The 111,645-nt window shown below is 69.4% G+C and carries 121 protein-coding genes (2 of these 121 cut by a window edge); 30 read left to right on the forward strand and 91 right to left on the reverse strand.

The window, feature by feature from the left end; translation table 11 throughout:
• Nucleotides 1-876, forward strand: the 3' portion of a protein-coding gene (locus NQV15_RS14600; protein ID WP_232401049.1) for a SigE family RNA polymerase sigma factor. The gene continues 936 nt to the left of window position 1, outside the view; only the last 876 of its 1,812 coding nucleotides appear in the window; the start codon falls outside the window, past its left edge; its stop codon occupies nt 874-876.
• Here the strand turns inward: NQV15_RS14600 and NQV15_RS14605 are convergent, their stop codons facing one another.
• The 4 genes from NQV15_RS14605 to NQV15_RS14620 all read right to left on the reverse strand — a co-directional run bounded on the left by NQV15_RS14605 (nt 877) and on the right by NQV15_RS14620 (nt 4,951).
• Entirely contained in the window at nt 877-2,391 is a 1,515-nt protein-coding gene (locus tag NQV15_RS14605) for a SulP family inorganic anion transporter (RefSeq protein ID WP_232401047.1), read from the reverse strand.
• 108 nt (nt 2,392-2,499) lie between these two features.
• Entirely contained in the window at nt 2,500-3,396 is an 897-nt protein-coding gene (gene sucD, locus NQV15_RS14610; RefSeq protein WP_232401045.1) for a succinate--CoA ligase subunit alpha, read from the reverse strand.
• A gap of 9 nt (nt 3,397-3,405) precedes the next feature.
• Complete coding sequence (gene sucC / locus NQV15_RS14615) at nt 3,406-4,572, reverse strand: ADP-forming succinate--CoA ligase subunit beta (RefSeq protein WP_232401043.1); 1,167 nt, start codon at nt 4,570-4,572, stop codon at nt 3,406-3,408.
• A gap of 115 nt (nt 4,573-4,687) precedes the next feature.
• Complete coding sequence (locus NQV15_RS14620) at nt 4,688-4,951, reverse strand: hypothetical protein (RefSeq protein ID WP_232401042.1); 264 nt, start codon at nt 4,949-4,951, stop codon at nt 4,688-4,690.
• A 284-nt stretch (nt 4,952-5,235) separates the two neighbouring features.
• Here NQV15_RS14620 and NQV15_RS14625 point away from each other — a divergent pair, with 284 nt between their 5' ends.
• The gene (locus tag NQV15_RS14625) at nt 5,236-5,904 is read left to right on the forward strand and encodes a M23 family metallopeptidase (protein WP_232401040.1); all 669 of its coding nucleotides are present in this window, start codon (nt 5,236-5,238) and stop codon (nt 5,902-5,904) included.
• Nucleotides 5,905-6,184: 280 nt separating this feature from the next.
• Here the strand turns inward: NQV15_RS14625 and pcrA are convergent, their stop codons facing one another.
• Nucleotides 6,185-8,560: a DNA helicase PcrA gene (gene pcrA / locus NQV15_RS14630; protein WP_372490384.1), complete on the reverse strand. Its 2,376-nt coding sequence runs from the start codon at nt 8,558-8,560 to the stop codon at nt 6,185-6,187.
• Between the two features lie 71 nt (nt 8,561-8,631).
• Here pcrA and NQV15_RS14635 point away from each other — a divergent pair, with 71 nt between their 5' ends.
• From NQV15_RS14635 to NQV15_RS14645, 3 genes are read left to right on the forward strand one after another with little or no spacing between them, the layout of a single operon-like run.
• On the forward strand, nt 8,632-9,060 hold the full coding sequence (locus NQV15_RS14635) for a GNAT family N-acetyltransferase (RefSeq protein WP_232401038.1): 429 nt from the start codon (nt 8,632-8,634) through the stop codon (nt 9,058-9,060).
• Nucleotides 9,057-9,407 (forward strand): GntR family transcriptional regulator, encoded by a 351-nt coding sequence (locus NQV15_RS14640; protein WP_232401035.1) that lies wholly within the window; start codon nt 9,057-9,059, stop codon nt 9,405-9,407. The genes NQV15_RS14635 and NQV15_RS14640 overlap by 4 nt, the downstream gene beginning before the upstream one ends.
• 54 nt (nt 9,408-9,461) lie before the next feature.
• Entirely contained in the window at nt 9,462-9,632 is a 171-nt protein-coding gene (locus NQV15_RS14645) for a hypothetical protein (protein WP_232401027.1), read from the forward strand.
• On the opposite strand, the gene zwf (NQV15_RS14650) is transcribed toward NQV15_RS14645, so the two are convergent.
• Nucleotides 9,633-11,069, reverse strand: a complete 1,437-nt coding sequence (gene zwf / locus NQV15_RS14650) for a glucose-6-phosphate dehydrogenase (RefSeq protein ID WP_232401025.1) — start codon at nt 11,067-11,069, stop codon at nt 9,633-9,635.
• Between the two features lie 143 nt (nt 11,070-11,212).
• Between zwf (NQV15_RS14650) and NQV15_RS14655 the strand changes: the two genes are divergently transcribed.
• The gene (locus NQV15_RS14655; RefSeq protein ID WP_232401023.1) at nt 11,213-12,193 is read left to right on the forward strand and encodes an ATP-binding cassette domain-containing protein; all 981 of its coding nucleotides are present in this window, start codon (nt 11,213-11,215) and stop codon (nt 12,191-12,193) included.
• Nucleotides 12,190-12,993, forward strand: coding sequence for an ABC transporter permease (locus NQV15_RS14660; protein ID WP_232401014.1), 804 nt, complete (start codon nt 12,190-12,192; stop codon nt 12,991-12,993). Before NQV15_RS14655 ends, NQV15_RS14660 begins: the two co-directional genes overlap by 4 nt.
• A 20-nt stretch (nt 12,994-13,013) precedes the next feature.
• Here the strand turns inward: NQV15_RS14660 and NQV15_RS14665 are convergent, their stop codons facing one another.
• From NQV15_RS14665 to NQV15_RS14680, 4 genes are all read right to left on the reverse strand, one after another.
• A complete protein-coding gene (locus tag NQV15_RS14665; protein WP_232401012.1) occupies nt 13,014-13,769 on the reverse strand; it encodes a DUF2817 domain-containing protein in 756 nt (251 codons plus the stop codon).
• Nucleotides 13,770-13,776: 7 nt separating this feature from the next.
• The gene (locus NQV15_RS14670; protein WP_232401010.1) at nt 13,777-16,905 is read right to left on the reverse strand and encodes an ATP-binding protein; all 3,129 of its coding nucleotides are present in this window, start codon (nt 16,903-16,905) and stop codon (nt 13,777-13,779) included.
• 105 nt (nt 16,906-17,010) lie between these two features.
• Nucleotides 17,011-17,652 (reverse strand): response regulator, encoded by a 642-nt coding sequence (locus tag NQV15_RS14675; protein ID WP_232401008.1) that lies wholly within the window; start codon nt 17,650-17,652, stop codon nt 17,011-17,013.
• On the reverse strand, nt 17,649-18,944 hold the full coding sequence (locus NQV15_RS14680; RefSeq protein ID WP_232401006.1) for an ATP-binding protein: 1,296 nt from the start codon (nt 18,942-18,944) through the stop codon (nt 17,649-17,651). Before NQV15_RS14680 ends, NQV15_RS14675 begins: the two co-directional genes overlap by 4 nt.
• Before the next feature lie 130 nt (nt 18,945-19,074).
• Here NQV15_RS14680 and NQV15_RS14685 point away from each other — a divergent pair, with 130 nt between their 5' ends.
• Genes NQV15_RS14685 through NQV15_RS14695 form a run of 3 tightly spaced genes read left to right on the forward strand, consistent with a single transcriptional unit; the run spans nt 19,075 to nt 20,670 of the window.
• Nucleotides 19,075-20,232: a PspC domain-containing protein gene (locus tag NQV15_RS14685; protein ID WP_232400996.1), complete on the forward strand. Its 1,158-nt coding sequence runs from the start codon at nt 19,075-19,077 to the stop codon at nt 20,230-20,232.
• Nucleotides 20,229-20,480 (forward strand): hypothetical protein, encoded by a 252-nt coding sequence (locus tag NQV15_RS14690; protein WP_232400994.1) that lies wholly within the window; start codon nt 20,229-20,231, stop codon nt 20,478-20,480. Before NQV15_RS14685 ends, NQV15_RS14690 begins: the two co-directional genes overlap by 4 nt.
• On the forward strand, nt 20,455-20,670 hold the full coding sequence (locus tag NQV15_RS14695; protein ID WP_232400992.1) for a PspC domain-containing protein: 216 nt from the start codon (nt 20,455-20,457) through the stop codon (nt 20,668-20,670). The genes NQV15_RS14690 and NQV15_RS14695 overlap by 26 nt, the downstream gene beginning before the upstream one ends.
• Here the strand turns inward: NQV15_RS14695 and NQV15_RS14700 are convergent.
• Nucleotides 20,664-21,683, reverse strand: a complete 1,020-nt coding sequence (locus tag NQV15_RS14700) for a glycerophosphodiester phosphodiesterase family protein (protein WP_232400990.1) — start codon at nt 21,681-21,683, stop codon at nt 20,664-20,666. The genes NQV15_RS14695 and NQV15_RS14700 overlap by 7 nt on opposite strands.
• A gap of 7 nt (nt 21,684-21,690) precedes the next feature.
• The gene (locus NQV15_RS14705) at nt 21,691-23,214 is read right to left on the reverse strand and encodes a gamma-glutamyltransferase (RefSeq protein ID WP_232400989.1); all 1,524 of its coding nucleotides are present in this window, start codon (nt 23,212-23,214) and stop codon (nt 21,691-21,693) included.
• A gap of 106 nt (nt 23,215-23,320) precedes the next feature.
• On the opposite strand from NQV15_RS14705, the gene nhaA reads away from it, so the two are divergent.
• Nucleotides 23,321-24,589 carry a Na+/H+ antiporter NhaA gene (gene nhaA / locus NQV15_RS14710; RefSeq protein ID WP_232400987.1) on the forward strand — a complete coding sequence of 423 codons (1,269 nt, stop codon included), beginning with the start codon at nt 23,321-23,323 and terminating at the stop codon, nt 24,587-24,589.
• 158 nt (nt 24,590-24,747) lie between these two features.
• Here the strand turns inward: nhaA and NQV15_RS14715 are convergent, their stop codons facing one another.
• From NQV15_RS14715 to NQV15_RS14740, 6 genes are all read right to left on the reverse strand, one after another.
• Nucleotides 24,748-26,565, reverse strand: a complete 1,818-nt coding sequence (locus NQV15_RS14715) for a glycoside hydrolase family 15 protein (protein ID WP_232400985.1) — start codon at nt 26,563-26,565, stop codon at nt 24,748-24,750.
• Nucleotides 26,558-27,973 carry a glucose-6-phosphate dehydrogenase gene (gene zwf / locus NQV15_RS14720; RefSeq protein ID WP_232400983.1) on the reverse strand — a complete coding sequence of 472 codons (1,416 nt, stop codon included), beginning with the start codon at nt 27,971-27,973 and terminating at the stop codon, nt 26,558-26,560. Before zwf (NQV15_RS14720) ends, NQV15_RS14715 begins: the two co-directional genes overlap by 8 nt.
• Nucleotides 27,974-28,038: 65 nt before the next feature.
• Entirely contained in the window at nt 28,039-28,698 is a 660-nt protein-coding gene (locus tag NQV15_RS14725) for a hypothetical protein (protein WP_232400981.1), read from the reverse strand.
• Between the two features lie 48 nt (nt 28,699-28,746).
• Entirely contained in the window at nt 28,747-30,306 is a 1,560-nt protein-coding gene (gene guaA, locus NQV15_RS14730) for a glutamine-hydrolyzing GMP synthase (protein WP_232400979.1), read from the reverse strand.
• 248 nt (nt 30,307-30,554) lie between these two features.
• Nucleotides 30,555-32,246 (reverse strand): GMC oxidoreductase, encoded by a 1,692-nt coding sequence (locus NQV15_RS14735; RefSeq protein WP_232400971.1) that lies wholly within the window; start codon nt 32,244-32,246, stop codon nt 30,555-30,557.
• Nucleotides 32,239-33,810, reverse strand: a complete 1,572-nt coding sequence (locus NQV15_RS14740; protein WP_232400970.1) for a succinic semialdehyde dehydrogenase — start codon at nt 33,808-33,810, stop codon at nt 32,239-32,241. Before NQV15_RS14740 ends, NQV15_RS14735 begins: the two co-directional genes overlap by 8 nt.
• A gap of 78 nt (nt 33,811-33,888) precedes the next feature.
• On the opposite strand from NQV15_RS14740, the gene NQV15_RS14745 reads away from it, so the two are divergent.
• Nucleotides 33,889-34,923 carry an FUSC family protein gene (locus tag NQV15_RS14745; protein WP_232400968.1) on the forward strand — a complete coding sequence of 345 codons (1,035 nt, stop codon included), beginning with the start codon at nt 33,889-33,891 and terminating at the stop codon, nt 34,921-34,923.
• On the opposite strand, the gene efeB is transcribed toward NQV15_RS14745, so the two are convergent.
• Nucleotides 34,896-36,161, reverse strand: a complete 1,266-nt coding sequence (efeB, locus tag NQV15_RS14750; RefSeq protein ID WP_232400966.1) for an iron uptake transporter deferrochelatase/peroxidase subunit — start codon at nt 36,159-36,161, stop codon at nt 34,896-34,898. The two genes, NQV15_RS14745 and efeB, sit on opposite strands and share 28 nt — an antisense overlap.
• Before the next feature lie 51 nt (nt 36,162-36,212).
• Nucleotides 36,213-37,352 (reverse strand): iron uptake system protein EfeO, encoded by a 1,140-nt coding sequence (gene efeO, locus NQV15_RS14755; protein WP_232400957.1) that lies wholly within the window; start codon nt 37,350-37,352, stop codon nt 36,213-36,215.
• Nucleotides 37,353-37,537: 185 nt separating this feature from the next.
• On the opposite strand from efeO, the gene NQV15_RS14760 reads away from it, so the two are divergent.
• Entirely contained in the window at nt 37,538-37,933 is a 396-nt protein-coding gene (locus NQV15_RS14760) for a hypothetical protein (RefSeq protein ID WP_232400955.1), read from the forward strand.
• A gap of 16 nt (nt 37,934-37,949) precedes the next feature.
• On the opposite strand, the gene NQV15_RS14765 is transcribed toward NQV15_RS14760, so the two are convergent.
• From NQV15_RS14765 to guaB, 4 genes are all read right to left on the reverse strand, one after another.
• Nucleotides 37,950-38,420 (reverse strand): GNAT family N-acetyltransferase, encoded by a 471-nt coding sequence (locus NQV15_RS14765; protein WP_232400954.1) that lies wholly within the window; start codon nt 38,418-38,420, stop codon nt 37,950-37,952.
• The gene (locus tag NQV15_RS14770; RefSeq protein ID WP_232400952.1) at nt 38,417-39,523 is read right to left on the reverse strand and encodes a GuaB3 family IMP dehydrogenase-related protein; all 1,107 of its coding nucleotides are present in this window, start codon (nt 39,521-39,523) and stop codon (nt 38,417-38,419) included. Before NQV15_RS14770 ends, NQV15_RS14765 begins: the two co-directional genes overlap by 4 nt.
• 34 nt (nt 39,524-39,557) lie before the next feature.
• On the reverse strand, nt 39,558-40,685 hold the full coding sequence (locus NQV15_RS14775) for an NYN domain-containing protein (protein ID WP_232400950.1): 1,128 nt from the start codon (nt 40,683-40,685) through the stop codon (nt 39,558-39,560).
• Nucleotides 40,686-40,775: 90 nt separating this feature from the next.
• Nucleotides 40,776-42,287: an IMP dehydrogenase gene (gene guaB, locus NQV15_RS14780; protein WP_232400948.1), complete on the reverse strand. Its 1,512-nt coding sequence runs from the start codon at nt 42,285-42,287 to the stop codon at nt 40,776-40,778.
• A gap of 118 nt (nt 42,288-42,405) precedes the next feature.
• Here guaB and NQV15_RS14785 point away from each other — a divergent pair, with 118 nt between their 5' ends.
• Complete coding sequence (locus tag NQV15_RS14785; RefSeq protein ID WP_232400938.1) at nt 42,406-43,014, forward strand: TetR/AcrR family transcriptional regulator; 609 nt, start codon at nt 42,406-42,408, stop codon at nt 43,012-43,014.
• A gap of 59 nt (nt 43,015-43,073) precedes the next feature.
• Here NQV15_RS14785 and NQV15_RS14790 read toward each other — a convergent pair whose 3' ends face one another.
• From NQV15_RS14790 to NQV15_RS14810, 5 genes are all read right to left on the reverse strand, one after another.
• Nucleotides 43,074-44,060 (reverse strand): ABC transporter substrate-binding protein, encoded by a 987-nt coding sequence (locus NQV15_RS14790; protein ID WP_232400936.1) that lies wholly within the window; start codon nt 44,058-44,060, stop codon nt 43,074-43,076.
• 78 nt (nt 44,061-44,138) lie between these two features.
• The gene (locus NQV15_RS14795; RefSeq protein WP_232400935.1) at nt 44,139-45,542 is read right to left on the reverse strand and encodes an RNB domain-containing ribonuclease; all 1,404 of its coding nucleotides are present in this window, start codon (nt 45,540-45,542) and stop codon (nt 44,139-44,141) included.
• Nucleotides 45,543-45,602: 60 nt separating this feature from the next.
• Nucleotides 45,603-47,207: a chaperonin GroEL gene (gene groL, locus NQV15_RS14800; RefSeq protein WP_232400933.1), complete on the reverse strand. Its 1,605-nt coding sequence runs from the start codon at nt 47,205-47,207 to the stop codon at nt 45,603-45,605.
• Nucleotides 47,208-47,321: 114 nt separating this feature from the next.
• Nucleotides 47,322-47,615 carry a co-chaperone GroES gene (gene groES / locus NQV15_RS14805; RefSeq protein ID WP_056606353.1) on the reverse strand — a complete coding sequence of 98 codons (294 nt, stop codon included), beginning with the start codon at nt 47,613-47,615 and terminating at the stop codon, nt 47,322-47,324.
• A gap of 122 nt (nt 47,616-47,737) precedes the next feature.
• The gene (locus tag NQV15_RS14810; protein ID WP_232400931.1) at nt 47,738-49,771 is read right to left on the reverse strand and encodes an MDR family MFS transporter; all 2,034 of its coding nucleotides are present in this window, start codon (nt 49,769-49,771) and stop codon (nt 47,738-47,740) included.
• 71 nt (nt 49,772-49,842) lie between these two features.
• Between NQV15_RS14810 and NQV15_RS14815 the strand changes: the two genes are divergently transcribed.
• From NQV15_RS14815 to NQV15_RS14830, 4 genes are all read left to right on the forward strand, one after another.
• Entirely contained in the window at nt 49,843-50,997 is a 1,155-nt protein-coding gene (locus NQV15_RS14815) for a class I SAM-dependent methyltransferase (protein ID WP_232400929.1), read from the forward strand.
• A 94-nt stretch (nt 50,998-51,091) separates the two neighbouring features.
• Nucleotides 51,092-51,802 (forward strand): LamB/YcsF family protein, encoded by a 711-nt coding sequence (locus tag NQV15_RS14820; protein WP_232400927.1) that lies wholly within the window; start codon nt 51,092-51,094, stop codon nt 51,800-51,802.
• Entirely contained in the window at nt 51,802-52,380 is a 579-nt protein-coding gene (locus tag NQV15_RS14825) for a 5-oxoprolinase subunit B family protein (RefSeq protein ID WP_232400925.1), read from the forward strand. Before NQV15_RS14820 ends, NQV15_RS14825 begins: the two co-directional genes overlap by 1 nt.
• Nucleotides 52,377-53,225: a 5-oxoprolinase subunit C family protein gene (locus tag NQV15_RS14830; protein ID WP_232400923.1), complete on the forward strand. Its 849-nt coding sequence runs from the start codon at nt 52,377-52,379 to the stop codon at nt 53,223-53,225. The genes NQV15_RS14825 and NQV15_RS14830 overlap by 4 nt, the downstream gene beginning before the upstream one ends.
• A gap of 2 nt (nt 53,226-53,227) precedes the next feature.
• On the opposite strand, the gene NQV15_RS14835 is transcribed toward NQV15_RS14830, so the two are convergent.
• Together NQV15_RS14835 and tsaD are read right to left on the reverse strand one after the other, a co-directional pair.
• Nucleotides 53,228-54,886 (reverse strand): glycoside hydrolase family 3 N-terminal domain-containing protein, encoded by a 1,659-nt coding sequence (locus NQV15_RS14835; RefSeq protein ID WP_232400921.1) that lies wholly within the window; start codon nt 54,884-54,886, stop codon nt 53,228-53,230.
• Nucleotides 54,887-54,889: 3 nt separating this feature from the next.
• Nucleotides 54,890-55,936: a tRNA (adenosine(37)-N6)-threonylcarbamoyltransferase complex transferase subunit TsaD gene (gene tsaD, locus NQV15_RS14840; RefSeq protein ID WP_232400919.1), complete on the reverse strand. Its 1,047-nt coding sequence runs from the start codon at nt 55,934-55,936 to the stop codon at nt 54,890-54,892.
• 70 nt (nt 55,937-56,006) lie between these two features.
• Between tsaD and NQV15_RS14845 the strand changes: the two genes are divergently transcribed.
• Nucleotides 56,007-56,507 (forward strand): DinB family protein, encoded by a 501-nt coding sequence (locus NQV15_RS14845; RefSeq protein WP_232400916.1) that lies wholly within the window; start codon nt 56,007-56,009, stop codon nt 56,505-56,507.
• A gap of 73 nt (nt 56,508-56,580) precedes the next feature.
• Here the strand turns inward: NQV15_RS14845 and NQV15_RS14850 are convergent, their stop codons facing one another.
• The 11 genes from NQV15_RS14850 to glmS form a co-directional block, all read right to left on the reverse strand.
• Entirely contained in the window at nt 56,581-56,886 is a 306-nt protein-coding gene (locus NQV15_RS14850) for a DUF427 domain-containing protein (RefSeq protein WP_232400915.1), read from the reverse strand.
• Nucleotides 56,887-56,961: 75 nt separating this feature from the next.
• Nucleotides 56,962-57,723: a lysophospholipid acyltransferase family protein gene (locus tag NQV15_RS14855; RefSeq protein ID WP_232400913.1), complete on the reverse strand. Its 762-nt coding sequence runs from the start codon at nt 57,721-57,723 to the stop codon at nt 56,962-56,964.
• A gap of 79 nt (nt 57,724-57,802) precedes the next feature.
• Nucleotides 57,803-58,216, reverse strand: a complete 414-nt coding sequence (locus NQV15_RS14860; protein ID WP_232400903.1) for a DUF5709 domain-containing protein — start codon at nt 58,214-58,216, stop codon at nt 57,803-57,805.
• A gap of 38 nt (nt 58,217-58,254) precedes the next feature.
• Nucleotides 58,255-58,689, reverse strand: a complete 435-nt coding sequence (gene rimI, locus NQV15_RS14865) for a ribosomal protein S18-alanine N-acetyltransferase (RefSeq protein WP_232400901.1) — start codon at nt 58,687-58,689, stop codon at nt 58,255-58,257.
• Nucleotides 58,686-59,318 (reverse strand): tRNA (adenosine(37)-N6)-threonylcarbamoyltransferase complex dimerization subunit type 1 TsaB, encoded by a 633-nt coding sequence (gene tsaB / locus NQV15_RS14870; protein WP_232400898.1) that lies wholly within the window; start codon nt 59,316-59,318, stop codon nt 58,686-58,688. The genes rimI and tsaB overlap by 4 nt, the downstream gene beginning before the upstream one ends.
• 220 nt (nt 59,319-59,538) lie before the next feature.
• Entirely contained in the window at nt 59,539-60,516 is a 978-nt protein-coding gene (gene tsaE, locus NQV15_RS14875) for a tRNA (adenosine(37)-N6)-threonylcarbamoyltransferase complex ATPase subunit type 1 TsaE (RefSeq protein ID WP_232400890.1), read from the reverse strand.
• Complete coding sequence (locus tag NQV15_RS14880) at nt 60,513-61,499, reverse strand: alpha/beta fold hydrolase (RefSeq protein WP_232400879.1); 987 nt, start codon at nt 61,497-61,499, stop codon at nt 60,513-60,515. Before NQV15_RS14880 ends, tsaE begins: the two co-directional genes overlap by 4 nt.
• Entirely contained in the window at nt 61,496-62,620 is a 1,125-nt protein-coding gene (gene alr / locus NQV15_RS14885; protein WP_232400877.1) for an alanine racemase, read from the reverse strand. The genes NQV15_RS14880 and alr overlap by 4 nt, the downstream gene beginning before the upstream one ends.
• 2 nt (nt 62,621-62,622) lie before the next feature.
• Nucleotides 62,623-64,065, reverse strand: a complete 1,443-nt coding sequence (locus tag NQV15_RS14890) for a bifunctional ADP-dependent NAD(P)H-hydrate dehydratase/NAD(P)H-hydrate epimerase (RefSeq protein ID WP_232400876.1) — start codon at nt 64,063-64,065, stop codon at nt 62,623-62,625.
• The gene (locus tag NQV15_RS14895) at nt 64,059-64,412 is read right to left on the reverse strand and encodes a holo-ACP synthase (protein ID WP_232400874.1); all 354 of its coding nucleotides are present in this window, start codon (nt 64,410-64,412) and stop codon (nt 64,059-64,061) included. The genes NQV15_RS14890 and NQV15_RS14895 overlap by 7 nt, the downstream gene beginning before the upstream one ends.
• A gap of 2 nt (nt 64,413-64,414) precedes the next feature.
• Complete coding sequence (glmS, locus tag NQV15_RS14900; RefSeq protein ID WP_232400872.1) at nt 64,415-66,259, reverse strand: glutamine--fructose-6-phosphate transaminase (isomerizing); 1,845 nt, start codon at nt 66,257-66,259, stop codon at nt 64,415-64,417.
• A gap of 99 nt (nt 66,260-66,358) precedes the next feature.
• Between glmS and coaA the strand changes: the two genes are divergently transcribed.
• Nucleotides 66,359-67,300, forward strand: coding sequence for a type I pantothenate kinase (coaA, locus tag NQV15_RS14905; protein ID WP_232400869.1), 942 nt, complete (start codon nt 66,359-66,361; stop codon nt 67,298-67,300).
• A 94-nt stretch (nt 67,301-67,394) separates the two neighbouring features.
• Here coaA and NQV15_RS14910 read toward each other — a convergent pair whose 3' ends face one another.
• From NQV15_RS14910 to rplM, 4 genes are all read right to left on the reverse strand, one after another.
• Nucleotides 67,395-68,360: a GNAT family N-acetyltransferase gene (locus NQV15_RS14910; RefSeq protein ID WP_232400868.1), complete on the reverse strand. Its 966-nt coding sequence runs from the start codon at nt 68,358-68,360 to the stop codon at nt 67,395-67,397.
• Nucleotides 68,361-68,475: 115 nt separating this feature from the next.
• A complete protein-coding gene (gene glmM, locus NQV15_RS14915; RefSeq protein WP_232400866.1) occupies nt 68,476-69,822 on the reverse strand; it encodes a phosphoglucosamine mutase in 1,347 nt (448 codons plus the stop codon).
• 6 nt (nt 69,823-69,828) lie between these two features.
• Nucleotides 69,829-70,329, reverse strand: coding sequence for a 30S ribosomal protein S9 (gene rpsI / locus NQV15_RS14920; RefSeq protein WP_232400856.1), 501 nt, complete (start codon nt 70,327-70,329; stop codon nt 69,829-69,831).
• A 33-nt stretch (nt 70,330-70,362) separates the two neighbouring features.
• A complete protein-coding gene (rplM, locus tag NQV15_RS14925; protein WP_108579662.1) occupies nt 70,363-70,806 on the reverse strand; it encodes a 50S ribosomal protein L13 in 444 nt (147 codons plus the stop codon).
• A gap of 238 nt (nt 70,807-71,044) precedes the next feature.
• Here rplM and NQV15_RS14930 point away from each other — a divergent pair, with 238 nt between their 5' ends.
• Entirely contained in the window at nt 71,045-72,349 is a 1,305-nt protein-coding gene (locus NQV15_RS14930) for a citrate synthase (RefSeq protein ID WP_232400855.1), read from the forward strand.
• 176 nt (nt 72,350-72,525) lie between these two features.
• Here the strand turns inward: NQV15_RS14930 and NQV15_RS14935 are convergent, their stop codons facing one another.
• Nucleotides 72,526-72,915 carry a hypothetical protein gene (locus tag NQV15_RS14935; RefSeq protein ID WP_232400847.1) on the reverse strand — a complete coding sequence of 130 codons (390 nt, stop codon included), beginning with the start codon at nt 72,913-72,915 and terminating at the stop codon, nt 72,526-72,528.
• Between the two features lie 107 nt (nt 72,916-73,022).
• On the opposite strand from NQV15_RS14935, the gene truA reads away from it, so the two are divergent.
• Together truA and NQV15_RS14945 are read left to right on the forward strand one after the other, a co-directional pair.
• Nucleotides 73,023-73,814 (forward strand): tRNA pseudouridine(38-40) synthase TruA, encoded by a 792-nt coding sequence (gene truA / locus NQV15_RS14940; RefSeq protein ID WP_232400845.1) that lies wholly within the window; start codon nt 73,023-73,025, stop codon nt 73,812-73,814.
• Nucleotides 73,815-73,842: 28 nt separating this feature from the next.
• A complete protein-coding gene (locus NQV15_RS14945; RefSeq protein ID WP_232400834.1) occupies nt 73,843-74,181 on the forward strand; it encodes an MmcQ/YjbR family DNA-binding protein in 339 nt (112 codons plus the stop codon).
• A gap of 18 nt (nt 74,182-74,199) precedes the next feature.
• Here NQV15_RS14945 and NQV15_RS14950 read toward each other — a convergent pair whose 3' ends face one another.
• On the reverse strand, nt 74,200-75,063 hold the full coding sequence (locus NQV15_RS14950; protein ID WP_232400832.1) for a DUF4394 domain-containing protein: 864 nt from the start codon (nt 75,061-75,063) through the stop codon (nt 74,200-74,202).
• A 118-nt stretch (nt 75,064-75,181) separates the two neighbouring features.
• On the opposite strand from NQV15_RS14950, the gene NQV15_RS14955 reads away from it, so the two are divergent.
• The gene (locus NQV15_RS14955; protein WP_232400820.1) at nt 75,182-75,766 is read left to right on the forward strand and encodes a class I SAM-dependent methyltransferase; all 585 of its coding nucleotides are present in this window, start codon (nt 75,182-75,184) and stop codon (nt 75,764-75,766) included.
• A gap of 77 nt (nt 75,767-75,843) precedes the next feature.
• On the opposite strand, the gene rplQ is transcribed toward NQV15_RS14955, so the two are convergent.
• The 8 genes from rplQ to NQV15_RS14995 all read right to left on the reverse strand — a co-directional run bounded on the left by rplQ (nt 75,844) and on the right by NQV15_RS14995 (nt 80,109).
• Nucleotides 75,844-76,413 (reverse strand): 50S ribosomal protein L17, encoded by a 570-nt coding sequence (gene rplQ / locus NQV15_RS14960; RefSeq protein WP_232400818.1) that lies wholly within the window; start codon nt 76,411-76,413, stop codon nt 75,844-75,846.
• A gap of 47 nt (nt 76,414-76,460) precedes the next feature.
• A complete protein-coding gene (locus tag NQV15_RS14965) occupies nt 76,461-77,471 on the reverse strand; it encodes a DNA-directed RNA polymerase subunit alpha (RefSeq protein ID WP_232400816.1) in 1,011 nt (336 codons plus the stop codon).
• 73 nt (nt 77,472-77,544) lie between these two features.
• Complete coding sequence (rpsD, locus tag NQV15_RS14970; RefSeq protein ID WP_232400814.1) at nt 77,545-78,153, reverse strand: 30S ribosomal protein S4; 609 nt, start codon at nt 78,151-78,153, stop codon at nt 77,545-77,547.
• 37 nt (nt 78,154-78,190) lie between these two features.
• The gene (gene rpsK / locus NQV15_RS14975) at nt 78,191-78,586 is read right to left on the reverse strand and encodes a 30S ribosomal protein S11 (protein WP_056606241.1); all 396 of its coding nucleotides are present in this window, start codon (nt 78,584-78,586) and stop codon (nt 78,191-78,193) included.
• 6 nt (nt 78,587-78,592) lie between these two features.
• Complete coding sequence (gene rpsM / locus NQV15_RS14980) at nt 78,593-78,961, reverse strand: 30S ribosomal protein S13 (RefSeq protein ID WP_232400803.1); 369 nt, start codon at nt 78,959-78,961, stop codon at nt 78,593-78,595.
• A gap of 172 nt (nt 78,962-79,133) precedes the next feature.
• Nucleotides 79,134-79,247, reverse strand: coding sequence for a 50S ribosomal protein L36 (rpmJ, locus tag NQV15_RS14985; protein WP_008361054.1), 114 nt, complete (start codon nt 79,245-79,247; stop codon nt 79,134-79,136).
• Nucleotides 79,248-79,295: 48 nt separating this feature from the next.
• Nucleotides 79,296-79,517 (reverse strand): translation initiation factor IF-1, encoded by a 222-nt coding sequence (gene infA, locus NQV15_RS14990; protein ID WP_007078610.1) that lies wholly within the window; start codon nt 79,515-79,517, stop codon nt 79,296-79,298.
• A gap of 136 nt (nt 79,518-79,653) precedes the next feature.
• The gene (locus tag NQV15_RS14995) at nt 79,654-80,109 is read right to left on the reverse strand and encodes an Lrp/AsnC family transcriptional regulator (protein WP_232400793.1); all 456 of its coding nucleotides are present in this window, start codon (nt 80,107-80,109) and stop codon (nt 79,654-79,656) included.
• Nucleotides 80,110-80,263: 154 nt separating this feature from the next.
• On the opposite strand from NQV15_RS14995, the gene ddaH reads away from it, so the two are divergent.
• Nucleotides 80,264-81,127, forward strand: a complete 864-nt coding sequence (gene ddaH, locus NQV15_RS15000) for a dimethylargininase (RefSeq protein ID WP_232400791.1) — start codon at nt 80,264-80,266, stop codon at nt 81,125-81,127.
• 79 nt (nt 81,128-81,206) lie between these two features.
• Nucleotides 81,207-83,048 (forward strand): CHAP domain-containing protein, encoded by a 1,842-nt coding sequence (locus tag NQV15_RS15005; RefSeq protein WP_232400789.1) that lies wholly within the window; start codon nt 81,207-81,209, stop codon nt 83,046-83,048.
• Between the two features lie 13 nt (nt 83,049-83,061).
• Here NQV15_RS15005 and NQV15_RS15010 read toward each other — a convergent pair whose 3' ends face one another.
• From NQV15_RS15010 to rpsJ, 25 genes are all read right to left on the reverse strand, one after another.
• Nucleotides 83,062-83,433: a hypothetical protein gene (locus NQV15_RS15010; protein WP_232400779.1), complete on the reverse strand. Its 372-nt coding sequence runs from the start codon at nt 83,431-83,433 to the stop codon at nt 83,062-83,064.
• A gap of 5 nt (nt 83,434-83,438) precedes the next feature.
• Nucleotides 83,439-84,251, reverse strand: coding sequence for a type I methionyl aminopeptidase (gene map / locus NQV15_RS15015; RefSeq protein WP_232400777.1), 813 nt, complete (start codon nt 84,249-84,251; stop codon nt 83,439-83,441).
• 5 nt (nt 84,252-84,256) lie between these two features.
• A complete protein-coding gene (locus NQV15_RS15020; RefSeq protein ID WP_232400765.1) occupies nt 84,257-84,823 on the reverse strand; it encodes an adenylate kinase in 567 nt (188 codons plus the stop codon).
• Nucleotides 84,823-86,127, reverse strand: a complete 1,305-nt coding sequence (secY, locus tag NQV15_RS15025; protein ID WP_232402062.1) for a preprotein translocase subunit SecY — start codon at nt 86,125-86,127, stop codon at nt 84,823-84,825. Before secY ends, NQV15_RS15020 begins: the two co-directional genes overlap by 1 nt.
• 142 nt (nt 86,128-86,269) lie before the next feature.
• On the reverse strand, nt 86,270-86,713 hold the full coding sequence (rplO, locus tag NQV15_RS15030; RefSeq protein WP_232400763.1) for a 50S ribosomal protein L15: 444 nt from the start codon (nt 86,711-86,713) through the stop codon (nt 86,270-86,272).
• Nucleotides 86,714-86,715: 2 nt separating this feature from the next.
• Nucleotides 86,716-86,913 (reverse strand): 50S ribosomal protein L30, encoded by a 198-nt coding sequence (gene rpmD / locus NQV15_RS15035; protein ID WP_232400761.1) that lies wholly within the window; start codon nt 86,911-86,913, stop codon nt 86,716-86,718.
• A complete protein-coding gene (gene rpsE / locus NQV15_RS15040; protein WP_232400750.1) occupies nt 86,913-87,530 on the reverse strand; it encodes a 30S ribosomal protein S5 in 618 nt (205 codons plus the stop codon). The genes rpmD and rpsE overlap by 1 nt, the downstream gene beginning before the upstream one ends.
• Nucleotides 87,531-87,573: 43 nt before the next feature.
• Nucleotides 87,574-87,957, reverse strand: coding sequence for a 50S ribosomal protein L18 (rplR, locus tag NQV15_RS15045; protein ID WP_232400748.1), 384 nt, complete (start codon nt 87,955-87,957; stop codon nt 87,574-87,576).
• A 3-nt stretch (nt 87,958-87,960) separates the two neighbouring features.
• Nucleotides 87,961-88,503 (reverse strand): 50S ribosomal protein L6, encoded by a 543-nt coding sequence (gene rplF, locus NQV15_RS15050; RefSeq protein WP_232400746.1) that lies wholly within the window; start codon nt 88,501-88,503, stop codon nt 87,961-87,963.
• Nucleotides 88,504-88,517: 14 nt separating this feature from the next.
• Nucleotides 88,518-88,925, reverse strand: a complete 408-nt coding sequence (rpsH, locus tag NQV15_RS15055; RefSeq protein WP_108579704.1) for a 30S ribosomal protein S8 — start codon at nt 88,923-88,925, stop codon at nt 88,518-88,520.
• A gap of 93 nt (nt 88,926-89,018) precedes the next feature.
• A complete protein-coding gene (locus tag NQV15_RS15060) occupies nt 89,019-89,204 on the reverse strand; it encodes a type Z 30S ribosomal protein S14 (RefSeq protein ID WP_056209415.1) in 186 nt (61 codons plus the stop codon).
• 1 nt (nt 89,205) lies between these two features.
• Nucleotides 89,206-89,772: a 50S ribosomal protein L5 gene (gene rplE, locus NQV15_RS15065; protein WP_232400742.1), complete on the reverse strand. Its 567-nt coding sequence runs from the start codon at nt 89,770-89,772 to the stop codon at nt 89,206-89,208.
• 2 nt (nt 89,773-89,774) lie between these two features.
• The gene (gene rplX / locus NQV15_RS15070; protein ID WP_232400740.1) at nt 89,775-90,137 is read right to left on the reverse strand and encodes a 50S ribosomal protein L24; all 363 of its coding nucleotides are present in this window, start codon (nt 90,135-90,137) and stop codon (nt 89,775-89,777) included.
• A gap of 1 nt (nt 90,138) precedes the next feature.
• Nucleotides 90,139-90,507, reverse strand: a complete 369-nt coding sequence (gene rplN / locus NQV15_RS15075; RefSeq protein WP_056209423.1) for a 50S ribosomal protein L14 — start codon at nt 90,505-90,507, stop codon at nt 90,139-90,141.
• A 10-nt stretch (nt 90,508-90,517) separates the two neighbouring features.
• Nucleotides 90,518-90,805: a 30S ribosomal protein S17 gene (rpsQ, locus tag NQV15_RS15080; protein ID WP_232400739.1), complete on the reverse strand. Its 288-nt coding sequence runs from the start codon at nt 90,803-90,805 to the stop codon at nt 90,518-90,520.
• Nucleotides 90,802-91,041, reverse strand: a complete 240-nt coding sequence (rpmC, locus tag NQV15_RS15085) for a 50S ribosomal protein L29 (protein ID WP_232400728.1) — start codon at nt 91,039-91,041, stop codon at nt 90,802-90,804. The genes rpsQ and rpmC overlap by 4 nt, the downstream gene beginning before the upstream one ends.
• Nucleotides 91,041-91,460, reverse strand: coding sequence for a 50S ribosomal protein L16 (gene rplP / locus NQV15_RS15090; RefSeq protein WP_108579714.1), 420 nt, complete (start codon nt 91,458-91,460; stop codon nt 91,041-91,043). Before rplP ends, rpmC begins: the two co-directional genes overlap by 1 nt.
• The gene (gene rpsC, locus NQV15_RS15095) at nt 91,460-92,290 is read right to left on the reverse strand and encodes a 30S ribosomal protein S3 (protein ID WP_232400726.1); all 831 of its coding nucleotides are present in this window, start codon (nt 92,288-92,290) and stop codon (nt 91,460-91,462) included. Before rpsC ends, rplP begins: the two co-directional genes overlap by 1 nt.
• Nucleotides 92,290-92,724 (reverse strand): 50S ribosomal protein L22, encoded by a 435-nt coding sequence (gene rplV / locus NQV15_RS15100; protein WP_372490382.1) that lies wholly within the window; start codon nt 92,722-92,724, stop codon nt 92,290-92,292. Before rplV ends, rpsC begins: the two co-directional genes overlap by 1 nt.
• A 20-nt stretch (nt 92,725-92,744) precedes the next feature.
• Nucleotides 92,745-93,026 (reverse strand): 30S ribosomal protein S19, encoded by a 282-nt coding sequence (gene rpsS, locus NQV15_RS15105; RefSeq protein ID WP_232400711.1) that lies wholly within the window; start codon nt 93,024-93,026, stop codon nt 92,745-92,747.
• A 33-nt stretch (nt 93,027-93,059) separates the two neighbouring features.
• A complete protein-coding gene (rplB, locus tag NQV15_RS15110; protein WP_232400709.1) occupies nt 93,060-93,887 on the reverse strand; it encodes a 50S ribosomal protein L2 in 828 nt (275 codons plus the stop codon).
• 13 nt (nt 93,888-93,900) lie between these two features.
• A complete protein-coding gene (gene rplW / locus NQV15_RS15115; RefSeq protein ID WP_232400707.1) occupies nt 93,901-94,206 on the reverse strand; it encodes a 50S ribosomal protein L23 in 306 nt (101 codons plus the stop codon).
• The gene (gene rplD / locus NQV15_RS18135) at nt 94,203-95,186 is read right to left on the reverse strand and encodes a 50S ribosomal protein L4, sunset domain variant (protein ID WP_306459349.1); all 984 of its coding nucleotides are present in this window, start codon (nt 95,184-95,186) and stop codon (nt 94,203-94,205) included. The genes rplW and rplD overlap by 4 nt, the downstream gene beginning before the upstream one ends.
• 5 nt (nt 95,187-95,191) lie before the next feature.
• On the reverse strand, nt 95,192-95,848 hold the full coding sequence (rplC, locus tag NQV15_RS15125) for a 50S ribosomal protein L3 (RefSeq protein WP_232400704.1): 657 nt from the start codon (nt 95,846-95,848) through the stop codon (nt 95,192-95,194).
• Between the two features lie 16 nt (nt 95,849-95,864).
• Entirely contained in the window at nt 95,865-96,173 is a 309-nt protein-coding gene (gene rpsJ / locus NQV15_RS15130; RefSeq protein ID WP_012923688.1) for a 30S ribosomal protein S10, read from the reverse strand.
• A gap of 438 nt (nt 96,174-96,611) precedes the next feature.
• On the opposite strand from rpsJ, the gene NQV15_RS15135 reads away from it, so the two are divergent.
• The gene (locus tag NQV15_RS15135; protein ID WP_232400702.1) at nt 96,612-97,238 is read left to right on the forward strand and encodes a hypothetical protein; all 627 of its coding nucleotides are present in this window, start codon (nt 96,612-96,614) and stop codon (nt 97,236-97,238) included.
• A 57-nt stretch (nt 97,239-97,295) separates the two neighbouring features.
• Here the strand turns inward: NQV15_RS15135 and NQV15_RS15140 are convergent, their stop codons facing one another.
• From NQV15_RS15140 to NQV15_RS15175, 8 genes are all read right to left on the reverse strand, one after another.
• Nucleotides 97,296-98,210: a cation diffusion facilitator family transporter gene (locus NQV15_RS15140; RefSeq protein ID WP_232400700.1), complete on the reverse strand. Its 915-nt coding sequence runs from the start codon at nt 98,208-98,210 to the stop codon at nt 97,296-97,298.
• A gap of 122 nt (nt 98,211-98,332) precedes the next feature.
• The gene (gene tuf / locus NQV15_RS15145) at nt 98,333-99,526 is read right to left on the reverse strand and encodes an elongation factor Tu (RefSeq protein WP_232400698.1); all 1,194 of its coding nucleotides are present in this window, start codon (nt 99,524-99,526) and stop codon (nt 98,333-98,335) included.
• A gap of 91 nt (nt 99,527-99,617) precedes the next feature.
• Entirely contained in the window at nt 99,618-101,729 is a 2,112-nt protein-coding gene (gene fusA / locus NQV15_RS15150) for an elongation factor G (protein WP_306459350.1), read from the reverse strand.
• 66 nt (nt 101,730-101,795) lie between these two features.
• Entirely contained in the window at nt 101,796-102,266 is a 471-nt protein-coding gene (rpsG, locus tag NQV15_RS15155) for a 30S ribosomal protein S7 (protein WP_232400696.1), read from the reverse strand.
• Entirely contained in the window at nt 102,266-102,640 is a 375-nt protein-coding gene (gene rpsL / locus NQV15_RS15160; RefSeq protein ID WP_056606137.1) for a 30S ribosomal protein S12, read from the reverse strand. Before rpsL ends, rpsG begins: the two co-directional genes overlap by 1 nt.
• 206 nt (nt 102,641-102,846) lie before the next feature.
• Nucleotides 102,847-105,681 (reverse strand): FAD-binding and (Fe-S)-binding domain-containing protein, encoded by a 2,835-nt coding sequence (locus NQV15_RS15165; RefSeq protein ID WP_232400685.1) that lies wholly within the window; start codon nt 105,679-105,681, stop codon nt 102,847-102,849.
• Between the two features lie 3 nt (nt 105,682-105,684).
• Nucleotides 105,685-106,974, reverse strand: a complete 1,290-nt coding sequence (locus NQV15_RS15170; protein WP_232400684.1) for a hydroxyacid-oxoacid transhydrogenase — start codon at nt 106,972-106,974, stop codon at nt 105,685-105,687.
• A 39-nt stretch (nt 106,975-107,013) separates the two neighbouring features.
• Nucleotides 107,014-107,751, reverse strand: coding sequence for a GntR family transcriptional regulator (locus NQV15_RS15175; RefSeq protein WP_232400681.1), 738 nt, complete (start codon nt 107,749-107,751; stop codon nt 107,014-107,016).
• Between the two features lie 143 nt (nt 107,752-107,894).
• Here NQV15_RS15175 and NQV15_RS15180 point away from each other — a divergent pair, with 143 nt between their 5' ends.
• Nucleotides 107,895-109,028, forward strand: a complete 1,134-nt coding sequence (locus NQV15_RS15180; RefSeq protein WP_232400679.1) for a hypothetical protein — start codon at nt 107,895-107,897, stop codon at nt 109,026-109,028.
• Here the strand turns inward: NQV15_RS15180 and NQV15_RS15185 are convergent.
• The gene (locus NQV15_RS15185) at nt 109,007-109,468 is read right to left on the reverse strand and encodes an NUDIX hydrolase (RefSeq protein WP_232400678.1); all 462 of its coding nucleotides are present in this window, start codon (nt 109,466-109,468) and stop codon (nt 109,007-109,009) included. The genes NQV15_RS15180 and NQV15_RS15185 overlap by 22 nt on opposite strands.
• Before the next feature lie 61 nt (nt 109,469-109,529).
• Here NQV15_RS15185 and NQV15_RS15190 point away from each other — a divergent pair, with 61 nt between their 5' ends.
• Nucleotides 109,530-110,636, forward strand: a complete 1,107-nt coding sequence (locus tag NQV15_RS15190) for an acyltransferase family protein (protein WP_232400676.1) — start codon at nt 109,530-109,532, stop codon at nt 110,634-110,636.
• On the forward strand, nt 110,633-111,412 hold the full coding sequence (locus tag NQV15_RS15195) for a cutinase family protein (protein ID WP_232400674.1): 780 nt from the start codon (nt 110,633-110,635) through the stop codon (nt 111,410-111,412). The genes NQV15_RS15190 and NQV15_RS15195 overlap by 4 nt, the downstream gene beginning before the upstream one ends.
• Before the next feature lie 65 nt (nt 111,413-111,477).
• Here NQV15_RS15195 and NQV15_RS15200 read toward each other — a convergent pair whose 3' ends face one another.
• Nucleotides 111,478-111,645 carry the 3' end of a DNA-directed RNA polymerase subunit beta' gene (locus NQV15_RS15200; RefSeq protein WP_306459351.1) on the reverse strand. 3,654 nt of this gene lie beyond the right edge of the window, so the window shows 168 of its 3,822 coding nt (coding positions 3,655-3,822); its start codon lies off the right edge, out of view; the stop codon is at nt 111,478-111,480.

Consider the following 111,645-nt stretch of genomic DNA (forward strand, 5'->3'; position numbering starts at 1 on the left):
ACCCGGGCCTACAAGCGCCTCGTCCAGTGGTACTCCGACTGCGAGCACCCGCGCGTGCAGCTCGTCGCGGCCTACACCGTCAAGCGTCCCTTCGGTGACTTCACGATCCTGTCCCTGCGCTCGCACCGGTCGCCCGAGCGCACGTTCACGGTCGGCTTCAGCCACTCCGGCACGATCACCAGCACGCTGGTGCACGAGGTCGACGGCGCGCAGGGCCCCAGCATCGAGGCCTTCGCGCAGACCCTGAACGAGTCCGTGGCCAAGGTGTGCAAGGACAGCGGCGGCGAGTGCTCCAAGCAGATCGAGGTCGTGCAGACCGATCCGCCGCCGACGTCCGATGCCCCCTCCTTCCTGGGCATCGTCGACCTGCCACCGGTCGCCGACATCAACAGCGTGTGGGCCTCGGCGCCCTTCTCCGCGCAGACCAATCCCGCGGCGACCCAGTGCGACAAGGCCACCTACACCAGCAAGTCGATCCGCTCGGCGAGCTCGCGCGTCTACGTCCTGTACCAGGCCGAAGGGCTGCCGCAGGAGTTCGGCATCGCCGAGACGGTCGCGCGGTTCACGTCGACCCGCAAGGCCAAGACCTTCGTCAAGAAGGTCTCCTCGCGGATCAACAACTGCCGTGACGACATCTTGTCGGCCAAGGTCGACCAGGAGCGCAAGGTCAAGGTGCCCGGCGCCTCCGGCACCGCCTGGCGGGTCGGCTTCGAGGTCGCCGACGGCAAGAAGGTCTACTACCGCACAGCCATCGTCCGCCGGGGCGCCGATGTCGCGCAGCTGACCTTCACCCCCGCCGGCGAGTACGACATCAACCAGAGCGAGTTCACCGCGATCGCCCGGCGCGCAGCCACCCGCCTGCAGTACGCCGAGTAGTCAGCCGAGCCCGCCGCTGAGGCGTCCGTGCCGCTCGGCGCTGGCGTCATCGAGCCCGATGATGTCCACGGTCTTGCCCTTGCGGTGGTACTTCGTCTCGATCGCGTCCAGCGAGGCGACGGTGGATGCGTCCCAGATGTGCGCGGCCGACAGGTCGATCACGACGTGGTCGGGGTCGTCGGCGTACTCGAACTGCGTGTACAGGTCGTTGCTGGAGGCGAAGAACAGCTCACCCGTCACGGTGTACACCGCCTGGCGGGTGCCGTCGGCCGCCTCGACGACGGCGCGGCGGGTCTGCGTCAGGTGCGCGACGCGGCGCGCGAACAGGGTCATCGCGACCAGGACGCCCACCACGACGCCGATGGCCAGGTTGCGCGTCAGCACCGTGACCACGACGGTGGCCAGCATCACCGCCGTCTCGCTCCTGGGCATCCGGCGCAGCGTCGCGGGACGGATGGAGTGCCAGTCGAACGTCGCGACCGACACCATGACCATGACCGCCACCAGCGCCGCCATGGGGATCAGCGCGACGACGTCGCCGAACCCGACGCACAGGATCAGCAGGAGCACGCCGGCCAGGAATGTCGAGATGCGGGTCCGGGCCCCGGAGACCTTCACGTTGATCATCGTCTGGCCGATCATGGCGCAGCCGCCCATGCCACCGAAGAAGCCGGTCACGACATTGGCGACGCCCTGCCCCCACGCCTCGCGGGTCTTGTCCGACCGGGTGTCGGTGATGTCGTCCACGAGCTTGGCGGTCAGCAGCGACTCCAGGAGGCCCACGAGCGCCATCCCCAGCGCATAGGGCGCGATGATCTTCAGGGTCTCCGCCGTGAACGGCATGTCCGGCACGAACCAGGACGGGAGGCTGTCGGGCAGGTCGCCCTGGTCGCCGACGTCCGGGACGTTGATGGCCCCGATGACCGTGAACGCCGTCAGCGCGACGATCGCGACCAGGGGGGCCGGGATGACGTCGTTGATGCGAGGGAAGCCGGCGATGATCGCGATGGCCACCGCGGTCATCGGGTACACCGCCCACGGCACGTCGATCAGGTGGTCGATCTGCGTCTCGACGATCAAGATGGCCAGCGCGTTGACGAAGCCGACCATGACCGATCGCGGGATGAACCGCATCAGCTTGGCGACGCCGGCCAGTGCCAGCAGGATCTGGATCAGCCCGCCGAGCAGGACCGTCGCGATCAAGAAGTCATAGCCGTGCTCACGCATGACCGGGGCGATGACCAGCGCCACTGCTCCCGTGGCGGCCGAGATCATCGCCGGGCGTCCGCCGACGAAGGAGATCGCCACCGCCATCGTGAACGATGCGAACAGGCCGATGCGGGGGTCCACCCCGGCGATGATCGAGAACGAGATCGCCTCGGGTATCAGGGCCAGTGCGACCACCAGGCCGGCGAGCACCTCGGTGCGCAGCAGCTTCGGGGAACGCAGCGCCAGCCGGACCGTGGGTTCCGGCGTGTCGTGGTCGTGGGCCGGCGCGGGCACGGAGGAGGTCAAGGAATTGTGCTCCAGACTGGGAGGTGACGGTGGGGCGCACCGACGCGGGTTGCTGAACACGACGAAGCCCCCACCGCAGCGCGATGGGGGCTTCGGACCGAACCGGACCTACAGGTTCTTGAGGATCTCGCGCATCAGCTCGGCGGTCTCGGACGGCGTCTTGCCGACCTTGACGCCCGCAGCCTCGAGGGCTTCCTTCTTGCCCTGCGCGGTGCCCGCACCGTCGGAGACGATGGCGCCGGCGTGGCCCATGGTCTTGCCCTCGGGAGCGGTGAAGCCGGCCACGTAGCCGACGACCGGCTTGGTGACGTGCTCCTTGATGTAGGCGGCAGCCTTCTCCTCGGCGTCTCCACCGATCTCGCCGATCATGACGATCGCCTTGGTGTCGGGGTCAGCCTCGAACGCCTCGAGGGCGTCGATGTGCGTCGTGCCGATGATCGGGTCGCCGCCGATGCCGATGGCGGTCGAGAAGCCGAAGTCACGCAGCTCGAACATCATCTGGTAGGTCAGCGTGCCCGACTTGGAGACGAGGCCGATGGGGCCCGTGCCGGCGATGTTGGCCGGCGTGATGCCCGCGAGCGCCTCGCCCGGCGTGATGATGCCGGGGCAGTTCGGGCCGATGATGCGCGTCTTCTTGCCCTGGGCGTAGGCCCAGAACTCGGCGCTGTCCTGGACCGGCACGCCCTCGGTGATGATGACCAGCAGGCCGATCTCGGCGTCGATGGCCTCGACGACGGCGTCCTTGGTGAACGCCGGCGGGACGAAGGCGACCGACACGTCGGCGCCCGTCTTCTCGATGGCCTCGGCGACCGAGCCGAACACGGGAAGCTCGACGGTGTTGCCGTCGGCGTCCTTGTGCTCGACCGTCGTGCCGGCCTTGCGGGCGTTGACGCCGCCGACGACCTGCGTGCCGGCAGCCAGCATGCGGGCGGTGTGCTTGGAACCCTCACCGCCGGTGATGCCCTGAACGATGACCTTGGAGTCCTTGGTCAGAAAAATAGCCATGTCTGTCCCTTAGCCGTTCGCCAGTTCGGCGGCCTTGTCGGCCGCACCGTCCATCGTGTCCACCTGGGTGACGAGCGGGTGGTTGAGCTCGTTGAGGATCGCACGACCCTCCTCGACGTTGTTGCCGTCGAGGCGGACGACCAGCGGCTTGGAGGCCTCGTCACCGAGGAGCTCGAGAGCGCCCTTGATGCCGTTGGCGACCGCGTCGCACGACGTGATGCCGCCGAAGACGTTCACGAAGACGCTCTTGACTTGCGGATCGTTCAAGATGACGTCCAGGCCGTTGGCCATGACCTCGGCCGACGCTCCGCCGCCGATGTCCAGGAAGTTCGCGGGCTTGACGTTGCCGTGCTTCTCGCCGGCGTACGCGACGACGTCGAGGGTGCTCATGACGAGTCCCGCGCCGTTGCCGATGATGCCGACCTGGCCGTCGAGCTTGACGTAGTTCAGGCCCTTGGCCTTCGCCTTGGCCTCGAGCGGGTCAGCCTCTTCGTGGATGACGAACTCTTCGTGCTCGGGGTGACGCACCTCGGAAGCGTTCTCGTCCAGCGAGACCTTGCCGTCGAGCGCCTCGAGCTTGTCGCCCTCGAGGCGAGCCAGCGGGTTGACCTCGACGAGCGTGGCGTCCTCCTCGACGAAGACCTTCCACAGCGACTGGACCATGGCCACGGCCTGGTCGGCGAGCTCGGCGGGGAACTTGGCCTCCTCGACGATCGCGCGGGCCTTGGCCTCGTCGACACCGGTGCCGGCGTCGATCGGGATCTGGCGCACGGCCTCGGGGTTGGTCTTGGCGACCTCCTCGATCTCCACACCACCCTCGACGCTGGCGATGCACAGGTAGCTGCGGTTGGAGCGGTCCAGCAGGAACGAGAAGTAGTACTCCTCGACCGGCGGGGTCGCGGGGGTGACGAGCACCCGGTTGACCGTCAGGCCCTTGATCTCCATGCCCAGGATGTTCGACGCGTGCTCGAAGGCGTCCTCGGGGGTCTTGGCGATCTTGACGCCGCCGGCCTTGCCGCGGCCGCCGGCCTTGACCTGCGCCTTGATGACGGTGACGCCACCCAGCTGCTCGGCTGCGGCCTTCGCCTCATCGGCGGTCTGGACGACAACGCCCAGCGTCGTTGCGACGCCATGCTTGGCGAAGAGTTCCTTCGCCTGATATTCCATCAAATCCACGGTGGTGTCCGTCCTCAGTTGGAGTTCCGCTTTACCCACGGGCCGCCGATGGGCCGCCACACGTGAGCCTTGGCGACTCTATCCGTTAATTCTGGGTTAAGACGCGTTGCTTACGTCACACCAAGTGTTCCACCGTTATGTCTGGTGCGCCCAGCTCGGCACAGACCGCGGCGATGCGCCCCAGCGCGGTCACGTCGGCCGCGGTGTCGACGAGGATGCGCACCGCGTCCTCGGCGACCGCCGTCCGTCCGAGGTGCTCCGGTGTCTGGTGCCCACCGACGAAGACGATCTCGTGCCCCTCGTCCAGGAGCCGCCGGGCGGCTGAACGGGCTGCTGCGTCATCGCCGGTCGCGCCCACGATGATGCGTTCGATCGTCATGCTTCGCGATGCTGCCACACGGTGAACAGGGTCACAGGTTTGGCCTTCGTCCCACGGGGGGAGGGACCCTTGGCCCTACAAGATCTGGATATCGTTTCTCTCGAGCTCGATCCTGGGCTAGGCTCGGCGAGTTCTGTTTTTTTCTTCCGGAGGTCTTCTGCGTGTCTTCGTCAGCGCCCAAACGCCGACTCGACGTACGTCAGCAGACCCCGCAGCGCACGGCCGGCAAGCGAGCCGCCCAGCGCCGACGGACCCGTCGCCACTCCTTTGTTCCCACTCCAGCCATGGCCGGTGCATTCGCACTGATCCTGGCTGCTTTTGGTTCAGCGGTCGCCGGCAGCGGATCGGACGGCAACACGCTCAGCGCCGACAAGTACCAGACGATCAGCCAGAGCTACACCGGCCCGGAGCAGACCACGGTCGACGTGAGCCGCAGCTTCGACCGCGCGACGCTGGACCGTCAGGCCAAGATGCAGGCCGAGCAGACGCAGGCCGCCCAGGCCGAGCTCGCCCAGCAGGTCGGCAAGGCAGCCGATGAGCTGAAGCAGAACACCTGGGTCATCCCGGTCACCGGCTACCACCTCAGCGCCCGCTTCGGTCAGCGCAGCGGCCTGTGGTCGACGGTCCACACCGGCCTGGACTTCGCCGGCCCGTCGGGCTCCACGATCGTCTCGGTCGCTGCGGGCACGGTGGTGTCCGCCGGCTACGAGGGCGCCTACGGCAACCGCACGGTCATCCGGCTCAACGACGGCACGGGCACCGAGATCTGGTACTGCCACCAGAGCCGTTTCGCCGTCTCGGTCGGCGACAACGTCGGACCCGGTGACGTCATCGGCTACACCGGCTCGACCGGCAACGTGACCGGCCCGCACCTGCACCTCGAGGTGCACCCCGCCGGCGGCCCGGCCGTCGATCCCGTCGCGGCCCTCGCCGCGCACAACGTCACCCCCTGACCCACCCCTCCCCCAAACGCTGACGCGTGGGTTCCGCACGCCGACGCGTGGGTTCCGCACGCCGACGCGTGGGTTCCGCACGCCGACGCGTGGCTTCCGTCCGCTGACACGTGGGTTCCGTCCGCTGACGCGTGGGTTACGTCCGCTGACGCGTGGGTTACGTCCGCTGACGCGTGGGTTCCGTCCACCCTGGGCGGCGCGCAACCCACGCCTCACCGTGCGGAAGCCACGCGTCATCGTGCGCAACCCACGCGTCAGCGTTGGGGTGGGGTGGGGTGGGTCAGAGCTTTTCGACGGGGGCGTAGCGCAGGAGCAGCCGCTTGACGCCCTGCGAGCCGAAGTCGACCGACGCCACCGACTTCTCGGCCTGACCCTCGACCGCGATGACGGTACCGAGGCCGAAGCTGTCGTGGCTGACCCGGTCGCCGGGCGACAGCGAGACGATCGCGCGGTCGGCCTTCTTCGAACGGGCCGCGACATTGGACGTCCGGAAGGACGACTGCGCGGTGGCCGACGGCTGGCTCGGGGTCCACTGCGTCGGCGGCGAGGCCAGACGACGCCAGTCGACCAGCGCCTCGGGCAGCTCGTCGAGGAATCGTGATGCCGGGTTGTACGACGGCGCACCCCAGGCCGCCCGCGTCGTGGCGCGCGTGACGTACAGCCGCGACTCGGCGCGGGTGATGCCGACGTAGGCGAGGCGTCGCTCCTCCTCCAGCTCCTTGACGTCGGCCAGCGAGCGCATGTGCGGGAACACCCCGTCCTCCATGCCGGTCAGGAACACGACCGGGAACTCCAGGCCCTTGGCGGTGTGCAGGGTCATCAGCGTGACGACGCCGTCGCCCTCGTCGGGGATCTGGTCGGCATCGGCCACGAGGGCGACCTGCTCGAGGAAGGCCGCGAGCGACCCCTCCCCCAGCGTCGGCTCGTCGGAGATCGCCTCGACGGCCTCGGATGGCTCCTCGGCCGGCACGTCCTCGGCCTCGTCCGACTCGTCGACCGTGCTGGCGCCGACGACGAACTCACGCGCGACGGCGACGAGCTCGGCCAGGTTCTCGACCCTGGTCTCGTCCTGCGGATCGGTGCTCTGCTCGAGCGTGGACAGGTAGCCGCTGCGCGTCAGCGCCGCCTCGAGCACCGCATCGGCGGGGGCCCCCGACTCGGCCATGTCCATCAGCTCGGACATGAACGCGGTGAAGGCCTGGATCGCGTTCAGCGAACGGGTCGCCAGGTCGGGCGCCTCGTCGGCGCGGGTCAGCGCCTCCCAGAAGCTGATGTCGTGCATCGTCGCGAGCCGCTGGATGGATGCCTCGGCCCGGTCCCCGATGCCGCGCTTGGGCTCGTTGATGATGCGCCGCAGGGAGACGGTGTCACGAGGGTTGACCAGCACCCGGACGTACGCGAGCGCATCCTTGATCTCCTTGCGCTCGTAGAACCGGACGCCGCCGACCACCCGGTAGGGCAGGCCGACGCGGATGAAGACTTCTTCGAACACCCGGCTCTGGGCATTGGTGCGGTAGAAGATCGCGACGTCCTTGGCGGCCACCTCGCCGGAGTCGACGAGCTTGTCGATCTCGTCGGCGATGAACTGCGCCTCGTCGCGCTCGTCGTCACCGACGTAGCCGACGATCTTCTCCCCGTCGCCCTGCGCGGACCACAGCTGCTTGTCCCTGCGGCCCTCGTTGCGGCTGATGACCGCGTTGGCGGCCGTCAGGATGGTCTGGGTGGAGCGGTAGTTCTGCTCCAGCAGGATCGTCGCAGCGTTCGGGAAGTCGTCCTCGAACTCGAGGATGTTGCGGATGTTGGCGCCGCGGAAGGCATAGATCGACTGATCGGAGTCGCCCACGACCAGCAGGTCGGAGTCGGCGTCGGTCAGCTCGCGGATCAACTGGTACTGGGCATGGTTGGTGTCCTGGTACTCGTCGACCAGGATGTGCCGGAAGCGGCGGCGGTACGTCTCGCGCACATCGGGCCAGGCCTGGAACAGGTGGACCGTGTTCATGATCAGGTCGTCGAAGTCCATCGCATTGGCCGACTGCAGCCGTGCCTGATACGTCTTGTACGCCTCGGCGTAGATCTCCTCTGTCGGATTGGTCGCCTTGCCGGCGGCCGCCTCGTGATCGACCAGCTCGTTCTTGAGGTTGGAGATCCAGTTGAGGACCGCCCGCGGGTTGACCTTCTTGGGGTCCAGCTCCATGTCGCGACAGATCAGCGTCATCAGGCGGCGTTGATCGGCCGAGTCGTAGATCGTGAACGAGGACGTGAACCCGAATCGGGTCGCCTCGCGGCGCAGGATGCGCACGCACGCGGAGTGGAAGGTCGAGACCCACATCATCCGCGCCCGGGGACCGACCAGGTCGGCGACGCGCTCGCGCATCTCGGCGGCGGCCTTGTTGGTGAAGGTGATCGCCAGGATCGAGCCGGGGTGGGCGCCGCGCGCGGCGATGAGCCAGGCGACGCGCCGGGTCAGCACCCGGGTCTTGCCCGAGCCCGCGCCGGCCACCACGAGCAGCGGACCGCCCGGGTGGGACACCGCAGCCCGCTGTGCGTCGTTGAGCCCTTCCAGCAGGGTCTCCGAGCGTGGACGCCGGTGGTCGGCGGATCCTGGCGTGGCGGCAGGTGGACGTCCCATGGACGGGACAGGGAACGGCAGCGTCATCGTGCTGTCCAGCCTAGTTGCCGCACCCGACACGGGCCGAATCGGAGGGCCCGCGCGTACACTCCCCTGCCATGGATCCTGCCGTCACCATCCGGCCTGCGCACGAGGCCGATCTGGATGCGCTGACCGATGTGTGGGAGCGGGCCGCCCGGTCGTCCCACGGTTTCATGGAACCAGCCGACTTCAGCGAGATGCGGCCGTTCATGCGCGACTCCTATCTCCCGTCGATGGAGGTGCTGCTGGCCGAGCTGGACGGCCGTCCGATCGCCTTCGTCGGTGCCCGCGAGAACCATGTCGAGCTGCTGTACGTCGACCCGGAGCTCCACGGCCAGGGACTCGGCACCCGCCTGCTCGCCGAGGTCGGTGCCACCAGCGTCGAGGTGTACGCCGACAACACGACCGGCGTCGCGTTCTACCGCTCCCAGGGGTTCGCCGAGGTGCTGCGCCGCGAGAACGACGCCGCCGGCCGGCCGTACGCCATGGTGGTGCTGCGCCGATGAGGCTCGGGCTCGACACCGGCAGCGGCGAGGCGCCGTTCGAGCAGGTCCGCCGCCAGGTGGCCGAGCTCGCCGCCGACGGGACGCTGCCGGCGGGCCACAAGCTGCCGACGGTCCGCGCCCTCGCGGCCGATCTGGGGCTGGCCGTCAACACCGTCGCGAAGGCCTACCGCGCCCTCGAGGCCGATGGCGTCATCGAGACCCGCGGCCGCAACGGGACGTTCATCGCGGTCCGTCACGCCGCGGACGACGCGACCGACGACGCCGCCCGCGCATTCGTCCTGCAGGCCCGGCGACAGGGACTGTCACGCGACGAGGCGATCCGCCTGCTCGAGACCCACTGGGCCTGACGCCGCTGCCCGGGCGGCCCACCTGCGGTTGAGGCGACCGGATACCGTGGCACCGTGTCATTCACCTTCGTCCTGCTCCTGCTTCTCGTGGCCGGCATCGCCCTGATGGGCCTGGCCCTGTCCGGTATCGGCAGTCCCGACCGGTCGCACCAGAAGCCGCCGCGACTGCCCGGCCACGACATCCAGGACCAGCAGCGCAAGCGCCAGGACCCGGACGCCCGCTAGCTACTCCGCATTCGGGTTGGGCTTGCGCCAGCTGCGCTCGAACGGCAGCCGCCACGCCCGCGGCGCGACGAGCTGGTGGATCGCGTTGGGCCCCCACGTGCCGGCCGCGTACGGCCGCACCGGCGGGGTGTCGTTGAGCAGCGGCTCCGAGATCTCCCACAGCCGCTCGATGCCCTCCGCGGTCGTGAACAGCGTCCGCTCGCCGCGCATCGCGTCGTAGATCAGCCGCTCGTACGCCTCCAGCACCTCACCGGCTCGTTCGGTCTCCTGCATCGCGAACTGCATGCTGAGCTTGTCCAGCCGCATGCCCGGACCGGGACGCTTGCCATAGAACGACAGTGACAGGCGGGACGAGTCGGCCAGGTCGAACGTCAGGTGATCCGGCCCGGCCAGGCCCACGCCGGAACCCGCCGGGAACATGCTCTTGGGCGGCTCCCGGAACGCGATCGAGATGATGCGCGCCCCCTCGGCGAGCTTCTTGCCCGTCCGCAGGTAGAACGGGACGCCGGCCCAGCGCCAGTTGTCGATCTCGGCCTTGAGGGCGACGAAGGTGTCGGTCTCGGAGTCGGCGGCGACGCCGTCCTCATCGCGATAACCCTGGTACTGCCCGCGGACCACGAACTTGGGATCCAGCGGCAGCATCGACCGGAAGACCTTGTTCTTTTCCTCGGAGATCGAGTCCGAGTCCAGCGACGTCGGCGGCTCCATCGCCATGAACGCGAGCACCTGGAACAGGTGGGTCACGACCATGTCCTTGAAGGCGCCGGTGCCTTCGTAGAAGCCGGACCGGCCGCTCACCGACAGCGTCTCGGGCACGTCGATCTGCACGTGGTCGATGAAGTTGCGGTTCCAGATCGGCTCGAACAGTCCGTTGGCGAACCGGAACGCCAGGATGTTCAGCGCCGCCTCCTTGCCCAGGAAGTGGTCGATGCGGAAGATCTGGCGCTCGTCGAAGACCTCGTGCAGCTCGGCGTTGAGCGCCTTCGCACTGGCCAGGTCGGTGCCGAACGGCTTCTCCATGATGATGCGGGAGCGCTCCACCAGATTCGCCTGGTCGAGGGTGTGCACGACGTCGAGCGCCGACTTCGGCGGGACGCTCAGGTAGTGCAGCCGCCGCGGCGACCCACCGAGATCGGCCTCGAGCACGCCGGCCGCCTTGGCGAGCGCGTCCGGACCGGCCTTGACGTTGATGTACGACAGCTTCGGCGCGAAGTCGCGCCACTTCTGGTCGTCGATCTCGCGGGTGCTGAACTCGCGGTAGGCCTTCTCGGCGAACTCGCGGAAGTCCTCGTCGTCGAAGTCGTCCATCGAGACGCCGATGATGCGCGAGTCGGACACCAGACCCGACTGGAGCAGGTGCATGATGCCGGGCAGCAGCTTGCGTCGGGCCAGGTCACCGGTGGCGCCGAAGAGCACAATCAGATGGGGCTCGTCCATGCCATCAGGCTAGACCCGGCACGCGGCCTCGGCACAGATCCGGCAAAAGGCCACTGCGGACGGTGCAAGGCGCTGACGTCCGCTGTCAGCCCGGTCAGGGCGGTGACAGCGGGCTGCCAGCGGCGGCGAGCAGCATCGTCGGCATGACCCAACACGCCATTCACGCCGAAGGGCTCACCAAGCACTACGGCGACACGAAAGCACTCGACGGCATCGACCTGGCCGTCCCCCACGGCTCCGTCCTCGGAGTCCTCGGACCCAACGGCGCCGGCAAGACGACCGCGGTCCGCATCCTCGCGACCCTGTTGCGTCCTGACGCCGGCACCGCGACGGTCGCCGGCCACGACATCGTCAACGACCCCGACGCCGTCCGACGCTCGATCGGCCTGACCGGGCAGTACGCCTCAGTGGACCAGCAGCTGACCGGGAGGGAGAACCTGGAGCTGTTCGCCCGGCTGCTGGACTTCACCCGCCCCGACTCCCGCGCCCGGGCCCGGGAGCTGCTGGAGCAGTTCGGCCTCACCGAGGCCGGCGACCGCCAGATCCGGACGTACTCGGGCGGGATGCGTCGCCGGCTGGACCTCGCCGCGAGCCTGGTCGGTCGCCCGCAGGTGATCTTCCTCGACGAGCCCACCACGGGTCTGGACCCGAGCAAGCGCGACGACGTGTGGAACCTCGTGCGCATGCTGACCGCGGAGGGCACCAGCGTCCTCCTGACGACGCAGTACCTCGAGGAGGCGGACGCGCTGGCCGACGCGATCACGGTGATCGACCACGGCCAGGTGATCGCGAACGGCACCGCCGCCGAGCTCAAGCAGATCGTGGGCGGACGCTCGCTGCAGGTGCGTCCCGCCGATGCCGCTGACACCGCACAGATCCGCAGGATCCTCAGCCGCATCACCGGACGTCCGGTCGACGAGCCCACCCGTGGGTTGCTGACCGCCCCGATCGAGGCCGAGCAGGACTTCACCGCGGTCGTGGTCGAGCTGGCATCGCGCGGCATCGGCCTCACCGAGATCTCGCTGAGCCTGCCGAGCCTCGACGAGGTCTTCTTCACCCTCACCGGACGGGGCGCATCGACCGCTGCCGCCGGCACCGACACCGACAAGGAGCTGGTCCGATGACCACGACATCCATCCCGGTCGCCCGGCCGCGACCCGCATCCTCCCTGCCCTGGCTGCGGCACTCGCTGTCGCTGGCGGGCCGCTCGGTCAGGAAGATGCTCCGGCACCCCGAGCAGTTCTTCGACGTGACCTTGCAGCCGGTGCTGTTCCTGGTGATCTTCGTGTACGTCCTGGGCGGCGCGATCGCCGGTTCGACGCACGACTACCTGCAGTTCGTGCTGCCGGGCATCCTGATCCAGACGGTCCTGTTCAGCACGGTCGCGATCGGCGTCAACCTCAACACCGACATCAAGGAGGGGGTGTTCGACCGGTTCCGGTCGTTGCCCATCCCCCGCTCGGCCCCGCTCGTGGGCGCCACGCTCGCCGAGTGCCTGCGCTACGGGCTCACGATCGCGGTGACGATGGTCGCGGGCTTCGTGATGGGCTTCCGGCCGACCACCTCACCGGTCAAGGTCGCGATCGCCTGCCTGCTGGTGCTGCTGTTCGCCTGGTGCATGTGCTGGGTCGCGATCTGGCTGGGCATGGTGATGCGCGAGGCCGGATCGGTGCAGGGCATCGGCTTCGTCGCCCTGTTCCCGTTGACGTTCGGCTCCAGCATGTTCGCCTCGGTCGACACGATGCCCGGCTGGTTGCGGGCCTGGGTCGACATCAACCCGGTGACCCACCTGACCGATGCCGTCCGGGGTCTCCTGACCGGCGGCCCCGTCGCCCAGGACGCCTTCATCGCGCTGGGGACGAGCGCCCTGATCCTGGCGGTGTTCGCCCCGCTGGCGGTGAGCGCGTACCGCACGAAGGCCTGACCGACCGGTCCTGCGTGGTCTCAGCGCGTCGCGTTGAGGCTGCGCAGGACCGCGCGCGGCGCGGTCTTCTCCAGGTACGTCCGCGACGGGTTCTTGCTCATCTCGACGGTGATGACGGCCCCGCGACGGTGGTGCTTGCGGAACCACATCGAGTAGGTGCCGTGGCAGGACGAGAAGCAGTCGAAGGCCCGCTTCGGCAGCTTGATCTGGGCCGCCAGCCGCTTGGCCCACGCCTTGTTGCCGGTGTCGCGGATGTCGATGCCGTTCAGCGGCTGGTGGAAGCTGATCGTGTACGTCGGCTTGATGCTGTCGGCGAACCGGCGGACCGCGCGGCTCTCCGGCTCGGAGAACGCCTTCCGGCCCGAGTTCACCGCACCGCCGGCCTTCTTCCAGTCGGTGGAGAAGTTGCGGTTCAGGTCGACCTTGTGGGCGTTCTGGCGGGTGTTCCTGGCGTACCCGTCGGGGTTGACCACCGGGACGACCCAGATGTCGGCGCCCTTGATGGCCGGCCCGTCGCGCAGCGCCCGCAGCGTCCGCACCGCCCCCTTCTCGTTGCCGTGCATCGCCGCCAGCAGCAGCACCTTCTTCTTCGACCGCGGGCTGCCCAGCCGCCAGGCAGTGATGTCACGGCCCTTCACGCTGTGCCCGATGACCCGCTTCTCGATCACGGCAGGACGCTTCGCATCCGCCGCCGAGGCGGGGGCCGCCGCGACGACGACCGCACCGAACGGTGCCACGAGGACGACGGACAGCAACCAGGACCCGAGAGACTTCATCGACCCATCATGGCCCAGACGCGGCGACTGCCGCGGGCAGGGCGAAGGCGATGGCGTCCTGCTGCGTCATCGCAGCACCCTCGGCCCGCAGGGCCTCGAACACGTCCGCCCCCAGAAGAGGTCGCAGCTGGTCGGCGAGCCCGCGGGCGTCGCGATTCGACCGGTCCCGGCCGCCCCGGATGGCCTCGGCCGCACCCAGCACGCGGGCGGCGTGCTCGCTGCGACCGTGGTGCTGCGCGATGACGGCGGCGGCGGTGGCGATCACGGCCATGACCGGCATGTCCGTGGTGGTCAGGCCGACCTGCCGGGCGGTCTCCAGCGCCTGGTCGGCGCCGGCCAGGTCGCCGCTCGCGGCCAGCGTGACGGCCAGCAGCGCGCGGATCGCGGCGACCATCTGGCCGCTGCCGAACTCTGCGGAGTCGTCGACGTGGTGCAGGGCCTGCTCGAGATGGCGCGCCGCCTCCTGGTCGTGGCCGACCGCGTGCTCGAGCCGGGCCATGTTCATCCGGGCCACCAGGTTCGGCAGGCGTCCCCCGCCGGCGATCGCACCCGCGAGCTCGGCCTCCAGATCGGGCCGCAGCTCCTCGACCCGGTCCCGCTCCAGGTGGGCGAGGCGCAGCTCGGCGACCTGCATCCCCGAGAAGCTCAGGTCCTCGGTCGCACCCATCTGCTCCAGCAGCGGCAGCGCCTCCTCCCAGCAGGCCAGGGCCCCTGCCGTGTCGCCCTCGAGCGCCTGCAGCGTGGCCCGCTGCGACAGCGCCATCGCGAGGCCCCACTGGTCGCCGATCTCCCGGAACGCATCGATCGTGGACGCGATGAGATCGGCCGAGCCGTGCGTGTTGCCGGAGTTCTCCATCAGCACGGTGCGCATCAGGTCGACCATCGCGCCGGTCCAACGGTCGGTGGTGCGCGGGACGACGCGCCCCGGTCCGACGACGTCCAGGTACTGCATGGTCTCCAGGATGAACTGCACGAGCGGGTGGTCCGGCCGGTGCTCCTCCCACATCCGGACGATCCGCTCGACGTGCGGCCGCCACAGCGCGTCGGGGCCTCCACCGAGCTGGCCCGATCCGAGGATGCCGGTGACGGCGAGCGCCTCGACGCAGATCTCGCTGGCCGGGTCCGCAGCACCGGGCAGCTCCAGCACCACCTGCGCCCAGCGGGCCGCCTCCATGTGCTGGCTGCGGATCGACCAGTACCACGCCAGCGCGGTCACCAGGCGTGCGGCGGCGGGCCGATCGCCGCGGTCGATCGCGAACCGCAGCGCGGCCATGACGTTGGCGTGATCGGTGTCCAGCGCGGTCAGCGCCTCCACCTGGGCCGGTCCCCGCACGAGGGCCGCCTGCGCCTCGGCCAGGCCCAGGAAGTGCGCGAGGTGCGCCGCGCGGGCGTGCTCGGCGAGCCCACGCTCCACGAGGCGCTCGACGCCGTACTCGCGCAGGGTCTCCAGCATCCGGAACCGTGGCTGGTCGCCGCGCACCGGCACCAGCAGCGACTTGTCGGCCAGCGAGTCGAGCAGGTCCTCGACAGGCGCCCCTGCCTCCGCGACGGCAGCGGCGCTCTCGACGGTCACCCCGCCCGGGAACACGGCGATGCGTTCGACGAGGTCGCGCTCGTCGTCGTCGAGCAGGTCCCAGCTCCACTCCACGACCGCGCGCAACGTCCGGTGGCGTGGCAGCGCGGTCCGGCTGCCGCCGGTCAGCAGTCGGAAGCGGTCGCCGAGCCGATCGGCGACCTGCGCCACGGTCAGCGTCCGCAGCCGCGCGGCGGCCAGCTCGATCGCCAGTGGCTGACCGTCGAGGCGGCGACAGATCTCCACGACCTCCGGGACGGTGGCTTCGTCCAGCCGAAATGACTGGTCGACGGCCCGCGCGCGCTGCACGAACAGCGCGACGGCGCTGTGCTGCATGGCTTGCTCGGGGGTGGCGCCGTCGCGCGGGGACGTCAACGGGCTGAGCTGGTAGGCGTACTCGCCGATGATGCGCAGCGGCTCGCGGCTGGTCGTGAGCACGCGCAGGTCCGGCGCCTGCGCCAGCAGCTCCTCGGCGAGCCCGGCGACGCCGTCGACGAGGTGCTCGCAGTTGTCGATCAGCAGCAGTCCCCGGGCGTCGCGGACGGCGTCCAGGAGTCGGGCGCGGTCGTCCGGGCGCTGGCCACTCTGGGCGCGCTCCGTCACGACGACCTCGAGCAGACCCATGGCCGACAAGATGGCGCGCACGATGCCGTCCTCGCCGGTGACGGGCGCCAGCTCGGTGAGCCACACGGCCCCGAAGCGGTCGGAGGTCGCCCGCGCGGCCTCGATCGCCAGCCGTGTCTTGCCGGCACCGCCGGGACCCAGGATCGTCACGAGGCGGTGGTCCTCCAGCGCTTCCCGAAGATCGGCGATCGCAGCCTCACGACCCACGAACGACGTCAGGCCGGCCGGCAGCGAGGCGGGCGTGCGTCGTGGCCCCCGCTCGCCGCGCAGGATCGACAGGTGGATGGCCTGCAGCTCGGCCGAGGGGTCGGTGCCGAGGTCATCGGCCAGGGAGGTCCGCAATCGCTCGTAGGCGGTGAGCGCCTCGTTCGCCCGGCCGTGGGCCACCAGGGCCGACAGGTACGCCCGCCACAGCCCGTCCCGGTAGGGATGCTCGGTCACCAGCGCCGCGAGCTCCGCGATGACGGTCGGATCGGTGCGGGCACGGGACTCGAGGCTGGTCTCGACCGCGGTCAGCCGCAGCTCCAGCAGCCGGTCGGCGGCCGCCGCGACGAACGGCAGGTCGGGCAGGTCCGACATCGGGTCGCCGCGCCACAGGGCCAGCGCCTCGGTGGCCCGGCCCGCGGCGACGAGCTGCGCGAACTCGTCGGCGTCCACGACGACGTCGCGCAGGACGTACCCAGGGGAGGACGATTCGAGTGCCGCGTCCGGCAGGCGCCGGCGGGTGCGCGACACGACCGACTGCAGGGCGCCCCTCGCGTCGTCGGGGACGTCGACGCCCCACAGGTCGTCGATCAGCGTCGCAGCTGCGACGGGACGTCCGCCTGCGAGCGCGAGGCGGGCCAGCAGGGCGCGGTTGCGCGGCCCGCCGACATCGATCGAGCGATCATCAGCGCGCACCCGCAACGGTCCGAGGACGTCCACCTGCACATGGCTCATTCTGCCCCGCCGAGTGGCGCAAACACCCCCGCGACTGGCGCAATTCGCTCCGACACGCCATCTCATTGTGTCCAGATTGCGCCACTCGCGGTTCTGGGGGCGGGGTCAGATGAGGCGGCGGTCGTTGGCCCACCGGGTGAGCTCGTGGCGGCTGGACAGCTGCAGCTTGCGCAGGACGCTGGACACGTGGGTCTCGACGGTCTTGATCGAGATGAACAGCTCCTTGGCGACCTCCTTGTAGGCGTAGCCGCGGGCGATCAGCCGCATCACCTCCCGCTCCCGCTCGGTCAGACGGTCGAGGTCCTCGTCGACCTGGGCGATCTCGATCGTCCCCGCGAACGCGTCGAGCACGAACCCCGCCAGCCGCGGGCTGAACACCGCATCCCCTCCGGCCACCCGCTCGATCGCGTCGAACAGCTCGGGACCCGAGATGTTCTTGGTGACGTAGCCGCGCGCGCCGGCGCGGATGATGCCGATGACGTCCTCGGCCGCATCGCTGACCGACAGGGCCAGGAACTTCGTGTCCGGGTGCCGCACGTGCAGACGCCGGATGACCTCGAGTCCGCCACCACCGGGCATGTGGACGTCCAGCAGGACGACATCGGGCGATGTCTGCGCGATCATCGCGACCGCGGACTCGACGTCATCGGCCTCGCCGACGACATCGACCCGTCCGTCGATCTCGGCCTTCACGCCGGTGCGGAACATGGCATGGTCGTCGACGATCGCGATGCGGAGCGGGGTCATCGGGTGTCCTCCTGGGACGAGGTGGTCTCGGTGGGGGTGTGCTCGGCGCGGACGGGGACGCTCATCGCGACCTCGGTGCCGCCGCCGGGCTCGCTGCGGATGGTGGCGGTGCCGCCGTGTCGTTCGATCCGGGCGATGATCGAGCCGCGGACGCCCATGCGGTCGTCGGCGATCGAGTCCAGGTCGAAGCCGGTCCCCCGGTCGCGGACGAACACCTGCGCCTGCTGGGCCCCGGTCTCGGCGTACACGTCGACCCGGTCGTCGCCGGAGTGCTTGGCCGCGTTGATCATCGCCTCGCGGGCGGCCTGCACCAGCGCCGAGACATTGGCGTCCAATGGCGCATCGCCCACCGCGATGACCTCGACGGGCACCCGGTGGGCGTCCTCGACGTCGGCGGCGGCCGCTCGCAGGGCTGCGACCAGCGAGTCGCCGGGCTGCTCGTCGTTGCCGTACAGCCAGTCCCGCAGCTCGCGCTCCTGCCGCCGCGCGAGCGTCGCGACGACTGCGGCGTCGCCGGCATTCTTCTGCAGCAGGGCGAGCGTCTGCAGCACCGAGTCGTGCAGGTGCGCCGCGACGTCCGCGCGCTCCTGCGACCGCACCCGCTCGCGCCGCTCCCGTGCGAGGTCACCCAGCAGCCGCGAGATCCACGGGCCGAGGATCAACCCGATGCCGAGCACCGCGACGACCAACGCGGACGCGAGGTTCAACGCCGCTCCCCAGCCGCCCTCCTTGGTCAGGAAGTACAGCGCCGCGACCGCGACGAGGCCCGCGCCCGCCGCCACCCGGGAGGCGAACGCCCACCCGGACGTCTGCCGCATCCAGCGGCTCCAGGCGACGTCGTCGAACTGGCGCCAGATGACCGCGACCCCGATCACCGCGACCAGCAGCGGCCCGAACAGTCCGTCGTCGATGCCCCGCCCGGTGGCCTGGATCAGCAGCAGGACGCCGATGCCGACGGCTCCCAGCGCGATGGTCTGGGCGATCTCGGTGGGCCCCGCCCGACCGCCGCTGCGCAGGCCGCGGCGGGTCGCCGACTCCAGGCCGGGCGACAGGTCGGGGCCCTCCAGCGGCAGGAAGCGCCACAGCAGCAGGTAGGCGATGACACCGATGCCCTGGAACCAGGTGGCGACGATGAAGGCCAGGCGGACGTACAGCACCGGCACGCCGAGGTGGTCGGCCAGACCCGCCGCGACGCCACCGACCAGGCGGCGCTCGGCCGGCCGGTACGCACGACGGTAGGTGGGCGCGGGCAGGTCACCGACGGGGGCGGTGCTCGCGGCGCGGGAGGTCACCCAGTGATCGTCACACGTCCGCACGCACGCCCGCCACCAGGATCGACCCCCGGGCACCCTGAGCCGTCCCCGGGCCGGACCAGGGTCGTACCCGATGTGGAAAGGCGCCCGCATCGTCCACGATGGAGGCATGAACGACACCCAGCAGTTCGCGCCGCCGGCCGGTGACCCCCCGCCCGGTCCCGGCGACGAGTTCGATCCGTCCCGGCTCCGCACCATCGCCGACATGCGCCGGTCCCGCGACGACCGGGTCGTGGCCGGCGTGTGCGCAGGCGCGGCGCGCTACCTGGGCATCGACCCGATCGTCGTCCGGGTCGTGATCGCCGTGCTGACCATCGCGGGCTTCGCCGGTGCCATCGTCTACGTCGCCGCGTGGGTGCTGGTGCCGTCCGACGACGCCGACAAGAGCCTCGCCGCCGAGTGGTTCAAGCTGGACCGCAACGAGGAGCAGGTGCGGGTGGGCGGCCTGGTCGCCGCCGCCATCCTCGCCGCGCTGTCGATCGTCGGCGACAGCAGCTGGGCCTGGTGGGGCGGCGCGCCGTGGTGGCTGCTGCCCACGGCACTGGTCCTGTACGTTTTCTGGGTGCGCCCGCGCCGCCGCCGCGAGCAGCGGGAACGGCGCGAGCAGGTGCTGCACGATCCCACCGCCGACCGCACCCAGACGATCCCGGTCACCCGGACCGCCGCGGAGCCCCGCGAGGGACGGTCCAACACGCTGCTGCTGCTGACCGCGTCACTGGCGGCCATCGCGCTCGCCGTGACCCTGATCTACGACGAGGTGCAGGAGGACCTGCCGTGGACGACATATGTCGCGGTGGCACTGGCCGCCGTCGGCGTCGGCCTGCTGATCGGCACGTTCTTCGGCACCAGCGGCGGCCTGGTGCTGATCGGCGCGGTGCTGGCCGTCGCGCTGACCGTCGGATCGGCCCTGCCCGGCGGACGCCTCGGGACGCAACGCACCTCACCCACGCTCGCTGCGGCGGTCGACGACCACTACCGGCACGGCATCGGCCTGCTCGAGCTCGACCTGACCGATGTGTCGGACCCTGACGCGCTGCTGGGGCGGACCGTCGTCCTGGACGCGGGCATCGGCCTGACGCGGGTCGTCGTCCCCGACGGGCTCCCCGTGCGGGTCGACACCGACCTCAAGGCCGGGCAGATCTCGCTGTTCGGTCGTGAGGACGACGGCACCGACCTCGAGCTGTCGACCGGCGACACGCCGCCCGAGGCTGCCGTGACCATCGACGTCGACCAGAAGGCCGGCAGGATAGAGGTGATCCGCCAATGAACCGCCATCCGTTCTGCTGGCAGAACCTCGTCTTCGGGTTGCTCTTCCTGGCGATCGCCGGCAGCTGGGCGGTCCGGAAGACCGACCTGCTGACGACACGCGAGCTGAGCCTCACCGCGGCCGCGGTGCTCATCCTGCTGGGCCTGATCGGGGTCGCCGCGACCCTGCGGCCCCGACGCCCGAGCAACGCCCCCTCCCAGACCGAACCAGAAGGAGAAGCCCATGAAGAAGCTCACCCGCAGCCGTGACGACCGGTGGATCGCCGGCGTGTGCGGCGGGGTGGCCGAGTACGCCGGCATCGACGCCAACGTCGTCCGCCTCGTGCTGGCCGTCTGCACCGTCCTGGGCGCCGGATCCCTCCTGATCGCCTACCTCGTGGCTTGGGTGCTCATCCCCCAGCGCCCGCTGACCGACACCATCCGTCCGCACGACTACTGACGCGACAGCCACAGCTCGCGGGCCTGGACCGCCGTCTGCGTGAAGTCCGAGAAGACCCCGTCCACACCGGCGTCGAAGAAGGCCAGGTACTCGCCCACCGCATCGCCGTAGGCAGCCTTGTCGCGGCTGAGGCGCAGCTCTGTCGGCAGGAAGTTGTTCTCGTTGCGCATGGTCCAGATGTGCACCAGGAGGCCCAGGTCGTGGGCGCGGCCCACGAGCTTGGTCTGGCCGGCCAGCCGGGACCGGACGTCGCGCCGGATGACCCGGCTCTTGTTGGGACCGATGCCGTCGGCGTACGCGGCGATCTTGGTCAGCTCCGCACGCTTGCGCATCGACCGGTACGTCCGCGGGTCGCGGGCGGCGATGAAGTCGTACGGCGCGCCCTTGCGGTCGATGAGCTGGATCAGCGTCAACGGGGTGCGGTCACGCAGGGCGCGCAGATTGCCCGTCTCCATCGACTGGATGACGATCTTGGCTCCCGAGTGGTTGACCCCTCGTCGCTCCAGATTGGCGATCAGCAGGTCGTTGAGGTCCAGCCGCAGCCGGCTGAAGTAGGTCGGGTGCTTGGTCTCGACGTAGACCCCGACCGGGTTCGGGCGCCCTCGACTGCCTTCCTCGGCGATGTCGAGCACCTCGTCGAAGGTCAGGATCTGCTCGGTGCGGGCCAGCGCGATGTTCTGGGGACGCAGCTGGGGCAGACGCTCACGCACCCGGAGCGTCTTGAGCTCGGCGATCGTGAAGTCCTCGGTGAACCAGCCGGTCCGCGGGACACCGTCGACGAACTTCATGACCTTGCGGTCGGCGAACTCCTTGTGCTCGGCGACATCGGTCGTGCCGCCGATCTCGTTCTCGTGCCGCACGACCAGCACGCCGTCCTTGCTCGCCACGACATCGGGCTCGATGTAGTCGCAGCCCTGCTCGATCGCGAGCTCGTACGACGGGCGGGTGTGCTCCAGCCGATGACCGGGGACGCCCCGGTGGCCGATGACGATGGGCGGTGACACCTGGGACACGGCTCCATCACACCAGATCGGCCGAGGCCGGCGTCGGCCGGTGGACCAGGCGGACGGCACCGTCGCGCCGCGGATCGGCTGCCGCGACCATCAGCTCGCCGGATCCCGGGCCGGTCGAGGGACCCGGCCGCCGCAAGGTCGCCGAGACGCCGCCGTAGTACATCGACAGGTCGGTCTCGGTCTTGATGACCTCGTCGGAGCGACCCGCCCGGTGCAGGTGGACGCGCCGGTGGTCGATGGCCTGCTGCAGGCCCAGGCCGCCGTTGACGAATCCGGCCAGGGCCTGGACGATCGCCGTGGTGATGCGGTCGGCACCGGGTGAGCCGATGGCCAGCGCCGATCCGTCCACGTGGTGCCCCACGGTGGGAGCCATGTTGGACAGCAGCCGGGTACCCGGGGGCAGTCCGTGCAGGCCCCGCGGGTTGAGCTCCTGCTCGCCGAGGCAGTTGTTGAGCCAGATGCCGGTGCCCTCGGCGATCATGCCCGAGCCGTAGCCACAGGACACCGTCACCGCGCAGGCTCCACCGTCGCTGTCGGTCGCCGAGACGTGCACCGTCGAGCCCGACTCCAGCACGGCGAGGTGATCTCGGTCGATCAGGGCGAGGAACGCCCCGGCGTCGCGCACCAGGTCGTCGGTGCTGTCGAACACGTCGAGCCGGTGACCGAGCACCGCACGCTGCACCCGGACCAGGTGGTCGACGTCAGCCGCGTCCCACTCACCGCGCGGGCGCCCGTCCAGCAGGCGCAGCATCGCGGCGACGCACACCCCGCCGACCGACGGCGGCGGGTTCGTGCCGAAGGTCCACTCACCCACGGTGCTGAGCAGCGAGGGACGGACGACGGGGCGGTAGTCGGCCAGGTCCTCGGCGCCCAGGATGCCGCCACGGCGGATCACGTCATCGCTGATCCGGCGGGCGAGCTCGCCGGTGTGCAGGGCCGCCGAGCCGTCGGCGGCGATGAGATCCAGCGATGCGGCCAGATCGGGCACCACGATCGACCCGGTCGTGATCGTGCCGTCAGCGTCGTGGATGGCCGCGTGGCTCTGCTCGTCCCAGCCGAACACCTCCAGGTGGGCGTGGCCGAGGTAGTAACGGGACGCCGTGCTGAGGCGGAAGCCGCGCCGGGCGATGTCGATCGCCGGCTGGACGATCTCGCGCCACGGGACGCTGCCCCAGCGCCGGTGCGCCTCCTCGAAGGCGGCCACCGAGCCGTGGGTGGCGACCGACCCGGGCCCGACGGTGATGTCGACGCCGCCTCCGTAGTCGGTGGTGATGTCCCACGTGCCGCCACCCAGCGCTCGTCCGCGTCCGGGCATGTCCATCCAGCCGTCGACGGTCTGCGGCGGACCGCCGTCGGCGGGCTGCACCGTGATGAATCCGCCGGAGCTGAGCGAGACGAGCCCGACCTCGTTGACCATCGTCACGAGCGCAGCCGCCAGCGCGGCGTCGACCGAGTTCCCACCGGCGCGGGCGACCTGCTCCCCGGCGTCTGCGGCGGCCTCGTTCGGTGCGGCAATCGCGACGTCCGGCATGGCCGCAGGCTATCTCGCCCACCCCGTTCCCGCTCGCGGGATAGGGTTGGAGACGGTGCGCCGGGAAGTCTGGTCGGCATGATCTCGTCGACCCCCAAGGAGACCCATGGCCAACTCGAAGTTCCGCCTGCTGGGCCGCGGCTCGTGGGGTGAGACCTCCCGCATCGCCGACATCCTGCGCCGCGAGACGATCGGCGGGGCGCTGCTGATCATCGCCGCCGTGGCTGCCGTGATCGCGGCGAATGTCGGCGACGGCTATGCGACGCTGCGCGACACCGTGATCGGCCCGTCATCGCTGCACCTGGACCTGACCGTCGGGGCGTGGGCCGCCGACGGCCTGCTGGCGATCTTCTTCTTCGTCGCGGGCCTCGAGCTCAAGCGCGAGTTCGTGGCCGGCGACCTGCGCGATCCGCGACGGGCGGCGATCCCGGTCCTCGCAGCGGTCGGCGGCATGATCGTGCCGGCCCTGCTGTTCCTGGCGATCAACGCCGGCGGGTCGCTGCGCGGCTGGGCGATCCCCACCGCCACCGACATCGCCTTCGCCCTGGCGATCCTCGCGGTCATCAGCAGCCACCTGCCGACGGCCCTGCGGACGTTCCTGCTGACCCTGGCGATCGTCGACGACCTGCTCGCCATCACGATCATCGCGCTGTTCTACTCCGATGACCTGGACGTGCTGTGGCTGCTCGCGGCGCTCGTGCCGCTGGGGCTGTTCACCCTGCTGGTGCAGCGACGCATCCGCTCGTGGTGGTTGCTGCTGCCGCTGGCGGCCGCGACCTGGGGGCTGGTCCACGCCTCGGGCGTCCACGCGACCGTGGCCGGCGTGCTGCTCGGATTCGCCGTCCCGGTGCTGCGCCGCGACGGCAACGAGGGACCGGGTCTCGCCGAGCAGTTCGAGCACCTGGTGCGCCCTGTCTCGGCCGGCGTGGCCGTCCCGGTGTTCGCCTTCTTCTCCGCCGGTGTCGCGATCGGCGGCCTGGACGGGTTGCGGTCCGCCGCCAGCGACCCGATCACGATCGGCGTCGTCGTGGGGCTGTGCCTCGGCAAGCCGATCGGCGTGCTGGGCGCGACCTGGCTGGCCTCGCGGTTCACCCGCGCCGATCTGGACGAGAGCCTGGAGTGGATCGACGTCACCGGGCTGTCGCTGCTCGCCGGCATCGGCTTCACAGTGTCGCTCCTGATCGGTGAGCTGGCCTACGGGGCCGGCAGCGTGGCCGACGAGCACGTCAAGATCGGTGTCCTGGCGGGCTCGATCCTCTCGGCGCTGCTGGCCGCGGTGGTCCTGCGAACCCGCAACCGGCACTACCGCCTGATCGCCGAGGCGGAGCAGCGCGACGACGACGGGGACGGCATCCCGGACGTCTATCAGGACTGAATGTCAAGTCCCTTGTGGCCCTTCAGACGCGGGGCGGATGGTCCTGAAATAGCTCCGAGTGACTATTCACACAGCCTGTGGGTATCCCTGTGGACCGAAACCGCTCCAATGCGCGGCGTGTCGCTGCGAACCGGCCGCACGAGGTGCTGCGCAGACGGTCAGGAGTCCAGTGCGCGGTCGAGATTGATGGCGGCGCTGATCAGTGCGAGATGGGTGAAGGCCTGCGGGAAGTTGCCCAGCTGATCGCCGGTCGCACCGACCTCCTCGGCGTACAGTCCCACGTGATTGGCGTACGTGAACATCTTCTCGAGGGCCAGCTGGGCGTCCTCCAACCGGCCGGCACGGGTCAGCGCCTCGACGTACCAGAACGAGCACAGGGAGAAGGTCCCCTCGTCCCCGTCCAGCCCGTCCGGGCTGAGCTCGGGGTCGTACCGGAAGACCAGGCTGTCGACCACCAGACGGTCCTCGATCGCCTCCAGGGTCGACAGGAACCGCGGGTCGGCGGGTGAGAGGAACTTGACCATCGGCATCAGCAGCACACCGGCGTCCAGCGCCGTCCCGCCCTCGACCTGGGTGAACGCCTTGAGCTCGTCGTCCCACGACTCGTCCATGATCCGTTGGTAGATCTCGTCGCGGACGCGCGCCCATGCGCCGAGATCGCCGGGCAGGCCGCGCTGTCGGGCGATCCGGATCGCCCGCTCGATCGCGACCCAGCACATCAGCCGCGATGTCGTGTGCTTGCGCAGCTCGGCCCGGCCCTCCCACATGCCGGCGTCCTCGCGCTCCCAGTTCTGCGCGACCCACTCCACGATCCGGGTGACATCGGTCCATGCATCGCTGCTGATGCCGGCGCCGTACTTGTTGAACAGGTAGACCGAGTCGACCAGCTCGCCGTAGATGTCCAGCTGCAGCTGCTCGACGGCGGCATTGCCGACGCGCACCGGCCGGGACCCCGCATACCCGGACAGGTGCTCGAGCTCCACCTCGTCGCGCGGCGTGTTGCCGTCGATGTCGTACAGCACGCGCAGGGGGCCCAGGCCGTGCTCATCGTCGGCCTCGCCGCCCATCCGTTCGGACAGCCAGCGGACGAAGGCGGAGGCCTCCTGGGTGAACCCGAGCCGCTGCAGGGCGTACAGGGTGAACCCCGCATCACGCATCCAGACGTAGCGGTAGTCCCAGTTGCGGTCTCCCCCGATGAACTCGGGCAGGCTGGTCGTCGGCGCGGCGATCACCGCTCCGGTCGGCTCGTGGGTCAGCAGCTTCAGCGTGATCGCCGACCGGTTGACCATCTCGCGCCACCGGCCCGTGTAGGTCGACTGCGACAGCCACCGCCGCCAGTACGTCGCGGTCGCATCGAACAGGGCGGACGTGTCGTCAACGGCGGCCTCGTGCAGCTGCTCGCCGTCGGGCAGCACCTCCAGCACGAACAGGGCCACATCGCCGGTGCTCAGCTCGACGTCGGCGGTCACGACCCCCTCGTCGATGTCGAGGCCGGTCGAGGCGCTGAGCCCCATTCGCACGCCGTCCCCCTCCAGCAGCACCCCGTGCTCGACCCGCTCGGCAGTGCACCTGGCTCGGCCGTAGTCGGGTCGGGCGTCCAGCCGCATCCGGACGCGCGAGCAGCCGCGGACCCCCACGACCCGGCGCACGATGCGCTGGCGGTGCTCGCTGTCGCCGGCCTTCAGGACGGGCATGAAGTCGTGCACCTCCACGACGCCCTCCTCGGTGAGGAACCGGGTGGCGAGCATCGCCGAGTCGGGGAAGTAGAACTGCTGGGTCCGGGTCGCCCCGTCGTGCGGGCAGACCTGCCAGGAGCCGGCGTCCCGGTCCAGCAGTGCGCCGAAGATGCTCGGTGAGTCGAAGCGGGGCGCGCAGAACCAGTCGATCGTCCCGTCGGTGCCCACCAGTGCCGCGGTGCGCAGGTCGCCGATCAGCCCGTGGTCCTCGATCGCCGGCCAGTCGGCTGACTCAGGCATCCGGCAACCGCCAACCCCGCTCCCCCGGCAGCGCCAGCGCATCGTCCGGCCCCCAGGAACCCTGCGCATAGGGCTGCGTCTCAGGCCGGGCGTCCAGCACCGGCTGGCAGACCTCCCACAGCCGTTCGACCTCGTCGGAGCGGGTGAACAGGGTCTGGTCGCCGCGCATGACGTCCAGCAGCAGCCGCTCGTACGCCTCCAGGGGCGTGTCGTGGGGATCGTCCTGGGACACGTCCAGGCGCAGGGTGGAGCTGATCAGCTCCATCGTCGGGCCGGGGCGCTTGGCGTGCAGGTCGATGTCGACGCGCGGCGAGTCGGTCAGCTCGAGCACGAGCTGGTTGGGCCCACAGCCGTACTCGCCGAACCGGCCCATGGGCGGCGTCCGGTAGGTCAGGGTGATGGTGCGCCGCGTCGCCCCCAGCGCCTTGCCGGTGCGCAGGTGGAACGGAACGCCCTGCCACCGCTCGGTGTCGACATGCGCCCGGAGCGCCACGAAGGTCTCGACGTCGGAGTCGTCGGCCACATCGTCCTCGTCGCGGTATCCCTCGTACTGGCCGAACACGACGTCCTGGGGGTCCAGCGGTCGCATCGCGGCGAACACCTTCGACTTCTCGTTGCGCAGTGCCAGCGCGTCGAGGTGGACCGGCGGCTCCATCGCGACGAAGCCCAGGACCTGGAACAGGTGCGTCGTGATCATGTCCCTGAAGCAGCCGGTCGACTCGTAGAAGTTGCCGCGGCCCTCGATCGTGAGCTCCTCGGGCACGTCGATCTCGACCGAGACGATGTTCTCCCGGCTCCAGGTCGGCTCGATCAGGCCGTTGGCGAAGCGCAGGGCGAGGATGTTCTGGACCGCCTCCTTGCCCAGGAAGTGGTCGATGCGGAACACCTGGTCCTCGGACACGACCCCCTTCAGGGTCGCGTCGAGCTCGCAGGCGGTCTTCAGGTCGGTGCCGAACGGCTTCTCGATGACCAGGCGGGCGTCGTCGGCCAGGCCGACCCGGCCGAGCATCCCGATCATCGGCTCCATCGCGGCCGGTGGGACCGACAGGTAGATCAGCTTCTGCGCGTCCTCGCCCAGATCCTTGCGCGCCTGCTCGACGGCCTGCGCCAGGTCCTTGCCGTCGTCAGCGTCCGAGACGCAGAACGTCAGCCGGCCAAGGACGTCGTCGACGACGTCCCCGTCCGGGTCGTCGACGAACTCGCCCAGCGAGCCGCGGATCTTGTCGCGGAACTCCTCGTCCGAGCCCGGCGAGTGCCGTCCCGAGCCGATGATCGCGTAGTCGTCGGGCAGGCGTCCGGCGGCCGCCAGCTTGTAGATGCCAGGGAAGAGCTTGCGCTTGGCAAGATCGCCGGTCGCACCGAAGATGACGAAGACATGGGGGGCGGGGGTCTCGCGTTCTTGGGCCACGAACCCAGCCTAAGAGCCTGTCCGCGGCCCGCAACGGGAGCGAGCACCGCAGGCCCCGCTGTGGTTCAGTCGGTGTCGGGCTCGTTGTCCAGCGAGATCCAGTCGGACGCCTTCTGGCTGGTCTTCTTGCCGTTCTTGGTCACCTGCAGCGTCCCGTCATAGGCAAGCACGGTGTATCGCGTGGCGCCGTCGTCGGCGACGAACGCGTCGAGATCGGGCTCGTAGCGGCCCTTGAGATCGACGACCGCCCCACCCTTGGGCTTGGTCACGAGCCGGAAGTCGGCGCCGGAGCTGTCGACACCGCAGATGGACGTCTTGGCGCCGCTGGTGGTCGTCTTGTAGAGGATCACGGGGTACTCGCCGCCGCAGGCCAGGCCGAGGCCGGACTTCTTCTGCTGGGGCACGGTCACGGGCTTCTCGACGCCGCAGTCGGGCAGCAGGGAGTCCTGCTCGATGCCCTCCTCGTTGAACACCGTGTCCGGTCCCTCGCACTCCGCCGTGATTGTCGGCGACGGCGACGGGCTGGCCGTGGTGGCCTCGGACGGCGACGGGAACGGGGTCGACGGCGTCGCGGACGTGGCGCGGCTCGGCGGGGTCGCAGCGGACGACGACTCGGTGTCGTCACCACCCAGGGCCCACACCGCGAGGCCGACGACGACGGTGATCACGAGGATGACAAGGGCGATCAGGGCGGATCTGCTTCGGGGCGAAGCGGACTGACTCACGGTGCTGCCTTCCGGTGGACTCCGACCGACCCTAACAACCGGGCTCCGCTACTCCCACTCGATGGTTCCCGGCGGCTTGCTGGTGATGTCCAGGACGACCCGGTTGACCTCGTCGACCTCGTTGGTGATGCGGGTCGAGATGCGCTCGAGCACCTCGTACGGCAGGCGGCTCCAGTCGGCCGTCATGGCGTCCTCGCTGGAGACCGGGCGCAGCACGATGGGGTGGCCGTAGGTGCGGCCGTCGCCCTGTACCCCGACCGACCGGACGTCGGCCAGCAGCACGACGGGGAACTGCCAGATCTCGCCGTCCAGGCCGGCGGCGGTCGTCTCCTCGCGCACGATCGCATCGGCCCGGCGCAGGATCGCCAGGCGCTCCTCGTCGACCGCGCCGACGATGCGGATCGCCAGGCCCGGCCCGGGGAACGGGTGCCGCGCGACGATCGCCTCGGGGATGCCGAGCTGGCGGCCGACATCGCGCACCTCGTCCTTGAACAAGGTCCGCAGCGGCTCGATCAGGCTGAACTCGAGATCCTCCGGCAGCCCGCCGACGTTGTGGTGGCTCTTGATGTTGGAGGCGCCCGCTCCCCCGCCGGACTCGACGACGTCGGGGTAGAGCGTGCCCTGCACGAGGAACTTGACCGGAGGCCCGGGCGTGGCCAGGACCTCGCGCTCGGCGGCCTCGAAGACGCGGATGAACTCACGGCCGATGATCTTGCGCTTCTGCTCGGGATCGGAGATGCCGTCCAGGAACCGCAGGAACTGGTCCTTGGCGTCGACGACCTTCAGGTCGACGCCCGTCGCCTCGACGTAGTCCTTCTCGACCTGCTCGGCCTCGCCCTCGCGCAGCAGCCCGTGGTCGACGAACACCGCGGTCAGCTGGTCGCCGATCGCGCGCTGCACCAGGGCGGTGGACACGGCGGAGTCGACGCCACCGGACAGGGCCGAGATGACGCGCGCGTCGCCGACCTGCGCGCGGATGAGCTCGACCTGCTCCTCGACGATGTTGCTGCTGGTCCACGTCTGGCGGCAGCCGGCGATCTCGACCAGGAACTGCTCGAGGATGCGCTGCCCGTGCTCGCTGTGCAGGACCTCGGGGTGCCACTGCACACCGGCGAGGCGCCGGCCGATGTCCTCGAAGGCCGCGACGGTGGCGCGCGGCGACTTGGCGTTGACGGTGAATCCCTCGGGGGCCGAGACGACCTCGTCGCCGTGGGACATCCACGACGTCAGCGTGGGCGGCAGATTCGACAGCAGCGTGCCGGGCTCGACGACGCTGACGCCGGTGCGGCCGTACTCGCGCTGACCGGTGTGCGACACGGTGCCGCCGAGCGCCTGGGCCATCGCCTGGAATCCGTAGCAGATGCCGAAGACCGGCGTCTGAGCCTCGAAGAGGGCCGCGTCGAGCTGCGGCGCACCCTCGGCGTACACCGAGGACGGTCCGCCGGACAAGATGATGGCCGCGGGCTTCCTGGCGAGCATCTCGTCGACCGGCATCGTGTGCGGGACGATCTCGGAGTAGACCCGCGCCTCGCGCACCCTGCGGGCGATGAGCTGGGCGTACTGCGCCCCGAAGTCGACGACAAGGACAAGGTCATGGTCGGGGGTCACCCCGAGAGTCTATCGGCCGCCCGTCCGCGCGATCACAGTCCGTCCCGGCCCCCCGGGCCGGGCCAGGTCCGCCCGAAACAGATTTCTGCCGCCCAGCTCGTAACCCGATCCCGGCGGCCTCGTTCTAGAGGGTAGATCTGACAACACTCCCTCCCGTTGGATCGAGTGCTGCTCCCGCGGCCCACCAGGACCCGACCCGTGACCCTCCCTCCGGGCCGGGTCCTGTGTGTTCCTGCTCCGGCCGGCGACTACGAGACGTCGACGATCGGCAGCCGCAGCGCGGCGGGCGCGTCCTGCGGGACGACCGGGTTCTTCGGCGCGACCGGCTCGATCTGCCGGTAGGGCTCGTCGATCGCGGGGCGCGGATCGGCCTCACCCTTGTTGGGCCAGAACGCCATCGCCCGTTCGGTCTGCGCCGTGATGGTCAGCGACGGGTTGACGCCCAGGTTGGCCGAGACCGCCGAGCCGTCGGCGACGTGCAGCCCGGGGTGTCCGTAGAGCCGCTGGTACGGGTCGACGACACCGGTCTGCGGCGAGTCGCCGATCGCGCAGCCACCCATGAAGTGCGCCGTCAGCGGGACGTTGAACGGCTCGCCGATCGTGCCGCCGGGCGTGCCGCCCATCTCCTCGGCCATCATCTGCACGGCGCGGTGCCCCGGCTCGATGAATGCGGGATTCGGCGCACCGTGGCCCTGGCGCGACGTCAGCTTGCGCCGCCCGGTCAGTCCCCGCTTGGTGTACGTCGTGATCGAGTTGTCGTGCGTCTGCATGACCAGCGCGATGATCGTGCGCTCCGACCAGTGCCGCAGGTCGTACAGCTTGAACAGGTTGGTCTTCTGCCGCCACATCTCCTTGAGCCAGACCCGCCAGCGGGGCGTGTCGGTGCTGCCGTCGGTCAGCACGGTCTGCAGCAGCGACATCGCATTGGAGCGCTTGCCGTAGCGGGTCGGCTCGATGTGGGTGAACTCGTCGGGGTGGAACGACGACGTGATGGCCACGCCCTCGCTGTAGTCGACGTCCTTGGTGTCGGAGATCGACCCGAGCAGCGCCTCGGAGTTGGTGCGCGTCAGCAGGCCGAGCCGGTCCGAGACGTTCGGCAGGTGGCCCTGGTCCTTCATGGCGTGCAGCAGCTTCTGGGTGCCCATCGTGCTGGCCGAGAAGATGACCTGCTGGGCGGTGATCGTGCGGTGCGGGCGGAAGCGCTTGTTCGTCTGCCGGGTCTCGATCTCGTAGCCGCCCCCCGCCCGCGGACGCACCGCGGTGACGGTCGTCATCGGGTGGACCTCGGCGCCGGCGGCCTCAGCGAGGTGGAGGTAGTTCTTGACCAGCGTGTTCTTGGCGTTGTGGCGGCAGCCCGTCATGCACTCGCCGCAGTTCAGGCAGGCATTGCGATCGGGGCCGGCCCCGCCGAAGAACGGATCGGCCACGGTCTCGCCGGGCGTCCCGAAGAAGACCCCGACCGGGGTGTGGTGGAACGTCCCGCCGACGCCCATGCGGTCGGCGACCTTCTTGACGATCTCGTCGGCCGGGGACACGTACGGGTAGATCGACACGCCCAGCATCCGCTTGGCCTGGTCGTAGTAGGGCGCGAGCTCGGACCGCCAGTCGGTGATGTGCCCCCACGCGGGGTCCTCGTAGAAGGGGTCGAGCGGCTCGTAGAGCGTGTTGGCGTAGACCAGCGATCCGCCGCCGACACCCGCGCCCGACAGGATCAGGACGTCCTTGAGCCGGTCGATGCGCTGGATGCCGTAGCAGCCGAGCTGCGGGAGCCACAAGAACTTGCGCAGCTTCCACGAGCTGGAGGCGAAGTCCTTGTCCTCGAACCGTCGGCCGGCCTCGAGGACGGCCACCTTGTAGCCCTTCTCGGTCAGCCGGAGGGCGGACACGCTGCCGCCGAAGCCCGATCCGATGATCAGGACGTCGTAGTCGAGCTCAGGCACGCGGTGTTCTCCTCAGGATCTTGAGACTGGTGGTGACGAGGCCGGCGTAACGCTCCCGGGCCATCGAGGCCGGCCCGGTGATGGGCAGGAGGCGCTGCACGGCGACGGACTGCGACTCGGTGTACCGCCAGATGCCCTCGTCGCCCTGGCGCCGGCCGAGCCCGGACTGGCGCATGCCACCCATGGGGGCGTCGACGCTCGCGAACGTCCCGGCATACCCCTCGTTGATGTTGACGGTGCCCGCCTTGATGCGCGCGGCGACGGCCTTGGCCTCGCGCACGGGGCCCCACACGCTCGCGTTGAGCCCGTACTCGCCGGCGTTCGCCAGCTCGACGGCCTCGTCGACGTCGCGGTACGGGTACAGCGAGACGACCGGGCCGAAGGTCTCACCGGCGTACAGCTGCGCGGTGGGTGGGACGTCCTCCAGCACGGTCGGCTCGTAGAACCAGGGGCCCAGGTCAGGACGCGGGACACCGCCGGCGAGGACCGTCGCACCGTGCGCGACCGCGTCGTCGACGTGGCGCGACACCGCGTCGAGCTGCTGCTGCGACACGAGCGATCCCATGTCGGGGTCCCAGTCGAAGCCGACGCCGAGGCTCATCGTCCGCACCCGGGCCAGCAGCTCGTCCGAGAACGCGTCGTACGCCTCCGCGGGGACGTACAACCGCTCGACCGACACGCACAGCTGCCCGGCCGTCGAGAAGCACGCCGCCAGGGCGCCGGCGGCCGCCTTGCCCAGGTCGGCGCCCGGCAGGACGATCATCGCGTTCTTGCCGCCGAGCTCGAGCGAGCAGCCCACCAGCCGCTCGGCCGCTCCCTGCGCGACGAGGCGGCCGGTCGCCGTGGAGCCGGTGAAGCAGATGTAGTCGGCACGCTGCACGATCGCGCCGCCCACGACGGGGCCGTCACCCAGCACGACCTGCCAGGCATCGGCCGGGAAGCCCGCCTCGCGCAACAGCTCGACCGCGGCGAGCGCGCTCAACGGGGTCTGCGCATCGGGCTTGTGCACGACGGTGTTGCCCGCCGCGAGGGCGGGGAGCCCATCGCACAGCGCGACCGTCAGCGGGTAGTTCCAGGGGCTGATGATGCCGACGACCCCCTTCGGCACGCGACGCAGCTCGATCGAGGTGAGCCCTGGGAACACCCCGGACGGGTGGGACGGCCGCAGCTGGCGGTGGAGCCGGCGTCCGTAGTAGCGCGCCGTCAGGGCCAGGTGCAGCACCTCCCCGAATGCGTCGAAGCGGCTCTTGCCGGTCTCGAGCTGCACGATGTCCATGAGCTCGTCCTGGCGCTCCAGCAGCAGGTCGTGCAGGCGCAGCAGGGCACGCTTGCGCTCGCGCAGCGAGGTCTGCGCCCAGCTCGTCTGGGTCCGCCGCGCGATGCGGAAGGCCTCCTCGACGTCGTCGGGGTCGGACTGCGGGATCTCGGCGAACCCCTCGCCGGTGATCGGCGAGCGGGCCGTCCGCGACGTCCCCGTGGTCGACCGGACGAGCCGGGTCAGCTCGGCGATCCGGGCCGCACCGACGGGCGAGGCCAGCCCTTCCGGGGCATCGAGCGTGGTCATACCCTGAGTATGACATCGACGCTGTCACATGACTACTGGCCGGTAACCGACGTCGGTGCGGTCGATAGACTGCCGGTGATGCCACCGTCCGTCCTGCGCCTGCTTGCCCAAGACCTGCGCCGCATCGGGCCGGGAGTGCTGAACGGTCCGACGGCCGCCAAGGTGGGCGTCTCCGTGGCGGTGCCGCTGCTGGCCCTGATGGCCACCGACCACCTCGAGTGGTCGGCCTTCTGCGCATTCGGCGCCTTCGCCGCGGTCTACGGCCGGGCGCTGACCCGGCGCGCCCGTGCCCGGCAGCAGGCCCAGGCCGGCGCCGCGCTGGTCGTCGCCGTCACGGTGGGCACGATCGCCGCCCTGTCCGCGCACCCGTCGTTCTGGATCGTGGTCGGCGGGTCGATCACGGCGATGCTGATGGCGGTGCTGGCCGATGTCGCCGACTGGAAGCCGGGCGGAGGACTGTTCGCCCTGTTCGGCTTCGCGGTGTGCGCCACCCAGGCGGACGCCTCGTGGAGCACCGTGCTGATCGCCGCCGCGCTCAGCACGGCGACCGCGGCATTCGCCACGGCTGTGGGCTGCCTCGGCCCCGCCGGGACCGTGCCGGCACCGGACCACCGCCTGGCCGAGCGCCTGCGACGGCCCTCGACGATGCGTCACGCCGTCCGTCACCTGATCGCACCCCTGCTGACCGGCTCCGTCGCGGTGGCGCTCGACATCGGTCATCCCTACTGGGGCATGGTCGCCTCGATCGTCCCGCTGACGTCCCCGTCGCTGCGCGAGATGGCCTTCCGCGGCGTCCACCGGCTGATCGGCACGGCGCTGGGACTCATCCTGACGGCGGTGATCCTGGCCTTCGACCCGAGCTCTGCGGCACTGGTCGTCGTCATCATCGTCGCCCAGGTCGTCACCGAGCTGATCGTGATGCGCAACTACGCCCTCGCGCTGGTCTTCATCACCCCGCTCGCGCTGCTGATGGGCCAGCTCGTGCACCCGCTGCCGACCACCGACGTCGTGGTGCAACGCGGCGTCGAGACGCTGATCGGCGTCGTGATCGGCCTCGGCGTCGCGTGGGCCACCCGCCGACGTCCTCAGGCGAAGAGCTTGTCGCCCCAGTAGCCGTCCCGGCCGACGCCGGGCGGGCACGCGAACAGTCCCGAGCCGACGTGCACGATGTACTCGTTGAGGAGGTCCCGGGTGGAGCCGGCGAGCGAGCGCTGGATCTGGACGAACTGCTGGACCGGATCGCGCTGGTAGGCGATGAAGAACAGGCCCGCCGACAGCTGCCCCAACCCGTTGGAGCCGTCCACGAAGTTGTAGCCGCGCCGCAGCAGCTTGGCGCCGTGGTTGACGTCGGGGTGCGCCAGTCGCACGTGGGACCTCTCGGCGATCGCGGGCTCGCCGTCATCGCCCTTCGCGGCGAGGTCGATGGCCGCGAACTCGTCGCCACCGGACAGGGGGCCGCCCGATCCCTTGGCCCGCCCGATGCTCGCCTCCTGGCCCTCCAGCGACTCGCGGTCCCAGATCTCGATGCGCATGTCGATCTTGCGCGTCACGAGGTACGAGCCGCCGACCAGCCAGTCCGGCCCGTCCTGCTCGTGCACCCACACGAAGTCGTCGACGTCCTTCTTCTGCTCGACCTTGATGTTGGCCGTGCCGTCCTTGAAGCCGAACAGGTTGCGCGCGGTGACCTGGGCCGAGGACGTCGACGACGTGCGCCCGAAGCCCATCTGCGAGTAGCGGACCGTGGCCCGGCCGAAGGCGATGCGGACCAGGTTGCGGATCGCGTGCACCGCGATCTGCGGATCGTTCGCGCAGGCCTGGATCGCGAGGTCACCGCCGCACAGGGCCGGGTCGAGCCGGTCCCCCACGAACGGCGGCAGGTCCGCCAGCAGGTCCGGCAGCTTGCCGTCCAGCCCGAAGCGCGGACGTCCCTTCGCATCGACGAACATCCCCCGGCCGAAGCCGATCGTGATGGTCAGACCGGACGGCGGGAGGCCCAGCGCCTCACCGGTGTCCTCCGGCGGGGAGTACGGCGAGCCGCTCACGGCCCCCATCTCGCCGACGTCATTGCCCTGCGTCATCTGGCGGGCCGCCGCCGTCCACTGCTTGAGCAGCGCGATCAGCGAGTCGCGGTCCTCGGTCGTCAGGTCGAGGGCGACGAAGTACAGCCGGTCCTGTGCAGGCGTGACGATGCCGGCCTGGTGGACGCCCTCGAACGGGATCGGGAGCGCGTGCGGGTCGGCGGCGACCGGGGGCGGCGACGTGTCCGCCGCGGCGTAGCCCGCGCCGGCTCCGGCGACGCCGGCGGCGAGCGCGCCGAGACCGGCCGTCCCCAGCAGCTTCCTGCGGGACATGCCCCGTCCGGTGTCGTCCGCTCTCACCACGTCACATCACCCCTGGGCGGCTCAGGCTGCCGACGCGACGACTGCCGCGACCTTGCTGATCGGCTCACCCAGCGCCGCGACCGCGTCCGACAGCGCCTTGACCTGGTCCTTGGTCAGCTTGTCGTAGGACGTCCACTCGCCGGTGGACGTGTCCTGGTGCTGGTTGAGCTCCTTGTCGACCGCGGCGAACTGGGCGTCGAGCTGGGCCACGAGCTCAGGCTCGCGCTTCTCCAGGACGGGGCGCAACGCGGCGATCGCGGCCTGGGATCCCTCGATGTTGGCCTTGAAGTCCCACAGGTCGGTGTGGCTGAACTCGTCCTCCTCACCGGTGATCTTGCCGGTCGCGACCTCGTCCAGCAGCCCCTTGGAGCCCTGGGCGAGCTCGAGGGCCGTCAGCGGCGCGTCCTGGCCGAGGGCCACGATCTTCTTGACGTTGTCGAGCAGCTGGTCGGCGTAGACGTCCATGCCATCGGTGTTGCCCGCGACCCACAGCTGCTTCTCGATGCGGTGCCAGCCGGTGAAGTCGACACCCTCGGCCTTGGCATCGGGCTCCCGGCCGTCCGTGATCGGGTCGAGGTCGCCGAACTTCTCGGCCACGGGCTCGATGCGCTCCCAGTACGTGCGCGCGACCGGGTACAGCTTCTTGGCCTCGTCGACCTTGCCGGCCTTGACCGCGTCGACGAACTCGGTCGTCTTGACGATCAGGGTGTCGGACTGCGACTTGACGTAGCGGGCGTAGCCGTCGGCGGCGGCCGTGAGCTCCTCGGAGTCCGACAGCTTCTTGGCCGCCTCACCCGAGACCGTCAGGGTCTGCCGGATGCCGTCGCCGACCATGCCGGGCTTGCAGGCACCCTCGTACGTCCCCTTGGGCAGGTCGACCACGAGGTTGCGGGTCAGGCCGGGGCCGACGTTCTCGACCTCGCCCATGATGCGGTCACCGTCGGCGTAGACGTAGAACTCGGTCACCTTGGAGCCCTCGTTGGTGACCTTGAACGTCGAGGGGCCGGCCTTGAGCTTCGTGGCCGACACCGTGCACTTGGAGTCGGTGGCCCGGACCGTGAGGTCACCGGATGCGCTCGGGGACCCCGACTCGGAGCCGCAGGCCGTCAGACCCAGTGCGGCGACAGTGAGAACGCCGACCGTGGCCAGGGGGAGCTTCATGGGATTCCTTCGCATCGAGCAACCTCGTAAGGCTAGCCTCACCATGCTAGGCGACGGCTGCGCGTCCTGACAGGTACATGGGCGATGCGCGAGGATGAAGGACCGCAGTCCCCGACGACAGGAGCTCCCGTGTCCCCGTTGCACAGCCACACCACCTCGACCCAGCAACCCGATGGGCCGTGGGCATGAGGAGCGCACTGACGTGGCTCGTCACGGCAGCCCTGTGCGCCGTCGCGTGGCTGGCGTGGATGGGCTGGGACGACGAGTACCAGGTGGACGCGCGGACGGGTGAGGCGAGCGGGCCCTACGAGGCCTGGCAGGTCATCGGCTCGGCGGTGATGCTGGCGGTGGTCGTCGTGGTCGCGACCATCGTGTTCCGTGACGCGGTGCAGGTGGCCCTGGCCGCCACCGCCGGGTACGCCATCGCCTGGGCGTCGACCGAGATGCCCGACGACGACTCCGGCCTGTCCGGCGTCGGTCTGGTGATGATCGTGGTCGGCGTCGGCGCCGCGTCGCTCGTGCTGGCGCTCGGCACCCGGGCGGTGCGGTCCCGGCTGGAACGCGGGCGTCCGCACTCCTAGCGCCGGCCGCCGCCGCTCAGCCCAGCAGCTTCTCGAAGCACAGCGACGCCGGCATGCCGACGTACGGCTGGTACACCTCGATCGGGGTGTAGCCGTGACGCTGGTAGATGCGGATCGCGGCGTCCTGCCGGTCGCCGGTGTGCAGGATGAGCCGCCGCGCGCCGGCCGCGCGGGCCTCGTCCTCCAGCGCCGCCATCAGCGCATCGGCGCCCCCTTGGCCGCGCGCCTCGGGACGGACGTACATCCGCTTGATCTCGATGTCGTCGCCGAGCCGGCGCAGCAGGGCGTGCGCCACCGGACGCTCGCCGACGTACCCGACGATGGTCGCCACGACCGAGGCCGGGTCGATGCCCTTGGCGCCGCCGTTGCTGCCGTAGTCACGCTGCGAGCCGTAGACGGCGTTGACCTCGTCCACCATGGCGTCGCGCAGGGCGACCGCGTCCGGTTGGTCGAAGGCGACGCGCTCGAGCCGCAGGTCGCCGGTCAACCGACGACGACCTCGACCCGCTGGAACTCCTTGAGATCGGTGTAGCCCGTGGTCGCCATGGCGCGACGCAGCGCACCGATGAGGTTCATCGTGCCGTCGGGCACCGAGGAGGGCCCGAACAGCACGGACTCGAGGTCACCGACGGTGCCCATGTCGACCCGGCCACCGCGCGGCAGCTCGGGGTGCCATGCCTCGGCACCCCAGTGGAAGCCGCGACCGGGCGCCTCGACGGCGCGCGCGAACGGCGAGCCGATCATCACGGCGTCGGCACCGCAGGCGATCGCCTTCGCGATGTCGCCGCTGCGACCGATCGAGCCGTCGGCGATGACGTGGACGTAGCGTCCACCGGACTCGTCCAGGTAGTCACGCCGGGCGGCGGCGACATCGGCCACCGCGGAGGCCATCGGGACGGAGATGCCCAGCACCGAGCGAGTCGTGTGGGCCGCTCCCCCGCCGAAGCCGACCAGGACGCCGGCCGCGCCGGTGCGCATCAGGTGCAGCGCCGCCTGGTAGGTGGCGCAGCCACCGACGATGACGGGCACGTCGAGCTCGTAGATGAACTCCTTGAGGTTCAGCGGCTCGGTCTGTCCCGAGACGTGCTCGGCCGAGACCGTGGTGCCCCGGATGACGAACAGGTCGACCCCGGCGTCGACGACCGCATCGGCGAACTCCTTGGTGCGCTGCGGCGACAGGGCGCCGGCGACGGTCACCCCGGCCTCACGCACCTGCTTGAGCCGGGCGGTGATGAGCTCGGCCTTGATGGGCTCGGCGTAGATCTCCTGCAGACGCTTGGTCGCGAGCGGCCCCTCGATCGCGGCGACCTCGTCGAGCAGCTTCTCGGGGTGCTCGTAGCGGGTCCACAGACCCTCGAGGTCGAGCACGCCCAGACCGCCGTGGCGTCCCAGCGCGATCGCGGTGTCGGGGCTCATGACCGAGTCCATCGGCGCTGCCAGGACCGGGAGCTCGAACCGGTAGGCGTCGATCTGCCAGGCGGTCGAGACCTCCTCGGGATCCCGGGTGCGGCGGCTCGGGACGATCGCGATGTCGTCGAAGGAGTACGCACGGCGGCCGCGCTTGGCCGTGCCGATCTCGATGTCTGCCATGGGTCCAGCCTAGTGGGAGCCCGGACGGCCCGGCCTACTGCACGCCGCGCTGGATGTCGTCGAGCGACAGGTCCGTCATCATGCCCGCGGGCTTCGTCGAGCGTCGCACCAGGACGGGCTGCACGTCGTCGCTCTCACGGGCCAACGCGTACTCGGTGCCGGACAGCGCGAATCGCAACGCCCGGGACAGCGAGCCCACCCGTGCGTCCGAAGGGCTGAGCCGGGGCGCAGCGGCCTTCAGCGCCATCGCCAGGATGGGCAGCGGCCCACCCTGGTCGGCCAGCTTGTCGGCGAAGCTGCGGACCTTCGGGTCGGCCAGCACCTGGTGGACGATCGCCTTGTAGTCATCGGGCGAGGACGCGGGTGCGGCGTGGACGACCTCGATCTCCTTGGCCAGGTCGTGCCAGGAGATCTTCGCCGACCTCCGCGGGGAGTCCTGACGCCTGCCCCTCGGCTGGTCGGCCTTCTTCTCCGCCGACCGGTCGTGGCGCCGGGAGGGCTGATCGGCGCTGCGGTCGGCCTTCTGATCGGCCCTGGCGTCGGGCTTGGACTCGACCTTGGGCTCGGCCCTGTGCTCGGGCTTGTGGTCCGCGCGGGTCCTGGGCGGCGGGATCATCCGGGCCGACGTCGGGTCACCGGAGAACAGCGGCTGCAGGGCCGCGGCCGGCGGGACGGGCTTGGTCTTGAGCGGCACGTACTGGTCGACCTCGCGCTCGAGCACGTTGTTGACCGGGTGATCGGCCAACGTCGCGCCGATGACGTACTTGTCCAGCTCGTGCAGGCGGCGCACCAGCGGGACGAAGTCACCGTCGGCGGACACGATGACGAACACCTCGAGCTGGTCCAGGTCGCCCGCGGCGCGCAGGCAGTCCACGACCAGCACGATGTCGGCCGCGTTCTTCTCGGCCTTGCTGACCGAGAAGACCTGGACCGTCTCGACCCCGGCCCGCTCGACGTCGCGGCGGTAGTCCTCCAGCCCCAGCGCACCCCAGTCGGCGTAGGCCCGGGCCAGCGCGATGTCGCCGGCACCGGCCTCCCGCGCCGCGGCGGCCTCGAGCTGCTCGAGGATCTGCTCCATCGAGATGTCGGGGATCTCAAGCTTGCCGTACCCCTTGAACAGGTTCTCGGCGTCGATGAACACGGCAACGTTGCGGTTGGTCACGTCTTCACGGTAGTGGTGACGGACCCCGTCGGTCATCTCGGCACGCGGCCGCGGCCCTCACCGGCACGTGCCGAAGGACACAGCCGCCGCTCAGCGGGCGAAGTAGTTGGGCGCCTCAGCGGTCATCTGGATGTCGTGCGGGTGGCTCTCCTTGAGCGACGCCGACGTGATGCGCACGAAGCGCCCCTTCTCCTGCAGCTCGGGGATCGTCCGGGCACCGATGTAGAACATCGACTGGTTGAGACCGCCGATGAGCTGGTGGGCGACGGCGGACAGGGGGCCGCGGAACGCGACCTGTCCCTCGACACCCTCGGGCACGATCTTGTCGTCGCTGGTGACCTCGGCCTGGAAGTAGCGGTCCTTGGAGTACGACTTCTTGCCGCGGCTGCTCATCGCGCCGAGCGAACCCATGCCGCGGTAGGCCTTGAACTGCTTGCCGTTGATGAAGATGACCTCGCCGGGCGACTCCTCGACACCGGCGAGCATCGAACCGATCATGACGGTCTCCGCGCCGGCGACCAGCGCCTTGGCGATGTCGCCGGACTGCTGCAGCCCGCCGTCGGCGATCACCGGGACGCCCGCGGGCGCACAGGCCAGGGACGCCTCGTAGACAGCCGTGACCTGGGGGACGCCGCAACCGGTGACCACACGGGTCGTGCAGATCGAGCCGGGCCCGAAGCCGACCTTGACGGCGTCCACCCCGGCGTCGACGAAGGCCTGGGCACCGTCGCGGGTCGCGACGTTGCCGCCGATGACCTGGACGTGACGGGTGGCCGGATCGGTCTTCAGGCGCTTGACGATGTCCAGCAGCATGCGGACGTGGCCGTGCGCGGTGTCGGCCACCAGCACGTCCACCCCGGCCTCGATCAGGGTCGTGGCTCGCTGCCACGCATCGCCGAAGTAGCCGATCGCCGCGCCGACCATGAGGCGGCCGTCGGCGTCGTAGGAGGCATCGGGGAACTGCTCGCCCTTGACGAAGTCCTTGACGGTGATCAGGCCGGCCAGACGTCCCTCGCCGTCGACCAGCGGGAGCCGCTCGCGCTTGTGCTTGCGCAGCAGCAGCGTCGCGTCCTCGCGGGAGATGCCGACGTCGCCGGTGATCAGCGGCATCGGGGTCATCATCTCGTTGACCTTGGTGCTGGACCAGTCGGCGACCGGGGTGAACCGCAGGTCGCGGTTGGTGATGATGCCGAGCAGCTTCTGGCCCGCATCGACCACGGGGAGCCCGGAGACGCGGTACTCGCCACAGAGGCGGTCGAGCTCCTCCAGCGTCGCATCGGGGCCGATCGTGACGGGGTTGGAGATGATGCCGGTCTGCGTCCGCTTGACCAGATCGACCTGGTAGGCCTGGTCGTCGATGGACAGATTGCGGTGCAGCACACCGATCCCGCCCTGACGTGCCATCGCGATCGCCATCCGCGACTCGGTCACGGTGTCCATCGCGGCGCTGATCAGCGGAACCTTCAACGAGATCTCACGGGTCAGCCGCGACGTCGTGTCGATGTCGGCCGGGTTGAGGTCCGAGTAACCCGGCAGCAGCAGGACGTCGTCGTAGGTCAGCCCGAGAGGCGCGAACTTGTCTGGGATGCCCGTGTTGTCCATTCCTCAACCATATCCCTGCCCCGAAGCGCTCCCCGACGGCCCATTAGCATCCCGTGATGACGCTGAGAAGGGCCCCAAGCGGGTAGGGGGATGTCCCGGACCGGGATAGGCTGACCCAATGGAACGCAAGCCTGGGCGCCCGCGCGCCCTCACGGTCGACGCCATCGCCGCAGCCGCGCTGGACGATGGAATCGCGACCTTCAGCATGCCCTCGGTCGCGCGCCGACTGGGCGTCGCCCACTCGGGCCTCTACCGCTACGTGACCGACCGCGACGATCTGCTCGTGCGCGCTCTCGACCAAGCGTTCTTGTCCACGACCTGGCCCGACACCGATCAGCCCTGGGACGACCTCCTGCGCGAGATCGGCATGGCCGTGTGGCGGGCCTGTGGCCTGCACCCGGGCCTGGACCGCGCCTCCCAGATGGCCCCCAAGCCCTCCCCGGCCCTGCTGGAGAAGATGGACGCCTGGATCGCCGAGCTGCACCGGCAGCAGTTCTCGATGGAGGACGCCGCCGTGGCCGTCGAGTTCATCATCGCGCAGGCGCTGGACAGCTCCTCGCAGATGGCACGGCTGTCCCGCATGGACAAGTCCCACGTGCGCCGCGAGGACATCCCCGTCCTGGAGGCCTACAACAACGACGAGGTCTGGGCCGGCCGCGGCCTCTACGACCGCAAGGTCGACATCTTCCTGGCCGGTCTGTCGACCCGCCGCACCGAGTCGGTCTAGAAACACCACGACGGCCGACGAGCATCTCGTCGGCCGTCGTGGTGACGGGCGGTTGACGCCTAGAGCTGCTTCTCCAGGTCGTCGACCAGACGGTCCATCAGGTCGGCGTAGGCCTGGTAGCTCGGCGGTGCGACCGAGGACCACGGGACGTAGGCGTCGTTCTTGGCCGCGTCGAGCGTGGCGAAGACCTTCTCGCCGTCGAGCAGCTTCAGGCCCGCCTCGCCGATGCGGTCGTCGTACAGGAAGATGTCGGCCGGGTACTTGTCGGCATTCTCCCAGCTCAGCGACTCGAAGTAGCCGCCCTCGTCCGGGTTGTCCGGGATGGTCAGCGGCAGACCGAGCTCGTCGACCCAGTACGACAGATCGGGGCTGACCTTGGGGTTGGAGACGTAGTAGTAGTCCTTGGCTGCGGAGCCGGCCAGGATCGTGCGGTCACCCAGCTCGGCCGAGATCTTCTTGACCCGGTCGCCGGCGGCCGTGAAGGCATCGTGGGTCGCGGTGACCTCGTCCGAGTCCAGGTCGGCGCCGAGGGCCTCGGCGGCGCGCTCGGTGCTGTCCAGCAGCTCGGGCAACGTCTTGCCGTCGAAGCTCACGACCATGATCGGCGCCAGGTTCTTCAGCTTCTTGGCCGAAGCCTCGTTCAGGTACCACAGATCGGGCTCGAGGTAGGAGCTCGTGATGATCAGGTCCGGCTTGAGGCCCGCTGCCTTCTGCGCGTCGACGTCGCCGTAGTCTCCGCCACCCGTCACGTCCTCGACCGAGTCGATGTCGAGGCCGGCGACCTGCTCGGCGTCCCCATCGGCCTTCAACGGACCGAACACGCCGACGATCTTGTCGCCCAGTCCCAGATCGGTGAGGGCCGCGGCCATCGACGACTGGACGAGCAGCCGCTCGGGCATCTCGTCCAGAGCGATCTTGTTGCCGAGGTCATCGGTGTACGAGAACGCGGCGGTCTCGTCCTTGCCCCCGTCGGAGTCGGATGAACCGCAGGCGGACAGGGTCAGGAGGGCAACAGCAGCCAGGGCTGCACCGATTCGGCGCTTCACGGGATCGTTCTCCAGGGGTCGGGGACGGTATGCAAGGCAAGCCTAACCTAATGGCAGGACACTCCGCTCCGTGGACCCCTACGCGCGGGTGAAGGACACGAGGCGTTGCTGCTCGTCGGCCTCGGCCAGGACGACCGTGACCCGGCCCCCCTCCGGCAGGCCAGCACCCGAGCACCGGGCGACGACCGGCGGATGGGTCAGCACGATCTCGCCGCCGTCGTCGTCGGCGCGGATGACGACCGCCTCGAAGGTCTCACCGACCCGTCCCGCGAGCTCCCAGACCTCCACCAGGTCGATCGCCGCACGATCGGCCGCCGAGGCGCGCTGGTCCGAGGCCGCCATGATCTGGCCGAGGTCCGGCAGGGCGTCCCGCACCCAGGTGGGGACCTCGGTCCCGGCGCAGATCGCCAGGCACACCTCGGCGCCGAACCGGTCGACCAGCCGGCGCAGCGGCGCAGTGACGTGTGCGTACGGCGCCCCGATGCCGGCATGCATGGGCTGCTCGGGCGGCGCGCCGTCGAATCCCTCGTATCCCGCTCCGCGCAGCAACCGGGTCGCCTCTCGCATGAGCGCGATCGCCGCCGGCTGGTCGGGGTCGAGGGTCGCCAGCACCTGCGCGGGCGTGGCCGCGTCAGGCACGACGATGCCCAGGGTCCTCGCCGTGGCCCAGAAGGCGGCCAGCGCCTCCGGGTCGGCGGGCGGAAGCGTGCGCAGGAGACCGACGCCTGCCGTGAGCATGAGCTGAGCGGCAGCCATGCCGGTCAGCAGCGAGATCTCGGCATTCCATGCGTCCACGTCGGTGCGGCGCCGCATCCGGACCTTCCACTCCGCTGCCGGGTCGCGCACGACCTCCTGCTCGGGCAGCGCGATCTCGATCGCGCCGAGCGAGACCCGCAGGCTCAGGCGGAGTCGGCCCAGGTCACCGAGCGCCTCGACGGACGGGTGCGGGTCGCCGGCGTCGAAGGACGCCTGGACGCCGTCGTAGTCCAGCTGGGCGACCGATCTCACCAGCGCACGGCGCACCGAGACGTCGCCGGCCTCCCCGGCCGCGTCGACGTCGATCGTCCACACCGCCGCGGACCGCACCTGCCCGGCCAGCAGGCTCAGGGCACCCTCGGACAGCTCGGCCGGATGCAGCGGGACGCGTCCGTCCGGCAGGTAGATCGTCTGACCGCGCTGCCGGGCCTCGACGTCCACGGCGCCACCTGGCGGTATCGCCGTGCCCAGGTCGGCGATCGCGTAGTGGACCCGGAACCCGTCGCCGACCCGCTCGAGGAACATCGCCTGGTCCAGGTCGCGGGCGCCCGGCGGGTCGATCGTCACGAACGGGATCGACGTGGCGTCCTCCACGTCCGGATCGTGCACGAGCACGCGTGCGGCGATGGCACGGGCCTCGGCCAGGACGTCGTCCGGGAACCGGTCGCTCTCACCCGGCGGGGGCAGCTCGAGCTCGGCACGCAGGGCGGCGAAGTCATGGGGCACCTTCGAAACGTACAACGCCCGCCCCGGAGAACCGGGGCGGGCGTTGCCGATGAGTGCAGGTCAGTGGTTGTGACCGGCGTGCGCGTCGTCGGCCTCTACGGCCGGCTTCTCGACGATCAGCGTCTCGGTCGTCAGCAGCATCGCGGTGATCGACGCGGCGTTGGCGAGCGCGGAACGCGTCACCTTCACCGGGTCGAGGACACCCTGCTCGACCAGGTCGCCGTACTCACCGGTGGCCGCGTTGTAGCCCTTGCCGGACTCGCGGACCTTGTTGACGACGACCTCGCCGGAGACGCCGCCGTTGCGGGCGATCCACTCCAGCGGGGCGTCGGCGCCGATGCGCACGATGCGGACACCGACGGCCTCGTCACCGGTCAGGCCCAGGTTGTCGTCCAGGACCGAAACGGCGTGGACGAGGGCGGAGCCGCCGCCGGCGACGATGCCCTCCTCGATGGCCGCGCGGGTCGCCGAGACGGCGTCCTCGATGCGGTGCTTCTTCTCCTTGAGCTCGACCTCGGTGGCCGCGCCGACCTGGATGACGCAGACGCCGCCGGCCAGCTTGGCCAGACGCTCCTGGAGCTTCTCGCGGTCCCAGTCCGAGTCGGTGTTCTCGATCTCGGCCTTGATCTGGCTGACCCGACCGTCGACGCCGGCCTTGTCGCCGCCGCCCTCGATGATCGTGGTGTCGTCCTTGGTGATGACGATGCGACGGGCGGTGCCCAGCGCCTCCAGACCGATCGTGTCGAGCTTGAGACCCACATCGGGGGTCACGACCTCGGCGCCGGTCAGGATCGCGATGTCCTGCAGCATCGCCTTGCGGCGGTCGCCGAAGGCGGGAGCCTTGACCGCGGCCGAGGTGAACGTGCCCTTGATCTTGTTGACGACCAGGGTCGAGAGCGCCTCGCCCTCGACGTCCTCGGCGATGATGAACAGCGGCTTGCCGGCCTGGACGACCTTCTCCAGGATCGGGAGCAGATCGCTGACCGAGGAGATCTTGCCCTGGTTGACCAGGATGTAGGGATCGTCCAGGACGACCTCCATGCGCTCGGTGTCGGTCACCATGTACGGCGACAGGTAGCCCTTGTCGAACTGCATGCCCTCGGTGAACTCCAGCTCGGTGCCCATGGTGTTGGACTCCTCGACGGTGATCACGCCGTCCTTGCCGACCTTGTCGAAGGCCTCGGCGATGAGCTCGCCGATGTGCGCGTCACGCGACGACACGGTGGCGACGTCGGTCATGTCCTTGATGTCGTCGACATCGCGGGCGACGGTGTGCAGCTGCTCGACGACGGCCTTGACGGCAGCCTCGATGCCCTTCTTGAGGCCGACCGGGTTGGCGCCGGCGGCGACGGCGCGCAGGCCCTCGTGGACCATGGCCTGGGCCAGGACGGTCGCGGTCGTCGTGCCGTCACCGGCGACGTCGTTGGTCTTGGTGGCAACTTCCTTGGCCAGCTGGGCGCCGAGGTTCTCGAACGGGTCGTCGAGCTCGATCTCACGGGCGACGGTCACGCCGTCGTTGGTGATGGTGGGCGCGCCCCACTTCTTGTCGAGGACCACGTAGCGACCCTTGGGGCCGAGGGTCACCTTGACGGTGTTGGCGAGCTTGTCGACGCCACGCTCGAGAGAGCGGCGGGCGTTCTCGTCAAATTCGAGAATCTTGGGCATATGAGCCTCTTTCAAAAACGATGGGTGCAACGGGGTGCGCTGGACAGACGTCCAGGCGGTGTGTCCGAAAACGTGAGAGACCCCGGCGCCCCGCTGGGGCGCCGGGGCGTCAGATCACGAAACGACAGCGAGAACGTCGCGCGCGGAGAGGATGAGGTACTCCTCGCCCGCGTACTTGACCTCGGTGCCGCCGTACTTGCTGAAGATGACCTTGTCGCCCTCGGCGACGTCCAGCGGGACGCGGTTGCCGTTGTCATCGACCCGACCGGGGCCGACCGAGACGACGATGCCTTCCTGCGGCTTCTCCTTGGCGGTGTCCGGGATGACGAGTCCGGATGCAGTGGTCTGCTCTGCTTCGACGACCTGGATGACCAGGCGGTCTTCGAGCGGCTTGATGGTGACCGACACGTGTCGACCTCCCCTTTCAACGGTGAAACGTTGGACGTTGGTGAGGACGCCGTCGCGGGGGTCGTTCTCACCGGTGAATTGGCACTCTCATGGTGGGAGTGCCAGTACCAAAGTTAGCACTCTCACGAGGCGACTGCTACCGGCTCCTGGCCACGTTCTGCGATCTCTTTCAGGAGGCGCTCGATGATGCGCTGGATTGCAGCGTCGATCACCGGTTCGTCCACGTCGTCGATGCCCTCCAGATGGCCGACGATCCACGTCTTGGCGAACGCACCGAGCTCGTGCATGGCCTCGGTGCCCCTCGGCGTCATCGTGAGATCGGCCAGCGAACCGGCCAGGTGCCCCGAGTGCAGCAGGCTCTGGAACGTCGGCTGCAGGACGATCGCCGGCACCCGGTGCGCTTGCGCGACATCGCCCAGGCTGGCCGGATGGCCCGCCCGGGCACGCCCGTGCACCTCCAGCAGGGCCCAGGTCCGGCCCTCGTCGAGCCCCAGGTCGGCGTCCTGCATGATCTGGAGCAGCGGGCGGCCGTGGTCGGCGTACACCAGCCGCGCGATGCGCGTGGCCAACCGGTCCTCGGCGCTCGCGGAGTCCGGCATCGCGAAACCCTCCCCCAGATCGGCCGCACCGGGCTTGACGCTTCCGTGCAGCGTGACCTGCGGGATCAACAGGGCGATCAGGAGTCCCAGCAGCGCCACGGGCGCCGCCCACACGAAGACGTGGTCGAGCGACTCGGCATAGGCATGGACGACCGGCTGGATCGTCTGGTCCGGGAGCTTGTGCAGCGCCGACGGCGTGGACGCGTCCTGGGGTGTCACCGCTCCCTTGGTCGCCGCGATCGCCTCGGGCAGGCGGCCGGACAAGAAGTTGGAGTACAGCGAGCCGAACACCGCTGCGCCGAACGCACCCCCCAAGGTGCGGAAGAAGGTGACCGCGGAGGTCGCGACGCCGAGGTCGCGGTAGTCGACGGTGTTCTGCACGATGATGGTCAGTACCTGCATCGATGCCCCGATGCCGAGGCCCAGCACGAACATCGACCCGGCCTCCTGGAGCGCCGGGCTGCTCTCGTCGAGCCGGCTGAGCAGCAGCAGGCCGATCGCGATGACCGGGGTCCCGACCACCGGGAAGATCTTGTACCGCCCGGTCTTGCTGACGATGTTGCCCGAGGTGATCGCGGTGAGCATCAGGCCCAGCACCATCGGCAGCATCCGCACGCCGGAGTCCATGGCATTCACGCCGTCGACGTACTGCAGGAACGTCGGCAGGAAGGTGATCGAGCCCATCATGGCGAACCCGACGACGAACGAGAGCGCACAGCACGTCCAGAACACCCGTTCCTTGAACAGGCGCATCGGCAGGATCGGCTCGATTGCGCGCAGCTCGACCAGCACGAAGATCCCGAGGGCCAGCGCTCCGCCGGCGAACAGGCCGATGATCGTGGGCGACCCCCACGGGTGCGTGGTGCCGCCCCAGCTGGTCGCCAGCACCAGGCACGTCGAACCGATCGTGATGAACACGATCCCGACGTAGTCGATGACCTGGCGACCCTTCGCCCGGACGTTGGGGAGCGTGCGGCCCGCGACCGCGATGACCACCAGGGCGAGCGGCACGTTGATGTAGAACACCCAGCGCCAGCTCAGGTTGTCGGTGAAGAAACCGCCCAGCAGCGGCCCCAGCACGGTGGTGATGCCGAAGACCGCGCCGAGCGCGCCCTGGTAACGGCCACGGTCGCGCAGCGGGATGATGTCGGCGATCAGGGCGGTCGCGGTGACGGTGAGACCGCCGGCACCCAGGCCCTGGAGCGCGCGGGAGCCGATCAGCCAGCCCATGCCCTGGGCCATGCCGCACAGCGCCGATCCGATGATGAACATCGCGACGGACAGCTGGAAGATCGTCTTGCGACCGAACTGGTCGCCGAACTTGCCGATGACGGCCGTGACGACGGTCTGCGCCAGCAGGTAGGACGTCACCACCCACGAGACGTGGTCGCCGCCGCCGAGGTCGCCGACGATCGTGGGCAGCGCCGTCGACACGACCGTGGAGTCCAGCGCCGCCAGCAGCATCCCCAGCGCGATGGTCAAGAAGGCGACCGTGCGCGCCCGTCCGGTCAGCGTGTGCGCCTCGGGCGCTCGTTGCTCCGCCATCGCCGTTGCCATGGCTAGACGCTGGCACAGGCCCGCCCGGACGTCGCCCGCCAAAGGTCCCGGGCGACCGGCAGACTTGGGGCATGGACCCGGAGACGTTCGCCCAGCTCATGACCCCGGCGGGGCAGCAGCTCCTCGCCGAGATCGCCGCGCGGGCCGGCGTCGAGAGCGATCTCGCCCTGGGCACCCGGTTGCGCAGGACCTACGACCCGGCGCTCGTGGCCGCCGCGGTGACCCAGAACCACCTGCGGGGCAAGGCAGCCGGCAAGTTCGGCGCGGCCGCCGGGCGCATGTACTTCACCCACGACGCCCTCGAGCAGTCCACCCGGATGCGGGTCGCGCAGCATCGCGCCGAGCGGCTGGCCGCGACCGGCGCTTCCTCGGTCGTGGATCTCGGCTGCGGCATCGGCGGCGACCTGATCGCGCTGGCCCGAGCCGGGCTCGCGGTCCGCGGGGTCGAGAAGGATCCCGTCCGGGCCGCGATCGCCGAGGCGAACCTGCGCGCGCTGGGACTGCCCGGCGAGGTGGTCTGCGCCGATGCGCAGGAGGTGTCGATTCGTCCCGACGAGGTCGCCTTCATCGACCCGGCGCGACGGGACGGACGCGGCCGGACGTTCTCGACCGCCGATCTGCAGCCGCCCTGGGACTGGGTCCGCGAGCTGTTGGCAGGGCGGGCGGTCGCGAAGGTCATGCCGGGCCTGGCGCACGATGCGGTCCCCGACGGGGTCGAGGCCGAGTGGGTCAGCGACGGCGGGGACCTGGTCGAGGCCTGCCTGTGGGGCGTGCCGTTCGCCGCAGCAGGCCGCCGCGCCACGGTGCTCCCGTCCGGGGCGGAGCTGGTCGCGACCGGGCGGCCCGCCGAGGTCGGCGACGTCGGGGCGTACCTGTACGAGCCCGACGACGCGGTCATCCGCGCCGGCCTGGTCGGCGAGCTCGCGGCCATGATCGACGGGCGGCTGCCCGATCCGCACATCGCCTACGTCAGCTCGGATGCGGCCGTGGAGACGCCGCTGGCCCGCGGGTTCCGGATCGTCCAGGAGCTGCCGTTCCGCGAGAAGCCGCTCAAGGCCGCCCTGCAGGCCCGGGGCGTCGGGACGCTGACGATCAAGAAGCGCGGCGTCGACATCGTCCCCGAGGAAGTGATCCGCAGGATGAAGCTCAAGGGCAGGAACGAGGCCATCGTGGTGATGACCCGCGTGCAGGGCCAGGGCCGCGCCTACCTGGTCGAGAGGCTCTAGCCATGCCCTGGACCAAAATTTGGCCTCTCAGCAACCGTTTCCCTGCTTCGCATCAACCAAAAGGGTTGATCGGCCGCCAAATCTTGGGGGGCTCGTGCGCATCGACCTGAACGCGGACCTCGGTGAGTCGTGGGAGCGGTGGCGCTCCGGCGAGGACGTCCGCCTGCTGGACGTCGTCACGTCCGCCAATGTGTGCTGCGGTGCATATGCCGGCGACGCCGAGCTCATGCGGGTCACCTGCGAGGCGGCGGTCTCGCGCGGCGTGGCGATCGGGGCACAGGTCGGCTACCCCGACCGGGACGGCTTCGGGCGGGTTTTCGTCGACCTGCCACCCGCAGCCCTGCGCCGCGAGGTCGTGCGCCAGGTGCGGCTGCTGGACGACATCGCGACGTCCGCCGGGGGTGCCGTCACGTACGTCAAGCCGCACGGCGCGCTCTACAACACGATCGTCCACCACGAGGAGCACGCCCGGGCCGTGGTCGACGCGATGCTCGACCTGGACGCCCCCCTGCCGCTGCTCGGCCTGCCCGGCTCGCGAGCGCTGGAGATCGCGGTCGACGCGGGCCTGTCGGTCGTCCACGAGGGCTTCGCCGACCGGGCCTACACCGCCGCAGGACGCCTGGTGCCGCGCAGCGAGCCGGGTGCCGTCCTGGACGATCCGTCCGCCGTCGCGGCCCAGGCCGTGCGGCTGCACCGCGACGTCGCCTCGATCTGCGTGCACAGCGACTCCCCCGGCGCGCTCGACCTGGCCCGCGCCGTCCGCATCGCGCTGGAGGGCGCGGGCGCCGAGGTCACGAGCGCCTGATGAGGATCCTGCCCTGCGGCGACCGGGCCGTGCTGATCGACTGCGCATCGCTCGACGAGGCACAGGGCTGGTTCGCCGCGCTCGAGAACCGCGCGGAGGTCGTGCTCGGCGCCCGGACGGTCCTCGTGCGCGGTGAGCCCGCCGAGGCGCGGGCGCTGATCGGCGGCACGCGGCCCGGGCCCTCCGCGGCCGACAGCGGCGCGACGGTCGAGATCCCGGTGACGTACGACGGGGACGATCTCGCCGACGTCGCATCGCTGACCGGCCTCACTCCCGACGAGGTCGTGGCCGCGCACACCGGGACCCCGTGGACCGTGGCCTTCACCGGCTTCGCCCCGGGTTTCAGCTATCTGGTCGGCGGCGACCCACGCCTGAACGTCCCGCGGCGCAGCTCGCCGCGCTCCAGCGTCCCGCCCGGTGCGGTCGGCCTGGCCGGTGAGTTCAGCGGCGTCTACCCGCGTCGCTCCCCCGGCGGCTGGCAGCTGATCGGCCGGACGTCATTGGCGATGTGGGACTCCGCGCGCGACCGTCCGGCGCTGCTGGTCGCCGGCTGCACGGTGCGGTTCGTGGTCGCATGACATTCGTCGTCGAGCACTCCGGGCACGGCAGCCTCCTGCAGGACCTCGGGCGCCCCGGCATGGGCCACCTGGGGGTCGGCGCATCGGGCGCCTTCGACCGCGGCGCGCTGCGCCAGGTCAACGCCCTGCTCGGCAACGACGTGGGTGCCGCGGCCGTCGAGACGTACGGCGGCCTCGTCCTGCGCGCCCAGGAGCCGCACGTCATCGCCGTGGCCGGCGCAGCCGGACCGGTCCTGATCGACGGGCGTCCCGTCACCTCCGGGCGCGCGACACCGGTCAGGGCCGGGCAGCGTCTGGTGATCGAGCCGCCGACGATCGGTCTGCGGACCTACCTCGGAGCCGCCGGCGGAATCGCCGCACCGCCGGAGCTCGGGTCCGCGTCGTCCGACACCCTCAGCGGGCTGGGACCCCCGCTGCTCGCCGCCGGGCAGATCCTGGCCACCGCGCCGTCCGGTCCCATGCCCTGGCTCGACGACGTCCCCGCCCTCGGCCGATCCGGCGACATCGTCCTGGACGTGGTGCTGGGCCCGCGCGACGACTGGTTCACCCCGGCCTCCGTACGACGGCTGCTGCAGGACGCCTGGCAGGTCTCCCCCACGTCCGACCGGGTCGGCGTCCGGCTCGAGGGCACCGCGCTGGAGCGGGTCGTGCACCACGAGCTGCCCAGTGAGCCGGTCGTGCGGGGCAGCATCCAGGTCTCGGCCGCGGGCCAGCCGATGATCTTCGGGCCCGATCACCCGGTCACCGGCGGGTACCCGGTGATCGCCGTGGTCACCGATCCGCACACCGACCGGCTCGCCCAGGCCCGCCCCGGCCAGGTGGTGCGGTTCAGCCGCGTCGGCTGAGCTCAGCAGCGGGTCGGCGCCGGCAGCCCGATGTCGACCGGCAGCTTGCCCTGGGCCCGTGCCTTGCCCATCAGGATCTTGACCAGGGCACGCATCGCCGGGACGTCCCGGCCGTACAGCGCGACCTTGGTGGGCGCCGAGCTGCGCGCGAGGCCGTACGGCGTGTCGGTGGACACCACCACCGCGGCGCTCGCGGCGGGCACGCCTGGTCCCAGCAGCGCGACCGACGTCCCGGACCCCAGCGGCAGACCGGCTTCCTGGGCGGCGACACGGAACGCGGCGACCGCCTCTGCCGAGCCGGACGGCATGACCGCGGTGATCTTCGGGACCGGGCACGGGTGGGCGACGACAGTAGCCGCGTGCAGGCTCAGCTGCTCGGACTGCTCTTCGTGGCTGCCCGGCTCGCCCGGGAGCTGCGGCGAGGCCTGCGAGTGCAGCAGGTACGCGATCGTCCGCGCTGCCGAGTCGCGGGCCTGCTGCTCGGGGATCTCGCCGGACTTCAGCGCCTTGAGCACGGCGTCGTACGCCTGCTCGTTGTCCGCCGGCATCAGGGCGAGGTCGCTGCCGGCCTTGATCGCCTCGACCGTGGCCTGGCCGCCGGGGTACCGCTGCATCACCGCGCCCATGCCCAAGGAGTCGCTGATGACCAGGCCGTCGTAGCCCAGGTTCTCGCGCAGGCCCGTCGTGATGACCTTGCGCGACATCGACGCCGGGACACCGGCCTCGATCGCGCGGACGTCCAGGTGCCCCGTCATGATGCCGGGCGCCGCGGCCGTGACCGCCGCCTCGAACGGCACGAGATCGTGCGTGCGCAGCCGTTGCTTGTCGCTCTCGAGACGCGGCAGGCCCTTGTGGCTGTCGGTGCTGACGTTGTGCCCCGGGAAGTGCTTGACCGCCGAGATCATGCCCGCCTCGGAGTAGCCCTTCACCGCGGCGACCACGGCCTTGGCGACCGTCTGCGCATCGGAGCCGGCCGAGCGGCTGCCGATGATGGGGTCGGCGGGCCCGATCGTGATGTCGCCGTCGGGGGCGAACACGGTGTTGTAGCCGGCCGCCCGCAGCTCGGCGCCGGATGCCTGCGCCGCCGCCGTGACGGTCGCCGCACCGGTGTCACCGTGGCCCGCGATGGCCGCGCCCGCCGACATGAACGTCGGGAACGTCGTCAGCGGATCGGTCAGGCGCGCGACCAGCCCACCCTCCTGGTCGATCGGCACCATGACCGGGAAGCCGCGGTCGCCGCCGGCCTCCTGCAGCTCCTGGTTGAACGCCTTGACCTCGGTCAGCGGGTCGTCGGTCGTGACGTCCAGGATCTGCTGGCCGGTCACCATGACCCCGGCGAAGTGCTTGTCGCGCACGAGCGCCAGCGACGACTCGTTGGAGAAGCTCCGGGCGACGATGAGCTGGCCGGCCAGGTCCTCCAGCGGCAGGGCGTCGGCCAGCACGGCGGCCTGCGTCCGCTCCGCCTTCGTCGGCCCCCAGCCGGTCGGGGCCTTCTTCGCCGGCGAGCTCGTCTCGGCGGCACCCGGCGCGGCCGCGGCGTCGTCGTTCGACTCCTGCCCGGTCCACCACACGGCGCCGCCGACGATCAGGGCGATGCCGACCACGATCGCGGCCAGGACCGGCAGCGGTCGGCGGAGCAGGGGCGTGCGGGAGCTCTCCACGGACTAGGCCGCCACGACCTGCGTCACGGGCATGCTGGAGTCGGCCGGCAGGTCCAGCGAGGACGGCGCGATGCCGCGCCGGACGACCTCCGCGCCCAGGGCCGCCACCATCGCGCCGTTGTCGGTGCACAGGCCGAGGCGCGGGATGCGGACCTTGATGCCCGCCTTGGCGGCGCGCTCCTGCGCGAAGTGGCGCAGCCGCGCGTTCGCCGCGACGCCACCGCCGATGATCAACGTGTCGACATCGTGCTCCAGGCACGCCGCGATGGTCTTCTTGGTCAGCACGTCGCACACGGCGTCCTGGAACGAGGCGGCGACGTCGGCGGTGTTGACCGGCCGACCCATCCGGTGCTCGTGCTGGACATGACGGGACACGGCGCTCTTGAGGCCCGAGAAGGAGAAGTCGTAACGGTGCTTGTCCATGTCGCGGCCCGTCGTGAGGCCCCTCGGGAACGCGATCGCGGTGGGGTCGCCGTCGCGGGCGACCCGGTCGATGTGCGGGCCGCCGGGATACGGCAGGTCGAGCAGACGGGCCACCTTGTCGAAGGCCTCCCCCGCCGCGTCGTCGATCGTCTGGCCGAGCATCGTGATGCCGGTGACGATGTCGTCGACCAGCAGCAGCTCGGTGTGCCCGCCACTGACCAGCAGCGCCGCGACCCGCTCGCCGAAGCGTCCGTGCTCGAGCTGGTCGACCGCGACGTGGGCGGCGAGGTGGTTGACCCCGTAGAGCGGCTTGTCGTGCGCCAGCGCCAGGGCCTTGGCGGCTGCGACGCCGACCAGCAGCGCGCCGGTCAGGCCGGGGCCGCTCGTGACGGCGATCGCGTCGACGTCCTGCACCCGGATGCCCGACTCGGCATACGCCTGCTCCAGGGTCGGGACCATCGCCTCGAGGTGCGCGCGGCTGGCGACCTCGGGGACGACGCCGCCGAAACGGACGTGCTGCTCCATGCTCGAGCTCAGTGCGTGCGCGAGCAGCTCGGCGCCGCGGACGATGCCGACACCCGTCTCGTCGCAGGACGACTCGATGCCCATCACCAGCGGTTCACTCACCCGCACATTGTGTCAGGCACCCGGGAACCGATCATGTTGCCACCGGGCTCCGGTGTGGCACTGTGGGCAGATGACGCGCACCGACGACATCCCTGACGCGTACGACGAGCGGTCGGTCCTGCTGCAGATGCTGCACTACACGCAGGACACCGCGGTCGCGAAGGTCAGCGGCCTCAGCGAGGAGCTGGCCCACCGGGCTCCCCTTCCCGAGTCGCCGCTGATGACCCCGGTCAACCTGCTCAACCACCTGCGGTGGGTCGAGCGCTCGTGGGTCAACGCCGATCTGTTCGGTGGCGAGGACGAGGCGCCGTGGACCGACGAGGACCCGGACGCCGAGTTCCGCCAGGGCGAGGACCTCACGGTCACCGAGGCGATCGAGCTGTACGAGCAGGAGGCCGCCCGCACGCGCGCCACCTTCGCCGAGGTCGAGCTCGACATGGTCCGCCGCGGTGGACGCGAGCAGCCCGTGACCGCGCGCTGGATCCTGCTGCACCTCATCGAGGAGACGGCCCGCCACAACGGACACCTCGACATCCTGCGCGAGCTGGCCGACGGCAGCACGGGCGACTGACCCGGGACGTCATCCCGGGCGGGGCGCCTGCGGCACGTGCGGGATGACGTTGGCGCGGCGGAGTCGCCGCCGGCTACTCCGCGATCGCGACCTGGGACTTGTCGAAGGCGACGTAGCCGGCGAAGTCCTGCCCGACCCGGTCGGCGGCGCCCGCCAGCGGCTCGGGGTACGACCACCCGCCGTCGGGAGCGACGTCCTCACCCGAACCGACGTTCCAGTACTGCGCGTCGCCCTTCCAGGGGCAGTGGTACTGGGTGGGGCTCTTCTCGAAGGCACCCTCGGCCAGGCTCGCCGGCGGGAAGTACCAGTTGCCCTCGATCTTCACGAGGTCCTCGGTGGGTGCCTCGGCGACGACGGTGGATCCGATGACTGCCTTCATGTGTGCCTCCTGGGTGGGGTTGATCCAGTCTGCACCCGCAGGACCCTCCGCGCCGGACGATCTGAACGCCCTGGCTCAGCTCCCGGTGCGCTCCGCGCGACGGGCCGCCCGGGCGGCGTACTCCTGCTCGTCGAGCTTCGCCGCCTCCTCGAGGGTCGGAGCGGTGCCGCCGTGCCGCGCCGGGGCCCACCACTGACCCACGGGGCTGAGCGGGTACTCCAGGATCGCGCGGTCCAGCAGATCGCTCATCGCTGCGCGCAGCCGCGCCGTCTCGGCGACGGGATCCTCCCCCGTGACGTCCAGGGGGGCACCGACGTGCAGGCCGATCGTCTTGCCGCGGCCCAGGAGGTCCGAGGGGTGGTCCTTGGTCTTGAGCAGCTGCGTGCCCCAGGTGACCATCGGGATCAGCGGGACGCCCGCCTCGGCGGCCATCCGCACGGCCCCGGTCTTGAGATCCTTGATCTCGAAGGAGCGGCTGATGGTCGCCTCGGGGAAGATGCCGACGATCTCACCGTCGCGTGCATAGCGGACCGCGTCGTCGTACGACTGCTGGCCGTTGGCGCGGTCGACGCTGATGTGGTGGAACGAGCGCATGATCGGCCCGGAGATCTTGTGGTCGAAGGCGTCCTTCTTGGCCATGAACCGCACCAGACGGTCGCTGGGCTGGGCGGCGAGGCCGTCGAAGATGAAGTCGACGTAGCTGATGTGGTTGGCCGCCAGGATGGCGCCGCCGGTGCGCGGGATGTGCTCGGTGCCGGACGTCTGGAACTTCATGCCGAGCACCTTGAACAGCGTCTTGGCGGTGATGATCGTGGCCGGGTACGTGTAGTCGCGCATGCGGTCAGGGTAGTGCACACGCGTGCACTCGGCTCCGTGGCCGAGTGCACGCACGGGCACTGATTCCGGGGTTCTGCGGTCAGTCCTGGTCGTCGACGATGTGGACAGCGGCCTCCTCGGCGCTGGCCGCGGCGCCGTCGATGCCCACGTCCTCGCCCACGAGGTCCTTCTCGGTGTCCTCGCCGATGCCGCCGTCGGGGTCGACCAGGCGTCCGGCGCGCACGGAGCCGACCTCGCCGTCGTCGAGGTTCTCCGGCTCGGGCGCGTACGGATCGGGCTCGGGCTCCTCCTGGCGCAGGCGCTCCTCGAGGCTCTCGCCCTCCAGCTGCTCCTCGGCCGTCGTGCCGAATCCCTCGCCGCGGTACTTCTCCGGCGGCGAGTATCCCTGGTCCATGACCTCGTCGGGATCGTCGAAGATCGCGTCCTGGTCGGGACCGATCCCGTCCGTCGGGAGGGTTTCTGCCGTGTCGGGGGTCTCAGGTACTTCGGTCATGCATCCAGCCTTCCACGGTCCGGCAATGCGGCAACCGGTCAGCGCCACTCCTGGATCGTGATCTGCATGACGCGCGCGTCGACGCCGCCGGCGTAGTAGCCGCGGCGGGTGCTGATGGTGTCGAAGCCGTGTGCCTCGTACAGCCCGATGGCCGCGGTGTTGTCGGCAGCGACCTCCAGGAGCATCCGATCCGCACCGAGGTCGCGGGCCCGGTCCACCAGGTCGGTCAGCAGCTCCCTGGCCAGACCACGTCCCCGGAACTGCGGCAGCACCGCGATGCGGTCCAGGTCGGCGACGTCCCCCGCCAACGAGATCGCGCCGTAGCCTGCGACGTCATCGCTGACCAGCACGATGTGCCGGTCGCTGGCGATCTCGTCGGCCACCAGCCGCTCGCTCCAGGCCGAGGCTCCGAAGCAGGCCTGCTCGATCGCGACGATCGCCGCGACGTCGTCCGCGTCAGCCGGCCGGCTCATGCGCGCTTGACGGCGACCTGCGGGACGGCATCGGGGCGACGCAGGTACAACGGCTCCAACGGCAGCCGGGCCGCTCGTCCCGACACCACGAGCTCGGCCAGGGCAGCGGCGCGCGGGCTGGCCGCGCCGGCGGCGCGCAGGACACCGTCGTAGAGCTGGGCGCCCTGGCCGTAGGCCGGCAGATCAGGATGCTGCGCCGCCAGGTCGGCGGGCTTGAGGACGTGCGGTCCGTCGAGGCGGACGTGCCCACCCCCGTACCGGGCCCAGTAGACCTCCTTGCGGCGGGCGTCCGTCGCCACCAGGAACTCGCCCTCGACCTGCACGTCGGCCGCGACGATGTCCAGCGAGCACACGCCGTGCGTCACCAGTCCCAGCGTCGAGCCGAGCGTCAGGGCAGTGACGACGCCGACGCGCAGCCCCGTGAAGGGTCCCGGCCCGACGCCGACGGCGACATCGGTGAGATCGCCCATCGCCGCACCGGCCTGCGCCATGGCCTCGCGGATCGCTGGCGCGAGCAGCTCGCCGTGTGCCATCGCGCCCTCGCCGGACGCCTCGCCGACCACCCGCTGGCCGTCGTGGACGGCGACCGTGATGACCGGAGTGGCAGTGTCGAACGCAAGCAGCAGCACACCCGCCACCCTAACGCTGACGCGTGGGTTACGACCCGTGAGGCGTGGGTTACGCACGCCGACGCGTGGGTTACGCACGCTGAGGCGTGGCTTTCGCACGCCCGCGCGTGGGTTGTCACTGACAACAACCCACGCGTCACGGTTCACAACCCACGCGTCACGGTTCACAACCCACGCCTCACGGTTCACAACCCACGCGTCAGCGTTTGGGGGGGTGGGGTCAGGCGAGCAGGGTGGAGCGCAGGGGCACGCCGACCCAGCGGGGGCCGTGCGGCTTGATGGTGACGACCCGCGCCTCGAACTCCTCGGGGACGTCCCCGTCGTGGGGGGTGCCCAGGGGATCGATCGGACGGGGGCCGCGCACCTCGATCTTGACGTGCAGCCAGCTGTCGGTGAGCTGCTCGGCCATGCCGTCACCCCACTCGACGACCGTCACGGCCAGGTCGGTGGTCGAGTCGAGGTCGAGGTCGTCGATCTCGCTCAGGTCACCCAGGCGATACGCATCGACGTGCACCAACGGCGGCCCGCCGACCAGGGACGGATGCGTGCGCGCCAGCACGAACGTCGGCGACGTGACGGGCCCACGGACGCCGAGCGCCTCGCCGAGCCCTTGGGTGAACGTCGTCTTGCCGGCGCCCAGGTCGCCGGACAGGACCAGGAGATCGCCGGCGTGCAGCAACGGCGCCAGCCTCGCCGCGAGCCCCTGCATCTCCTCGGGCGTGGGCACCTCACGCGCCAGCCACAACGTCTTGCCGAACTCGATGAACGGCCCCTGCCGGCCGACCGGCTCGTACAGCCGTCGCGACCAGAACTTCACCGTCTCCGGCAGCTCCTCGCGGACGTTGAGCCAGATGCCGTCCTTGCCGCGCTCCTCGGCGGTGTCCTCGGCGACACCGACCATCGCCGACGCGACACCGCGCGCCTGGATGTCGGGGTCGACGCAGACCCGTCGCAGGCCGAGCTGGCCTGGCCGCGACTCGTCGAACAGCAGCGCACCCATCGGCAGCCCACGGCGCTCGACCAGCAGGCCACCGGCGGTCCGCAGGGTCTCCGCGACGGACTCGACCGTCTCGTCCAGTGCCGTCGTCGGTGGATCGAGGACCGGCCGCGCGCCGAATGAACGATGGATGATGTCCACGATCACCCCAGCGTGCTCGGGCCGCGCGTCGATGACGTTGAGGGCGTTGCTGGGGCTCACATGTCCTCCCGCACATCGGCCAGGACGTCCTCGATGGCCTGGGTCACGGCCTCGTGGTCCTCGAACATCAGCATGTGACCGACATCGGGCAGGACCACGAGCTTGGCGTCCGGGATCAGGTCGGCCAGCCGCCTGCTGTGCCTGACCGGCGTCAGCAGATCAGCGGTGCCCCCCACGACGGTGGTGCGGGCGCGGCCCAGCGCCGCGAGTCCCGCCTCGAGGTCGAGGTCGACGAAGTTGGGGTAGAAGTCGACCAGCACGTGCGTGGGCGCCTGCAGGATCATCTCGTTGGCCATGTCGGCGTGACGCTCGGCGGCTGCCGGCCCCAGGCCCCACCGACGGATGACCGAGTAGCTGTTGAATCGGCGTCCCCAGTCCAGCACCGGGGCGCCCGTGCGCAGCATCGGCACGAGGTATCGAAGGGCGGGACTGGTGCGCATCAGCTGCCCGGAGCTGGTGCCCAGCAGCACGACACCCTTGATGCGCCGCCCGAACAGCTCGGGGTGGGTCCGGGCCAGCTGCATGATCGTCATGCCGCCCATCGAGTGGCCGACCAGCACGATGGGGCCGCGCGGCACCAGCTGGTCGATGACGGTCAGCACGTCGTCCGCCAGATCGGCGAGCGTCGACCGCGTCACCGAGGCCCGGCCGGACCGTCCGTGGGACCGCGAGTCGAGGAAGACCATCCGCACCTGCCCCCGCAGCGCGAGCCGCTGGTAGTGCCAGATGTCGATGTTCTCGACCCAGCCGTGCAGGAAGACGATGGTGGGCGTCTTGCGGTCGGCCTCGTCGACCTCGACGTGCAGCGGCACCCCGTCGCTCGCGACGACCGTGAGGCCGTCGCTGCGGACGGTGCCGAACTCGACGTCCTCACCGCGCCGGCGCCGGCGCCTCGTGCGCTGGCGGCCGTTCAGCAGGGTCGCGGCGGCACCGGCCACCACGAAGGCCCCGGCCGTCCCGGCGAGCTTGACGGTCTTGCTCATGAGTTCTCACCCTTGTAGGTCCGCACGGTGCGGCCACCCAGCCGGGTGACCACCTCGTAGGCGATCGTTCCCGATGCCGCTGCCCAGTCTTCCGCAGTCGGCTCACCGTCATGACCCGGGCCGAACAGCGTTGCGATGTCACCCGGCTCGGCGGGACGATCGCCCAGGTCGACGACCAGCTGGTCCATGCAGACCCGTCCCGCGATCGGCGCGCGGGCGCCGCCGACCTGCACCTCGGCCCGGTTCGACGCCGAGATCGCGATGCCATCGCCATATCCCATCGGCACCAGGCCCAGCGTGGTCTCGCGCTCGGCCGTCCAGGTCTGCCCGTAGGACACCTTCGCCCCGGCGGGGACGCGCTTGACCTGCGCCAGCCGCGTCCGCAACGTCATGACGGGGGTCAGCCGGGTGGAGTACGTCATGCCCGAATCGGGGCGGATGCCATAGGCCGCGATGCCGATGCGGACCAGGTCGAAGTGCGCGGACGGCCGGACGAGCGTGGCTGCGGAGTTGCTGATGTGGCGGATCCCGTGCTCGAGACCTGCCGCCACCATCTGGTCGACGGCGGCGCGAAACACCGCCTCCTGGGAGTCATTGGCCGGGTGGTCGGGATCGTCCGCGCACGCGAAGTGCGACCAGACGCCGGTGATGTCGACGCGTCCGGCCGCGCGGGCCGACGACGCAGCCTCCACCAGCGCGGTCCACTCCTTGCCACGCGCACCATTGCGCGACAATCCCGTGTCGACCTTGAGCTGGACCCTCGGCCGTGACGGCGCGACGGCGATGATCTCCTCGAGCTGCGCGACCGACGAGGCCGTGACCTCGACATCGGCCTCGACCGCTGCGGCGAACGCGGCACCCGGGCTGGCCAGCCAGCACATCAGCGGGCCGCGGTCGCCCGCAGCACGCAGGGCGAGCGCCTCCTCGATCGTCGCGACGCCCAGCCACGACGACCCCGAGGCGCGCGCGGCTCGGGCCATCGGCACCATCCCGTGGCCGTACGCATTGGCCTTGACGACCGTCATGACCATCGACGACGGGGCGCACGCGGCGAGCGCCGCGATGTTCGCGCCGAAGGCATCGAGGTCGATGACGGCCTCGATCTGCGGATCGTGGGACATGTTCAGCTTCTCCAGTCGCGGACGTCGTCGAGGTGGCCGTCGTGGAAGGCGGCCACCGTGCCGGGCAGCGCCGCGGCGACGGCCGATGCCGTGACGGGACCGCCCCGGTTGGCGCGGATGCTCGCAGCGCCGTGCAGGAAGGCGGCCAGCGAGCCGGCGTCGTGCGGATCCGCGCCGGAGGCGAGCAGCGAACCGGCCAGCCCGGCCAGGACATCACCTGAGCCGGCGGTGCCGAGCCACGGCGAACCGGTCAGGTTCACCCGGGTCACCCGGCCGGGGGTGGCGATCAGCGTGCGCGCCCCCTTGAGCAGCACCGTGACCCCCCACCGTCGCGCCGCCTCGGTGACATGGCCCAGCGGATCGGCCTCGACCGTCTCACGCTGCACCCCCAGCATCTGGGCCAGCTCGCCGGCGTGCGGCGTCAGCAGCGCCGGGACGTCGAAGGAGTCGGGCACGTGCTGCAGGGCGCTCGCGTCGACCACGACCGGCACACCGTCGTCCAGCGCTGCGGCCAGCTGCGCCGCGGCGTCGTCGCCGCCGCCCGGGCCCACGACCCAGGCCTGCACGCGTCCGCGGCCGGCGACGACCTCGGGTGCCCGGTCGACCACTCGCCGGGCCAGCTCGGCCTCCCCCACGAAGCGCACCATGCCGGCCATGCCCGCCTGGGCGCCGGCGACGCACAGGTGCGCAGCACCGGCGTACTGCGTGGAGCCGGCGGCGATGCCGAGGACGCCACGGGAGTACTTGTGGCTGGTGGGGGCGCGCAGCCAGTCGAAGATCTCGGCCAGCAGGTGGCCGTCGGACGCCTCGATCGCCTCGATGTGCGGCGCCGGCAGGTGCGGGGCGAGGCCGATGTCGACGAGGTCGGGGATCGCCGCCGCGCCACGACCGGCCGCCCCGGCCGCCGGTCCGACCAGCAGGGCCGTCTTGTAGGTCCCGAACGTCACGGTCGCATCGGCGGTCACGTGGGTGGAGGGCAACGTCGCGCCGTCCACGTCGACGCCGGACGGCACGTCCACCGCCACGGTCCGCGGGCCGGTGGCGGCGATCCACTCGACCCACTCGGCGGCCCGTCCGGTCAGCCCGGGGCGGGCGCCGATGCCGAACACGGCATCCAGGCAGTGGCGCTGCTGCCCCGGACGCTCGACGACCTGCGCGCCGGCCGCCAGGGCGGCAGCGAGCCCGTCCGCGTGGACCGTGGACGGATCCAGCAGACACAGGTCGACCCGCACACCGCGGTCGAGCAGGTGCACCGCCGCGTACAGCGCGTCCCCGCCGTTGTTGCCCGGTCCGATCAGCGCCAGCAGCACCTCACCGGCCGGGATGTCGTCGAGCGCATCGGCCAGCCCTCGGGCGGCCCGGCGCATGAGCTCTCCATCGGGGAGACCGGCGGCCAGGGCCTGCTCGGCCGTGCGGATGTCGTCGACGGCGTGCGCGGTCAGCACTCGGCCACCACGAAAGCCGTCGCGACGGACACGTCGTGCGAGATCGACAGGTGCGCGGTGACGACACCCAGCTCGGCGCACCGGTCGAACGCTGCTCCGTGCAGGTGGAACTCGGGCGCTCCCTGCGGGGTGGCGATGATCTCGATGTCCTGCCACGACATGCCGGCCGGCGCGCGCAGCGCCTTGACGAACGCCTCCTTGGCCGCGAAGCGTCCGGCCAGTGACTCCACCGCGAGATCGGCCTCGGCCGGGGTGAACAGGCGGGTCCGAAGGCTCGGGGTGCGTTCCAGCGAGGTCGTGAACCGGGCGAGGTCCACGACATCGACGCCGATGCCCAGAATCGCCACGACTACTCGACCGTGACCGACTTGGCCAGGTTGCGGGGCTGGTCGACGTCGTGGCCCAGCTGGCTGGCCAGCTCGCACGCGAAGATCTGCAGCGGGACCGTGGCCACGAGCGGCTGCAGCAGCGTCGGCACCTTGGGCAGTCGGATCAGGTGGTCGGCGAACGGGACGACGTCCATGTCGCCGTCCTCGGCGAGCACGATCGTGCGGGCACCGCGGGCACGGATCTCCTGGATGTTGCTGACGATCTTCTCCTGGAGCTGGTCCCGCGCCTTGGGTGGCACCACGATGAAGACCGGCACGCCTTCCTCGATCAGTGCGATCGGCCCGTGCTTGAGCTCGCCGGCGGCGAATCCCTCCGCGTGGATGTAGGCCAGCTCCTTGAGCTTGAGCGCGCCCTCCAGCGCCACCGGATAACCGACGTGGCGGCCCAGGAACAGGATCGACCGCGATCCGGCCAGCTGGGCGGCGAGCTTGCGCACCTGGTCGCCCTCGTCAAGCATCCGCTGGATGCCGGCGGGGGTCTTCTCGAGCTCCGCGATGAGGCTGGCGATCTCGTCGCCGTACTTCACGCCCTTGACCTGGGCCATGTACAGCGCCAGGAGGTAGCAGGCCACGACCTGCGCGAGGAACCCCTTGGTCGAGGCGACCGCGACCTCGGGTCCGGCGTGCGTGTAGATGACCGCATCGGACTCGCGCGGGATGGTCGAGCCGTTGGTGTTGCAGATCGACAGCACCCGGGCGCGCTGCTGGCGGGCGTACCGGATGGCCATCAGCGTGTCCATCGTCTCGCCGGACTGGCTGATCGTGACGACCAGCGTGCTGCGGTCCAGGATCGGGTCCCGGTAGCGGAACTCCGATGCCAGCTCGACCTCGCAGTGGATGCGGGTCCAGTGCTCGATCGCGTACTTGGCGGTCATGCCGGCGTAGTAGGAGGTGCCAGCGGCAACGATGATGACCTTGTCGACATCGCGCAGCTCATCGTCGGACAGGCGCATCTCGTCCAGCTGCAGGTGCCCGTCGATCGAGTGGCGACCCAGCAACGTGTCGGCCACGGCCCGCGGCTGCTCGGCGATCTCCTTGAGCATGAACCACTCGTAGCCGCCCTTCTCGGCCGCCGAGACGTCCCAGTCGACGTGGTACTCGTTGGTGTCGGCGGGCTGGCCGAAGAAGTCCGTGACGACGATCTCGTCGGGGGTGATGGTGACGACCTGGTCCTGGCCGAGCTCGACCGCATTGCGCGTGTACTCGATGAACGCCGCGACGTCCGAGCCGAGGAAGTTCTCGCCGTCGCCTCGTCCCACCACGAGCGGGGAGTTGCGCCGAGCGCCGACGACCACATCGGGCTGGGCGGCATCGCAGATCACCAGCGTGAACGCGCCCTCGAGCCGGCGGCACACGGCGCGCACGGCGTCGGACAGGTCGGGCGTGCGCTCGAGCTCGTCGTGCAGCAGATGGGCGACGACCTCGGTGTCGGTCTCAGACAGGAGCTCGTGCCCGGACGCCTCGAGCTCGGCGCGCAGGGAGGCGAAGTTCTCGATGATCCCGTTGTGCACGACGGCCACCCGGCTGGCGGCGTCGAGGTGGGGGTGGGCGTTGACGTCGTTGGGTGCGCCGTGCGTCGCCCAGCGGGTGTGGCCGATGCCGGTGTGGGAGAGCGGCAGCGGGTGGATCGCCAGCTCGGCGTCCAGGTTCTTCAGCTTGCCGGCCTTCTTGGCCGACAGGATCGTCCCGTCACCGACGAGCGCCACGCCCCCGGAGTCGTATCCGCGGTACTCGAGCCGGCGGAGGCCCCCCATGACGACGTCGAGGGCGGACCGCTGACCGACGTATCCGACAATTCCACACATGCGTCCAGAGTAGCGGCGTGACTGGCGACACTCGTGGACGCGGACACTCTTCCGGGCCCAGTTGCACCACGCGGACGGCCGTGACGTGACAATGGGGACATGTCGCGCGAGCACTCCCCTTATGTCGAGCTCGAGCGGTCCGCGTGGGCCAAGCTCGCCGGCGATGCGCCGCAGCCGTTGCGGCCGGCCGAGGTCGAGCGGGTCCGCGGCATCGGCGACGAGCTGGACCTCGAGGAGGTCCGCCAGGTCTACCTGCCCATGACCCAGCTGATCAGCATGCGGGTCCGGTTGGCCGCGGCGCTGTACGAGGCCACCGAGGAGTTCCTGCACGCGCCCCAGTCACGGCGCACCCCCTTCGTGATCGGCATCGCCGGCTCGGTCGCCGTCGGCAAGTCGACCACCGCGCGGCTGCTGCGCGAGCTGCTGGCCCAGTCGCCCGACCACCCGGTCGTCGAGCTGGTCACGACCGACGGGTTCTTGTTCCCCAACGCTGAGCTCGAGCGGCGCGGGCTGCTGGACCGCAAGGGCTTTCCCGAGTCGTACGACCGCAAGGCCCTGCTGCGCTTCGTGATGGAGGTCAAGTCCGGCGTCGAGGTCGTGACGGCGCCGGTCTACTCCCACCTCACCTACGACCGCACCGATGAGGTCGTCACCATCAAGGAGCCCGACATCGTGATCGTCGAGGGGCTCAACGTCCTCGCGCCGGCCCGTCCGCGCGGCGACGGGTCGCCGGGACTGGCGGTCAGCGACTTCTTCGACTTCTCGATCTACGTCGACGCGTCCGGCAAGGATCTGCGCCGCTGGTACATCGACCGGTTCCTCGCGCTGCGCAGGACGGCCTTCGCCGACCCGCACTCATACTTCCACCGGTACAGCGCATTCACCGACGAGCAGGCGATCGCGCGCGCGAGCGAGCTGTGGGACACGATCAACTGGCCCAACCTCAAGGAGAACATCGCGACGACCCGCGGACGCGCCTCCCTGGTGCTGCGCAAGGGGCCCGACCACACCGTCGAGTGGGTGCGGCTCCGCAAGATCTGAGCGCGGCGCGTTCCCGCGAGTGGCGCAGTTTGGGCATTTTGAGACGGCGATTCTCGACGGAATGCGCCACTCGGGGGTGCTTTTGCGCCACTGGTCAGATGGGCAGGATGTACTCGCCGGCCCACGCCGTCTGCCGGAACCCGAGCTTCTCGTTGACCGCGATCATGTGCGTGTTGGTCGCCGCGTTGTAGGTCGTGACGCGGCGCCGGCCCGCCAGGAGGTCGCCCGAGACCTGCATCGCGCGGATCTTCAGCGCCAGTCCGAGACCGTGCCCGCGGTCTGCCGGACGCACGAGGGTGTCCCACTGATAGACCTCCGTGCCATCAGCAGGGAAGGCCAGCTGCGTGTGTCCGGCGAGCTCGTTGTCGGGAGCGCGGGCGACAACGATCTGCATCTGGCGACCGACGCGCACCAGGTCCGCCTCGTCCTTGCGGACGCGCGCAACGTCCCAGTGCTCGTTCTCGAGCCCCGCGTCGCCGCTGGGCGCCTCCGAGTTCATGATCCGGCGCAGGTCGGCGTACTCGTCCACCCACTCATCGGGGCACGGACCACGCCAGGTCTCCAACGTGTAGCCGGGCGCGACCGCCAGGGGCGGCAGGTCGGCCGGTAGCCGCAACTCGCGGACGGCATCCATGAAGTCCAGCTCGAACCCCCTGGCCTCGGCGAACCAGCGTCCGGCGTCGCCATCGGCGTCCACGGCCCAGACGGGCATCGCGAAGGCCTTCGTACGGCCGTGCGCCCGCGCGATGCCCACCAGCTCGTCGAGCATTCGCGAGCCGATGGCTTCCCGACGGCGCTCCGGCACGGTGAACACATCGACGAACGCGACGTCCGTGTTGTCCTGCAGCGGCAGGGTGACCCACCCGCCGCCGATCGCGAGGCCGTCGCCGTCCCGGGCCACCACGGCGACCTTCGTCCCGTACGCGTCGTCGGTCAGGTTGACCCGCTTCTCGATCGCCAGCCAGCGATCGTCGAAGGGCCGCGTGAGCGACCGCCCGTAGACGTCGTAGAGCTCGTCGAAGCTGCTCTGATCGGCCACGTTGACGACGGTGATGGTCATGACCTCCACCCTAGGCACCCCGAGTGGCGCAGATCGCACCCCGAGTGGCGCACTCTGCGACGACACGCCGTCTCAGAAAGTCCGATCTGCGCCACTCGCGGTTCGGGCGGGGCGGTCAGCTGCGGAGGGTGCGGGCCACCACGTCCGCGAGGTGCTCGGCCACCTCGGTGGCCTCCTCGTGCGTCGCGGCCTCGACCATGACGCGCACCAGCGGCTCGGTGCCCGATGGGCGCAGCAGCACCCGGCCGGAGTCGCCGAGCCGGGAGGTGGCGATCGCGACCTCTCCCTGCAGCGTCGGGTCGGTGTGGGCGCGCCGCTTGTCGACACCGGGCACGTTGACCAACACCTGTGGCAGGCGCGTCATGACCGCGGCGAGCTCGGACAGCGTCGACCCGGACTCGCGCAGACGCGCGGCCAGGTGCGCGGCGGTGAGCACGCCGTCGCCGGTCGTGGCGTAGTCGCCCATGATGACGTGGCCGGACTGCTCGCCGCCCATGTTGAAGCCGCCCGCCCGCATCGCCTCCAGGACGTAGCGGTCCCCCACGGCGGTCTGGATCACCGAGATGCCCGCCGCCTGGAGCGCGTGCACGAAGCCCAGGTTGCTCATCACCGTCGCGACGACGGTGTCATCGGTCAGCCGCCCGGCGTCCCGGGCTGCGAGCGCCAGGATCGCCAGGATGTGGTCGCCGTCGACGACGGCGCCGGACTCGTCGACGGCCAGGCAGCGATCGGCGTCACCGTCGAAGGCGAAGCCCGCATCGGCTCTGTGCAGGACGACGGCCTTCTGCAGGTCGTCCAGGTGGGTCGAGCCGCAGTTGTGGTTGATGTTGAGCCCGTCGGGCTCGGCGTGGATCGCGATCACCGTGGCACCGAGCTGCTCGAACACCTGCGGACCGACCTTGAAGGCCGCGCCGTTGGCGCAGTCCAGGACGATCTTCAGGCCGTCCAGGCGGCACGGTGTGGACTTCACCAGGTGGTCGACGTAGGCGGCGACGCCAGGCTGGCTGTCGCCGATGCGGCCCACATCTGCACCCACCGGGCGCTCCCACGGCTCCTCGAGGCGCTGCTCGATCAGCAGCTCGAGATCGTCGTCGAGCTTCAGACCGCCGCGGGCCAAGAACTTGATGCCGTTGTCGGGCATCGGGTTGTGGCTCGCGGAGATCATGACGCCCATGTCGGCCGCGAGGTGCGAGGTCAGGAATGCCGCACCCGGTGTCGGGACCACGCCCAGGCGGTGCACGTCGACCCCGGCAGACGCAAGACCCGCGACCACCGCGGCCTCCAGAAACTCTCCGGAGGCGCGGGGATCGCGGGCCACGACTGCTGTGGGACGCTGGTCGGCGAATGCACCGACCTCGCCCAGGATGTGGGCCGCGGCGACCGCGAGGTCGACGGCGAGCTCGGCGGTCAGATCACGATTCGCGACTCCGCGAACGCCATCGGTGCCAAAGATCCGGCCCACGAACGATCAGCGCTTGCTGTACTGCGGCGCCTTACGTGCCTTCTTGAGACCAGCCTTCTTGCGCTCCTTGATGCGCGAGTCGCGCGTCAGGAGTCCGGCCTTCTTCAGGACCGGGCGGTTGGCCTCTTCGTCGATCTGGTTCAGCGAGCGGGCCACGCCCAGGCGCAGCGCGCCGGCCTGGCCGGTCATGCCGCCACCGGTGACGCGAGCGATGACGTCGAAACGGTCCTGCAGACCGGTCTCGGCGAACGCCTCCTTGGCAATCTGCTGGTGCAGCTTGTTGGGGAGGTACTCCTCCAGCGGCTTGCCGTTGACGGTCCACACGCCGGTGCCGGGCACGATGCGGACTCGGGCGATGGCCTCCTTGCGGCGGCCGGTCGCAGCACCCGGAGCGATGGTCGCCGGCTTGCTGGAGGTCTCGGACGAACCAGCCGTCTCGGAGGTGTATGCAACACCCTCCGTGTTGGTCTGGAACTCGGTCTCTTCGGTGGTGGCGGTCTCAGCCATGAATGCGCTTGCCTTCTTTACGGGGGAGAGGGACTACTGGGAGATCTGCGTGATCTCGAAGGGCTGGGGCTTCTGAGCGGTGTGCGGGTGCTCGGGGCCCGAGTACACCTTGAGCTTGGTGATCAGCTGATCGCCCAGACGGTTCTTGGGAAGCATGCCGCGCACCGACTTCTCGATCGCCTTGCGGGCGTCCTTGTCGAGCAGGTCACCGTAGGCGATGGACTTGAGTCCACCCGGGTAACCGCTGTGGCGGTAGGCGAGCTTGTCGCGGCGCTTGTTGCCGGACAGGGCCACCTTCTCGGCGTTGACGATGATGACGAAGTCGCCGCCGTCCACGTGAGGTGCATAGGTCGGCTTGTGCTTCCCGCGAAGGAGCGTCGCAGCCTGGACGGCGAGACGGCCCAGGACGATGTCCTCGGCGTCGATGACGTGCCACTGACGGGTGATGTCAGACGGCTTGGGGCTGAACGTGCGCACGGCGTGACCTTCTCGTTCTTGATGGGTACGGTTCTGAAAGATCCAACTCTGGTGGTCGGTGCCCAGGCATAGCCACGGGCAACAACGACACACTAGGTTAACCGGCACCGGCATCGAAGGTCAAAACGAGGGGTCATCCGACCCCCGGCCAGCGGTGAGGCGTGCCTCACGTCTAGGTTGAGTACCGGATCGGCACCATCACAGCCGCGCCCTTTTGCCACGTCACAGGAGACCCATCGTGACCGAGAACCACACGCTGACAGTTCGCGACAACCGTACGGGCGAGGAGTACGAGCTCCCGATCACCGACGGCACGATTCGCGCCGGAGACCTCGGCAAGATCGGAAAGACCGAGGACGAGCCCGGTCTGGCGGTCTATGACCCCGGCTTCACCAACACCGCGTCCACCCGGAGCTCCGTCACCTTCATCGACGGTGACAAGGGAATCCTGGAGTACCGCGGCTACCCCATCGAGCAGCTGGCCGAGAAGTCCACGTTCCTCGAGGTCGCCTACCTGCTGATCCACGGCGAGCTGCCCACCAAGGAGCAGCACGACCAGTGGGTGCACGAGATCACGTTCCACACGTTCGTGCACGAGAACGTCAAGTCGCTGATGCAGGGCTTCCGCTACGACGCACACCCCATGGGCATGCTGCTGTCGAGCGTGGGTGCGCTGTCGACGTTCTACCCGGAGGCGCGCAACATCTCCGATCCGGCGGTCCGCCACGAGCAGGTCGTGCGCATGATCGCCAAGATGCCGACGCTCGGCGCCTGGTCGTTCCGCCACGCCCAGGGCAAGCCGTACGTCTACCCCGACAACGACCTGTCGTACACCGAGAACTTCCTCTCGATGCTGTTCAAGATGTCCGAGCCCAAGTACGACCCGGACCCGCGCCTGGCCAAGGCCCTGGACGTCCTGCTGATCCTGCACGCCGATCACGAGCAGAACTGCTCGACCAATGCGGTGCGCTCGGTCGGCTCCAGCCAGGTCGACCCGTACTCCGCGGTCAGCGCCGGCATCGCCGCCCTCTACGGCCCGCTGCACGGCGGCGCCAACGAAGCGGTGCTGAAGATGCTCAAGCGCATCGGCAGCAAGGAGAACATCCCGGCGTTCATCGAGGGCGTCAAGAACGGCGACGAGAAGCTCATGGGCTTCGGTCACCGCGTCTACAAGAACTACGACCCGCGCGCCACGATCATCAAGAAGGCCTGCGACGACGTCTTCGAGGTCACGGGTGTCAACCCGCTGCTCGAGATCGCGCAGGAGCTGGAGAAGATCGCGCTCGAGGACGAGTACTTCGTCAAGCGCAAGCTCTACCCCAACGTGGACTTCTACTCGGGCCTGATCTACGAGGCGCTGCAGTTCCCGCCGGAGATGTTCACGGTGCTGTTCGCGATCGGCCGCACGCCCGGCTGGCTCGCACAGTGGTCGGAGCTGGTGGACGACAAGGAGCAGAAGATCGCTCGCCCCAAGCAGATCTACACCGGTGACCGCCGGCTGGAGTTCGTGCCCGCCGCGGAGCGCTGGGCCAACGAGTCCTAGGCCACACCGCCCGACCGAGCCCCTGACCCACCGGGTCAGGGGCTTTGTCGTCGCTCCGAGTGGCGCAAACCTGGCTGCGAGTGGCGCAGATCCGGACGACCCGCCGTCTCAGAACCTCACTTGTGCACCACTCGCGCGACCGCAAGCGGGAGGCGGCCCCAGCGGGCCCGTTGTGGCTAGTCGGGGCAGGAGTCCTGGTAGGTCAGGATGCGGACGGGGTCGCTGTAGGCGAAGCGGTAGGAGCCAGTCGTGGGCATCCGGACCTTGTAGGAGCGGTCGACGATGGTCGTGGGCCGGTCGATGAACGTGAACCGGCCGGAGGAGCGCACCCGCGCGTACCCCTCGATCTGCCACCTGCCGCCATCGAGCCGCTTGTAGACCCTGACCTGCTTGCCGGGTCGGACCGGCGACACCGTCCCGGTCAGCCGCAGCAGGTCGCCGGTGGGGCGGCCCTCGCAGGTCAGGACGGGGAAGGTCGGCCACGGCTTGGCCTTGAGGGTCACGGTGAACCGTTTCGCGGCCGCGTCCGCAGCACCGGGCAGCGCGATCAGGAGAGAAGCGGTCATCACGGCCACCAGGAATCTACGCATCACGGGCCACCTTCGTCGATCAGCACACCGTAGACCCGCACGTCCCTCCTGTCACGAAGGTGACACAGCGATAGCGTGGGCTCGTGCGGCTGCGACTCGATCTCTCCTACGACGGCACGAACTTTCGCGGCTGGGCGACCCAACCGGGCCTGCGGACCGTCCAGGGCGAGGTGGAGTCGGCGCTCGGCACGATCCTGCGCCTCGACCCAGCGCCCCAGCTGACCTGCGCCGGACGCACCGACGCCGGCGTCCACGCGCGCGGTCAGGTCGCGCACGTGGATCTGGACGGGGTCGACCCGGATGCGCTCCAGCGCCGCCTACGGCGCCTCCTGCCCGATGACATCGCCCTGCGGGCGCTGACGGTCGCCCCGGAGGGCTTCGACGCCCGGTTCGCCGCGCTCGAGCGGCGGTACGTCTACCGGATCTGCGACGCCCCGCCCGGCCCGGACCCCCTCGCGCGGCACGCCGTGGTCCGGTGGCGCCACCGGCTGGACGTGGACGCCATGAATGCGGCTGCGACCCACCTGCTGGGCGAGCACGACTTCGCCGCGTTCTGCAAGAAGCGCGAGGGCGCCACCACGATCCGCACCCTGCTGGAGCTGCGGGCCGAGCGGACCGGCGACCTGATCGAGACGACCGTCCGCGCCGATGCGTTCTGCCACTCCATGGTGCGCGCCCTGATGGGGGCCCTGGTGGCGGTCGGCGAGGGTCGCTTCCCGGCCGACTGGTCCGGTGAGGTCCTGGCCGCGGCCGCCCGTGACACCCGGGTCAGGGTCATGCCGGCCCACGGGCTCGTCCTGGAGGAGGTCGTCTACCCCGACGACTCCGGGCTGGCCGCCCGCGCGCTGCAGTCGCGGCGCAGGAGGGATGCCTGAGCGGTCTGCTCGATGGCACACTGACCCGATGACTGTCACCTGGGACGATGTCGTGGCCATGGCCACCGGGCTGCCCGAGGTCGCCGAGGCGACGACGTGGGGCACCCCGTCGCTCAAGGTGGCCGGCAAGCTCATGGCGCGCCTGCGCACCGAGGACGACGGCGGCCTGGCCGTGAAGTGCTCGGCCGCCGACAAGGAGGCGCTGGTCGCCGGTCCCGATCCGGCGTACTACACGCTTCCCCACTACGACCGGTCAAACTACGTCCTGGTCGATCTCGACCGCGCCGACCGCGACGAGCTGGCCGAGCTCATCGCGGACGCGTGGCACATCGCCGCTCCGGCGAGGCTGCGCAAGCAGCGACCCTGAGCGGCGACGCGGCCATGGTCAGGGCTGCGGGAGCGCGATGTCGGCGATGTCCTTGTTGAACTTCGCGACCTTCGTGAATCGTCCACTCAGCAGATCGACCCGGTACAGCGTCGCGAGTCCCCCGCTCGTCGGGCGCAGGGACGCGTAGCCGGTGTTGCTGGCCGCTCGGTCGCCTGCGAGCGTGCTGACGATGTCGAAGCCCGCGATGGGACCCTGACGCGGCCCGAACGGCCCGGTGACGTTGAGGGCGCCGGAGTTCGCCGGCACCTGCTGCACGACCTGGTCGCGGGTCGTGTCGAGGTCGAACAGGGCCGAACCCGTACGTGGATCGTTGTCGTTGTTCGTGTACGCCGCTGCGCTCACGCCCGTGGCCGTCGTGCCGTCGTACGCAAGAGGAGCGTCCACGGCGGTGGTCGCTGTCGCCTGCGTGACGTCGTGGCGCAGGTTCTGTCCCGTGTCGCTGACGACGCGCAGGCGATCGGCCGCAGGGTTGAAGTCGACGCCGAAGTGGGTTCCCTGGAGCGCCACGCTGAGCTGCGAGACCTTGGTGACCTGCCCGTTGCCGGCGTTGATGCGATACACGCCGCCCTGGTTGCCCACGCCGTAGAACGTGCGGTTGGCGGGACGCTGGTCGATCCCGACGAGCCGGGCGTCGCCGACCAGTCCCTTGGCCTGGCCGAGCGCCTTGGTGCGCTTGGCGGTCTTGAGCTCGAAGATCGTGAGGTTCCTGCCGTTGGAGGACAGGCCCAGTGCCAGCCTGGAGCTCAGCACTGCCGAGGACGTCGGTGCCGCCTCCGCCGTGCCGAGGACCGCGACGATACCGCCGGTTCCCAGTGTCGTGACCGCGCCGAGCGCGATGAGCCGTCGTGTCAGGTGTCGCATGGTGTCCCCCATCGTCGGGGCCGGCCTCGTTGCCGGCCTTTCTGGGATACTCCCCCGGCCGTGCCGAGATGTCGATGCCCGCGGGGCAACCGATTGTGCCCACTGGGAGACTGGAGCCGTGGCAGAGCACTACTTCGACGGGTCACCCGCGAGCGAGGACCGGCGCAAGGACGTCACAGCGGTCGTGTGGGGCCGGGAGATGGTCTTCACGACCTCCGGTGGCGTCTTCAGCCACGACGGCCTCGACAAGGCCACTGCCGTGCTGCTGCGGCACTACGCAGCCCCGACCGCCGGCGTCGTGCTCGACCTCGGCTGCGGATGGGGCCCGATCGCGTGCGCGGTCGCCACGACCGGCGCGACGGTGTGGGCCGTGGACGTCAACGAGCGTGCCCTCGAGCTGACCCGGCTCAACGCCGACCGGCTCGGGGTCACGGTCCACACGGCGCTGCCCGATGACGTCCCGGACGACCTGGTCGTCGACGAGATCTGGTCCAATCCGCCGATCCGCATCGGCAAGCAGGCGCTGCACGACCTGCTGCTGCGATGGCTGCCCCGGCTGTCCCCCACCGGCGTCGCCCGCCTGGTGGTGGGCAAGAACCTCGGTGCCGACTCGTTGCAGCGCTGGCTCGTGGCGCAGGGCTGGCCCACCGAACGGGTGGGCAGCGAGCAGGGATTCCGGATCCTGGAGGTGCGGCGGCCCTAGCCGGGCTCGCGCAGCACGCCCCGGACATGACAACGCCCGCCACCTGGAGGTGGCGGGCGTTGCTGGTGTTGCTGTGTCTACTTGGCGTCGTCCTGCGCCGGAGCGTCGGTCGAGGTCTCGACCGTCTCGGCCGCAGCAGCGGCGTCCTCGGTCGCCTCGACGACGTCGACGTCGGTACCGAGGTCATCGGACGGAGCGTCCTGCTCCTCGACGACGGGAGCGTCCTCGGCAGGAGCGGCAGCCGCGGGGGCAGCAGCCTTCTTCGGCGTGCGGTTCTGCGCACCGAAGGCCTTCTCCTCCACGATCTCGATGACGGCCATGGGGGCGTTGTCGCCCTTGCGCGGCGCGATCTTCGTAATCCGCGTGTATCCGCCGGGACGGGTCGCCATGGCGGGACCGATCTCGGTGAACAGCGTGTGCAGGATGCTCTTGTCGCGGATGACCTTGACGACCTGGCGGCGGTTGGCCACCGTGTCGGTCTTGGCCTTGGTGATCAGCGACTCGGCGTAGGGACGCAGACGGCGCGCCTTGGCCTCGGTCGTCGTGATCTTGCCGTGCTCGAACAGGTTCTGCGCGAGGTTGGCGAGGATCAGGCGCTGGTGCGCCGGGCTACCGCCGAGGCGGGGGCCCTTGGTGGGGGTGGGCATGGTTTGTCTCCAGAATCAATTCGGGCAGGAGCCGGGTCGAGCAGTACTCAGTACTGCTCGTCCTCGGCGAAGCTGGCATCGTCGTCGTATGCATCGATGGCCGCGGACGGGTCGAAACCAGCCGGGCTGTCCTTGAGCGCGAGACCCATCTCGGCGAGCTTGGCCTTGACCTCGTCGATCGACTTCGAACCGAAGTTGCGGATGTCGAGCAGGTCCTGCTCCGAACGCGTGATGAGCTCGCCCACGGTGTGGACGCCCTCGCGCTTGAGGCAGTTGTACGACCGGACCGTGAAGTTGAGGTCCTCGATCGGCAGGGCCAGGTCGGCAGCGAGCTGCTCGTCGACCGGGCTCGGACCGATGTCGATGCCCTCGGCCTCGACGTTGAGCTCACGCGCCAGGCCGAACAGCTCGACCAGGGTCGAACCGGCCGACGCGATCGCGTCACGCGGAAGGATCGACTTCTTGGTCTCGACGTCGATGACGAGCTTGTCGAAGTCGGTGCGCTGCTCGACGCGGGTGGCCTCCACCTTGTAGGTCACCTTCAGCACCGGCGAGTAGATCGAGTCGACGGGCATGCGCCCGATCTCCTCGTCGCCGGACTTGTTCTGCACCGCCGAGACGTAGCCGCGGCCACGCTCCACGACGAGCTCGATCTCGAGCTTGCCCTTGGCGTTCAGCGTCGCGATGTGCAGGTCGGGGTTGTGGACCTCGACACCAGCCGGGGGCTGGATGTCGGCGGCGGTCACGTCACCGGCGCCCTCCTTGCGGAGGTACATCACGACGGGCTCGTCGTTCTCCGAGGAGACGACAAGGCCCTTGAGGTTCAAGATGATCTCGGTGACGTCCTCGGTGACACCGGGGACGGTCGAGAACTCGTGGAGCACACCGTCGATCTTGATCGAGGTGACAGCCGCACCCGGGATCGACGACAGCAGCGTGCGACGCAGCGAGTTGCCGAGGGTGTAGCCGAAGCCGGGCTCGAGGGGCTCGATGACGAACCGCGAACGGAACTCGTCGACGACCTCTTCGGACAGGGCGGGGCGCTGGGCGATCAGCATGGTGTTCTTCCTTTCCGGACCGACCTCTATATGAAGGTCCGGGTAGCGCTCTGGCAGCCAGAGCAGGGTGGGATCAGATCTTGGAGTAGAACTCCACGATCAGCTGTTCCTGGATCGGAACCGTGATCTGCTCGCGGACGGGCTGCTGGTGGACCAGGATGCGTCCACGCTCGGGCGCGACGTCCATCCAGCCGGGAACCGTGTCCTTGTCGAAGGTCTCACGCGCCACGATGAAGGGCGTGGTCTCCAGCGACTTGGGCTTGACATCGATGATGTCGTGCTTGCTCACCTGGAACGACGGGATGTCGGTCTTGACGCCGTTCACGATGAAGTGACCGTGGTTGACCAGCTGACGGGCGTGACGACGCGTGCGGGCGAAGCCGGCACGGTAGACCACGTTGTCGAGGCGCGACTCGAGGATCTGCAGCAGGTTGTCACCGGTCTTGCCGGGACGACGCGAGGCGAGCTCGTAGTACTTGCGGAACTGCTTCTCCAGCACTCCGTAGGTGTAACGCGCCTTCTGCTTCTCGAGCAGCTGGTTGCGGTACTCCGACTCCTTGACACGCGCGCGGCCGTGCTGGCCGGGAGGGTAAGGACGCTTTTCGAATGCAGCGTCACCACCAACGAGGTCGATGCCGAGACGGCGCGACTTCTTGGTGAGAGGTCCGGTGTAACGGGCCATGGTTGATAACTCCTAGGAAAGATTCAAGGCAGCAGCGTCAGAGACGACGGTGCTTGGGGGGACGGCAGCCGTTGTGGGGGCTGGGGGTCACGTCGGAGATGGTGCCGACCTCGAGGCCGACTCCGCTCAGCGACCGGATCGCCGTCTCGCGGCCCGAACCGGGGCCCTTCACGAAGACGTCGACCTTCTTCATCCCGTGCTCCATCGCCTGACGACCGGCCGACTCCGCGGCCATGCCGGCGGCGAACGGCGTCGACTTGCGCGAGCCCTTGAAGCCGACGGTTCCGCCGGAGGCCCAGGAGATCACAGCGCCCGTGGGGTCCGTGATCGTGACGTGCGTGTTGTTGAACGTGCTCTTGATGTGGGCTTCGCCCGCAGCAACGTTCTTCTTCTCCTTGCGGCGAACCTTCTTGCCAGCTGACTTAGGAGGCATGCGCTATCACTTCTTCTTTCCGGCAACGGTGCGCTTGGGGCCCTTGCGGGTACGCGCGTTGGTCTTGGTGCGCTGGCCGCGAACGGGCAGGTGCGCGCGGTGACGACGGCCCTGGTAGCTGCCGATCTCCATCTTGCGGCGAATGTCTGCCGTGACCGTACGACGCAGGTCGCCCTCGGTCTGGTAGTTCGCTTCGATGTGATCGCGGAGCGCCACGAGGTCGTCATCGGTGAGCTCGTGAACTCGCTTGTCCGGGCTGATGCCCGTCGCTGCGAGGGTCTCGGCGGCACGGGTGCGGCCGATCCCGAATACATATGTGAGTCCGATCTCGATGCGCTTTTCGCGCGGGAGATCAACTCCTACGAGGCGTGCCATGTAGGCATTTCCTTCCGTTGAGCGAGGTGTGGTCACCTGATGCGTCCCAGCTGCCTCCCAGATCTTGGATCTGGAGCCGGGCCCCGGCCTACGCTTCCGGGGGTGACCCGCCACGACTAGCTGTGGCGGGAGCGATCAGATGTTGCAGTACTGCTGATGTGAAGAAGGCTGCTTAACCCTGGCGCTGCTTGTGGCGGGGGTTTTCGCAGATGACCATGACACGGCCGTGGCGACGAATCACCTTGCACTTGTCACAGATCTTCTTCACGCTCGGGTTGACCTTCATCGAGAGTCTCTCTTTGGGATCTGAACGTGACGGATCTTGAGTTGCGGATTACTTGTAGCGGTAGACGATGCGGCCTCGGGAGAGGTCATACGGCGACAGCTCCACCACGACCCGGTCCTCGGGGAGGATGCGGATGTAGTGCTGACGCATCTTTCCGCTGATGTGCGCGAGAACCTTGTGACCGTTGGCCAGCTCCACACGGAACATCGCGTTGGGCAGTGCCTCGACAACGGCACCTTCCATTTCGATGACGCCTTCTTTTTTCGCCATAACCTCTTCTTTGGTTGCACGAGCTTCCACTTCGGCCGGAACGCACCCCTGTGACACCGCGAGAGCGGGATCACGAGCATGGGAGCACGGACCGAGTTGGCCGACTCCCAATTCTACGCTGACACGGGCGGCAGACTCAAATCCGCCCCTCCCGGGGTCCGTGGCGATCGATCAGCCGGGACAGGACGATGGCCGTCTCGGTGTGGTCCACGGTCTCCGTCTCGACCCGGATCCGCTCGAGCGCCCGCTCCAGGTCACGCACGTCCTTGGCCACGATGTGCAAGATCGCATCGGCCTGGCCGGACACGGTCGCGGCGGCGTGCACCTCCGGCACCCGCCCGAAGGCGGCCCGCAGCTCGTCGGGCGAGATGGTCCCCTTGCAGTGCACCTCGACGTACGCCTCGGTCGTCCAGCCGATGAGGTGCGGGTCGAGCACGGCGGTGAACCCGGCGATCACGCCGTCGTCGACGAGCCGATCCATCCGCCGCTTGACCGCGGGTGCGGACAGGCCGATGCGCTGTCCGATCGCGGCGTAGCTCGCCCGACCGTCCTCGAGGAGGCAGTCGATGAGGTCGCGGTCCAGGTCGTCCATCGTCCCAGTCTTGCAAGAATTCACCGCGTTATGTCGATCTCTGCAAGAAATCGCGTCGTATACGCTCACTATCGGCTTCGTTCGTTCGCCTACGCGGCCTCTAGCATGGATTGATTGCGGGGCGTCGTGGCCCGCGCCACCCCGGAGGCCCCTCGTGACAGTCGTCGACACCCACGCCCGTTTGCCCACCGGCATCGCCCGCACCCCGCGGGACCGCCACTACCTGATGTGCCCGCCGGCCCACTTCGAGGTGGCCTACGCGATCAATCCGTGGATGGACGTCGCCAACCTCGTCGACGTCGACCGCGCGCGACAGCAGTGGGAGGTGCTGCGCGACACCTACCTGCGCCTGGGACACCGCGTCGACCTGATCGACCCGCTGCCGGGCCAGCCCGACATGGTGTTCGCGGCCAATGGCGCCCTGGTGATCGGCGGGCGCGCCTACGGCGCCATGTTCCGGTTCCCCGAGCGGGCTGCGGAAGGCGGCGCCTATGCGGCCTGGCTGTCCGCCCAGGGCTACCGGGTCCACGAGCCGCGCCGCACCAATGAGGGTGAGGGCGACTTCCTGGCGCTCGGGTCGATGATCCTGGCCGGCACCGGCTTCCGCACCTCCCTGGAGGCGCACATCGAGCTCGCCGAGGCGCTGGATCGTCCCGTTGTCTCGCTCGAGCTGGTCGACCCGCGGTTCTACCACCTGGACGTCGCGATCGCGGTGCTCGACGACGGCAACGGCACGGCACCGGCGGACATCGCCTACTTCCCGGGGGCGTTCAGCCGGCACAGCCGGCGCACGCTGCGCGACCTGTTCCCGGACGCGCTGCTCTGCGACGAGGAGGACGCCCGCGTCCTGGGCCTCAACGCGGTCAGCGACGGCCACCACGTCGTCCTGCCTGCCGCCGCCACCTCGTTGGCCGCATCACTGCGCCGGCGCGGCTACACCCCGGTACCTGTCGTGCTGGACGAGTTCCTGAAGGCGGGCGGCAGCGTGAAGTGCTGCACGATGGAGATGCACCGATAAGCCCTGCGATCCCCCGGCTGCCGGTCCCAGCAGATATTTTCTGTCCCACAAACCCCATCTGTCACGTTAGAGTGTCGGCGTGTCGCAGACCCGGATCGCACTTGTCGTGCTATTTTTCGCCGCCCTCCTGGTGCCGGTGTCGCCTGCGCAGGCGGCATCGACCGTCCTGTGCACCGGGTACACCGCCTGCACCAAGGCGGGCTACTCCAATGCGGGCTACTCGGCGAAGCAGGGCACCAGCTACTGGGCCATGTACACGGGGACCAACTGCACCAACTACGCGGCGTACCGGTTGATCACGACCAACGGCCTGCCCAACAAGCGTCCGGCCTCGGGTGTCGGCAACGCCCGCGACTGGGGCACCGCGATGGCCTCGGTCACCAACTCGACCCCGGCCGTCGGCGCGATCGCGTGGTGGGGCCGGACCGGCAACCACGTCGCATACATCGAGAAGGTGGTGTCCTCCACCGAGATCTGGGTCTCCGAGTCCAACTGGAGCGGCGCCTTCGACTGGCGCAAGATCACCAAGTCCGGCAGCGGGTGGCCCGACGGCTTCATCCACTTCACGACACCGTCCCTGGTCAACTCCTCCGCGCCGGCCATCGTCGGCTCGACCCGGGTCGGCACGTCCATCAAGGCCTCCGTCGGCAGCTGGAGCCCCAGCCCCACCAGCTACACGTACCAGTGGTTGGCCGACGGCGCCCCGATCAGCGGGGCGACCGCCAAGACCTTCACCCCCACGTCGTCCCTGCTCGGCCGGACCCTCACGGTCCTGGTCACCGCGGCCCACGGCGGATATCCCGCCGTCGGCGCCAGCTCCGCGCCCGCCACGGTGGCGCCAGGGACCATGACCGTCTCGGCACGCCCCGTCCTGAGCGGCACCGCGCAAGTGGGTGCCCGTCTGACGACCACGGCCGGGACCTGGTCACGCAAGGACGCGACGGTCTCGTACCAGTGGTTCTCCGGCGAGACCCCGATCAAGGGCGCCACCGGGTCGACGTACACCGCGCGCTCGGTCGACATCGACCGGCCGGTCGCGGTCGAGGTCACGGCCAGCCGCGCAGGCTACTCACCGCTCACCGTGCGCAACGCGACCTCCGCGGTCGTCCCCGGGACGCTGACCCGCCGCACCGCTCCCAGCGTCTCCGGCACCCCCCGCGTGGGCTCTCGGCTCAGCGCGAACCCCGGCACCTGGTCACCCGCGGTCACCGCCGACTTCCAGTGGTACGCCGACGGACGGGTGATCGCCGGCGCCACGGGCCAGACGTTCGTGCCGTCGCACCGCGAGCGTGGCGCGACGATCCGCGTGCGCGTCACCGCCCGCCGGCCGGGCTACACCTCCCAGTCGGCGACCTCGGCCGACACACCTGCCCTGACGGCCGGGCACATCACCGTCTCGGCGCCGGCTATCTCCGGCTCGGCCAGTGTCGGCTCGGTCCTGACCATCACACCGGGCACGTCCTCGCCCACGAACGCGTCGGTCCGGTACCAGTGGCTGCGGGACGGAAAGGTGCTCTCCGGAGCCACGGGCCGCACCCGGAAGGTCTCCTCGAACGATCTGGGGCACCGGCTGTCGGCACGCGTCGTCCACAAGGCGACCGGGTACTCCGCGCGCACCCTCACCACGGGGACGACCTCGCGGATCCGTTCGGCTGCCAAGGTCTCCGTGACGGCCAAGGCCGCGGGCAAGGGCAAGGTGTCGTTCACGGTCAAGGTCAGCGCGAAGGGGGCCTCCCCCATCACCGGCACCCTCGCGGTGCGGGACGCCAATGGACGCTCCAGGACCGTCAAGATCGTGAAGGGGCGCGCGGTGTTCGCCCTGACCCGTCAGCCCGCCGGGACGCAGCGCTACGTCATGACGTTCCGTGCCACCAGCGCCGTCGCGTCAGCCACCAAGAACAAGACCGTCCGGGTGCGCTGAGCCGCACCCGATCTCACTCCGGCGAGTCGAACAGGACCCGCCAGGATCCGTCCACCTGCTCGGCCTGCCACTGCTCGTCGGCCTCATCGGTGCCGAGGTCGACCGTCACAGTGGTGCTGCCGTCGACGGTGGCGCCCTGTTTCACGGTGATGCGATCCAGGTCGACCCCGTCGTCGGAGTACGAGCCGGCGAGGTCCTGGATCTGCTCGCAGTCGATCGCATCGGGCGTCACCACGATCTTCTTCACCTGCGCGCAGCTCCCGGCGTCGAGCGCGCCCAGCAGCCCCTTGACGGCTTCACCGGCACCGTCGCGAGCGGGTCCATCGGACTGCGAGCCGCACGCGGTCAGCACCAGGAGTGCGGCGACCACGGCGGTGCGGACCATGTGGATCAGTCTCCCCCATAGGGCACGCCGAGCGCAGCCAGACGCTCGCGGCCGCCGTCCAGTGCGGTGAGCACCCAGGCGCCGGTGTCGGTCAGCGTGAACGTGTTCTCGAAGTGCGCGGCCCACGACCCGTCGGTCGTCACGACCGTCCAGTCGTCGGCGAGTGTGCGGGTCTGGTGCGTGCCCAGGGTCACCATGGGCTCCACCGCCAGCGCAAGGCCCTTCACCAGCTTGGGGCCGCGGCGCGGCTTGCCGTAGTTGGGGACGTCCGGCGCCTGGTGCATCTCCGTGCCGATCCCGTGGCCCGTGTACCCCTCGACGATCCCGTAGTCGCCGGCGCTGACGATCGCGGTCTCGACGGCGTGGCTGATGTCGCCGACCCGGCCGCCGATGGTGGCTGCGGCGATGCCACGCCACATCGCGTCCTCGGTGGCGCGCAGCAGGGCGGTGACCTCGTCGGGCACCTCGCCGATCGCGACCGTCACCGCCGCGTCGCCGTGCCAGCCGTCGACGACCGCCCCGCAGTCGATCGACACGATGTCGCCGTCGCGCAGGACGCGGTCGCCGGGGATGCCGTGAACGACCTCGTCGTTGACCGAGGTGCAGATGACCCCCGGGAAGCCGTGGTAGCCCAGGAAGTTGGACGTCGCGCCCGCCGACGCGATCGCGTCGCGGGCGATCGTGTCCAGGTCGGAGGTCGTCATGCCGGCCCGGACCTCGGCGGTCAGCAGCTCCAGCGTGCGGCCCACGACCAGACCCGCCGACCGCATCGTGGCGATCTGCTCGGGTGTCTTGATCTGGATGCCGCGGTCGAACATGGGGCTCAGCTCGAGGGGAGCGCCGCGTCGATGCGGCGGGTGACCTCGTCGACGTCGCCGACGCCGTCGACCTGGATCAGCAGGCCGCGTGATCCGTAGATCTCCAGCAACGGCGCCGTCTCGGCCGTGTAGACCTCCTGGCGGTGCCGGATGACGTCCTCGGTGTCATCGGCGCGCCCGCTGGTCTCGGCACGCTTCAGCAACCGCTGGATCAGCTCCTCGGGATCAACGACGAGCTCGATGACACCGTCCAGCCCGTTGCCCAGCTCGTCCAGGATCTGGTCGAGCTTGTGGACCTGGTCGACCGTGCGCGGGTAGCCGTCCAGCAGGAAGGACTCCCGGGCGTCGTCCTGCGCAAGACGGTCCTTGACCATCGCATTGGTCACCTCGTCGGGAACGTACTCCCCCGCGTCCATGTACCGCTGCGCGATCTGACCCAGCTCGGTCTGGTCGCGAACGTTGGCACGGAAGATGTCGCCGGTCGAGATGTGCGCCCCACCGATGCGCTGGGCCAGCGCGACGGCCTGGGTTCCCTTGCCCGCACCGGGCGGGCCCATGATGAGGAGTCGCATTACTTCAAGAACCCTTCGTAGTTGCGCTGCTGCAGCTGGCTCTCGATCTGCTTGACGGTGTCGAGACCCACGCCGACGATGATGAGCAGGGTCGTGCCGCCGAACGGGAAGTTCTGACTGGCGCCGATCAACGCGATCGCGATCATCGGGATCAGCGCGATCAGACCCAGGTAGAGGGCGCCCGGGGCGGTGATGCGGCTCAGGACGTACGCGAGGTAGTCCTGCGTCGGCCGACCCGCTCGGATGCCCGGGATGAAGCCGCCGTACTTCTTCATGTTGTCGGCGACCTCTTCGGGGTTGAAGGTGATCGACACGTAGAAGTACGTGAAGAACACGATCAGCAGGAAGAAGGTGATCATGTAGATCGGGTGATCGCCCTTGACGAAGTTGTCGTTGATCCACGTCGCCCAGGACGCGCCGGAGTTGAACTGCGCCATCAGGGCCGGCAGGTACATCAGGCTCGAGGCGAAGATGACCGGGATGATGCCGGCCTGGTTGACCTTGAGCGGGATGTAGGTCGAGGACCCGCCGAACATCCGGCGACCGACCATCCGCTTCGCGTACTGCACCGGGATGCGTCGCTGCGCCTGCTCGATGAAGATCACGGCCGCCACGATGACCAGGCCGATGGCGATGACCGCGATGAACGTGGGCCAGCCCTTCTGCTGCTTGATCAGCCACATCGCGCCCGGGAAGGTCGCCACGACCTGCGTGAAGATCAGGATCGACATGCCGTTGCCGACGCCGCGGTCGGTGATGAGCTCACCGAGCCACATGATGACCGCCGTGCCGGCGACCATCGTCAGGACGATCAGCAGGAACGACCAGATGCTGTCCGGGTGATACAGCAGCGGCCCTGTCTCGGAGCCGCCGAACAGGTTGCCACTGCGGGCCAGCGCCACGATGCCCGTGGCTTGCAAGATGGCCAGTCCCAGCGTGAGGTAGCGCGTGTACTGGGTGATCTTGGTCTGTCCGGACTGGCCCTCCTTCTTGAGGGCCTCCAGACGAGGGATCACGACGACCAGCAGCTGCAGGATGATGCTCGCGGTGATGTACGGCATGATGCCCAGCGCGAAGACCGTCAGCTGGAGCAGCGCTCCGCCGGAGAAGACGTTGATGAGGGCGAACAAGCTGCTGTTGTCGCCGGTCGAGGCGGCCTCGACGGAGTCCCGCACATTGCCCACGTTGATGCCCGGGGCGGGCATCGTGGAGCCGAGGCGGAACAGCACGATGATGAACAGGACGAAGAGGATCTTCTTCCGAAGGTCTGGCGTCCGGAACGCGTGGACGAAGGCGCTGAGCACCGCGATCCTCCTCATGCACATACGTGCGTCTGAAAAATTCGTGCGTCGGTATGACGGACAAAAGCGGGCTTGCGCCCGCTAGGTGACTCTAACAGCCACCGAAGCAGCCGGGGCAGGACGTGGGTCCTGCCCCGGGACAGCATCAACCAAGAACGGTGACGCTGCCTCCTGCTGCTTCGATCTTGCTCTTGGCCGAGGCGGAGAACTTGTCCGCCGTGACCTGGACCTTGACCGTGATGTCGCCCTGTCCGAGCACCTTCACGGGACGGCCCTTGCGGACGGCACCGTTGGCGACCAGCGAGGCCACGTCGATGTCACCGCCCTCGGGGTACAGCTCCTCGATGCGATCGAGGTTGACGACCTGGTACTCCTCGCGGAACGGGTTCTTGAACCCCTTCAGCTTCGGCAGGCGCATGTGGATGGGAACCTGTCCACCCTCGAAGCCGGCGGAGACCTGGTAACGGGCCTTGGTGCCCTTGGTTCCACGTCCGGCCGTCTTGCCCTTGGAGCCCTCACCGCGACCCACACGGGTCTTGGCGGTCTTGGCTCCGGGCGCGGGGCGCAGGTGGTGCAGCTTGAGCGCCATGATTAGTTCTTCCCTTCATCGGTCAGAACCACGACGTCCACGAGGTGCGGGATGGACGTGGCCATTCCGCGGATCTCGGGACGATCCTCGACGACGACGACGTCACCGATCCGCTTGAGACCGAGTGAGCGCAGCGTGTCGCGCTGGTTCTGCTTGCGTCCGATAGCGGACTTGGTCTGGGTCACCTGGAGCTTGGCCATCAGACACCTGCCCCGGCGTCAGCCTTGGCCTTGGCCTCGGCGATACCTTCCCGGCCGGCCCGCAGCAGGGCCGCCGGAGCGACCTGCTCGACCGGCAGGCCGCGACGCTGGGCAACAGCCTCCGGCGACTCGAGCAGGCGCAGGGCCGCCACGGTCGCGTGGACGATGTTGATCGCGTTGGACGAACCCAGCGACTTGGACAGGACGTCGTGGACGCCTGCCGCCTCGAGCACGGCGCGCACCGGGCCACCGGCGATGACGCCGGTACCGGGCGATGCGGGACGCAGGAAGACGACGCCAGCCGCCTTCTCGCCCTGCACCGGGTGCGGGATCGTGCCCTGGATGCGCGGGACGCGGAAGAAGGACTTCTTCGCCTCCTCGACACCCTTGGCGATGGCCGTGGGAACTTCCTTGGCCTTGCCGTAGCCGATGCCGACCTGACCATCGCCGTCCCCGACGATCACCAGGGCGGTGAAGCTGAAGCGACGACCACCCTTGACGACCTTGGCGACACGGTTGATCGTGACGACCTTCTCGATGTACTGCGACTTCTCGGCGCCGCGATCGTTTCCACGACCGCGTCCGCCTCCGCCTCCGCGGCGCTGCTGCCCGCTCATGCGGCACTCCTCACGATTGAGTGAATTTCAGTGGTGATGGTCATCAGAACTCCAGTCCGCCCTCGCGAGCGCCGTCGGCCACAGCCGCGACCCGTCCCGCGTACTTGTTGCCGGCGCGGTCGAAGACGACCGTCTCGACACCAGCGGCCTTGGCGCGGTCGGCAACGAGCTCGCCGACGCGCTTGGCCTTGGCGGTCTTGTCACCGTCGAGCCCGCGCAGGTCGGCCTCCATGGTCGACGCCGAGGCCAGCGTGTGCCCCTGCAGGTCGTCCACGATCTGAGCGACCATGTGCTTGCTGGAGCGCGTGATGACGAGGCGCGGACGCTCCGCCGAGCCGTGGATCTTCTTGCGACCACGGATCTGGCGACGCAGACGCGACGCCGTACGGCCCTTGATGCTCTTGTTGTGCCTGATCGAGATAGCCATGAGCTACTTACCAGCCTTTCCGACCTTGCGGCGGACATGTTCGCCGGCATAGCGCACACCCTTGCCCTTGTAGGGCTCGGGCTTGCGGATCTTGCGGATGTTCGCTGCGACCTCACCGACGGCCTGCTTGTCGATGCCGTGGACGGCGAACTTGGTGGGCGACTCGACCGTGAACGTGATGCCCTCGGGAGCCTTGATCGGCACCGGGTGGCTGAACCCGAGCGCGAACTCGAGGTCAGTCGGGCCCTTGGCCGCGACGCGGTAGCCGACGCCGACGATCTCGAGCTTCTTCTCGTAGCCCTCGGTGACACCGACGACCATGTTGCTGATCAGGGTGCGCGAGAGGCCGTGGAGAGCCTTGCTCTTGCGCTCGTCGTTGGGACGCTCGACGGACAGCGTGCCGTCGTCGCTCTTGGAGACCGTGATGGGCTCCGCGACGGTGTGGCTGAGCTCGCCCTTCGGGCCCTTGACGCGAACGTCCTGGCCGTCGATGGTGACCTCGACGCCCGCGGGAATCGTGACTGGAATCTTGCCAATGCGTGACATGTGTCAGACCCCTCTCACCAGACGTAGGCGAGGACTTCTCCGCCTACGCCCTTCTGGTTGGCCTGGCGGTCCGTGAGCAGACCCTGGCTGGTGGAAATGATGGCGACACCGAGGCCACCGAGCACCTTGGGCAGACCGGTCGACTTCGCGTACACGCGAAGGCCCGGCTTGCTGATGCGGCGGATGCCGGCGATCGAACGCTCGCGGTGCGGTCCGTACTTGAGGGTGATGGTCAGCGTCTTGCCGACCTCGCCCTCCTTGGGCTCGGCGACGTCGATCGACGTGATGTAGCCCTCCTGCTTCAGGATCTCGGCGACGCCGGCCTTCAGCTTGGAGTAGGGCATGCTCACGCTGTCGTGATACGCCTGATTGCCGTTGCGGACACGCGTGAGCATGTCTGCGATCGGATCGGTCATTGTCATTGCTGGTGTTCCATTTCTCGCCGCGGTTTCCGTCTCGTCCTCGCAAGGAGTGGGAGGGGACCTACGACGTGCTGGGGTGATGAAAAGTTGTGACTACCAGGAGCTCTTGGTGATGCCCGGCAGCTCGCCGCGGTGTGCCATCTCGCGAAGGCAGATGCGGCAGAGGCCGAACTTCTTGTAGACCGAGCGGGGTCGGCCACAACGCTGGCAGCGGGTGTAACCGCGGACCGCGAACTTGGGCTTGCGGGCGGCCTTGACCTTGAGTCCAGTCTTCGCCATGTCAGTTCTCCTTGTAGGGGAAGCCGAGCAGCTTGAGCAGCGCGCGCCCCTCGTCGTCGTTGGTAGCCGTGGTGACGACCGTGATGTCCATGCCGCGCGAACGGTCGATCTTGTCCTGGTCGATCTCGTGGAACATGACCTGCTCGGTCAGACCGAACGTGTAGTTGCCACGTCCGTCGAACTGCTTGGGGCTCAGGCCGCGGAAGTCGCGGATGCGGGGCAGCGCGAGCGTCAGCAGACGATCGAGGAACTCCCACATGCGGTCGCCGCGCAGCGTGACGTGCGTGCCGATCGGCATGCCCTCACGCAGCTTGAACTGGGCGATGGACTTGCGAGCCTTGGTGACCTGCGGCTTCTGGCCGGTGATCGCGGTGAGGTCGCGGATGGCGCCCTCGATCAGCTTGCCGTCGCGGGCTGCCTCGCCGACGCCCATGTTGACGACGATCTTGGTCAGCGCAGGAACCTGCATGACGTTGTCGTAGTCGAACTGCTCACGCAGCGCGGGGAGGATCTCCTCGCGGTAACGCGTCTTCAGGCGGGGAGCCGCCGTAGTGGTCGTGTCAGCCATGCTCAGATCTCCTTTCCGGTCTTCTTGGCGATGCGGACGCTGCGCTGTGCCGAGTAGGTCGAGCCGTCGGGACGCGTCTTGGTGACGTCGTCGCGACGGTAACCGACGCGAGTCGGCTCCTTGTCGGCGAGCAGCATGACGTTCGAGATGTGGATGGGGGCCTCGCTCGTGATGATGCCGCCCGAGCCCACGCCACCGGCCTGCGAAGGCTTGGTGTGGCGCTTGACGCGGTTGACGCCCTCCACGATGACGCGGTTGTGCTCAGCGAGCACCTCGATGACCGAACCGGTCACGCCCTTGTCCTTGCCCGCGATGACCTTGACCTGGTCACCCTTGCGAATGCTGACGGTGCCTTTGCGGGCCATGTCAGAGCACCTCCGGTGCGAGAGAGATGATGCGCATGAACTTCTTGTCGCGAAGCTCACGGCCGACGGGGCCGAAGATGCGCGTTCCGCGCGGATCTCCGTCCGCCTTGAGAATGACGGCTGCGTTCTCGTCGAACTTGATGTACGAGCCATCCGGACGACGGCGCTCCTTGACGGTGCGCACGACGACAGCCTTGACGACATCACCCTTCTTGACGTTTCCGCCGGGGATGGCGTCCTTGACGGTGGCGACGATGGTGTCACCGATGCCCGCGTAGCGACGGCCTGAACCACCGAGGACACGGATGCAGAGGATTTCCTTTGCACCGGTGTTGTCGGCGACCTTGAGTCGAGACTCCTGCTGAATCATCTGTCGTCTCCTACTTGGCCTTCTCGAGGATCTCGACGATGCGCCAACGCTTGGTCGCCGAGAGCGGACGGGTCTCCATGATCAGGACCCGGTCGCCGATGCCGGCAGCGTTGGACTCGTCGTGAGCCTTGAGCTTGATGTTGCGACGCAGGACCTTGCCGTAGAGGGCGTGCTTGACACGGTCCTCGACGTTGACCACAACGGTCTTGTCCATCTTGTCGCTGACGACAAGACCCTCACGGGTCTTGCGCGCGGTGCGTTCGGTGGTCACTGCTTCGTCCTTCTTCTTCTCGGTCATGCCTGCGCCCCCTCAGCTGAAGAGTCCTCGACGATGCCGAGCTCGCGCTCACGCATGACGGTGTAGATGCGGGCGATGTCCTTGCGCACTGCCCGGAGCCGGGCGGTGTTGTCCAGCTGGCCAGTGGCGTTCTGGAAGCGCAGGTTGAACAGCTCTTCCTTGGACTCGGCCAGCTTCTGCGCCAGGTCCTCGGCGCTCACGGCGCGCAGCTCTGCGGCGGTGGTCACTGCAGCCATCACAGCTCACCTGTCTCTCGGGTGATGAAGCGTGCCTTCATGGGCAGCTTGTGGATCGCGCGGCGCATGGCCTCGCGTGCGGTCTTCTCGTCGACACCGGACAGCTCGAACATGACGCGGCCGGGCTTGACATTGGCGACCCACCACTCGGGCGAGCCCTTGCCCGAACCCATGCGGGTCTCGGCGGGCTTCTTGGTCAGCGGGCGGTCCGGGTAGATGTTGATCCAGACCTTGCCGCCACGCTTGATGTGACGCGTCATGGCGATACGAGCGGACTCGATCTGACGGTTCGTCACGTAGGCAGCGGTCACGCACTGGATGCCGTAGTCACCGAACGCCAGCTCGGTGCCGCCCTTGGCGGCGCCGCGACGAGCGGGGTGGTGCTGCTTGCGGTACTTGACCCTTCGGGGCATCAACATCAGGAACCCTCCCCTGCAGGAGTAGCGGCGACGGCCTCGGCAGGTGCCTCGGTCGGTGCGGCAGCGGCGTCGGTCGCGGGAGCGGCCTCGTCGCGAGCAGGACGCTCGGGACGACGCGCGCCACCGGCTCCGCCACGCGCGGGACGACGGTTGCTGCCGGGCGCGGCTGCACGCTTGGCCGCTTCGGCCTCACGCTCGGCGCGGGTGCCCGCAACCTCGCCCTTGTAGATCCAGACCTTCACGCCGATGCGGCCGAAGGTCGTCTTGGCCTCGTAGAAGCCGTAGTCGACGTCGGCACGGAGCGTGTGCAGGGGCACGCGGCCCTCGCGGTAGAACTCCGAACGCGACATCTCGGCGCCACCGAGGCGGCCCGAGCACTGGATCCGGATGCCCTTGGCACCCGAACGCATCGTCGACTGCATCGCCTTGCGCATGGCACGACGGAACTGCACGCGGCCCGAGAGCTGCTCGGCGACGCCCTGGGCGACCAGCTGCGCGTCCATCTCGGGGTTCTTGACCTCGAGGATGTTCAGCTGCACCTGCTTGCCCGTGAGCTTCTCGAGCTCGCCGCGGATGCGGTCGGCCTCGGCGCCACGGCGACCGATGACGATGCCGGGACGAGCGGTGTGGATGTCGACACGGACGCGGTCACGCGTGCGCTCGATCTCCACGCGGCTGATGCCGGCGCGGTCCATGCCCTTGGTCAGCATGCGACGGATCTGGACGTCCTCACCGACGTAGCTCTTGTAGAGCTTGTCGGCGTACCAACGGGTCTTGTGATCCGTCGAGATGCCCAGTCGGAACCCGTGCGGGTTGATTTTCTGTCCCACTATCGGGCCCCGCCCTTCTTCTTGGAATTCTTGATGTTGGCCGCATCGACCCGGGCCTGGACGACCTCACGGGGCTGCACGACCACGGTCAGGTGGCTGCTGCGCTTCAGGATGCGGTTGGCCGCACCCTTGGCGCGGGGACGCCAGCGCTTCATCGTCGGACCCTCGTCGACCAGCACGGTCGTGATGACCAGGTTGGAGCGATCCAGACCCTCGGTCGTCTCGGCGTTCGCCGCTGCGCTGTCGACCAGCTTGTAGAACACCTCGGCCACGGCCTGCGGCGCGAACTGCAGGGTGTTGAGGGCGTTCTCGACCGAGTCGCCGCGGATCAGGTCGCCGACACGGCGCGACTTCTGAGCGGTGACGCGCACGAAACGCGCGACGGCGAAGGCGCCGGGCTCATCGCCCAGGAGCCGCTCGCGGCGAGCGCTCACGTTCTCACGGGTAGCTGCACTCATCGCCTCTTCGCCTTCCGGTCGTCCTTCTCGTGCCCACGGAACGTGCGGGTCGGGGCGAACTCGCCCAGCTTGTGACCCACCATGGAGTCCGTGATGAACACGGGCACGTGCTTGCGGCCGTCGTGCACGGCGATCGTGTGTCCGATGAAGGACGGCAGGATCATCGAGCGACGCGACCACGTCTTGATCACGTTGTGAGTGTCGGCGGCGTTCTGCGCGTCGACCTTCTTCTCGAGGTGCCCGTCAACGAACGGGCCCTTCTTCAAACTGCGTGGCATATCAATTCTCTCCTGGTTCCTGAGCCGTCAAGCTCAGCGGCCGGACTTGCGGCGGCGGACGATCTGGGAGTCGCTGGCCTTGCGCTTGCGCGTACGGCCTTCCGGCTTGCCCCACGGGGAGACGGGGTGACGTCCACCGGACGTCTTGCCCTCACCACCACCGTGCGGGTGGTCGACCGGGTTCATCGCGACACCGCGGACGGTCGGGCGCTTGCCCTTCCAGCGGTTGCGTCCGGCCTTGCCCCAGTTGATGTTCGACTGCTCGGCGTTGCCGACCTCGCCGATCGTGGCGCGGCAGCGGACGTCGACGTAGCGCATCTCGCCGGAGGGCAGTCGCAGCTGAGCCTTGGCGCCCTCCTTCGCGACGAGCTGGACCTTGACGCCTGCGGAGCGACCCATCTTCGCGCCGCCACCGGGGCGGAGCTCGATGTTGTGCAGCAGGGTGCCGACCGGGATGTTGCGCAGGGGCAGGTTGTTGCCGACCTTGATGTCGGAACCGACACCGGACTCGACAGCCATGCCCTGCTTCAGGCCCTCAGGGGCGATGATGTAGCGCTTCTCGCCATCGGCGTAGTGCAGCAGCGCGATGCGAGCGGTGCGGTTCGGGTCGTACTCGATGTGAGCGACCTTGGCCGGCACGCCGTCCTTGTCGTAGCGACGGAAGTCGATGATGCGGTAGGCACGCTTGTGCCCGCCGCCCTGGTGACGCGTCGTGATCCGGCCCTGGTTGTTGCGGCCACCCTTCTTGGGCAGCGGCTGCACCAGGGACTTCTCCGGCGTGGTGCGCGTGATCTCGGCGAAGTCGGCGACGCTGGAGCCTCGGCGGCCCGGCGTGGTCGGCTTGTACTTGCGAATAGCCATATGTCCTCAGTCCTCAGGCGCTCGGCGTCGAGAAGATGTCGATGCTCTGACCGGCGGCGACACTCACGATTGCTCGCTTGGTGTCCTTGCGCTTGCCCTGACCCGTCTTGGTGCGACGGGTCTTGCCCTTGCGGTTGAGCGTGTTGACCGCGGTGACCTTGACGCCGAAGATCTTCTCGACGGCGATCTTGATCTCCGTCTTGTTGGCGTCGGGGTGCACCACGAACGTGTACTTGTTGTCGTCGAGCAGGCCGTAGCTCTTCTCGCTGACGACCGGCGCGAGCAGAACGTCGCGGTGGTCCTTGTAGATCGTGCTCATGAGGCGTCTCCTGCCTTCGTGAAGCCGGCAGCCTCAGCCGTCTCGGCAGAGTCGAACCAGACCTCGGGCTCGACGTCGGCGTAGCCGGCGTCCCCGTCGGTGTAGAAGTGACCCTCGGCGGCCTTGACCTCGTGGCCCTTGGGAGCGTTGCCGCTCTTCAGAGGAGCCTTCGAGCCCGGGCCGTACGGCTGGGTCGCGGTGGCGTTGGCCGGAACCGTTGCACCCTCGCCCGCGTCAGCGGCCGGAGCCTCGGCAGCGGGAGCCTTCTCGGCAGCGGCCTTCTTGGCCGGAGCCTTCTTGGCGGCCTTCTTGGGCGCCGGGGCCTTGTCCTTGTCGGACACCTGGGTGGCCAGCTCGCTGAGGGCGACGGTCTCGCTGCCCTCGGCCGAGCGTGCCGCCACGAAGGCGTCGAACGCGGCCTGCGTGAAGATCAGGTCATCGGCCTTCAGGACGTCGTAGGTGTTGAGCTGGTCGAACGTCAGGATGACCGTGTGGTCGACGTTGCGCAGGCTCAGCGCCGTGACGGTGTCGGCACGATCGACGACGATCAGCACGCGGGGACGAGGAGTGAGCTCGCGCAGCGTGGCGATGGCACCCTTCGTCGACGGCGCGTCGCCGCCCACGATGCTCTCGACGATGTGCAGGCGACCCGTGCGGGCCCGGTCCGACAGGGCGCCACGCAGAGCGGCGGCCTTCATCTTCTTGGGCGTGCGCTGGTCGTACGAGCGCGGCGTCGGGCCGTGGACCGTTCCACCACCGTTGTACTGGGGTGCGCGGATCGAGCCCTGACGGGCGCGACCGGTGCCCTTCTGGCGGTAGGGCTTCTTGCCACCGCCGGACACCTCCCCGCGCGTCTTGGTGCTGTGCGTGCCCTGGCGCGCCGCAGCGAGCTGCGCGACGACGACCTGGTGGATCAGCGGGATGTTCGTCTGGACGTCGAAGATGTCGACGGGCAGCTGCGCATCAATGGTCTTGACCATGATCGTCAAGCTCCCTTCACTGCAGAGCGGATGACGACGAGGGCACCCTTGGGGCCGGGAACGGCGCCCTTGATGAGGATGACGCCCTTGTCGGTGTCGACCGCGTGGATCTTGAGGTTCTGGGTGGTGACCTGCTCGGCACCCATGTGACCGGCCATGCGCAGACCCTTGAAGACGCGACCCGGGGTGGCGCAGCCACCGATCGAGCCGGGCTTGCGGTGGTTGCGGTGCGCGCCGTGCGAGGCGCCGACGCCGTGGAAGCCGTGACGCTTCATGACGCCCGCGAAGCCCTTGCCCTTGCTGGTCGCGGTGGCGTCGACGACGTCGCCGGCAGCGAAGATCTCCGGGGAGATCTCCTGGCCCAGGGTGTAGTCGCCGATGGCCTCGGTGCGGATCTCGACGACGTGACGGCGCGGCGTGACGCCGGCCTTCGCGAAGTGACCGGAGACGGGCTTGTTGACCTTGCGTCCGTCGATCTCGCCGAAGCCGATCTGGACGGCCGAGTAGCCGTCGGTCTCACGCGTACGGATCTGCGTGACGACGTTGGTGTCGGCCGCGATGACGGTGACAGGAATGACCTTGTTGTCGGCGTCCCATACCTGGGTCATGCCGAGCTTGCGGCCGAGGAGGCCGCGCGTGGTTGCTGTGCTGGTGTCGCTCATTGGTCGCTGACTCCCCTCAGAGCTTGATCTCGATGTCGACACCAGCAGGCAGGTCGAGTCGCATGAGCGAGTCGACCGTCTTCGGCGTCGGGTCAATGATGTCGATGAGACGCTTGTGCGTGCGCATCTCGAAGTGCTCGCGGCTGTCCTTGTACTTGTGCGGCGAACGGATCACGCAGAACACGTTCTTCTCGGTGGGCAGCGGCACCGGTCCTGCGACCTTGGCGCCCGTGCGCGTCACAGTGTCGACGATCTTGCGCGCCGACGAGTCAATGACCTCGTGGTCGTAGGCCTTGAGCCGGATACGGATTTTTTGTCCCGCCATGCTCTCGCTTGTCCTTTACGTTCGTTCGCTTCGCAGTCTCGCCCCGGATCGAGGGAGAAAGGCTCCTCCCTCCCGCCGACCCCCGAGGTCGGGCGTGTCGCGGCCCGACGGGCACATACGTCACACACTTCTCGAGTTAGGTGGTTGGACCCGCATCAGCGGGACAAGCTCGATCTCTGGTTCGGTGCCGCGGTCTTTCCCGGCGTGAGAGGCCGGACCTCGACACCCCAGCGATCAAGCCGGAGCAACCGCACTATTCTGACAGACCCGCCGCGGTAAACACAAATCGGCCCCTTCCGGTGGTGATCGCGTGCGGTCGACGTGTCGCTCCGGATCGTGGGAACTTCGCGTGTCGCTGTGGCGACACCATGTCACCACTGCCAGAGTATGAGCGTCCTGCACGGGGAAGGATCCCGTGCGCTCGATCGAAGGAGCTCCATGCGCACCACCCATCGCCTCTCGGCTGCGTCACTCGCAGCCGCCCTGTTGTTGTCGGTCACCGCTTGCGGCGGCTCGGACGACAGCGACGGCACGACGTCCGGCACCACGACGAAGTCCGAGACGTCCGCGACTCCCCCGCCGGTGCCTGAGCCGTCCGAGACCCCGGCGGCCGCCGAGCAGAAGCAGATCGCCGCCGACGAGACGATCACCGACGACGACTTCGGCCACACGATCAAGATCACCGGCGTGGTGCGTGACTTCGTGGCGCCGTCGAGGACCAACATCCCCGAACGGGGCGGCGAGTGGGTCCTCGTGCAGCTCGACGTCGCGGCCGGCGACAAGTACAGCGGCGGCGTGCAGGGCGGCTTCACCCTGCAGTCCGGCGGTGAGCTGGGCGGCACCACGACCGGGATCATCGACGCCGACATGACGGCGGCCGGCTTCCAGCCGTGGGAGACCGCCAGCGCCGGTGAGAAGACCAAGGGCTGGGTGGCCTTCCAGATCAACACCCGCTCCGATGCGTACACGTTCCAGTACAAGCGGGGCGCGGCCAAGATCATCGGTGGCGGCGACACCAAGCAGATCCCCGAGAAGATCTGGACGGTGGACCTGCCCACGGCGTGATCCCTGCGCTCGGCGCCCACGGCCCGCTCCCGCCACGGCGGGGGCGGGCCGTCGTCGTCAGTGGTGCAGGTGCGGCTCGGAGTCCTGGTGGCCGGCCGGCTCGATCTGGAAGGTCGAGTGCGCGACGTCGAAGTGGTCGTCGAGGCATCCCCGGAGACGGTCGAGCACGGCGTGGGCCTCGTCCATGCCGGTGATGTCATCGTCGACCACGACGTGGGCGCTCATGACGGGCATGCCCGAGGTGATGGTCCAGACGTGCAGGTCGTGCACGTCCTTCACGCCCGGCGTCCCGATCAGGTGTGCGCGCAGGTCGGCCAGGTCGACGTCGCCGGGGCTGGACTCCATCAGCACCTCCACGACGTCCTTGAGCAGCGACACCGCCCGCGGCAGGATCATCGCGGCGATGACCAGGGAGGCGATGGCGTCGGCCGCGTACCAGTCCGTCGCCAGGATCACGCCGGCCGAGACCAGCACCGCAACGGAGCCCAGCGCGTCCCCCAGCACCTCCAGATAGGCGCCCCGGACGTTCAGGCTCTCCTTGGAGCCGTCGCGCAGCAGCAGCAGGCCGATGACGTTCGCGATCAGGCCGACCGCGCCGGCGAACAGGATCAACCCGCCATCGAGCTCGGGGGCGTCGCCGAACCGGCCGATCGCGTGCACCGCCACCCACACCGCCAGGCCGAGCAGCACCAGGCCGTTGAGGCCGGCGGCCAGGATCTCGGTGCGGTGGTAGCCGAAGGTGCGCCGGGAGCCCGGCCCTCCCCCGCGCTGGGCCACCGTGATGGCCGCCAGCGCCATCAGGATGCCGAACGAGTCGCCGAGCATGTGCCCGGCGTCGGCCAGCAGCGCCAGGCTGCCGGTCACGGCGGCCACGACGGCCTCGACCACCAGGACCGTCACCGACAGCGCGAGCACCAGGGTGAGTCGCCCTCGGTGCTGCACGCCCGTGCCGTGCGCGTGATCGTGGCCCATGCCCCAAGGCTAGGCCGTCGGGGCACAGGATCGGATCCGCCACCTGCGCGAGCCCTCACATGCCGAAGGGCCCCGCCCCAGCCGAAGCTGGAACGGGGCCCTGAGGCAGTAACGAGAAAGTGTTACTTGTTGATCTTCGTGACGCGGCCTGCGCCCACCGTGCGTCCACCCTCACGGATGGCGAAGCGGAGTCCCTCTTCCATGGCGATCGGCTGGATCAGCTGAACGCTCATTTCCGTGTTGTCGCCGGGCATGACCATCTCGGTGCCCTCGGGCAGCGTGACGACGCCGGTGACGTCCGTGGTGCGGAAGTAGAACTGCGGACGGTAGTTGTTGAAGAACGGCGTGTGACGGCCGCCCTCCTCCTTCGACAGGATGTAGACCTGGCCCTCGAACTCCGTGTGGGGAGTCGTCGAACCGGGCGCGATGATGACCATGCCGCGCTCGACGTCCTCGCGCTTGGTACCGCGCAGGAGCAGTCCGACGTTCTCGCCGGCCTGACCCTCGTCGAGCAGCTTGCGGAACATCTCGATACCGGTGACCGTGGTGGTCTGCTTGGTGTCGCGGATGCCGATGATGTCGACGGTGTCGGTCACCTTGATGATGCCGCGCTCGATACGACCGGTGATGACGGTTCCACGACCGGTGATCGTGAAGACGTCCTCGACGGGCATGAGGAACGGCTTGTCCGTCTCACGCGGGGGCATGGGGATGTAGTCATCCACAGCCTGCATGAGCTCCAGGACCGACTCGCCCCACTTCTCGTCGCCGGCCAGGGCCGGAACGGCTGCGACCCGGACGACCGGGACGTTGTCGCCGTCGAAGTCCTGGTCGCTGAGCAGCTCCCGGACCTCCATCTCGACAAGCTCGAGGATCTCTTCGTCGTCGACCATGTCGCACTTGTTCAGTGCGACGACCATCGCGGGCACGCCGACCTGGCGAGCGAGCAGCACGTGCTCGCGCGTCTGGGGCATGGGGCCGTCGGTGGCGGCGACCACGAGGATCGCGCCGTCCATCTGAGCCGCACCGGTGATCATGTTCTTGACGTAGTCCGCGTGTCCCGGGCAGTCGACGTGCGCGTAGTGGCGGTTCTCGGTCTGGTACTCGACGTGCGAGATGGAGATCGTGATGCCGCGCTGGCGCTCTTCGGGTGCCTTGTCGATCTGATCGAAGGCCGAGGCCTCGTTCAGATCGGGGTACTTGTCGTGCAGCACCTTGGTGATCGCCGCGGTAAGAGTCGTCTTACCGTGGTCGATGTGACCGATGGTGCCGATGTTCATGTGCGGCTTGGTCCGCTCGAACTTCGCCTTAGCCACTTGGGGCTCCTTCTTCGAATTGGTTGCTGTTGAACGCCGTCGGTTACTCGCGGCACGAGTACCTCAGGCCATCTTATGAGATGGTCCGCTGTTACTCGCCGCGGGCCTTTTTGATGATCTCTTCCGCGACGTTCTTGGGAACCTCCGCGTAGGAGTCGAACTGCATCGAGTATGACGCACGCCCTGAGGTCTTCGACCGCAGGTCGCCCACATACCCGAACATCTCTGAGAGGGGGACGATCGCCTTGATGATCTTGACGCCGCCCATCCCTTCCTCCATGGCCTGAACCTGGCCACGGCGGGAGTTGAGGTCGCCGATCACATCGCCCATGTAGTCCTCGGGCGTGGTGACCTCGACCGCGAACACGGGCTCGAGGATCACCGGATCGGCCTTGCGAGCTGCTTCCTTGAACGCCATGGAACCGGCGAGCTTGAAGGCGAGCTCCGAGGAGTCGACGTCGTGGTACGCGCCGTCCTCCAGGGTGACCTTGACGTCGACCATCTGGTAGCCGGCGAGGACGCCGAACTGCATGGCGTCCTGTGCGCCCTGGTCGACGGAGGGAATGTACTCACGGGGAACGCGTCCACCCGTGACAGCGTTGTCGAACTCGTAGCCACCCTCGCCACCGGCGATCGGGCCCGTGGGCTCGATCGAAATGATGACCTTGGCGAACTGGCCGGAGCCACCCGTCTGCTTCTTGTGGGTGTAGCTGACGTTCTCGACCTTGCGCTTGATGGTCTCGCGGTACGCGACCTGCGGCTTGCCGACGTTGGCCTCGACGTTGAACTCACGCTTCATGCGGTCGACCAGGATGTCCAGGTGCAGCTCGCCCATGCCGGCGATGATGGTCTGACCCGTCTCCTCGTCGGTGTGGACCTGGAACGTCGGGTCCTCCTCGGCGAGGCGCTGGATGGCCGTGCCGAGCTTCTCCTGGTCGCTCTTGGTCTTGGGCTCGATCGCGACCTGGATGACCGGCGCGGGGAACGTCATGGACTCCAGGACGATCTGCTTCTGCGGGTCGGACAGGGTCTCGCCGGTCGTGGTGTCCTTCAGACCCATGACGGCGACGATCTGGCCGGCGCCGACCGACGCGATCTCGGCGCGCTTGTTGGCGTGCATCTGGTAGATCTTGCCGATGCGCTCCTTGCGGCCCTTGGTCACGTTGATGACCGTGGAGCCGGACTCGAGGCGACCGGAGTAGACGCGCAGGTAGGTCAGCTTGCCCAGGTGCGGGTCGGACGCGATCTTGAACGCCAGGGCGGCGAAGGGCTCGCTCTCCTTGGGCGCACGGGTGTCGGTGACCGTCTCGTCACGCGGGTCGGTGCCGGTGACGGCGCCGACGTCCAGCGGGTTGGGCAGGAAGTCGATGACCGCGTCGAGCAGGGGCTGGATGCCCTTGTTCTTGAACGCGGTGCCGCACAGCACCGGGTTGAGCTTGGCGGCCAGCGTCGCGCGACGGATGGCCGGCTTCAGCAGCTCGGGGGTGATCTCGGCGCCGTCGAGGTAGGCCTCGGCGAACTCGTCGTCGTTGTCGGCCAGGGTCTCGATCATGTCGTTGCGCGCAGCGGCGGCGACGTCGGCCAGGTCGGCCGGGATCTCCTCGACCGCGTAGTCCTCACCGATCTGGGTCTCACCGCGCCACACCAGGGCGCGGTTGCCGACCAGGTCGACGACTCCGATGAAGTCGCTCTCGGCGCCGATCGGGACCTGCAGGACGAGGGCCGTCGCGCCGAGGCGCTCACGGATCGTCTTGACGCAGAAGTCGAAGCTGGCGCCGGTGCGGTCGAGCTTGTTGACGAAGCACATGCGCGGGACGCCGTACTTGTCGGCCTGGCGCCAGACCGTCTCGGACTGCGGCTCCACGCCGGCGACACCGTCGAACACGGCGACCGCACCGTCGAGGACGCGCAGGTTGCGCTCGACCTCGACGGTGAAGTCGACGTGCCCGGGGGTGTCGATGATGTTGATCTGGTTGTCTTTCCACCAGCAGGTCGTCGCGGCAGACGTGATCGTGATGCCGCGCTCCTGCTCCTGCTCCATCCAGTCCATCGTGGCGCCGCCGTCGTGGACCTCACCGATCTTGTACGTGATACCGGTGTAGAAGAGGATGCGTTCGGTCGTCGTGGTCTTGCCGGCATCGATGTGCGCCATGATGCCGATGTTGCGGACCCTGCTGAGGTCGGTGGTGATGTCGGTTGCCACGAGTGAAATCGCTTCCTTTGATGCGGGGCCCCGCCGGTAACGGCGGAGGGTGAAGGTGGTGCTGACTTACCAGCGGTAGTGGGCGAAGGCCTTGTTGGCTTCAGCCATCTTGTGCGTGTCTTCGCGCTTCTTGACGGCGCCGCCGAGACCGTTGCTGGCGTCGAGCAGCTCGTTCATGAGGCGCTCGGCCATGGTCTTCTCGCGGCGCGAGCCGGCGTAGCTGACCAGCCAGCGCAGGGCCAGGGTGTTCTGGCGGACCGCGCGGACCTCGATCGGGACCTGGTAGGTCGCGCCACCGACACGGCGGCTCTTGACCTCGATGGCCGGCTTGACGTTGTCCAGCGCGCGCTTGAGCGTGATGACCGGATCGGTGCCGGACTTCTCACGCGTGCCCTCGAGGGCGGCGTAGACGATGCGCTGGGCGACCTGCTTCTTGCCGTCGACCAGGACCTTGTTGATCAGTGAAGTGACGAGCTGGCTTCCGTAGACCGGATCAGTCTCGACGACGCGCTTGGGCGCGGGACCCTTACGAGGCATTACTTCTTCTCCTTCTTGGCGCCGTACAGGCTGCGAGCCTGCTTGCGACCCTTGACTGCCTGCGTGTCGAGTGCGCCGCGGATGATCTTGTAACGGACACCGGGCAGATCCTTGACTCGACCGCCACGCACGAGCACGATCGAGTGCTCCTGCAGGTTGTGGCCCTCGCCGGGAATGTATGCAGTGACCTCGGTACCGCTCGACAGCTTCACGCGAGCGACCTTGCGGAGCGCGGAGTTCGGCTTCTTCGGAGTGGTGGTGTAGACGCGGGTGCAGACACCGCGACGCTGAGGGGATCCCTTGAGCGCGGGGGTCGTCGTCTTGACGACCTTGCGCTGACGGCCCTTGCGGACCAGCTGGTTGATCGTGGGCACTACAAACTTCCTTCTTCTGGCTGGCGCGAGCCATGAGTCGTGAAGCGCTCACCGCCCCAAAATTCTGGCGGGATGTGCGCAACGGCCTGAGGAGTTCAGGCACAGCGCCTAATACTACCGGTCACCCCCGCCCCATTCCAAATTCACCGGGTGCGGGCGTTCGAGCGGGCTGTCCACGAGGCCCATCGGGCGCCGTGGTGCCGCGCTCACCGCGGGCCGGGCCGGTCGAGCAGCTGGGCCAGGTGGACGGCCTGCACCGCGGCGAGATCGTCCAGCTGGGTGCGGCAGGAGAATCCGTCCGCGACGACGACCGCCCCCGGCGGAGCCTTGCGGATCGCCGGCATCAGCTGCTGCTCGGCGACCGCGACGGACACCTCGTAGTGGCCCTTCTCGACACCGAAGTTGCCGGCGAGACCGCAGCATCCGGACAGTCGGTCGATCGTCGCGCCGGTGGCGGTCATGATCGCCAGATCGGCCTCGAATCCCAGCACCGAGGACTGGTGGCAGTGCGGCTGCACGACCAGTGTCGTCCCGGTGAGATCCGGCGGCGTCCACCCCTCGGTGCGCTGGAGCAGCTCCGACAGCGTGAACACGCCCGCGGCGACGTCGACCGCGCGCGGGTCGTCGACCAGCTCGACGGCGTCCGAGCGCAGCACCGCCAGGCACGACGGCTCCAGGCCGACCACCGGCACGCCGGCCGCGACATAGGGGTGCAGCTGTTCGACGGCGCGACCGATCATGGTGCGGGCGGTGTCGAGCTGCCCCGTGGTGATCCAGGTCAGCCCGCAGCACTGTGGACGGCTCAGCACCTCGACGTCGTAGCCGGCCCCGTCGAGCACGCGCAGGGCAGCCTGTCCCCCGTCGGTGGAGAAGAACTCGGTGAACGAGTCCGCCCAGATGACGACCTTCGCGCGATCGCCCCGCAGCTGGGGACGGGCGATGCGCGAGAAGCGCCGGGTCGCGAACGCCGGCAGGCTCCGGCGTTGGTCGACGCCGGCGACCCAGCGAGCGATCGAGCGCAGGCCCGGCGTCCGGAGGCCCAGGTTGGCCAGCCAGGCCACCGGGGACGAGAGACGGGCCCAGAACGGCAGCTTGCCCAGGATGTAGTGGCTGCGGGGGCGCAGGCGTCCCTTGTACGTCTGGTGCAGCACCTCGGACTTGTAGCTGGCCATGTCGATGCCCGTGGGGCAGTCACTGAGACAGCCCTTGCACGACAGGCACAGGTCGAGGGCCTCGTGGACCTCGGGCGCGCGGTAGCCGCCGGTGACGAGGCGGCCGTCGATCATCTCCTGCAGGACCCGGGCCCGGCCACGGGTCGAGTCCTTCTCCTCGCGGGTGGCCTGGAACGAGGGGCACATGACGCCGTTGGACCCGGAGTTGTCGGCGATGCACTTGCCGACGCCGGTGCAGCGGTGCACGGCCTTGCCGAGATCGCCGTCGTCGTGCAGCAGCCGCAGGCCCAGACGCGCCGACAGCTGCTCGCGCCCGGGTGAACGGATCGACTCGGGCCCGCGCAGGTCGGCGTCGACCGCGGCCGGCCGGACGAGCACACCGGGGTTCAGCAGGTCGTCCGGGTCGAGGACCGCCTTGACCTGCTCGAACAGGCTGATCGCCTCTCCGGAGTACATCAGCGGCAGCAGCTCGGACCGGGCGCGCCCGTCGCCGTGCTCGCCGGACAGCGAGCCGCCCAGGGCCGCGACCTGCGTGGCCGCGTCGGTCAGGAAGCGTCGGAAGACCTGATGACCGCCCTCGGCGTCCAGCGGGAAGTCGATGCGGATGTGCACGCAGCCGTCACCGAAGTGGCCGTACGGGACGCCGTCCAGGCCGTTGTCCTTCAGCAGGCCGTCCAGCTCGCGCAGGTAGGTGCCGAGCCGCTCCGGGGGGACCGCGGCGTCCTCCCAGCCCGAGAGCGCCTTGCCCGGCAGGGTGCGGGTCGCCAGGCCGGCGCCCTCCTCGCGGATGCGCCACAGCACGGCCTGCTCGCCCCCGTCGGTGACGACGCGGTGATCGATCGCCGATGCCGCGCGGGACGCCCGGGCGATCGTGTCGGCGACCTCGCCGGGGTGCTCGCCGGAGATCTCCAGGAACAACCACCCCTGGCCGCGCGGCAGATCGGGAACCGCTCCGCGGTGGGCCCGAAAGACGTCGACGATGCGCGAGTCCAGACCCTCGCACGCGGTCGGCGCGAAGGGCAGCAGCGACGGGACGTCGTCGGCGGCCTCGGCCATCGAGGCGTAGCCCAGCACCAGGACCTGCCGGTGCGGCGGGTCCTTGACGAGGCGGACGGTCGCCGAGGTCATCGTGGCGAGCGTGCCCTCGGTGCCGGCCATGAAGGTCGCGACGTCGAAGCCGTTCTCGGGCAGCAGGTGCTCCAGGCTGTAGCCCGAGACCTGCCGGCCGAAGCGGCCGAACTCGGTGCGCACCGTCGCCAGGTTGGCGCCGACCAGGTCGCGCAGCGCGTCCAGGGTCGGCGAGGTGGGCGTCGCGCCGCGGCCGATCGTGAGCTGCTCCCCCGCCATCGTCACGACGTCCATGCCGATGACGTTGTCGGCGGTCCGGCCGTACGCCAGGGCGCGGGAGCCGCAGGCGTTGTTGCCGATCATCCCGCCGACCGTGCAGCGGGTGTGGGTGGACGGGTCGGGACCGAAGCGCAGGCCCAGCGGGGTCGCGGCCTTCTGCAGGACGGCGTGCACGGTGCCGGGCTCGACGCGGGCGGTGCGCGCCTCGACGTCGATGTCGTGCACCCGGTTGAGATGACGGGTGAAGTCCATCACCACGCCGGTGCCGACCGCATTGCCGGCGATCGACGTGCCGGCGCCGCGCGAGGTCAGCGGAGTCCCCGTGGCGCGGCAGGCGGCGATCGTCGCGAGGACCTCCTCGGTGCTGCGCGGACGGACCACGACCTGTGGGACGACGCGATACAGCGAGGCGTCGGTGCTGTACAGCGCCCGGGTGAGGGTCGAGTCGTCGACGTCGGTGACGCCGGCGCGGGTCAGCTCGGCGACGACATCGGTCGTCGTCGCATCGGTCGTGATCGTCACCGGCTACCAGATCTCGAGCGAGTCGCCGAGGATGTTCGCGATGTCGTCCTCGGTCACCTCACGGGGGGCCGTCGCGAGCAGCCGCTGCTGCTTCATGGTGCCCTCGACCAGCGAGTCGATGTCACCCTCGGTGAATCCGACCTCGCTGATGCCCGACGGGATGCCCACATCGCGCATGATCCCGGCCAGCACCTGCGGCAGGAAGTCGGCCAGGTCGTCGGGTCGGGTCGCACCGGGGGCCAGCAGCTCGGCTGCGCGCACGTGACGCTCGGGGGCGGCCTCGAAGGTGAACCGGAAGGCGGCCGGAGCCGTGAGCGACACGGCCATGCCGTGCGGGATCATCGCGTGATCGGCGTTGTAGCCCTCGGGGCGGAAGTCGCGCACCTGCCCCGCGATCGGGTAGGCATTGGCGTGCGGCACGTGGACGCCGGCGTTGCCGAAGCCCAGCCCGGCGAACGTCGCGGCCATCGAGACGTCGATGCGCGCGTCCAGGTCACCCCCGTCACGCACAGCGGTCCGGAACGAGGCCGCCATCAGGGTCAGGGCCTTCTCGCTCCACATGTCGGCGATCGGGTTGGAACCGCAGTACGGCACGCGCTCGCCGGCCTGCTTGTGCTCGTACGACGTGAACGGCCGGGCGGTGTAGCTCTCCAGCGCATGGCACAGGATGTCCAGCCCCGCGGCCGCGGTGACCCCGGCGGGCTGGGTCAAGGTCAGCTCGGGGTCGACGACCGCAGCCGTCGGGCGCAGCCGGGCGTGCGAGATGCCGGTCTTGACGTGCTGGCTGACCACGTCCAGCACGCAGATCGTGGTGCTCTCGCTGCCGGTGCCGGTCGTGGTCGGGACGGCGATGAGCGGCAGCAGCGCGTTCTTGGGCGCGCGGGCCTTGCCGACCGGGGCGTTGACGTAGTCCAGCAGCTCGCCCTCGTTGGTCACGAGCAGGTTGACGGCCTTGGCGGTGTCGATGCTGCTGCCTCCGCCGACCGCGACGATCGCGTCGAAGGGTCCCTCCGCCCGGGCGAAGGCGATCGCCTCCTCGAGGCTTCCGTCGGTCGGCTCGACCCGAGAGCGGTCATACACGATCGTCTCGATCGATGCGGCCCGGATGACCTCGGCGATCTGGTCCGGTGCGCCGGTCGCGGCCACCCCCGGATCGGTCACCAGGAGCACGCGACGCGCCTCCAGCTGGCTCAGGTCGTGACCGAGCTCCAGCCGTGCGCCGACGCCGAACTTCAGGCCCGGGGCACCGTAGGTGAACACCGTCTCGGGCTGCTGGGGGTGGAAGACCGTCATGTCTTCTCCTTCGATCGCGAGTTCGACGAGGCTAGCATGCTACTGCCCCGGATGTCGTGTGCCCGCGCTGCGGCCGGGCAGGTACAGGTGTTCCCTCAACCCGCGTGACCAGTCCGGGTCCACGACGTCGCCGCTGACCGCCGACACCTGCTCCATCAACAACGTCGCGGTGTGGACGAGGTGCTGCTCCATGTGCGCGGCGGCGGCCACCGGGTCGTGGGTGCCGATCGCCTCGACGATGGGCGCGTGCTCGGCGGCGAGCTCGACCATGGTGCGCGAACGACGGATCGTCGTGGCCCCCCGCGCCTGGATCGAGTCACGCAGCGTCGCCACCTCGGCCTGCAGCCGCGCATTGCCCAGGGCCGCGCCGATCGCGTGGTGGAGCTGCCGGTCGTGCGCGGTGAACTGCTGCTCGTCATCGGCCAGCGCGTACCGGCGCATGTGCTCCAGCTCTGCCTCGATCGCCGAGACGAGCTGCTCGTCGGCGTGCGCCGCGGCATGGGCCGTCGCCGGCACCTCGATCATCAGGCGCAGCTCGAAGACCGCCTGCACGTCCGCGACCGTCACCCCCCGGATGCGCACACCGCGGTTGCGCTCGATCGTGACCAGCCCGATGTCGGCCAGCCGGAGGACCGCCTCGCGGACCGGCGTGCGGGAGACCCCCAGCAGATCGGCCAGGCGGTAGATGGAGTGCAGCGACCCGGGCGGGAACTCGCCCGTCACGATGGACTCGCGCAGGGAGGCGAAGACCCGGTCGGTCGTGGTTGTGCGCGTCATGGTGACCGACTGCTCCCTCTGGATCCTGAGGCCTTGATCCGAAACGATATCGTGTGGTGTTGGGGCGCGGATGACGTCACGGTCCCGTGACGCCGCGCGCCCGTGCGACCACGGTCGCTGACGGACTTCGACGAGGGGAATTCATGGTGTTGGCTCGTTCCGGCCGGGTGCTGCTCACGGCTGTGGCACTCGTCGCGCTGACCGCCTGCCAGGGCGGCTCCACGGCCGGGGAGCCCGAGCCTGAGCCGACTGCCACCGCGACGAAGGCGCCCGACCTGTCCGAGCACGAGTCCGGGCCCGAGAGCCCCATCGCCTACGGACTGTTCGTGCCCGAGGGAGCGACCCAGCTCGGCCCCCTGGTGCGCTACCGCAGCTCGCGGCTCATCGCGGCCTACCGGCCCGAGCTGGAGGCCGTCCAGGCCCAGAAGGCCGCGGAGCAGGCCGAGGAGATCGCGCGCGACGAGGCCGCCGGCACACCGGCACCCTCCCCCACCCCGACGCCCACGACGCGTCCGAGCCCTGACTCGTTCAAGAGCATCGGCGACGCGCCCCGTCCCGACACGACGGTCTCGCTGATGCGCATCGACGACGACCCGACCCAGGTCGTGCGCAAGATGCTCGCCCAGATCAACGCCGCCATCCCCGACGCGAACCTCGTGCTCGACGACCTGTCGCAGTACTGCTCCGCGCAGGAGCGTCGCATCACCCACTGCCAGGTCGTCGCCCGTGGCATGACCAAGCAGAACCGCGAGATCCGGGTCACGATGCACGTCGACTCCGGCAACCTGGCGACCCGCACGGCACCGCCCGCCGCCCGCACCCATCCGGTCATGCAGGTCACCGCTGAGTACGTCGGCGATCCGCGCGCCGGCCAGCTGGGCCGCGACACCGGCTCGCTGGACGACATCGCCGATGTCGAGGGCCCGGAGAAGTCGGGTCTGATCTGGCCCAAGATGGATCTGGACGCCGAGAACTCGACACCGATGGTCAACGGCTGGACGGCCCCCGAGTCCGCGACCCTGCTGCTCAGCAGCTTCAACCCGCAGTTCGCCCTCATGACGACCGACAAGGCCGTCGACGCCGACCAGACCGCCGAGCAGTTCGTCCTGTCGAACAGTCCTCGCGGCACGGTGGTCAAGGACGTCGTGGAGGACCTCAACTCCGTCAGCACGACGTACGCCTACCGCACCAAGGACGGGGCGATCGCCCGCGCGGTGTACACCTTGTCGGCGCGCGGCAACTACACCGCGCTGTTCTACACGCCCGCGCCGAACTGATCGAGGTGCGCGAGGACGTGCTCCACCATCGGGAGCACGGGCGCGACGACTGAGCCGATCTCGTCGACCGGAACCCACGCGACGAGATCGGTCGTGCCCCCGACGTCGGTGACGCGCGGCTGCACCGAGGTGTCGACCTCGACGGCGTAGAGCAGGTGGACGCCGTGGTAGTCCTCGTACTGGTCGTCTCGCCCCGGGGCCACGACGTGGACGTCGTGGACATCGACCAGGCGCGACGAGATCGCCCGCAGCCCGGCCTCCTCGTACAGCTCGCGGACCACGCTGTCGTGCGGCGACTCACCGTGGTCGACGCCGCCGCCGGGGAGCGTCCAGGTGCCGGCCGGGTAGCCGACCGACGAGATCCTGGTCAGCAGGATGCGCTCGTCGTCGAGCACCACGGCGTAGGCGCCCAGGCGCTGGGTACGGCGTGCCTCGCTCACACACCCTCCATCTGTCCGGCGCACAGGTCGAATTCAGCTCAGGCTATTAGAGTCGTTCTGGATGAGTGCTCTCGACCCGTTGCCCGTGGCCACGTCGCCTCCCAAGGAACGCGTGGCCTATCTCGACAATGCCCGCTACTGGGTCATGCTGCTGGTCGTCATCGGCCACTCCCTGACCGAGCTGGTCGTGATGGACTCGGCCAAGGGCATCTACACGTGGATCTACTCGTTCCACATGCCCTTCTTCATCCTGATCTCGGGCTACACCGCGCGCCACTACATCGGCGACTTCCGTCAGATCCGCCGGATCGTCAGCACGCTGATCGTGCCGTACCTGCTGGTCGAGACCAGCCTGCAGCTCATCACCAAGCACTACGACGGCGAGCCCGCGCACCTGATGATCCTGTCGCCGCAGTGGCTCGGCTGGTTCCTGGCCGCGCTGTTCCTGTGGCGGATCACGACCCCCATCTGGCGGGCGCTCAAGTACCCCATCACGACGGCGATCGCGATCTCACTGCTCGCCGGCCTGATCGAGATCCCCAATGTCCTGGCCCTGCCCAAGGTGCTGGGGCTGCTGCCGTTCTGGGTCATCGGGCTGCACATGAATCGCGAGCTGTTCCTGAAGCTCGGCGACTGGCGCATCCGGATCGCCTCGGCCGTCACGCTGGTGGCGTCGTTCGTGATCTGCCAGCTGTTCTCCCAGGGCTGGGAGACCCGGTGGCTGTTGTGGAAGGACCGCTACTCCGAGGAACCGCTCAACGCCGGCGCGTGGGAAGGCATGATGATCCGCGGTGAGCTGCTGCTCGTCGGCGCGGCGCTGACCTTCGCGACCTTGTCGCTGATCCCCCGCGGACGGTCGATCACGACCGTCCTGGGCGGCCGCACGTTCTACTGCTACCTCCTGCACGGATTCGTCATCATCTGGCTGGACCGCCAGTTCGAGCTCTGGGACCGGCTCGAGCCATATGGCGCCGTCTCGGTCGCCGGCTGCATCGTCGTCGCGGCGATCATGGCCAACCTGCTGATGACCAAGCCCGTCGCCACGGTGTTCAGGCCGCTGTTCGAGCCCAAGCTCACCTGGTTGTTCCGCGAGGCCGAGCCCCCGTCGGTGCGGGTCCCGGCCAGCGCCGTCGAGTCGCCGGACACGCCGCACGTCAAGGCGCCGTGATCTCGCCGGGCGCTCGACTGCTCACGCTCGGTGCCGCAGTCCTGGCGCTCGCCGGCTGCTCCGCGACAACGCCCGGACCATCCGAGCCGGGTACGGGCACCGAGGCGGCCGCCACCACGGACGTCAGGTGCGCGGACCTGGTCGTGCTCGGAGCACGGGGCTCGACCCAGGACCCGGACCTCAATGCGGGGGTGGGTACCGAGGTGCGCCGCACCACCGACGAGCTCGCGCGGCGCCTGCACGGACGATCCGGCCTCACCGTCCGCATCGAGGCCATCCGCTACGACGCCGGCGCGACGGCCACCTCTGCGGCCTATCAGCAGCACACGCTCGAGGGCACCCGCATGATGCTGTCCCGGCTCCGCACGCTGGCGTCCAGGTGCGCGGAGAGCCACTTCGCGCTCGTGGGATTCAGCCAGGGCGCCCAGGTGGTGCACGGTGCGGCGGCCGACATGCCGGGCGACCTCGCCGGTCGCGTGGTGCTGGTCGCCATGATCGCCGACCCGCTCCGCGATCCGACCGATGCCATTGCCCACTGGTCGTACGCCGAGGAGCCGACCCGCGGCAACGGTCGCCTGGGCGCCGGACCGCCGATCAGCGCGGCGCTTCGAGCTGCCGCCATCAGCCTGTGCGTCGAGGGCGACGAGATCTGCAATGCCCGGGGCGCACCCGGCGATCCGCCCTCGGAGGTCCACAAGCACTTCTACGAGCGGCCCGCTGCCGTGCGGGCCACCGCCGCGCGGCTGGACGCCGTCCTGCGCCGCAACGGCGTCTAGCGGCCCGCACGCACGAAGAAGCCCCCGGCCGAGCTCGGCCGGGGGCTTCTTGTGTCGATCAGGTGCTACTTGTTCTCGTACGACGTGAAGTCGAAGTCATCGAGCTGCACCGGAGCTGCGTCCGCCGAGCCGAAGCCGTAGTCGTAGTCGCCGTAGCCGGTGACGGCGTAGGCGGCCTGACGGGCCTCCTCGGTGGGCTCGACCCGGATGTTGCGGTACCGGTCCAGACCGGT

The sequence above is a fragment of the Aeromicrobium wangtongii genome, assembly GCF_024584515.1.
In the GTDB taxonomy this organism is placed as follows: domain Bacteria; phylum Actinomycetota; class Actinomycetes; order Propionibacteriales; family Nocardioidaceae; genus Aeromicrobium; species Aeromicrobium wangtongii.

Coding starts and splice junctions, on each gene's coding strand:
- rpmC (WP_232400728.1), bottom strand. CDS start 91,041: ATGGCTGCAGTGACCACCGCCGCAGAGCTGCGCGCCGTGAGCGCCGAG.
- alr (WP_232400877.1), bottom strand. CDS start 62,620: ATGTCCCACGATCCGCAGATCGAGGCCGTCATCGACCTCGATGCCTTC.
- sucD (WP_232401045.1), bottom strand. CDS start 3,396: ATGGCTATTTTTCTGACCAAGGACTCCAAGGTCATCGTTCAGGGCATC.
- rimI (WP_232400901.1), bottom strand. CDS start 58,689: ATGAGCCGGCCGGCTGACGCGGACGACGTCGCGGCGATCGTCGCGATC.
- rplC (WP_232400704.1), bottom strand. CDS start 95,848: ATGAGCGACACCAGCACAGCAACCACGCGCGGCCTCCTCGGCCGCAAG.
- NQV15_RS14860 (WP_232400903.1), bottom strand. CDS start 58,216: ATGACCGAAGTACCTGAGACCCCCGACACGGCAGAAACCCTCCCGACG.
- NQV15_RS14910 (WP_232400868.1), bottom strand. CDS start 68,360: ATGACCATCACCGTCGTCAACGTGGCCGATCAGAGCAGCTTCGACGAG.
- nhaA (WP_232400987.1), top strand. CDS start 23,321: ATGGCCAACTCGAAGTTCCGCCTGCTGGGCCGCGGCTCGTGGGGTGAG.
- guaB (WP_232400948.1), bottom strand. CDS start 42,287: ATGGACAACACGGGCATCCCAGACAAGTTCGCGCCTCTCGGGCTGACC.
- NQV15_RS14635 (WP_232401038.1), top strand. CDS start 8,632: ATGGATCCTGCCGTCACCATCCGGCCTGCGCACGAGGCCGATCTGGAT.
- NQV15_RS15180 (WP_232400679.1), top strand. CDS start 107,895: ATGGTGTTGGCTCGTTCCGGCCGGGTGCTGCTCACGGCTGTGGCACTC.
- NQV15_RS14855 (WP_232400913.1), bottom strand. CDS start 57,723: ATGCGCGACTACACGTACCCGGCCACGATCATCACCGCCAAGACGCTG.
- NQV15_RS14935 (WP_232400847.1), bottom strand. CDS start 72,915: ATGACCGCTTCTCTCCTGATCGCGCTGCCCGGTGCTGCGGACGCGGCC.
- rplP (WP_108579714.1), bottom strand. CDS start 91,460: ATGTTGATGCCCCGAAGGGTCAAGTACCGCAAGCAGCACCACCCCGCT.
- NQV15_RS14625 (WP_232401040.1), top strand. CDS start 5,236: ATGGCCGGTGCATTCGCACTGATCCTGGCTGCTTTTGGTTCAGCGGTC.
- NQV15_RS14785 (WP_232400938.1), top strand. CDS start 42,406: ATGGAACGCAAGCCTGGGCGCCCGCGCGCCCTCACGGTCGACGCCATC.
- pcrA (WP_372490384.1), bottom strand. CDS start 8,560: ATGACGCTGCCGTTCCCTGTCCCGTCCATGGGACGTCCACCTGCCGCC.
- rplO (WP_232400763.1), bottom strand. CDS start 86,713: ATGGCGCTCAAGCTGCACCACCTGCGCCCCGCGCCCGGAGCCAAGACC.
- NQV15_RS14705 (WP_232400989.1), bottom strand. CDS start 23,214: ATGCCGGACGTCGCGATTGCCGCACCGAACGAGGCCGCCGCAGACGCC.
- rpsJ (WP_012923688.1), bottom strand. CDS start 96,173: ATGGCGGGACAAAAAATCCGTATCCGGCTCAAGGCCTACGACCACGAG.
- NQV15_RS14995 (WP_232400793.1), bottom strand. CDS start 80,109: ATGGACGACCTGGACCGCGACCTCATCGACTGCCTCCTCGAGGACGGT.
- rpsK (WP_056606241.1), bottom strand. CDS start 78,586: ATGCCTCCTAAGTCAGCTGGCAAGAAGGTTCGCCGCAAGGAGAAGAAG.
- NQV15_RS14670 (WP_232401010.1), bottom strand. CDS start 16,905: ATGAGCCATGTGCAGGTGGACGTCCTCGGACCGTTGCGGGTGCGCGCT.
- NQV15_RS14665 (WP_232401012.1), bottom strand. CDS start 13,769: ATGAAGTCTCTCGGGTCCTGGTTGCTGTCCGTCGTCCTCGTGGCACCG.
- map (WP_232400777.1), bottom strand. CDS start 84,251: ATGTTCGACCGCGGCATCCAGATCAAGACACCCGAGCAGATCGCCACG.
- NQV15_RS15140 (WP_232400700.1), bottom strand. CDS start 98,210: ATGGGCCACGATCACGCGCACGGCACGGGCGTGCAGCACCGAGGGCGA.
- NQV15_RS15190 (WP_232400676.1), top strand. CDS start 109,530: ATGAGTGCTCTCGACCCGTTGCCCGTGGCCACGTCGCCTCCCAAGGAA.
- NQV15_RS14620 (WP_232401042.1), bottom strand. CDS start 4,951: ATGACGATCGAACGCATCATCGTGGGCGCGACCGGCGATGACGCAGCA.
- NQV15_RS14825 (WP_232400925.1), top strand. CDS start 51,802: ATGAGGATCCTGCCCTGCGGCGACCGGGCCGTGCTGATCGACTGCGCA.
- NQV15_RS14945 (WP_232400834.1), top strand. CDS start 73,843: ATGACTGTCACCTGGGACGATGTCGTGGCCATGGCCACCGGGCTGCCC.
- NQV15_RS14655 (WP_232401023.1), top strand. CDS start 11,213: ATGACCCAACACGCCATTCACGCCGAAGGGCTCACCAAGCACTACGGC.
- NQV15_RS14745 (WP_232400968.1), top strand. CDS start 33,889: ATGCCACCGTCCGTCCTGCGCCTGCTTGCCCAAGACCTGCGCCGCATC.
- infA (WP_007078610.1), bottom strand. CDS start 79,517: ATGGCGAAAAAAGAAGGCGTCATCGAAATGGAAGGTGCCGTTGTCGAG.
- NQV15_RS14640 (WP_232401035.1), top strand. CDS start 9,057: ATGAGGCTCGGGCTCGACACCGGCAGCGGCGAGGCGCCGTTCGAGCAG.
- efeB (WP_232400966.1), bottom strand. CDS start 36,161: ATGTCCCGCAGGAAGCTGCTGGGGACGGCCGGTCTCGGCGCGCTCGCC.
- efeO (WP_232400957.1), bottom strand. CDS start 37,352: ATGAAGCTCCCCCTGGCCACGGTCGGCGTTCTCACTGTCGCCGCACTG.
- NQV15_RS14675 (WP_232401008.1), bottom strand. CDS start 17,652: ATGACCCCGCTCCGCATCGCGATCGTCGACGACCATGCCATGTTCCGC.
- zwf (WP_232401025.1), bottom strand. CDS start 11,069: ATGGACGAGCCCCATCTGATTGTGCTCTTCGGCGCCACCGGTGACCTG.
- rpmD (WP_232400761.1), bottom strand. CDS start 86,913: ATGGCCAAGCTCCAGGTGACCCAGACCAAGTCCGCTATCGGACGCAAG.
- rplX (WP_232400740.1), bottom strand. CDS start 90,137: ATGGCCCGCAAAGGCACCGTCAGCATTCGCAAGGGTGACCAGGTCAAG.
- rplD (WP_306459349.1), bottom strand. CDS start 95,186: ATGGTCAAGACCATTGATGCGCAGCTGCCCGTCGACATCTTCGACGTC.
- coaA (WP_232400869.1), top strand. CDS start 66,359: ATGTCGCGCGAGCACTCCCCTTATGTCGAGCTCGAGCGGTCCGCGTGG.
- NQV15_RS14830 (WP_232400923.1), top strand. CDS start 52,377: ATGACATTCGTCGTCGAGCACTCCGGGCACGGCAGCCTCCTGCAGGAC.
- rpsM (WP_232400803.1), bottom strand. CDS start 78,961: ATGGCACGCCTCGTAGGAGTTGATCTCCCGCGCGAAAAGCGCATCGAG.
- NQV15_RS14965 (WP_232400816.1), bottom strand. CDS start 77,471: ATGCTGATCGCCCAGCGCCCCGCCCTGTCCGAAGAGGTCGTCGACGAG.
- NQV15_RS14740 (WP_232400970.1), bottom strand. CDS start 33,810: ATGACCACGCTCGATGCCCCGGAAGGGCTGGCCTCGCCCGTCGGTGCG.
- NQV15_RS14715 (WP_232400985.1), bottom strand. CDS start 26,565: ATGCCTGAGTCAGCCGACTGGCCGGCGATCGAGGACCACGGGCTGATC.
- rplR (WP_232400748.1), bottom strand. CDS start 87,957: ATGGCTATCTCGATCAGGCACAACAAGAGCATCAAGGGCCGTACGGCG.
- NQV15_RS14850 (WP_232400915.1), bottom strand. CDS start 56,886: ATGAAGGCAGTCATCGGATCCACCGTCGTCGCCGAGGCACCCACCGAG.
- rplQ (WP_232400818.1), bottom strand. CDS start 76,413: ATGCCCACCCCCACCAAGGGCCCCCGCCTCGGCGGTAGCCCGGCGCAC.
- rpsE (WP_232400750.1), bottom strand. CDS start 87,530: ATGAGCGGGCAGCAGCGCCGCGGAGGCGGAGGCGGACGCGGTCGTGGA.
- rpsS (WP_232400711.1), bottom strand. CDS start 93,026: ATGCCACGCAGTTTGAAGAAGGGCCCGTTCGTTGACGGGCACCTCGAG.
- NQV15_RS14810 (WP_232400931.1), bottom strand. CDS start 49,771: ATGGCAACGGCGATGGCGGAGCAACGAGCGCCCGAGGCGCACACGCTG.
- rpsD (WP_232400814.1), bottom strand. CDS start 78,153: ATGGCCCGTTACACCGGACCTCTCACCAAGAAGTCGCGCCGTCTCGGC.
- rpsQ (WP_232400739.1), bottom strand. CDS start 90,805: ATGACCGAGAAGAAGAAGGACGAAGCAGTGACCACCGAACGCACCGCG.
- glmS (WP_232400872.1), bottom strand. CDS start 66,259: ATGTGTGGAATTGTCGGATACGTCGGTCAGCGGTCCGCCCTCGACGTC.
- NQV15_RS14880 (WP_232400879.1), bottom strand. CDS start 61,499: ATGAGCAAGACCGTCAAGCTCGCCGGGACGGCCGGGGCCTTCGTGGTG.
- NQV15_RS15170 (WP_232400684.1), bottom strand. CDS start 106,974: ATGACGGTCTTCCACCCCCAGCAGCCCGAGACGGTGTTCACCTACGGT.
- rplW (WP_232400707.1), bottom strand. CDS start 94,206: ATGAGCACGATCTACAAGGACCACCGCGACGTTCTGCTCGCGCCGGTC.
- NQV15_RS14815 (WP_232400929.1), top strand. CDS start 49,843: ATGGACCCGGAGACGTTCGCCCAGCTCATGACCCCGGCGGGGCAGCAG.
- rpmJ (WP_008361054.1), bottom strand. CDS start 79,247: ATGAAGGTCAACCCGAGCGTGAAGAAGATCTGTGACAAGTGCAAGGTG.
- NQV15_RS14690 (WP_232400994.1), top strand. CDS start 20,229: ATGAACCGCCATCCGTTCTGCTGGCAGAACCTCGTCTTCGGGTTGCTC.
- NQV15_RS14950 (WP_232400832.1), bottom strand. CDS start 75,063: ATGCGACACCTGACACGACGGCTCATCGCGCTCGGCGCGGTCACGACA.
- NQV15_RS15010 (WP_232400779.1), bottom strand. CDS start 83,433: ATGGTCCGCACCGCCGTGGTCGCCGCACTCCTGGTGCTGACCGCGTGC.
- rpsI (WP_232400856.1), bottom strand. CDS start 70,329: ATGGCTGAGACCGCCACCACCGAAGAGACCGAGTTCCAGACCAACACG.
- rpsG (WP_232400696.1), bottom strand. CDS start 102,266: ATGCCTCGTAAGGGTCCCGCGCCCAAGCGCGTCGTCGAGACTGATCCG.
- groL (WP_232400933.1), bottom strand. CDS start 47,207: ATGCCCAAGATTCTCGAATTTGACGAGAACGCCCGCCGCTCTCTCGAG.
- NQV15_RS14660 (WP_232401014.1), top strand. CDS start 12,190: ATGACCACGACATCCATCCCGGTCGCCCGGCCGCGACCCGCATCCTCC.
- NQV15_RS15060 (WP_056209415.1), bottom strand. CDS start 89,204: ATGGCGAAGACTGGACTCAAGGTCAAGGCCGCCCGCAAGCCCAAGTTC.
- NQV15_RS14685 (WP_232400996.1), top strand. CDS start 19,075: ATGAACGACACCCAGCAGTTCGCGCCGCCGGCCGGTGACCCCCCGCCC.
- rplN (WP_056209423.1), bottom strand. CDS start 90,507: ATGATTCAGCAGGAGTCTCGACTCAAGGTCGCCGACAACACCGGTGCA.
- NQV15_RS15175 (WP_232400681.1), bottom strand. CDS start 107,751: ATGACGCGCACAACCACGACCGACCGGGTCTTCGCCTCCCTGCGCGAG.
- NQV15_RS14845 (WP_232400916.1), top strand. CDS start 56,007: ATGACGCGCACCGACGACATCCCTGACGCGTACGACGAGCGGTCGGTC.
- NQV15_RS14770 (WP_232400952.1), bottom strand. CDS start 39,523: ATGGCAGACATCGAGATCGGCACGGCCAAGCGCGGCCGCCGTGCGTAC.
- rpsH (WP_108579704.1), bottom strand. CDS start 88,925: ATGACAATGACCGATCCGATCGCAGACATGCTCACGCGTGTCCGCAAC.
- NQV15_RS14695 (WP_232400992.1), top strand. CDS start 20,455: ATGAAGAAGCTCACCCGCAGCCGTGACGACCGGTGGATCGCCGGCGTG.
- NQV15_RS15020 (WP_232400765.1), bottom strand. CDS start 84,823: ATGCGACTCCTCATCATGGGCCCGCCCGGTGCGGGCAAGGGAACCCAG.
- rplF (WP_232400746.1), bottom strand. CDS start 88,503: ATGTCACGCATTGGCAAGATTCCAGTCACGATTCCCGCGGGCGTCGAG.
- rplB (WP_232400709.1), bottom strand. CDS start 93,887: ATGGCTATTCGCAAGTACAAGCCGACCACGCCGGGCCGCCGAGGCTCC.
- NQV15_RS14760 (WP_232400955.1), top strand. CDS start 37,538: ATGAGGAGCGCACTGACGTGGCTCGTCACGGCAGCCCTGTGCGCCGTC.
- NQV15_RS15135 (WP_232400702.1), top strand. CDS start 96,612: ATGCGCACCACCCATCGCCTCTCGGCTGCGTCACTCGCAGCCGCCCTG.
- rplE (WP_232400742.1), bottom strand. CDS start 89,772: ATGGCTGACACGACCACTACGGCGGCTCCCCGCCTGAAGACGCGTTAC.